Below are 111591 nucleotides of genomic sequence, written 5' to 3' on the forward strand. Positions count from 1 at the left end.
GCCCAGGAACGCGCCGAGCGCGGGCACGACGAAGCGCCGGAAGTCGACATGGCCGGCGCGCGCATAGGTGAGCAGCGCCGATCCGGTGCCGCAGGCGCTGGCGAGCTTGTTGGTGGCGAGCGCCGAGACCGGCGGAATGCCCGCGGCGAGCAGCGCGGGCAGCGAGATCAGCCCGCCCCCGCCCGCCATCGCGTCGATCGTGCCGGCGAGCAGCGCCATGGTGATGAGGAAGGCGAGGATGTCGGGGGTGAGATGCATTGCCGGCCCGATAGGGCAGCGCCGCCCGACAAAAAAGAGGGGCGCGGCCAGGCAAGCCGGCCGCGCCCCAGGGACGGAGCTCAGGGGAGCAGCTGGCTGCTCAATTCGGGAACGGCGACGGCCAGGTCATAGGCGACGATCTTGGCCATCGCCTTGGCGCCGACTTCGCCGAGATGGGTATAGTCGAACTTCTCGATCGTCCGCCCGCGCGGGCCGATCTTGGGGCCGGTGGCAGGCGTCGATTCGGGCGCGGGGCGCGGGCGCAGCGTGGTGCCCGCCTTGGCCGCGGCGACTTCCTCGGGCAGCGGCTCGGCCATCGCCAGCTTCATCGCCTCGACGGGCCCGAGCTGCTCGACGGCCTTGGCGCTGTCGCGGTTGAGCTCGACCACCGGGGTCCTGGTCTCGAGCGCGATCTTGCGCACCGCATCGGCCCAGGCGGCGAGCGTGTTGTTGAGCTTGCCGCCGCGGAACTCGCGGCGCGACAGCGGCGTCACCAGCACCGGCACCGCGCCGGCGGCGCGGACGTCGAGCACCATCTGCTTGAGGTTGGACTGGAAGTCGGTGTTGAGGTCGGTCCAGCGCTCGGCCTTGGTCGACTGGTCGTTATGACCGAACTGGATCAGGACGTACTTCTTCGCATAGCCCTGCGCCGAAGCCTCGCTCAGCGCGATCTTCCACGAGCCCTCGGCCTGGTAGCTGCGCGTCGAGCGGCCGCCGCGGCCGAGGTTGAGGCAGGCGACGCTCGACTTGACGTGGTAGGCGCAGAACACCGACGCCCAGCCGCTGCCCGGCGCCATCGTCGAATCGCCGACCAGGATGATCTTGTAGGCGGAGATCGGCGGCGCATCGACGCGCTTCTCCCGCTTGTCGAGCGAAGGCTGCGCCTCCGACGTCTGGGCGAAGGCCGCCCCCGGCAGTGCCGCCAATGCGGCCAGCGTGATTGCTAGTTTGAGCATTTTACCCTCCCAGTTGCGGCCTTCTTTCCCTCGATCAGGAGAAGGCGAGGCCGCCGTTGATGTCCATGTTGACCCCGGTCAGGAACGCGGAGTCGCTCGTCGCGAGGAAGACCACCGCCGACGCCACTTCGTCCGGATGCCCCTCGCGGCGCAGCGGCGTGTTGCCGGCGGTCGCCTTGCGGCCCTCGGGCTTGGAGAAGGTGTCGTGGAAGCTGGTGCCGATCAGGCCCGGGCACAGCGCGTTGACGCGGATGCCCTGCGGGCCCAGCTCCTTGGCCATGCTGCGGGTGAAGGTCATCAGCGCGCCCTTGGCGGTGGCGTAGATCGACGCGCCCGGCCCGCCGCCGTCGCGCCCGGCGAGCGACGACAGGTTCACGATCGCGCTGCCCTCACCGAGATGCGGCAGCACTGCCTTGGTGACCAGGAAGGTCGATTTGAGGTTGAGCTCCATGACATGGTCGAAGAACGCCTCGTCCATGTCGGCCAGCGTCTTGCGGGCGACCATGCCGCCCGCGACGTTGACCAGCACGTCGACGCGCTCGCCGAACGCGGCGGTCGTCTCGCTGACCAGCTTGGCGACGTCGGCCGGCTTGGTCACGTCGGCCTGGACCAGGATCGCGGTGCCGCCTGCGGCCTCGATCTCGGCGACGGTCGCCTGCGCTGCCGCGGCGTCGCTGCGATAGTTGACCGCGACCTTGGCGCCCTGGGCCGCCAGCTGCAGCGAAACCGACTTGCCGATGTCACGCCCGCCGCCGGTTACGATGGCGACTTTGTCCTTCAATTTCATGCTGCGTCCTGTTTGGTCTGGGGAGTTGCGCCCTCGATCCGCGGCACGCCGCGTCCGAGGATCAGGATGGAAATCAGCGCCAGCGGCACCAGCGCCGCGGCCAGTGCGAAGATCGGCGCATAGCCCTGGCTGGTCATCGCCGGCACGAGCCAGGTGGTGATCAGCGTGCCGGCCACCGCGGCGGTGCCGCTGATGCCGGCAAGGCTGCCGACCGCGCCACCGGCGAAATAGTCGCCCGGCATCGTCTGGATGTTGTTGATCGCGACCTGGAAGCCGAACAGGATCACCGCGATCAGCAGCACCGCGGTCAGCGGGGTCGAGGCGGTCGCGGTGAGCAGCAGCGCCGGCAGCATGATCACGCAGCCGATGGCGATGGCGAGCTTGCGCGCCGCCAGCGCGTTCCAGCCCCGGGCGATCAGCACGCCGGAGAACCATCCGCCGAGCAGGCTGCCGAGCATCGCGCCGACAAACGGCACCCAGCCGAACATGCCGATCTGCTTGACGTCGAAGCCGAAGGTCTCGGCCAGGTAGATCGGCAGCCACGAGACGAACAGCCACCACACCGGATCGAGGAAGAAGCGCGAGAGCAGCACGGCCCAGCTCTGGCGATAGCGCAGCAGCTCGAGCATGCCCGGCGCAGGCGCGGCGACCTCGGGCGCATCGGCGCTCGCCGGACGCGCGGCGATGTGCGCGCGCTCCTCCGCGCTCAGCCAGGGATGGCGATCAGGATCGGCGCGGTAGATCAGCAGCCACGGCACCAGCCACAGCAGCCCGAGCACGCCGACCAGCACGAAGGTGGCCCGCCAGCCGAACGAACCGTAGAGCGCCGCCACCGCAGGTGCTGCGATGATCGCGCCGATCGCTGCGCCGGCGTTGAAGATGCCCTGTGCGAACGCGCGCTCCTGCGGCGGGAACCACAGCGCATTGGCCTTGACCGCGCCCGGCCAGTTGCCCGCCTCGGCCACGCCCAGGGTCGCGCGGAAGCAGAGCAGCGCACCCAGCGAGCGGACCAGCGCATGCGCGCCGATCGACAGCGACCACACCGCGATCGCGATGACGAAGCCGATGCGCGTGCCGATCCGGTCGAGCAGCTTGCCGAACAGCGACTGGCCGAGCGCATAGGCGACCATGAACACGGTGACGATCAGGGCATAGTCGGCCTTGTCGGCGCCGATGTCCTTCGACACCGCCGGCCACATCACAGCCAGCGCGTTGCGGTCGATATAGTTGATCACCGTCACCAGCCCGATCAGGGCGATGACGAACCAGCGAAGACCCTTGACCCGCGTCATCGGCTCAGTTTCCCTTGGCCGTGTCGAAGCGGGCGAAATGGCCCTTCCAGTCGAGCTTCCTGCCGTCGACGGTCGCGCTGTGCGCCGCCGCGGCATCGGCCGAGAAGGCGATCGCCAGGGTCACCCGGCGGCCATCGGCGAGCGTGATCGTCACCAGGTCGGCATCGCCGCTGCGGACATGGCTGAAGCCCTTGACGCGGCTGTTGCTCGCCGTGGTCTTCTCCTCGCTCGCATCGTAATTGCCGTGCGGCTCGAGCAGGTTGACGAACTGGGCATTGGCCGCCCCGGTCACGCGCTCGATCAGCAGCGGCTCGCGGCGCAGGTTGAACTTGGGATCGTTCGCGCCGCTCTCGCCCAGGATCACGCTGGCACCCTCGGGCGCCAGCATCCGGTAGGTGTAGAAGCGGTTGTCGTTGATCCAGGTGACCGCGCCGTTCGCCGCACCCGGCGTGCCCGTCGCATCGACCCAGATGTGCTGATAGCCGTTCGCCTTGCCGAGCACCGGCCGATCGGCGGTGTTCGATTGCAGCGGGAAGCCGATCGCGGTGATCTGCCCGGCATAGTGCAGCGGCAGGTCATAGGTGGCGGGCTTGTCGCCGGTCACGTCGAGCAGGTCGACGATCATCGGGCTCTCGATCCCGTCGACCGGCAGCTGGATCAGCGTGCGGCGATAGCGCACGCCGGGATACGCACCGACCATCTCGGCGGTGCTCACCGTCGCCTGCGGGGTCGAGGACCAGAACAGCTGCTTGGGGGCCAGGCTGTCGCCGACCTTCCACTTGCCGCCGAAATTGCTGGTCTCGTTCACCACCAGCGTGTTGTGGGCGACGGTCTGCTTCGCCCAGGTCTCGTTTTCCTTGAGGTAGCGCCCGCCGTCCTTGCTCTCGACGTTGAGGAAGCGCGCGGCACCGTAATCGGTCACGATGGCGTGGCCGTTGTCGTAGAGAATCCAGTTCAGCTTGTCGAAATGGCCGTGACCCATGCCCATTGCGGCATTCTTGGCGACGAGCACCTGGTCGCTGTCGGTCGGGCCCGAGCGCATGATCGCCAGACCTCCCATCTCGCCCTTGGGCCCGTCGCTGAGGAACTGCGAGGCGAAGGGAAACGGCTTGGCCTTGCCCGCTGCAAGGTCGCGCGCCACTGCCAGGCCATCGGGCGTCAGCGTCGTGCGGCCCTGCCACTGCGCGATCGCGAGTAGCGCCGGGTCCTTGGTCACTTCATAGCCGATCGCGACCGACTGGTAGAGCTCGTCGGTCTTCAGGCTCTTGTCCGGCATCGCGTCGTTGAACGGGAAGAAGAAGCCGTCGTACGTGGTCTGGATCGAGGTGCGGATCGCCTTGAGGAGCACGCCGCCCCGGTGCTGGAAGATCTTCTGCTCGGGCTGGTTCGCCTCGATGAAGCGCGCGAACAGCACGAAGGGCAGCATCGCGTAGCGCTGGTAATAGGGCCCTTCGACATAATAGCCGTCGGGCGAGAAGAGCTGGTCGATCTGCGCCAGGAAGCCGAACTTGCCGTCGCGCTTCAGGCCCTTGAGCGCCACCTCGACGAAATCCTTGTCGCGCAGCGTGTAGCCGATCATGCCGACCGCGGCGCAGGCCCAGGTGGCGTGGTTATGGATCTGGTCGAACTCCTCGGCCTGGCCGGCCGAGAGGAAGGTCGCCATCGGGCGGAAGACCTTGTCGTCGATCGTCGCGCGGTCGGCGGCGCTCAGGCTGTCCCGGATCGCGTCATAGCCCTGCACGGCATAGACCGCCCACACCGCGTCGTTGAGGCTCTGCCAGAACAGCCGCCCCGGCCGCTGGTCGCTCGCCGCGGGATGGTTGCCGAGCGTCGGGTAGAGCTTGGCATATTCGAGCAGCTCGGCCTTGGCGAAATCGGCATAACGCTGCTCGCCGGTGATCCGGAAGAGGAGCCCCGCGCCATAGATGGCGGTATAGTTCCGCTTGTGCTGCTCATGCGTGTAGCCGCCGCCCGGATCCTTGGGCACCGGCACGACCACGCCGGCCTTGATCGCCTTGTCGACTTCGCGGCGGACGCGCTTCAGCTCGGCGTTGAACAGCGGATAGGCGGTGGCGTCCTTGGCGGTCGCCGCCATTTCCGCGGCACGGAACAGCGTGGGCTGGGCGCCCGGCGCAGTCTGCGCCAGCGCAGGCGTGGCGAGCAGGACAGAACCGGCGAGGAGGAACGCGATACGAGTCATCAATTGCTTCCCGGAAGCGGCGAGGCCGCGGGCTTGGCGTACCAGGAGACACCCGTCTCCTCGCGCGCGATGGGCTTGAGCGAACGGTCCGCGCCGGTCTTCGCCAGTGCCGGATCGGTGGGATAGAGCAGACCGTTGGCGGCGCGCTTGAGCGTCACCGGGCGGCGGTCCATCGCGATGGGCAGGGCGGCGGGGCCGGTCACGGACATGACATTGCCGGTGAAAGCGATCCCGGCGATGTCCGCCTTGGCGACGAACGGATCGCCGCGCTTGCGGTTGACGAACAGGTTGCCGACGAACCGCGTCGAGACCGGCGCCAGCGACAATTCCTGGTCCGCGCCATTGCCCAGAGTCACGGTGCTCGCATCGATCACGCTGTTGCGCTCGATCCGCGCATCCTCGACCTGGACATAGCGGTTGAGCGGCGAATTGGGCACGCCGTTCATCAGCGTGATCGCGCTGTACGGCCCCTCGCCGGTCACGCCTTCGAGATAGTTGTTCCGAACCAGCTGGTGCTTGTTGATCACCCGGATGCCGCTGGTGCGTTTCACGCCATTGCCGAAGAAGACATTGTCCTCGATCGTGTTGCCGTGGCCATGGCGCATCACGAACGCGCCCTGGCTCTCGACCACGACATTGCGCCGCAGGATGTTCTTGCCAGACTTGATCGAGACGATCTCAACCTCGCCGTCGCAACGCTCGAAGAAATTGTCCTCGACGATCGTGAACGAGTCGCTCTGCGATTCCTGGCTGGTGCCGATGCGGATCGTCTCGCCGCCATTCTCGCCGAGCGGGGGCCGCGGGCCGAAATAATTATGGTCGATCCGGTGGTGGTTATCGAGCGGCACGTTCGCCGCGCGGACCACGACCAGCATCGCGCCGCCATGCGCCTTGCCGACGAACTGCGAGTGATCGACGCGGTTGTTGCGGCCGTAGAGCGACACCCAATGATCGGTCTTGGCCGCGTCGGGCGGGCCATAGCTATCGACCACCACGCCGGTCAGCCGCGAATTCTCCGCCCAGCGCTTGGTGCCGTCGCGAAAGGCGATCAGCTCCTCGTCGCCGCCATGTCCGTCCTTGAAGATCAGGTTGGAAACGACGAGCCAGCTGCCCGCCATGCGCAGGCTCGACTTGCCGCTGAGGATCACCTTGCCCGGCGTCTCGGCGGTCAGCGTGATCGGCCTGGCTTCGCTGCCCTGGCCCGAGAAGCGCACCGCGAAGTCGCGCCACTCGCCATTGGCGAGCAAGATGCGGTCGCCCGGCGCCAGCGTCTTCGCCGCGGCGGCATATTCCTGCTGTGTGTGGACCAGCGTGTCGCGCGCCGCCGCCGGACAGGCAGAGACCGCAACCACCAGTATCGACAGCGCCCAAGGTCGCAACGGATCCTCCCAATCGGCTCTGATGGCCGATGTGAGTGGCCTACCAGTGAGGATCAGGGCGTGCAAGCCAATTTAAATACCAATTGACCGGACCGGATTCCAGACAGTGGTTCTATACCATTCGGCGCTTCCGGTCAGCGGCGCGGGCCGTTGGTGAACAGTGGGGCGAGCGTGACGGCAATCGCCCCGAGCAGGATCGCCGCGACCACCGGCTCGAGCGCGTCGGCGAGCCAGAAATAGACAGTCAGCCCGGCGAAGGTGGCGAGCGCCACCGCGGCGAGCAGCGATGCGGCGCGGACCAGCGGCCCGGCATGGCGCGGCCGGGCATCGATCAGGCCGCGGATCTGGTCGAGTGCCGCGGCCGAGAAGCCGGCGGCTTCGGCCCGTGCCGTCTCCGCCGCGTCGAGCGCGGCACCGTCGAGCCGGTAGAGGATGGCGAAGCGGCGCAGCGCCTCGAGCCGGGGATTGGCGAGCCCCGATACCCGGCGCGAACCGAACAGCAATGCGCCCAGCCGCTCGATCCGTCGCGGTGCGCGCAGCGAGGCGCGCCCGTCCGCCTGCGAGAGCTGGAGCGTGCGCAATTCGAGCGGGGTCAGCAGCGCGGTGGCCGGGGCGTTGCCGCCAAGCCCCTCGAGGAGCAGTGCTCCGCCATTGAGATACGCCATTGCGATTTCCTTCTGCGATCGGCCCCGCATCTAGGCGCGGTGCGCGCGCGTGATTAGCCGCCTGGACGGCATCGCAATGTTTCCGCAGCTGCAACAATCCGGATACGTGGCGCTGCCAGTTCTCCGGTCGTCCGGCACAGCCGGGCCACGCATTACCGCGATTTAATGTGAAGAGAGTTGATACTTTATAACATCGCCGTTACCGCGGCGCAGCATTCCATGTCCGGGAAGATTCGTTTGATGTTGTTGCGTCCCCTGCTGCTCACCTCCGCCGCCCTGTTCGCGCTCCCCGCTTATGCCGACGACAAGTCGGCCGCGCCGGACGCCCCGGCCGCGGCAGCCAGCACCGACGCCCCGGCAGACTCGGGCCCCGACGCGAAGCCGGCCCAGGATCACGACCAGCCCGGCGCGCAGATCGTCGTCACCGGCACCCGCGCGCGCAACACCGCCGACGTGCTGGGCGGCACCGCGGTGCTCGCCAAGGAGGAGCTGACCCGCGACCTGCGCCCGACGATCGGCGACACGCTGGCGCAGCAGCCGGGCGTCTCCGCCACTTCGTTCGGCCCCAATGCCTCCCGCCCGGTGCTGCGCGGCTTCATTGGCGCCCGCGCGCCGCTGCTGACCGACGGCATCGGCAGCATCGACGTGTCGAACACCTCGGCCGATCACGCGCCGATCATCAACCCGCTCACCGCCGACCGCATCGAGGTGCTGCGCGGCCCCACCGCGCTGATCTTCGGCCCCTCGGCGATCGGCGGCGTGGTCAACGTCATCGACAGCCGCATCCCGCGCCACATGCCCGAAGAGGCCGTCCATTTCGACGGCATCGCCAGCTATGGCAGCGCCGCCGACGAGCGCTCGGTCTCGGGCACCGCGGACGTGCCGGTGGCGAGCAAGATCGTCCTCCACGCCGATGGCAGCTTCTCGCAGACCGGCGACATGCGCACCGGCGGCTATGTCCTCAGCCGCGACCTGCGTGCCCAGGCCGCGGCGAGCGCCGATCCCGACATCCAGGACCTCGCCGACCTCAAGGGCAAGGTGCCCAACACCGCCGCCAAGACCTGGGACGTCGCCGGCGGCGCCGCGATCATCGACGGCACCAACAATCTCGGCTTCTCGGTCAGCCATTTCGACACCTTCTACGGCGTGCCGATCCGCTATTCGCTCGATCCCGCGGTCGAGGCCGAGCAGGTCCGCCTTCACGCGCAGCAGACCCGCGTCGACGTGCGCGGCGAGGTCAATATCGGCGACGGACTGTTCAAGCAGCTGCGCACCCGCTGGGCCGCGGCCGACTACCGCCACTCGGAGATCGAGGATACCGGCGCGGTCGGCACCACCTTCTTCAGCCAGGGCTATGAGGGCCGGCTCGAGCTGGTCCAGTCCGCGCGCGGCGGCTGGGAAGGCCTGGTCGGCGGCGGCTTCTCGCTGCGCGACATGCACGTCGTCGGCGACGAGAAGTTCCTGCCCAAGAATTCGGCGCAGCAGTTCAACCTGTTCACGCTCCAGTCGTTCGATGCCGGCCCGTTCAAGGGCGAAGCCTCGGCGCGCTTCGAGCATAACGACGTCAGCGCCCAGGCCGATGCCGATATCGGCAACCCGGCCTATGCGCGCAGCTTCGACAATTTCTCCGCCTCGCTCGGCGCCAGCTATGCGGTGGCCGACGGCATGCGCTTTGGTGTCAACGTCTCGCGCGCCGAGCGTGCGCCGACGCCGGAAGAGCTGTTCGCCAACGGCCCGCATGCCGGCACCCAGGCGTTCGAGATCGGCAACCCCAATTTCGGATCGGAAAAGAGCTGGGGAGTCGAGGCCACGTTCAAGGGCTCGGGCGACGGCTTCGCCTTCTCGACCGCGGCCTATTACAACTGGTTCACCGGCTATATCTACGACACGCCGACCGGCGCGGTGCAGGACGACCTGCCCGTCTTCCAGTACAATCAGGCCGATGCCCGTTACTACGGGTTCGAGGCCGAGGGATCGCTGCGCATCGCCGAAGTGAAAAGCTTCACGATCAACGCGACCGGGCTCGCCGACTATGTCCATGCCGACATCGTCGGCAACGGCCCGGCGCCGCGCATCCCGCCGCTGCGCGTCAATGGCGGGATCGAGGCCAATTCGGACCGCTTCTCGATCCGCGGCGAAGTCGAGCATGTCTTCGACCAGACCCGTATCTCTGCCTTCGAGACGCCGACCGACGGCTTCACCTTCGTCAATGCCTCGGTCTCGTGGAAGCCCTGGGGCGCGGGCTCGAACACCAGCCTGCAGCTCTCGGCGAACAACATCTTCGACGTCGAGGCCCGCCGCGCCGCGAGCGTGCTCAAGGACTATGCCCCGCTCCCCGGCCGCGACATCCGCGTCACCGCGCGCGTGCAGATCTGATCTGACCCCAATCCTCTCCCGGAGGGAGAGGGGGACCGCCGGCGCAGCCGGTGGTGGAGAGGGAACGCCACAGGCGGTATCGCCCGTGGCAAGCCCCCTCCACCAGCTTCGCTGGTCCCCCTCCCCCTCCGGGGGAGGATTGGCTATTGGCAGGTCGAATGACGCACCCCCCCGAAGCCCCGCCCAGCTCCCGCCGCCTGCCCTGGCCGATCCTGGTCGGCGCCGGTTTCGCGCTGTTCCTGCTCGGCCTGATCTGGTTCGGCCATGAGCTGACCGAGGGCGACGGCGCGCGGATCGATCAGGCGATCCTGCTGGCGATGCGCGTGCCCGGCCATCCCACCCAGCCGATCGGCCCTGCGTGGCTGCCCTCCGCGGTGCGCGACGTCACCGCGCTCGGCAGCACGACCGTGCTGACCTTCCTCGTGCTGGTGGCGGCGATCTTCCTCGGCCTGGCGGGCCGGCTGCGCACCGCGCTGCTGGTGGTCGGCGCCACGCTGCTCGGCTCGGTCGCGGTCGAGACGATCCGCGGCGTCATTGCCCGCCCCCGCCCCGAGCTGACCGGCCAGCTGATGGAAGTGACCTCGCGCAGCTTCCCGAGCGGCCACGCGGCGCTCAGCGCGATCGTCTACCTCACCCTCGCCACCTTGCTCTTCCCCGTGCTGCCAAATCGCCGCGTGCGCGCCTTCGCGGTGATCGTCGCGCTGGTCCTCACCGTCGCGGTGGGCGTCAGCCGCCTCTATCTCGGCGTCCACTGGCCGAGCGACGTCCTCGCCGGCTGGGCGTTCGGCGGCGTCTGGGCGATGCTGTGGTGGCGGATCGAGCTCGAATTGCTCAGCCGCGCCGCTGGGGGCCGTGCTTGATCGTCGCGATGTAGACCATGTCGCCCACGACCAAATAGCGCAGGACATAGGGCGGCACCGTCACCAGTTCGCGTAGGCCGGATGCGGATGGCCTGCCCCTGCTGGGAAAATCACGCAGGCTATAGCCCGCCCGGATCAGCCTGTCGGTCACGCGCTGCGCTGCCTGCGGGTCGAACTGCTGGATATAGGCTCGAATGGCATCGACCGCTTCAAGCGCTTCGGGCAGCCAGATTGCGCGAGCCATTCAGGCGGGATCGGCGTCTCTTCGGGCGTGCCCCATTTGCGCATCCAGGCGACGACCAATTCATGATCGACACCGCGACCGGCGGCGATGTCGGCCATCGCGCGGGCCTCCGAAATCGCGTCCCATTCCTCTTCGCTCACCCCCTCGGGCGGCAGCAGCGGATGTCTGGGCTCGGCGCTCATGCCGCCGATATAGCAGTTCCGCTCTCGCCCGTCAGCCCTGGCGCTCGGCGAGCTTGCGTTCCCAGGCGAGCGCATCCTTGACGATACCCTCGAGATCGTCGTGCTTCGGCCGCCAGGGCAGCGCCGCCAGGATCGCGCTGTTGTCGGCGATCAGCGCGTCGGGATCGCCCGCGCGCCGCCCCTCGAGCTTGCGCTCGATCGTCACGTTGGTCACGCGGTCGACGGCGTCGAGCACCTGCAGCACCGAGAAGCCGCGGCCATAGCCGGCGTTGAGCGTGTGGCTCTCGCTCGGCCGCGCGATCAGCAGGTCGAGCGCGTCGACATGCGCGGCGGCCAGGTCGCTGACATGGATATAGTCGCGCACCCCGGTGCCGTCGGGCGTGTCGAAATCGGTGCCGAACACGCCGACCGAGGCGCGCTTGCCCGTCGCCGCTTCCACCGCGACCTTGATCAGGTGCGTCGCCCCCGCGGTCGACTGGCCGCTGCGGCCCTGCGGATCGGCGCCCGCCACGTTGAAATAGCGCAGCGCCGCATAGTTGATCGGATGCGCCGCGGCGACGTCCTTGAGCATGATCTCGGTCATCAGCTTGGACATGCCATACGGGTTGATCGGCAGCTTGGGGCTGTCCTCGCGCACCGGCACGACCTCGGGGATGCCATAGGTCGCGGCGGTCGAGGAGAAGATGAAATGCTTCACGCCCTCCGCCACTGCGCTCTCGATCAGCGAGCGGCTGGCGGCGGTGTTGTTGCGGTAATATTTGAGCGGATCCGAGACCGACTCCGGCACCACCACCGATCCGGCGAAGTGCATGATCGCGATCACCTTATGGTCGCGGATCGCGGCGCGCACCGCCGCATCGTCCTCGATGCTCGCCACCACCAGCGCCGCACGGCGGTCGACCGCCCAGTCGAAACCGGTGACGAGATTGTCGACCACCACGACCTTCCAGCCGGCGTCGAGCAGCGCCAGCACGGCATGGCTGCCGATATAGCCTGCCCCACCCGTCACCAGCACCGTGCCTTCGCGCATTGTTCAAATCCCGACCTTTGTTCCGGCCCCGCTCAATCCTATCTATGCGTCGATAGCAAGGAGTTCGCGATGAGCATTGAAACCGCAACGCTGGCCGGCGGCTGCTTCTGGTGCACCGAGGCCGTGTTCAAGGATGTGATCGGCGTCGAGTCGGTCGAAAGCGGCTATATCGGCGGCAGCAAGGCCGATCCGACCTACAAGGAAGTCTGCTCGGGCACGACCGGCCATGCCGAGGCGATCCGCGTCGGCTTCGATACCGACCAGATCAGCTATGGCGAGATCCTCGACATCTTCCTGGCGACGCACGATCCGACCCAGCTCAACCGCCAGGGCAACGACATCGGCACCCAGTATCGCTCGGCGATCTTCCCGCACTCGACCGAGCAGGCGGCCGAGGCCGAAGCCGCGATCGAGCGCGCCCGCCCCGATTGGCCGCAACCGATCGTGACCAGCATCGAGACGCTCGGCGACTGGTGGCCCGCCGAGGACTATCACCAGGAATATTGGCAGGGCGAAGGCCAGCGCAATCCGTACTGCCTGGCGGTGATCCCGCCCAAGCTGCGCAAGCTCCGCAAGAGCTTCGCCGCCCGCAGCAAGGAAGGCGCGACGGCCTAGGCCAATTTGATTCTCCCTCGGCGAAGCCGGGGGAGGAATCGCTCATTCCGCCGGCAGCGCCTCGCCTTCCACGTCAGGGCGCTGTCCGGCCTCGGCGCCCAGCGCCTTGTAGGCAAAGCCGCCGAGCAGTCCGCCGATCGTCGGCGCGATCCAGAACCAGACCAGTTGCTGGAGCGCGATCCCGCCCTCGAGCAGCGCCGGCCCGGTCGAGCGCGCCGGATTGACCGAAGTGTTGGTCACCGGGATCGAGATCAGGTGGATCAGGGTCAGCGCCAGCCCGATCGCGATCGGCGCAAAGCCCGCCGGCGCACGGCTGTCGGTCGCGCCCATGATCACGATCAGGAACATGAAGGTGAGCACCACCTCGATCGTCATCCCCGCTTCGAACGCGAAATGCCCGGGCGAATGCTCGCCGAACCCGTTCGAGGCGAGGCCGCCCGCATAGCCCGGCGCACCGCTGGCGACATACCAGAGCAGCCCCGCCGCGATCACCGCGCCGATCACCTGCGCCGCGACATAGAGCGGGATGTCCTTCGCCGGGAAGCGCCCGCCGGCCCATAGCCCGAAGGTCACCGCCGGGTTGAGATGGCATCCCGAGATATGGCCGATCGAATAGGCCATGGTGAGCACCGTCAGGCCGAAGGCGAGGCTGACGCCCGCCAGCCCGATGCCGACATCGGGAAACGCCGCGGCGAGCACGGCGCTGCCGCATCCGCCGAAGACGAGCCAGAAGGTGCCGATCAGTTCGGCCAGCCCGCGTTGCACGTTGCGCATCCTGCCCCTCCTCGCCTGGGAAACATCGGGTCGGGATAGGCCGCGAACCCAGGGGTCGCCCATCGGGAGAAGCCCCGAGATCAGCCGCGGGGAAATGCTGCGCGGCGCAACCGGTCGTTGATCGCAGCGCCGATGCCGGTCTCGGGGATCGGCGCGACCGCTATGGCGGACGCAGCGGACGCGTCGGCACGGTGGAGCGCATCGAACAGGTTGGCGGCCGCTTCGGTCAGGTCGCCGCCGGCCGAGAGGGTCTCGTCGCCGGATACCGCGCCGAAGCCGATCAGATATGCGCCCGCGGTCACCCCGGTCACGTTCAGGCGGACCGGCTTGGACGGCGCATAATGGCTGTCGAGCTGCCCCGGTGCGGCAACCCCCTCTCCTTTCCCCGGCGAAGGCCGGGGCCCAGACTCGGACTCTGCGGCTGGGCCCCGGCCTTCGCCGGGGAACAGCGCTTCCTGGCTCAGCGGACCAGGCCGAAGGATCGTCGAGCCCATCACGATCGTCGACTCCACGCCCGCCGGCGTCGCGCCGTCGTCGATCACGAGCGGAATCCGCCCGGCAAGGCTCTTGGCGACATGCGCCGCGCGGGTGGGGCTGATGCCGCCGCTGGCATTGGCCGAGGGCGCCGCAAGCGGCTTGCCGCTCGCTTCGAGCAGCGCCTGCATCGCGCGGTGGCGCGGCACGCGTATGGCAATCGTATCGAGCCCGGCGGTGACCAGCGAAGCGATTCCCGCATCGGCGCGCACCGGCAATACCAGGGTCAGCGGCCCCGGCCAGAAGCGCGTCGCCAGCGCGCGCGCGGCATCGTCGAACACCGCGATCCGCTCGGCGGCGGCCAGGTCCGGCACATGGACGATCAGCGGGTTGAAGCTCGGCCGGCCCTTGGCGGCATAGATCCCCGCCACGGCCCGCGACTCGGTCGCGTCGGCGGCGAGCCCGTAGACGGTTTCAGTGGGCACCGCGACGCATTCACCGGCGCGAATCAGCGCGGCGGCCTCGGCGATCGCCGCCATGCCGTAGGGTAAGATGCGCGGATTTGTCGGGCTCACTTTGGGCGAGCTATACGGCGCGAAACCAGACCACAAGAGAGGCAATATGTTCACCCCCGCCACCGCCGAGCAGCGCTTCGTTCTCGAGACCATCGTCCGCCTGGGCGAGATCAGCGAGGAAGCGTCCGAAATGACCGATGCGGTGCTCGAGGGCGCGGGCCAGTTCGCTGCCGGCGAATGGGCGCCGCTCGAGCGCGAAGGCGATACCAGTGGCCCCAAATGGACCCCCGAGGGCGTGAAGATGCCGGCAGGGTTCGCCGAGGCGTACCAGGCCTATGTCGAGGGCGGCTGGGGCACGATCGGGTCGCCGGCCGAGCATGGCGGGCAGGGGCTGCCGGTCAGCCTGTCGATCGCGGTGCTCGAGACGCTCGGCACTGCGAACATGGGCTTCGCGCTCGCCCCGATCCTGACGGTCGGCGCGGTCGAGGCGCTGCTGCACCACGGCACCCCCGAGCAGCAGGCGGCCTATCTGCCCCATCTCTCGACCGGCGCCTGGACCGGCACGATGAACCTCACCGAGCCCCAGGCCGGCAGCGATGTCGGCGCGCTGCGCACCACCGCCACCCCGCTCGGCGACGGCAGCTTCAAGATCAAGGGCACCAAGATCTTCATCTCATTTGGCGACCACGACATGGCCGACAACATCGTCCACCTCGTCCTCGCCCGCACCCCCGGCGCACCGGCGGGCACCAAGGGCATCTCGCTGTTCCTGGTGCCCAAATTCCGCCTGAACGAGGATGGCACGCCGGGCGACTTCAACGACGTCCGCACGGTCTCGATCGAGCACAAGATGGGGCTGCATGCCTCGCCGACCTGCGTGCTGAGCTTCGGCGACAATGACGACTGCGTCGGCACGCTGGTCGGCCCCGAGCTCGGCGGCATCCGCGCGATGTTCACGATGATGAACAATGCCCGGCTGAACGTGGGCCTGCAGGGGGTGCAGGTCGCCGAGCGCGCCACCCAGCGCGCCGTCGCCTATGCCCGCGAGCGCGTGCAAGGCTATCGGAACGGCGCGCAGGTCGCGATCGTCGAGCATCCCGATGTCCGCCGCATGCTGCTGCGGATGAAGGCGCAGACCCAGGCGGCACGGGCTTTGGTCTATTACGCCTTCGGCCAGCTCGACCGCGCCCGCGCCGGCGATGCGGCCGCAGACAAGCGCGTCGAGCTGCTCACTCCGCTCGCCAAGGCGCATGGCACCGATCTCGGCAACGAAGTCGCGTCGCTGGGCGTCCAGGTCCATGGCGGGATGGGCTATATCGAGGAGACCGGCGCCGCCCAGCATTTCCGCGACGCGCGCATCACCCCGATCTACGAAGGCACCAACGGCATCCAGGCCGCCGACCTGGTCGGCCGCAAGCTCTCGATGGACAATGGCGGGACGTTGCTCGGCCTGCTCGCCGAGATGCGCGGCGATGCCGAGGATACCGGCCTGCTCAACTTGATCGACGCCTGCGAGGACGTCGCCCGCAATTTGCTTTCGAGCGAGATGGATGATCGGCTCGCCGCCAGCTATCCGTTCCTGACGATGCTCTCGACCGCGGTGTGCGGCTGGCTGATGGAAGCGAGCGGCCGCGCCGCGGCGCGCAGCGAGGGCGATCCGGCCTTCCTCCGGATGAAGCAGGCAGCCGCGCGCTTCTATGTCGAGCAGATCGTCCCCGAGGCGATCGGGCTCAAGGCCGCCGCGCTGGCAAAGGCGGAGATGCTCTACGCTCTCGATGCCGAGGGGTTCGCGGCATGAGACGCCCGATCGCGGGATATGGATCGCAAGCCTGTTGCTCATCGGTCCGCTCCTGCTGATCACGCTGATCTACTTCGGTTTTGTTCTCCTCTCTCCGCCTTGCTCGGAAGTCTGGGATCGGTTCTGCGGTGTCGAGCATCCGACTTCCCCGATCGCGACCTGGCGCACGGCCAGCAAGGCAAATCACCTGGTCTATGCCGGCGCGTTGGTCCTGTTACTCGGTTACGGCTGGTTCGAGACTTTCCGAGCGGCGTGGCGCGGCAGGCCCCTGAGTGCGCTGCGTCGTATTTCGGCGATCGGGGCGTTTGCGATTTGGTTGGGCCTGCTGGTCTTCTGAGGCAGATGCTCCATGCGACTCGCGCCGGCTACTCGCGCCCAAATGGTCGCTAGAGGCCGAACCAGCGCGCCAGCGCCGCCTCCCCCGCCCGCGTGACTTCAAGCGCGCGGGTGCCGGTGCGCGGGCGTACCCAGGCCTGATCGACGAAATGGCGGTACAGCGCGGTCGCCGGCGTGCCGGCCAGATGCGGGCGGCGCTCGCTCCAGTCGAGGCAGGCACGGCACGGCGCCCCCAGCGCATCCGCCGCCACGCCAATCTCGCCGAGCAGCGCGACGCCGCTACCGGTCAACGCGGCGCCGTCATGCCCCAGCACCAGCTGGCCGCGTTCGGCCATCCGCCCGGCGATCGCCACCGCCAGCTCGCCGGCGAGGTGATCATAGCAGGTGCGCGCGCGGCGCAGGCTCGTGTCGCGCGGGCCGGTGAAGGGCAGCGGCCGGCTCGCCAGCTCCTCGGCGACGCTCATCACGCTCTCGACCATCTGCGCCACCGCTGGCGTGGCGACGCGGAAATAGCGGTGGCGCCCCTGCGCGCTGGCCGCGATCATCCCCGCCTCTGCCAGCTTCGCCAGATGGCCGCTCGCCGTTTGCGGCGTCACCCCCGCAAAGCGCGCCAGCTCGCCGGCGGTGAGCGCGCGCCCGTCCATCAACGCGAACAGCATATTGGCGCGGGCAGGATCGCCCATCAGCGCGGCGGTCTCGGCAAAGGCGGAAATGCGCTGCATCGGCGCATCATGAACCGCGGCGCGCGGCAATGCTACGGTGCGAGCCGAAGCATCGCACGCCTCTCCCGCGGCACAAAAGCCGCCGAGGAGACCGCCATGCTGACCTGCTTCATCCGCTACGAGATCGAGCCCTTCGGCGCCGAGGCGTTCGCCGACTATGCCCGCGCCTGGGGCCAGGCGATTCCGCGCTGCGGCGGCGATCTGATCGGCTATTTCGGCCCCGCCGAGGGCTCCGCGACCACCGCCTATGGCGTCTACAATATCGACTCGCTCGCGGCCGTGCTGTTCGAGGCCTGGCCCGTGCCGGAGCTGAGTGACCGCTATTTCGAGCTCGCGGCGGCGCTGCGCCCCGAGCTCGATGCGATCGACGGCTTCCTCGGGATCGAGCGGTTCGAGAGCCTGGCCGAGCCCGGCAAATTGCTGTCGCTCTCCTGGTGGCGCGACGAGGCGGCGGTGGCGGCGTGGCGACGGGCCGAGCATCACCGCGCCGCCCAGGCCGAGGGGCGCACGGGCATCTTCCGCGACTATCGGCTCCGGATCGCCACCGTCGTGCGCGACTATGGCATGCACGACCGCGACCAGGCCCCCGGCAGGGTTGCAATGTAGGATTTCGCCTGCTTGGCTTGCGCAGTCGGGCTTCGGCGCCCCGGCCGCTCTTTGATTTGTTGGAAAGATAGGATCCCGCGCACGCAAGGATATTGCGAGATGCGACGCATTGGTCCGAACTGAGTCAACTCAAGCGCCGCAAGAACCCGGCCTGCGCCTGCATTTCGGGTGTTTCGCCGAGTCGCAGGGCGGCGCGCTGTAGGAACCCGGCCCTAGTTGTTGCGATTGCCGCCCGGATCGGCGCGGAAGCCATTGTCGGTGCGGGCGCAGCGCTCATCCTCGGGATGCTTCTTGCAGAGCTTGCGCAGCTCCTTGCCCTCGCGCGCTTCCTGCTCGCGCATCTTGCGGCCGTAGTTGCGGTCGGCCTCGTCCTGGCTGGTCGTCGTCCAGTCGGCGACCTGGCCTACGGCCTTGACCGGCATGGTCGCGACGTCGACCACCGTCTTGGCGATGCAGCCGCCGGTCAGCAGCGGCAGCGCTGCGACAATCGGAACCAGAAACTTGCGCATAAAACCTATCCCCCGGCGTGCGCGTGCGACCCCGCAGCCTCGTCTCGTGCCTCTACACCAATATAGGGGAAATCGGTGAAGAAACCGTCCACGCCAAGCCCGATGAAATACAGGATTTCCTCTTTGATACGACCATGTTCCATCGGATTTGCGCTGGACCGGTAGTTCGGCAAGAGGAAGAAGTTCTCCGCCCGGAACGTCCACGGATGCAGCTTCAGCCCCGCGGCATGCGCATCGGCGATCAGCGTCGTCGCCGGGCCGGCTGCCGGCTGGATCATCGTCAGCTCGGGGCCGATCCCGTACGCATAGGTCGCGACCTCCTTAAGCCCTTCCGGCGTGATCATCGCCTTGTAGCTCAGCTTGGCGCCGTCCGCCGGGCCGCCCGCACCCGCCATCAGCTGGATCAGGCGGATCCGGGTCATCGTCTTGAGCTTCTTGAGGTTGTTCACTTCGAAGGACTGGATGAACACCGGCGCATCGGCGCGGTCCCAGCCCGCCGCCTTGAGCTTGTCGACCAGCCGCTGTTCCACCGGCAGGCCGATCGAGGCGAAATAGGTCGGGTGCTTGGTCTCGGGATAGATGCCGATCGTGCGGCCGGTCGCCTTCGAGGCCTTCTTGGCGAGCGCGATCACTTCGTCGAGCGTCGGGATCTCCGCCTGGCCGTCGAACTTGGTATTCTCCGGCCGCAGCTTGGGCAGCCGCTCCTTGGCGCGCAGCGTCTTGAGCTCGGCCAGGGTGAAGTCCTCGGTGAACCAGCCGGTCATCGTCTCGCCGTCGATCGTCTTCGTCGTCTTGCGCGCGGCGAACTCGGGATGATCGGCGATGTTGGTCGTCTCGGTGATGTTGTTCTCGTGCCGGGCAACGAGCACGCCGTCCTTGGTCGGCACCAGATCGGGCTCGATGAAGTCGGCGCCCTGCTCGATCGCGCGTTCGTAGGAGAGCAAGGTGTGTTCGGGGCGCTCGCCCGAGGCGCCACGGTGGGCGATGACGATGACCTTCTCGGTATGCATGGCATGACCTTGCCCCAGCGCGGCGCCCGGCACCATCAGCAACAGCGCGGCAATCAGCGATCTCGTCACGAAACTCTCCACTCGTTACGGGGTTGGGCCTAGACCCGGCGTGTGACGGTTACGAGGCGATATGGCGGACAATGACAGCGTGCTTGCGGCGGCCCGCGCCTGGAAGGGCGAAAGGCTGGCGCTCGCCACCGTCGTCTCGACCTGGGGATCGGCGCCGCGGCCGCGGGGCAGCCATATGCTGGTGCACGAAGACGGGCGGTTCGAGGGCTCGGTCTCGGGCGGCTGTGTCGAGACCGACATCCTCCAGGCCGCCGCGGAGGTGATCGCCGGCGCGCCTGCGCTGGTCAAAAGCTACGGCGTCGCCGATCCGGCAGCCTGGGAAGTCGGCCTCCCCTGCGGCGGCGAGATCGCGGTGCTGGTCCAGCCGGTCTCGGCGACGGGTTTCCCGCCCGAATTGTTCGAGGCGATCGCGGCGGCGCGGGCGCGCGGCGAGTCCCTCGATGTGGGCACCGATCTCGCCACTGGTCGCTCCGCCACGGGGCACGGGGAGTTCGTCAACCGCTACGATCCGCCGCGCCGGTTGCTGATCGTGGGCGCGGTGCAGATCGCCCAGTCGCTCGCCGGACTCGCCCGCGAATTGGGGATTTCGACCACGATCATCGATCCGCGCGGGAGATTTTTGACCGCTGAGCGGTTTCCCGGAGTGATGCTCGACGACCGCTGGCCCGACGACGCCGTCACCGCGCTGCAGCCCGACCCCGCCACGGCGGTGGTGACGCTGAGCCACGACCCCAAGATCGACGATGCCGCTCTAGCCGCGGCGCTGCGCTTCCCGACCGGCTATGTCGCGGCGCTCGGGTCGCGGCGCAGCCACGCCGCCCGGCTCGAGCGGCTCGCGGCCGCCGGCGTCGCGCCCGCGGATCTCGAGCGGATCGAGGGTCCAGCCGGGCTCGCCCTGGGCGCGATCGGCCCCGCCGAGATCGCCCTGTCCATTGCCGCCGCCATGGTGAAGAGGTTCCATGCTGAAGCCTGACCAGGTCGCCCTGATTCTCCTCGCCGCTGGCCGTTCGCGCCGGTTCAACGACGGGGACAAGCTCGCCGAGCCGTTTCTCGACAAGCCGCTCGCCTATCATGTCGTGACCGCGCTCGAGCGCGTGCCCTTCTGCGCACGGATCGCCGTGGTGTCGGATACCGAGCTCGATTTCGCCGCGCTCGGCTATGACGTGGTCGAGAACCCCGATCCCTCGCTCGGCCAGGCACGCTCGCTGTGCCACGGCGTGTCGCGGGCAAGGGAGCTGGGCGCCGAGGCGGTGCTCGTCGCGCTCGCCGACATGCCGCGCGTCACTGCCGCGCATGTCCGCCGGATGATGGACGCCGCCTATGGGCCGGCGACGATCGTCGCCTCGTCGGACGGGGTGCGCCCGATGCCGCCGGCGCTCTTTGGCAAGGACATGTACCCCGAGTTGCTGAGCCTGCAGGGCGACCAGGGCGCGCGCGACCTGATCAAGCGCGGCCACCACGTCATCGCGCCGCCCGCCGAGCTCGTCGATGTCGACACGCAGGACGACCTCATCGAGCTGCGGTCGCTCTACGGCCTGCGCACCGACGGGCTGCCCGAGCGCCCGCCCGCGCTCATTCGTGACGAAGCGCGTCGATCGGATTGAGGCTCGCGGCGCGCCGCGCCGGAAAATAGCCGAACACCACGCCGATGATTGCCGAGATCGCAAAGGCGATCACGTTGATCTGCACGTCGAACAGGAAGGGCAGCCCGCCCAGCCACGACATGAGGATGATCGCCAGCTGCGCGAGCAGCAGCCCGATCACGCCGCCGAGCATCGACAGCACCACGGCTTCCACCAGGAACTGCATCAGCACTTCGCTCGCCACGGCGCCGATGGCGAGGCGGATGCCGATCTCGCGCGTCCGCTCGGTGACCGACACCAGCATGATGTTCATGATGCCGATGCCGCCGACGACCAGGCTGATTCCCGCCACTGCCGCGACGATCTGGGTGAGCAGGGTCGTCGTGCCGGTCAGCGTCGCGCTGATCTGGGCGGTGTCGAAGATGTTGAAGTCGTCCTGCTTGCCGCCGGTGATCTTGCGCCGTTCGCGCAACAGGTCGCTGATCGATGACTGGACCTGTGCGCTCTCATAGTCGGGATCGGTGCCGACCAGCATCAGGCTGATGTCGCGATTGCCGGTGAAACGGCGCTGGACCTGCTTGATCGGCATGATGACGACATCGTCCTGGTCGCCGCCAAAGCCGGCCTGGCCCCGCGTCGAGAGCACGCCGATCACGTTGCAGGTGATGCCGTTGACGCGCAGGCTCTTACCCACTGCATCGCCGCCGGCGAACAAATTGGTGCGCACCGTGTTGCCGATGATGCACACGCCCTTGCCGGCCTGTTCCTCGGCGCGCGTGAAGACGCGCCCCTGCACCAGCGGCCAGGGCTGGACCTTGAAATAATCGCTGGTGGTGCCGTTGATCGTCGTCGACCAGTTCGCGCCATTATAGATCGCCGTGGCGCTCGTGCCCGCCTGGGGCGCGACCGCGAGTACGCCGGTGATCTGGGTGCGGATCGCCTGGACGTCTTCTTCCTTGAAATTGGGCGGGCGCGGCCCGCCGCCGCCGCGGCCAAAGCCCTGGCCCGGACGAATCTGGAGGATGTTGGTGCCGAGCGACGAGATCTGCTGCTGGACGGCGGCGGTGGTCGCCTTGCCGAGCGTCACCATGGTGACCACCGCCGCGACGCCGATGATGATGCCGAGCGCCGTCAGGATCGAGCGCAGCTTGTGCCGCAGGATCGAGCGCAGCGCGAGGATGAAGGTGGTGCCGAACATTATTGCGTGACCGCCTCACCCTGGTGATGTTGCGCCTCGATCCGCTCGACCAGCCCGTCCTTGAAATGAACGATGGTGCGCGCGAACGCCGCCATGTCGGGCTCGTGCGTGACCATCAGCACGGTGATGTTGCTCGTCTTGTTGAGATCGGTGAGGAGTTCCATGATCTCCACCGAGCGTTCGGAATCGAGGTTGCCGGTCGGCTCGTCGGCGAGGAGCACGTCGGGATTGGTGACGATCGCTCTGGCTATGGCGACCCGCTGCTGCTGGCCACCCGACAGTTCGGCAGGGGTATGGTCCCACCATTGCTTGAGGCCGACCTTGTCGAGCGCGGCCATCGCCATCTCGCGGCGTTCCTTCTTGGGATCGCCGCGATAGAGCAACGGCAGCTCGACATTCTCGAGCGCGCTGGTGCGGGCGAGAAGGTTGAAGCCCTGGAACACGAAGCCGAGATATTTGCGCCGCAGCAGCGCGCGCTGATCGCGCTCGAGCCGCTCGACATGCACCCCCTTGAACAGGAAAGTGCCGCCCGAAGGCACGTCGAGGCAGCCCAGGATGTTCATCGTGGTCGACTTGCCCGAGCCCGAGGGGCCCATCACCGCGACGAAATCTCCCGCGGCGATATCGAGGTCGATGCCCTTCAGCGCCTGGAACTGCGTCGGGCCTTCGCCATAGACCTTAGTGACGCCGCGCAGGCGGATGAGCGGATCGCCGGCCGCGTCACTGCCCGCCACGCTGACCTCCGCTACCGCCCTGGCGCTGCCCCGAGCCGCCTGCCGCGCCGCCCGACGAACCACCGCTGCGCCGCTTTTCGGTGCCGGCCGAGGAGAGCTGGCCGGTGATCACCTTGTCGCCCGGCTTGAGATCGCCGCCGGTGATCTCGGTGACGGTGCCGTTGGTGTCGCCGGTCGTCACCTTCACAGCCTCTGGCTGCCCATCGGCGCCGAGAATATAGACTGTCTGCTGCCCGTTGCGCTCGCCGCCCGCCTGCTTGCTCGACGCACTATCGCGCCGGTTAGGGCGGCGCGGGACGAGCGCGCCTGCGATGCCGCTGCCCGAGCTGCTCGCGCTGGGGCCGCCACTCGCCGCTGGCGTGAAGCGCAGCGCCGCATTGGGCACCAGCAGAACGTTGGGCTTGGACTTGGTGATGATCTCCGCCGTCGCGGTCATCCCCGGGCGCAGCTGGAGATCGGAATTGGCAACGCTCAGGGTCGCCGCATAGGAAACCACTTGGCTTTGCGTCGTCGTGCTCGTTGTGCTGCTGCTCGACGAAGTCGAAGCCGTCAGGTTCGAGCCGAGATCGACGCGCGTGATCGTCGCCGGGAAGGTCTTGCCCGGAAAGGCATCGACGGTGAAGCTGGCGAGCTGGCCCTGCTTGACCGAGCCGACATCGGCCTCGTCGATCGCGACCTGCAGCTCCATCGCGCTCAGGTCTTCGGCGATCACGAACAGCGTTGGCGTGTTGAACGAAGCCGCGACCGTCTGGCCCTCGTCGATCTGGCGGACGAGCACCACGCCGTTCACCGGCGCGCGGATTACGGCCTTGTAGCGCTGCGTCTCGTTCGAGGAGAGCGCGGCGCGCTGCGACACTACGTTCGCCTGCGCCGAGCGGACGCCGGCGATCGCGCGCTGCACATCGGCGCGCGCGGTTTCCATCTCGACCTTGGCGGGCACCTTGCCGCCCGAAAGCCGGCTGACCTCTTCCATGCGGGCGAGATTGGCCTGCGCCTGCGCGAGCGTCGCCTGGTTCTGCGCGACGGTGGCGACTGCGGCATTCAGCGTCGCCTTGCTCTGCGTGATCGCATCGTCGAGGCGCGAGGTATCGAGCACCGCGAGCGGCTGGCCCTTTGTCACTCGGTCGTTGACGTCGACCAGCACCTTCTCGACCAGACCCGAAAGCTCGGAACCGACCTGCACCTGGTTGGTCGGCGCGAGCTTGCCAGTGGCGGAAACGGTGACGGTCAGGTTGCCGCGATCGACCTGGTCGGTCGCATATTTCGTCTCGGTGCTGGTCCCGAACAGGCGCCAGCCGAGCAGAATCACCAGCAACACGCCAAGCCCGATCAGACCCCATTTGAGCCAGCGCCGCCACCACGGCCGCGGCGGCGTGCCCAGGAAGCTGTCGAGATTCTGGTTCGGATCAGTTGCCATCGGCGGGGTTGCCTGTCGTGGGAGCAATGGGGGTAACGCTCGAATCCCAGCCGCCGCCCAGTGCCTGGTAGAGCTGGATCAGCGCGGTCGCCTCGTCCGAACGCGCGGAGACGACGCCGTTGCGCGCGGAGATGAGCGAGGCCTCGGCCGTGTTGAGCGTCGTGAAATCGGTGAGGCCCGAGCGATATTGCATGCGGGCAAGCAGCGCCTGGTTGGTCGATGCCTCGAACGCGATGGCGAACTGCTTCTCGCGCGCCTGCGCCGTCTGGAGCGCGACCACGGCGTTCTCGATATCCTCGAGGCTGGTCAGCACGGTCGACTTGTAGGCGAGGAAGGCGCCGTCCGCCGCGGCCCTGGACGCACGCACCTGGCTGGCGCGGCGGCCGCCATCGAAGATCGTCTGCGCGATATTGGCGAACAGCCGCCCGGTGATCGTGTCGAAGATCGACGAAAGCGCGCTGCTGCCCGAATCGATGCTGCCGCCGATCGACAGCGCCGGATAGAGCTGTGCCTGCGCGACGCCGATATTGGCGGTGGCGGCGGCGAGGTTGCGCTCGGCGGCGCGCACGTCCGGCCGCTGGCGCAACGCATCGGCGGGGATGCCGGCCGCGACGTCCGCCGGCCCCTTGGGGATCGGCTTCACCGCTTCCATCTCGGCCTTGAGCGCGCCCGGCGTCTGGCCGGTCAGCACCGCGAGCCGCGAGACATAGCTGTTGTAGTTGGCCTCGAGGCTGGGAATCGCCGCGGCGATCTGGGCGTTGTTGGCGCGCGCCTGCTCCTGGTCGAGCGAGGAAACGAGCCCGGCCTGCACCCGCCAGCCGGCGATCTGGAGATTGTCGCTCGAGATGCCCAGACTGTCCCGCGCATTGGCGATCTGCGCCTGCGCCACGCGGGCGAGGACATAGTTGCGCGCCGTCTCGGCCTCGACCGAGACCAGCACCGCAGCATAGTCGAACCCGCTTGCTTCATAGCTGGCCCGCGCGCTCTCGACCCCGCGGCGCACGCCGCCGAACAGGTCGACCTGGTAGCTCGCATCGGCGCCGAGGGAGAAGCTGGTGCTGCCGCCCTGGGAGAAGCTGGTCACCGTGCCGTCGGGTAGCGTCGTCGTGCTGGTGCCGCCGCGCAGCGGCTCGCTGTGCGAGATGCCGCCCGAGGCGCTGAGGCTGGGAAACAGGTCGGCGCGCTGCTGGACCAGCGACTCGCGCGCCTGGCGCAGCCGCACGACGGCCTGCGCGACGTCGAGGTTGGTCGCCTGCGCGCGCTGCACCAGGCTCGCCAGCATCGGATCGTCGAACTTGGTCCACCACTGGCTCAGATCCTCCTGCGCCTTCTGCCCGGCGGGGACCGACCAGGCATCGGGGACGCCCAGATCGCTCGCAGCGCGCGGATGATAGTCCGGGCCCACCGAACAGGCGGCGAGCGGCAGGACGAGCAGGAGACTCAGGGTTAGGGGGCGGTTGGCCATGGCACACTAGATGTTTCGGGGAACGTTTCAGTTCCAGTCTTATATTGTCGCAATATGTCTGAGCCCGCAGTTTCGTGCGGATCGGAGCGCAGCCGGAACGGATTTGGCGCTTGGCGAGCGGGCCGCGCTTCGGCAGAGAGGCGCCAAAGCGAGGGAGCCCGAAACGATGAGCGACACTGTCAGCGTCCACCCTGTTCCGGAAAACTGGGCGCGCAGTGCCAAGGTCGACGCCGCCGGCTACGAGAAGCTCTACGGCCGCAGCATCGCCGATCCGGGCAGCTTCTGGCTCGAACAGGCCCGCCGGCTCGACTGGATCAAGCGCCCCGAGATCGCCGGCGACTGGTCGTTCGACGAAGCCGATTTCCGCATCCACTGGTTCGCCGACGGCAAGCTCAACGTCGCCGCCAATTGCATCGACCGCCACCTCGCCAAGCGCGGCGACGCGGTCGCGATCCTCTGGGAGCCGGATGCGCCCGAGGAGGCGCCGAAGCGCTTCACCTATCGCCAGCTCCATGCCGAGGTGTGCCGCTTCGCCAATGTGCTGAAGGCTGAGGGCGTCAAGAAGGGCGACCGCGTCACCATCTACATGCCGATGATCCCCGAGGCGGCGTTCGCGCTGCTCGCCTGCGCGCGGATCGGCGCGATCCATTCGGTGGTGTTCGGTGGCTTCTCTCCCGAGGCGCTGGCCGGGCGCATCACCGATTGCGATTCGAGCGTAGTGATCACTGCCGACGAAGGCCGGCGCGGCGGCAAGAAGGTTCCGCTCAAGACCAATGTCGATGCGGCCGCGCAGCATGCGCCGGCGCTCGAGAAGGTGATCGTGGTCAAGGCCACCGGCGGCGACATCCCGATGCAGGAAGGCCGCGACCTCTGGTATCACGAGGCCGCCGCAAGCGTGCCCGCCGAATGCCCGCCCGAGCCGATGGGCGCCGAGGATCCGCTGTTCGTGCTCTACACTTCGGGCTCGACCGGCAAGCCCAAGGGCGTGCTGCACACCAGCGGCGGATACCTGCTCTGGGCGAGCATGACGCACGAGCTCGTCTTCGATTACCGCCCGGGCCAGGTCTATTGGTGCGCCGCCGACATCGGCTGGGTCACCGGCCACAGCTATATCGTCTACGGCCCGCTGGCGAATGGCGGCACCACGCTGATGTTCGAGGGCGTGCCCAACTGGCCCGATGCCAGCCGCATCTGGCAGGTGGTCGATCGCCACCAGGTCGAGATCCTCTATACCGCCCCCACGGCCCTCCGCGCGCTGATGCGTGAGGGCGACGACTATGTCGCGAAGACCTCACGCAAGTCGCTCAAGCTGCTCGGCACGGTCGGCGAGCCGATCAATCCCGAGGCGTGGCGCTGGTATTACGACATTGTCGGCGAGGGGCGCTGCCCGATCGTCGACACCTGGTGGCAGACCGAGACCGGCGGCCACATGATCACGCCGCTGCCGGGCGCCACCGATCTGAAGCCCGGCTCGGCGACCAAGCCCTTTCCCGGCGTCGATCCGCAGATCGTCGATACCGACGGCAATGTCCTGCACGGGCCGACCGAGGGCAACCTGGTCATCGCGCGCAGCTGGCCCGGGCAGATGCGCACCGTGTGGGGCGATCACGAGCGCTTCTTCCAGACCTATTTCACCACCTATCGCGGCAAGTATTTCACCGGCGACGGCTGCCGCCGCGACGAGGACGGCTATTACTGGATCACCGGCCGCGTCGACGACGTGATCAACGTCTCCGGCCATCGCATGGGCACCGCCGAGGTCGAGAGCGCGCTGGTGCTCCACCCCAAGGTTGCCGAGGCCGCGGTGGTCGGCATGCCGCACGACATCAAGGGCCAGGGCATCTACGCCTATGTGACGCTCAATGCGCACTGCGTCGGCGACGACGCGCTACGCGCCGAGCTGATCAAATGGGTGCGCACCGAGATCGGCCCGATCGCCACCCCCGACGCGCTCCAGTTCGCGCCGGGCCTGCCCAAGACCCGCTCGGGCAAGATAATGCGCCGCATCCTGCGCAAGATCGCCGAGGGCGACGTCTCGTCGCTGGGCGACACCTCGACGCTCGCCGACCCGTCGGTGGTCGACGATCTCGTCAGGAACCGCGTGGGATGAGCGCGGATCGCATCCGGATCGTCGAGGGCGACATCACCCGGCTCGACGTGGATGCGATCGTCAACGCCGCCAACTCGTCGCTGCTCGGCGGCGGCGGGGTGGACGGGGCGATCCACCGTGCTGCCGGCCCCGAGCTGCTCGCCGAGTGCCGCACGCTCGGCGGCTGCGCTACCGGCGACGCCAAGCTGACCAGGGGCTATCGCCTGCCCGCCGGGCACGTCATCCATACCGTCGGGCCGGTGTGGCAGGGCGGCGGCAAGGGCGAGCCCGAGCTGCTCGCCAGCTGCTATCGCCGCTGCTTCGCGATCGCCCGCGCCAACGGGTTCACCGCCCTCGCCTTTCCGGCGATCAGCTGCGGCGTCTATGGCTATCCGGTCGAGGCGGCGACGCGGATCGCCGTCGCCGAGACGCGCGCCGCGCTTGCCCCGGACCCCGGACTCGCGGTGATCTTCGCCACCTTCGGCGCCGACGTGACCGCCGCCTATCGCCAGATCCTGGACACCTGAATCCCATTGCGAGGGGGCGATCGCGCCGTTACAGTCAGCTAATACAGTCCATAGGGGTTGGGGTACTAAACTCATGAAGATCAACACTTTCGTGCGTCTCGCCGCCGGCGTGGCGCTGCTCGCCGTTTCGCCGGCACTCGCGCAGACCGCCAAGCAGGCGCCGAAATATGGCAGCTTCGGCATCGACCTGACCTCGCAGAAGACCGGCGTGAAGCCGGGCGACGACTTCTGGACCTTCGCGAACGGCGGCTGGAACGACCGCACCGAGATCGCCGCCGACCGCACCTCGGCCGGCTTCGGCACCCAGCTCTCGGTCGAGGCCGAAGCCAATGTCCGCGCCATCCTCGACGACATGGCGAAGAACCCCTCGGCCTATGGCGCCACCGGCAAGCAGGTCGGCGACTTCTATGCCAGCTGGATGGACGAAGCGGGCATCGAGGCACGCGGCACCGCGTCGCTCCAGCCCTATCTCGCCAAGATCAACGGCGTGAACGACCTCGACGCGCTGCAGGTGCTGTTCGCCAGCGTCGGCTATGCCGCGCCGATCGAGCTGGGCATCATCCCCGACCTCGCCGACCCGACGCACTACACCGCCGTCACCGGCCAGGGCGGCCTCGGCATGCCGCGCGACTATTATCTGCTGGAAGGCGCCAAGTACGACGCGTTCCGCACCGCCTATCGTGCCTATGTCCAGAAGATCCAGGAGCTGGCCGGCATCCCCAACGCCGCGGCCAAGGCCGATGCGATCGTCGCGTTCGAGACCGCGATGGCCAAGGTCCAGTGGTCGCCGGCCGAGAGCCGCGACATCGCCAAGCTCAACGATCCCGAAACGCTCGCCGGGCTCGAGGCCAAGGCGCCCGAGTTCAACTGGGCGCTGCTGCTCAAGACCGCCGGCATCGACAGCTCGCCCAAGGTGCTGATGACGCAGAACACGGCAGTGGCCGCGCTCGGCAAGCTGATGGTCGCCACCCCGCTCCAGGGCTGGAAGGACTATCTCGCCTATCGCTTCGTCAGCGACCATGCGCAGTTCCTGCCCAAGGCTTTCGACGACACCCGCTTCGCCTTCTACTCGCAGACGCTCTCCGGCGTGAAGGTGCAGCGCGAGCGCTGGAAGCGCGGCGTCGGCCTGGTCAACGGCGCGCTGGGCGAGGCCGTGGGCCAGATCTACGTCGCCAAATATTATCCGCCGGCCGCCGAGAAGCAGATGGCCGAGCTGATCGAGAACCTGCGCAGCTCGTATCATGAGCGCATCGCCGCCTCGACCTGGATGGACGCGGCGACCAAGGAGAAGGCGCTCGCCAAGCTCGCCGCCTTCGAGCCGCGCATCGGCCACCCGGACAAGTATATCGACTATTCGTCGTTCAAGGTGGAGCGCGGCGACCTGCTCGGCAATGCGATGCGCTCGGGCGAGTTCGAGCACCAGCTCGAGCTGTCGCGCTTCGGCAAGCCGGTCGATCGCACGCTGTGGAACATGACCCCGCAGACGGTGAACGCCTATTACAACCCGCTCGCCAACCAGATCACCTTCCCGGCCGCGATCCTGCAGCCGCCCTTCTTCGATCCCAATGCCGATCCGGCGGTGAACTATGGCGCGATCGGCGCGATCATCGGCCATGAGATGGGCCATGGCTTCGATGACCAGGGCAGCCAGTTCGGCCCGACCGGCAAGTTCGAGAACTGGTGGACCGACAGCGCCAAGAAGGCGTTCGGCGAGCGAACCGCCGCGCTCTCGACCCAGTATGACGGCTATGAAGCCGTTCCCGGCACCAAGGTGCAGGGCAAGCTGACGCTCGGCGAGAATATCGGCGATCTCGGCGGCGTCGAGGCAGCCTATGGCGCCTTCCAGAAGTACCAGGCCGAGCATGGCAAGGCGAAGGTGATCGGCGGGCTGACCGGCGACCAGCGCTTCTTCCTGGCCTATGCCCAGGCCTGGCAGACCAAGGTGCGCGAGGACGCGGCCCGCCAGTATGCGCTGACCGATCCGCACTCGCCGGCCAAGTACCGCGTCAACGGCATCGTCCGCAATGTCGACGCCTGGTACAAGGCGTTCAACATCCAGCCGGGCGACGCGCTGTACCTGGCGCCCGCCCAGCGCGTGCACATCTGGTAAGCCATCCCGGCTGACCCGAACGAAGCGGCCCGGCAGCGATGCCGGGCCGTTTTCGTTTCCAACACCGGCACCTTCCGCGACTCGGCAAAGTCCATCAAGTTCACGCCAAAGGCGGCTTTCGCGGTCGCTTGAATTGACTCACTTCCCGGAAGCGCGCCGCATCTCGCAACATTCTTGCGCGCGCGGGATCCTATCTTTCCTACGGATTCAAGGAGCGGCCGGGCAGCGCACCCGACCGCGCCAGCCAATCAGACGAAATCCTACATTGCAACCGCTGCGCCATGCGCGGAAAGGGAGCCGCATGACTCCACGCGAACTCATCGACACGGCGATCGTCCCCGGCGGCGGCGAAGCGCTGCGGCTGTTCCGCCGCGGCCGCGACTTCATGATCGTGCTCGATCGCAACGAACTGATGTCGAGCCGGATGAGCGGTTCGGAGGAAGCGCTGGCGGTGATGACCTGCGAGCGGCTCGACACGCCCGCCCCGCACTTGCTGATCGGCGGCTACGGCATGGGCTTCACGCTGCGCGCGGCGGAGGGCGTGCTGGGGCCGGAGGCGAAGCTGACCGTCGCCGAGCTGGTGCCGCAGATCATCGACTGGGCGAAGGGGCCGATGGCCGAGCTCGCCGCAGGCTGCCTCGACGACCACCGGGTCGAGGTGATACTCGACGACGTCGCCGCGGTGATCGGCCGCGCGCGCGCGACCTATGACGCGATCCTGCTCGATGTCGACAATGGCCCGGACGGGCTGACCCGCGACGCCAATGACCGGCTCTATTCGCCGCGCGGGCTGCAGAAGCAGTGGGAAGCGCTCAAGCCCGGCGGGGTGCTGGCCGTGTGGTCGGCGGCGCCCGATGCGGTCTTTGCCCGGCGGATGAAGGAAACCGGCTTCCAGGTGGAGGAAGTCGCGGTGCGCGCGCGCAGCAACGGCAAGGGGCCGCGGCACGTGATCTGGTTCGGGCGCAAGCGCTAGGGCCCCAAGGGAAGCCGCCTTTCCCTCCCGCGTCACCCCGGCCTTGTGCCGGAGTCCACCGGGAGGCACGGATTGGGCGAGAGGCTCCTGGCTTAGAGCGTGAGGCGCAGTGGACCCCGGCACAAGGCCGGGGTGACGATCTTGGAGCCGCGGCCTGACGCGTAGCGCCCGTGCCGGATTGCATTTCCTGCAACCGGCCTCCCGAATCATTGCAGTTGCAGAAAGCGCAACCTCGACCCATTTCCCTCTATGTTGCATTGCAGCAAACATAAGGGTTTCACGATGTTCTCGCTTATCTCGCTCTTCCTCGCCGCGCGCCGCCCGGTGACCCTGCCGGCCATTGCCGAGGTCGCCGCCCCGGCAGACGCGCCGATCGAGCTGCGCCTCGCCGCCTGAACGGCGACAGCGCAGACGCCGCCTGAACGGCGACAGCGCAGACGCCGCCTGAGCCGACGACGGCGGACGCAAAAAGGGGGAGCGGCGACGCTCCCCCTTTTCGTTTGCGCGCAGGGCGCGGCGCTTACTTCACACCGTGCATCCAGTGCTTGAGCGGCCAGCTGAGCAGGAGCAGCAGCACGCCGAGGCCGATCGCCGCGATCGAGATGGTGGTGAACACCCCGACATAGGTATCGAGGCTGACCTTGAGGTTGGTCACCTGGCCGCCGACCGTATCGACGCTGGCGAACTGCGCGACCACGCCGGCGACATATTGCGCCACCGAGATCGACAGGAACCACACGCCCATCATCAGCCCGACGATGCGCGCGATCGACAGCTTGGTGATCATCGACAGGCCCACCGGCGAGATGCACAGCTCGGCGAACGAGTGGACGAAATAGAGGCCGGCCAGCCACCAGATGCCGACCTGGAAGTTGCCATCGGCGAACTGCGCGCCCCAGACGAGCAGCAGGAAGCCCGCCGCCACGCCGATCAGCGCGATGCCGAACTTGACCGGGATCGACGGCTCGAGCCCGCGCTTGGCGAGCGCGGTCCACATCAGCGACATCAGCGGCGCGAGCAGCACGATGAAGGCGGCGTTGAAGAACTGGGTCTGACCCGCGGTGATGCTGAAGCCGTTCCAGATCGTCAGGTTGGTGTTGCGATCGGCGAACAGGGTGAGCGACGAGCCCGCCTGCTCGAACAGCGTCCAGAACACGACGTTGAAGACGATGAGCACCATCGCGGCGAGCATCATCTGGAACTCGGTGCGGCTGCCCGCGACGAACGACCAGATCAGGATCACCGGCACGCCGATCAGGAACGAGCCGAACAGCAGCTTGCCCATCAGCGGCAGCGAGGCGACATAGCCGATGAAACCGGAGCCCGCGGCCGGGGCGGTGGCATGCATCAGGTTGACGTAGAGCAGGTAGAAGAGCGGCACGACGCAGAGCGCGGCGACATAGATGATCCACTGCTGCGCATTGACGTTCGGCTTGGCCGGCGGCTCGCCATAGCCATCGAGCTTGCCGCCGTTGAACTGGATCAGCGCCCAGGAGATCAGCATGCCGATCGCGGCGAGCGCGAAGCCCCAGCTCCAGCCATAGGCAACCGCCAGCCAGGGGCAGAGGATCTGCGAGAAGAGCGAGCCGAGGTTGATGCCCATGTAGAAGATGGTGAAGCCGGTGTCGCGGCGTCGGTCGCCCACTTCGTAGAGCTCGCCGACCATCGTCGAGATATTGGGCTTGAAGAAGCCGTTGCCGACCGAGACCATCGACAGCGCCGCGAGCAGCACCATCACATAGAAGGGGCTGCGATCCGCGCCGGATTCGAAGCTGCCCTTGGCGACGTGGCGCTCGGGCGCGCCGGCATTTAGCAGGTCGACGCTGCCGTCGTCATTGCCCTTGATCTCGAGCTTCTTCGCGCCGTCGACGACGTAGCGGACTTCCTTGCCCTCGGCGTTCTTCTCGATCGAGACTTCGTAGCGCTGGCCGTCGATCGTCGCATGCGGCGTCGCGGTGGGGCCGCCGAAGCAGAGGATGGCATAGCCGAGCGACATGATGATCGCGCCGAACTTCACCGCACGCTTCGAGCCGAGATACTGGTCGGCCAGATAGCCGCCGACCAGCGGGGTGAGGTACACCAGCGCGGTGAACCCGCCATAGATGCCCGTGGCCTCGCGGTCGCCGAACATGAAATGCTGCGTAAGATAGAGCGTCAGCAGCGCCCGCATGCCGTAATAGCCGAAGCGCTCCCACATCTCGGTGGTGAACAGCCGCGCCAGCTGGCGGGGATGCCCGAACCACGTCGCCTGGCCGGCGGGGTTGATATGGGTGATGTCGGGTTCTGCCGGACTATCGGCGGTTGGTGTGTCGACCATGCGGTTGTTGCCCTTTGATATCGGTATCCGGGCTCATGGGCCCGGCGCATGGGCGGCCAAACTAGAGGGAATGAAGCGCCTGTAAAGCATGCGTGATTTCGGGAAGTGACGTCCCTCTGTCGTCATCCCCGCGAAGGCGGGGATCCAGCGTCGCAAAGCGAAGCGCGAAGTAACCCTGCATCCCCGCCTTCGCGGGGATGCCGGAAGAAGGGCGCAATCCGATCAGGCTGGAGGCGGTTTCGATCAGCTCCGAGGTTGGCGAGCAGATGCATGCACCCTAGATGCCCATCATGCTCAACGACACTTCCAGCCTGCTCGCCCATCTCCAGACCCGCCGCTCGGGCAAGCCGCGCGACATGGTCGCGCCGGGGCCCAGCCCCGAGCAGATCGAGGCGATGCTCGCGATCGCGGCGCGCACGCCCGATCATGGCAAGCTCTTCCCCTGGCGCTTCGTGACGATTCCCGACGAAGCGCGCCCGGCGCTTGCGCTCAAGCTCGCAGAGATATTGCGCAGCGAGAAAGCCGATTGCACGCCGCGCGACGAGGAAGCCGCGGCGCAGTTCGCCACCCAGGCACCCGCCCTGGTGGTGGTGCTTTCCGCGCCCGTGGTGCCGCACAAGATCCCGGTCTGGGAGCAGGAGCTCTCCGCCGGCGCGGTCTGCATGAACCTGCTCCACGCCGCGCATGCGATGGGCTTCGCCGGCGCATGGATCACCGGCTGGGCCGCCTATTCGGATGCGGTGCGCGACCTGTTCGGCGATGCGAGCCAGAAGATCGCCGGCTTCGTCTTTATCGGTACCCCGGCCAGCCCGCTGGAGGAGCGCCCGCGGCCGGCACTGTCCGAAATCGCACAGCAGTGGAATCCAGGGTATGGACCCCAAGGCTGATTGGTGTATTATAGCAGCATGACAGCGCTTGAGCACGAGGACAGCCCGGTCTACCTCAAGCTGCGCGCCAGCATCGCTGCGGCGATCCTGCGCGGGCAATACCGGGCAGGGGATCAGCTTCCGTCGGTGCGAGCGCTCGCCGCCGAGCATGGCGCCAACCCGCTGACGGTCGCCAAGGCCTATCAGAGCTTCCAGGACGACGGCTATGTCGAGGTCCGCCGCGGCGTCGGCATGTTCGTGCTGCCCGGCGCGGTCGAGAAGCTGCGCGTCGCCGAGCGCGATCGCTTTCTCAAGGGCTATTGGCCGCGCGTGAAGGAGCATATCGCGCTGCTCGGCCTCGACGTGCACGAACTGCTCGATCGCGAGACGGCCTGAGCCGATGACGATGGGCGACGAAGCGACCGTCGTGCCGGAAAAGCCCAGCTGGCTGCGTTCGCTGCTCGGCTGGGGCCTGCTCTTCGGCGGCGTCTTCGCCTTCCAGAGCGTGGCGGCCAAGCCCTTCTACATCCCGTCCAGCTCAATGATGCCCGCGCTGCTCAAGGGCGACCGGCTGATCGTCTCCAAATATCCCTATGGCTGGTCCTATGCCTCGCTCTCCATCCACGGCAGCGACGTCGTTCCCGGCCGGCTCTTCGGCAAACTGCCCGAGCGCGGCGACATCGTCACCGTGGCGCGGCGCGAGGATGGCTCGGACCTGATCAAGCGGGTGATCGGCCTGCCCGGCGACACGGTGGCGGTGAGCCACGGCGTGGTGATCCTCAACGGCAAGCCGGTGCCGCGCGTGGCCGATGGCACCGCGGACATCCCGGTCGATGCGAACGTGCCGTGCGACGAGGGCATGCTGCAGCCGTTCCGCAAGACACGGGCCGACGGCACGCTGGTCTGCGCGCTGCCGCTGTTCCGCGAGACGCTGCCGAACGGCGCCAGCTATGACGTGATCGACCTGGGCGATACCTATCTGCCCGGCGGCTATCTGAGCCCGCGCGACGACTATGCGCCGGTGAAGGTGCCCGCCGGCCATGTCTTCCTGATGGGCGACAATCGCGACCAGTCGGCCGACAGCCGCTTCACGCTGGCCGAGGGCGGACTGGGCGGGCCGGTGCCGGTCGAGAGCCTGGGCGGACGCGCCGAGTTCATCACACACAGCTATACCGGCCAGGGCTCGTGGCTGAACCCGCTGGCCTATCTGACCGCGCTGCGCGGCCACCGCGCCGGCACGTCGCTGCGCCCCGACCACCGCTGATGCTGGTCATCACCGGCACCTTCCGCCTCGCGGCGACGGCGCTCGATGCTGCGCGGCCGGCGATGGCCGCAATGGTCCAGGCGAGCCGCATGGAAGCGGGCTGCCTCCACTACAGCTATGGCGCGGACGTGCTCGATCCCGGGCTGATCCACGTCACCGAGCATTGGGCCGACCGGGCGAGCCTTGAGGCGCATTGGGCGGCCGCGCACATCAAGGCGTGGCGCGGCGCCTGGGCCGAGCTCGACATCGGCGAGCGCGACCTGACCCTGTTCGACACCGACGCGGGAACGCCCTGCTAGACCCAGCCGCCGAGGATCTCCGCCACGGCGCGGAGCACCTGCGGCTTCATCTGCACGAACAAGTGGCCGCTGCGTATCTCGACGGCGCGGCATGCGGCGCCCTCCCCCTCGCGGCAGATCAGCCCGTTGACGAAGCCGTCGCTGCGGCTCCAGATCGCCGCGGACGGCATCGGCAGCGGCTGCACCGCTTCGGCGAGCCGGCCTGCGACGACCGGATCGTCGATCCTCTCGCCGGTGAGCAGCTGGAACGGGCGCCAGACATTGGTGGCGCTGGGCGGCCCGGCAAAGGGCGAGCTGATCGTGATCACGCCGCGGACCAGATCGGGCCGGCGATGCGCGATGATGCGGCTCATCACCCCGCCGAGCGAGATGCCGACCAGCGTGACCGGTGCGCCGGCCTCGGCGCGGATCGCCTCGACGCGCGCGATCAGCCGCTCGCATTCGGGACCGACGGTGCGCACGCCGAGGTTGCGGCCGAGCAGCCAGGGATAGGGCCGGTAGCCGAGCCGGCGCAGCATGGTGCGCAGCACGAAGTTCGAGCGATCGGTGTTGCCCAGCCCCGGCGAGACCAGCACCGGGCGGCCATCGCCCCGGGGCAGGCCGGCCAGGCGGAAGCGCGTGAGCTCGGCCAAAGTGAGCGCCGCACGCGCAGGCTCGAGCGCGAAGGCGATCCGCGGCGGCGGCTCGGCGGCGGTCTTCGGGATCATAGCCACAGCATCACGCCCCAGGGCAGCGGCGTCCATATCCCCATCGGCACGCCCGCCTTGCGCAGGCCCCGGCCCGTCCATTCGTTGCAGGTGTTGATCGCGCTGTAGCCGCCCTTGGCCGAATAGAAGGCATCGCGCGGGCCATAGCCGCGCACTACCGGCCCGGCGGCGAGGGTATCGCGGACATAAGCGACGAGCCGGCGATATTCCTCGGGCCGCAGCAGCAGCGCGTGCACCGTGCCGCCGGCGCGCGGCTCGGGCACATGGGCGATGTGCAGCACGGTCGATCCCGCTCCGACCAGCGCCTTCGCCGTGCGCCACGGATTGATGTCGCTCCACTGCGCGGTGTGCAGGTAGAAGTCGCGGTCGCCCCAGCCAAAGGCGAGATAGGGTTCGGCGGCCGTGCGCGGATCGCGCAGATGCTCCGGCCGGGCAACATCGCGAAAGGCGCCGGCCGGCAGGATCAGGTCGGTATGCACGCCATTGTCGGCCACATAGATCCGCACGCCCCGCGCTGGCGGTTCGCGCCCGTTGTTGGTGGCGAGCCCCGCCCCCAGCGCCGCGGCGGCGAGGTACAGCACCACCACCAGCACCAGTCCTCGGAGCACCCGTTTGATCAACCGCAAACCCGCCCCCATTTCGCACCCGCACCATCGCATGCTATGCCACAGATATGGCTCAAGATACGCATGTGCTCGATCGCCCGCCGGAGGGCGCGTCGGCCGACTGGACGATACCGCAGAACTGGCAGGCCTATACGCCCGAGGAACATGGCGTATGGGACAAGCTCTATGCCCGCCAGGCGAAGCTGCTGCCCGGCCGCGCGAGCAAGGCCTATCTCAGGGGCCTCGATGCCCTGCGCCTCTCCGACTCGGGAATTCCGAACTTCGAGGAGCTGTCCGAGCGGCTGATGAAGCTCACCGGCTGGCAGGTGGTCGCGGTGCCGGGGCTGGTGCCCGACGACGTGTTCTTCGATCACATGGCCAATCGCCGCTTCGTCGCGGGCAATTTCATCCGCCGGCCCGACCAGCTCGACTATATCCAGGAGCCCGACGTCTTCCACGACGTGTTCGGCCATGTGCCGATGCTCGCCGATCCGGTGTTCGCCGACTATCTCGCCGCCTATGGCCGCGGCGGCAACCGCGCGCTCGAGCTGGGCGCGCTGAAGCAGCTCGGCCGGCTCTACTGGTACACGGTCGAGTTCGGGCTGGTCCGCGAGGACGGCGACCTGCGCATCTATGGCGCGGGTATCGTCTCGTCCTCGGCCGAAAGCCATTTCGCGCTCGAGAGCCCCAGCCCCAACCGCATCGGCTTCGACATGAAGCGCGTGATGCAGACCGACTACCGGATCGACGATTTCCAGCAGAATTATTTCGTCATCCCCAGCTTCGATGAGCTGCTGCGCCAGACGGTCGAAACCGACTTCGCGCCGCTCTATGACGAGATCGTCGGCAAGCCGGACATCCCGATCGCGGAGATCCTGCCGGGGGATGACGTGGTGACGCGCGGCACCCAGGAATATGCGGCGTCCAAAGCATAGCCTTCTTACCGTCATCCCCGCGAAAGCGGGGACCCAGCTGCCTTGAGCCGAGGCGGCTATCTCTACATCTTGGCGAACCGCTATCGCGGGACGCTGTACACCGGCGTGACCGCCGATATCGCCGCGCGGATGATGCAGCATCGCGGCGGCACCGGTTCGCGCTTCGCCGCGAAATATGGCGTGTCACGCCTTGTCCATGTCGAATATTTCGAGCGGATCGAGGACGCGATTGCCCGCGAAAAGGCGATCAAGAAGTGGCGGCGCGATTGGAAGATCGAACTGATCGAGCGCGGCAATCCGGATTGGGCCGATCTGTTCGATACGCTCAATTGCTGACGGCAGAAGAAGCTGGGTCCCCGCTTTCGCGGGGATGACGGTGTTGGCCTACCAGCTCCCGAACCCCGGCGCTTCGCCCTTGCCGCGGCTGAGGCGAGTCACGCGTTCAGTGCCGTAGCGCACGCGCTTGGCGAGCGTCAGCGTCGGCCAGTGGCCGCGGTCGGTGCGATCGACCAGGCGGAGGCCCTGGCGGCGATAGGCCTGCGCCACCGGCTCGGCTTGGCTTTCGAGCAGCCCGGCGAGGATCAGCGTGCCGCCCTCGGCCAGCACCACGCCGATGCTCGGCGCCAGCTCGATCAGCGGCCCCGCCAGGATATTGGCGATGACGAGATCATAGGGCGCTCTGCCGATCAGCAGCGGATGCTCGAGCCCGGCCGCGGCGGCCAGCGCCAGCTCGCCCTGCCGGCCGCCGAGCGGGATGCCGTTCAGTTCGGCATTGTCGCCGGTCACGTCGACCGCGCGCGCATCGACGTCCGACGCGGTGGCATAGGCGCGCGGCCACAGGTGCAGCGCGGCGAAGGCGAGCAGCCCGGTGCCGGTGCCGATATCGACGACATTCTCGAAGCGCTTGCCCTCGCGCTTCAGCCGATCGAGCGCGAGCAGGCAGCCCGCGGTGGTCTCGTGCGTGCCGGTGCCGAAGGCGAGGCCGGCATCGATGCGGAAGGCCTTGGCGCCCGGGGGCACCCTGCCCTTGTTGGTATCGGTATGGACATAGAAGCGGCCGGCATGGACCGGCTCGATCCCGGCCTGGCTGAGCGTCACCCAATCGGCGTCGCGGATCTTCTCGGCGACGGGCTTCACCGCCGCCGAACTCGGCGCCAGCGCCTGCACCCGGGCGAGCGCCGCGCTGTTGGGCTTCGACTCGAAATAGGCCTCGAGCTGCCAGCTCAGCGGGTCGTCCTCGACGCGCTCGCTCGTGAGCAGCACGGGCATCGGATCCATGCCGAACAGCGTCTCGTCATCGGCATCGATCGCCTCCGCTTCGGCGCGGGTGCACGGCAAGGTGAGCTTCCAGCTCGACATCAATCAATCTCCACGGGATGCGCGACCACGACCTTGAGCTGCGGAATCTCGATCGCGCGATATTGCAGCTTGCGGCCCTGCCGCAGCAGCAGCGCGACCCGGGTGGGGCTCTGCATCCAGATCCGGTCGACACCGTCGATGCCCTTGAGCACGAAGGCCTGCTGCCCGGTCGCGAGGTTGCCGATCAGCACGTCACGGCTCTGCCCCTCGGCCGCACGCACCTGCATCAGGTAATAGGCAACGGGCGGCTTGGTCTTCTTGGCCTCGCCATCCTTGGCGCCGGCTTCGGAAACGACGAAATTGTCGGCATCCTCGTCGGTGGGCCCGGCGACGGCGGGCAGATAGAGCCGCTCCACGATCTGGCGGCCATTGTCGGGCAGCAGCTTGCGGCTCTCGCCATTCGCCTTGTCGAGCAGGATCACGTTGCGTTCGTCGGGACGGCTTCCGCCGCTCGAATAGGGATCGCCGCGCCCCTGGATCGACGCATCGGTGGCGATGACGATCTCGTTGAGATCGGTGCCGGCCAGCGCGTTGACGCCGGCCACCGCAAAGACCTGCTTCGCCGCCTTGGCCTCGATCTGCGCGGGATCCTGCCGGTTGCGGACGGTGAACGAGAAGACCATCGCCGCGATGTAGATGATCGCCAGCGCGGCGATCAGCCCGATCGCGGCGAAGAGCCAGACGACGAGCCTGCTTCCCGTGCGCACGCTATCGGACATAGCTCGCTCCGTTGATGTCGAGCACCGCGCCGGTCATCGAGGGCGGCGCGCTGAGGGCGCAGAAGCGGGCGAGCACGGCGACCTCGTCGGTATCCGCCACGCGGCCGAGCGGGATGTCGGCGAGCAGCTTCTCGCCGCCGCGGCTGGCGAGATATTCGTCGGCCATGCCGGTCATCGTGAAGCCCGGGCAGATCGCGAAGGCGAGGATGCCCTGGCGCGCATAGCCGCGGGCGATGCTCTTGGTCATGCCGACCATGCCTGCCTTGGACGCGGCATAATGCCAGTGCGCGGGGCTATCGCCGCGATAGGCGGCGCGGCTCGCCATGTTGACGATGCGGCCCGGGCGTCCGCCGGCCTGCCAGTGGCAGATGGCGAGGCGGCTGAGCTCGGCGGCGGCGGTGAGGTTCACCCGCATCGTCCGCTCCCAGTTCGCCACCCAGTCCTCGTGATCGATGTCGAGCGGATTGCTCTCGAACACGCCGGCATTGTTGATGATCACGTCGATGCGGCCGTCGAGCGCGTCGAGCGCCTTGTTCCACAGCGCCAGGGGCGCCTTGGGATCGGCGAAGTCGGCAGGCATGCCGCCCTTCGTGCTTTGTCCGATCAGGCGGACATCGTCTTGCCTGAAGCTCTCGGCGATCGCGGCGCCGATGCCGCGGCTCGCGCCGGTGAGGAGGATATGGGTGGCCATTCGGCCTGCCTAGCGCGTCGCCCGGTTTCCGTCATCCCCGCGCAGGCGGGACCCGAGTCATGGGTGCTGTCCGTGCGACCCTGGATCCCCGCCTTCGCGAGGATGACGAAGAGAAATTCAGGCCGCCACGCTGTTCGAGAAGCTGTCCGCCGCGGCGCGCAGCTTGTGCAGGCGATCGTCGACTTCGGCGACGTCCTTCTGGAGCGTGTCGATCTCATGGGTGACCGATTTGGTGTCCTCGCGGATCGCGCCGATCGTGGCGGACATCGAGTCGGCCGCAAGCGCGGTCTCGTCGACCGCCGCGGTAATCGCGGTAACCGTCTGCGCCTGGACTTCCATCGCGCTGCGGATGCGGTTGGCGCTTTCCTGGACCTCGGTGACGGTCGAGCGGATCGAGGCGTTGGTCTCGACCGTGCCCTTGGTCGCCGACTGGATCGCCGCGATCTTCGAGGCGATGTCGTCGGTCGCGCGCGCCGTCTGGCTGGCGAGGCTCTTCACTTCCTGCGCGACCACCGCGAAGCCGCGGCCGGCATCGCCGGCACGGGCGGCCTCGATCGTGGCGTTGAGCGCGAGCAGATTGGTCTGGCCGGCGATGTCGCGGATCAGGCCGAGGATCGATTCGATCGACTTGGCGTGATCGCTCAGCGCCTCGCTCATGCCGACCGCCTCGGTCGCCTGGCTGGAGGCACGCGTGGCGATGCCCGCGGCCGATTCGACTTCCATGCGCGCGTCCTCGATCGCGCGGATCAGCCCGGCGGCGGTCTGTGCCGCCTCGCGCATCGCGACGGCCGACTGCTCGGCCGCAGCGGCGACTTCGCTGGCCTTGCCGAGCATGCCGCGCGCCGAGCCCGAGGCGCCCTGCGCCTGCACCCGGATGCGGTTGGCGAGGCCGGTGGCGCCTTCGATCGATTCGGCGATGCTCGCCTTGAACTGTGCGGAGCGGTCGCGGCGCGCCTCGTCGGCATAGGCGGCGTCGCGCGCGCCGAGATGGCCGGCCATCAGATCGGCCTCCGCCATCGCCATGCGCTGGACGACGTCGCAGAGCCGGCCGAGCTTGTCGGCATCGCCGGGCAGCGCCTCGCGCAGCGCCCGCATCGTCTCGCTGTGCGCGTAGGAAAAGGCGCCGATCACCGCGGGCAGCGGAATGCCGGCGGCATAGGTCTGCGCGGCATAGCCGCACACCATCTCCACCCATTCCTCGCTGAACGGCTTCTCGAACTTGAGCGTGCCGTAGCGCGTGCCATGCGCGACCTGCGCCTCGTAGCCCTTGGGATCGTCGAGGATCGCTTTCATCGGCAGGCTCGCCGGCATCGCCTTGAAGTGGCGCCAGAAGCCTTCGGCGATCTCGCGCTGGCGATGGCCGATCAGCGCGACGATCTCGCGGCAACCCGCCTCGATCACGTCGTCCCAATCATATTCGCGGCGGTGATCCGCCACCGTCCTGGTGCCACCGCTCCAGCGGCCCGGCTCGCGCGTCGATACCATCCCCGTCTCTCCCCTTAGGCCGCGACTTTGGCGATGAAATCGCTCGCGCTGCCCTTAAGACTTCCCAACTGGCCCTCGAGCGCGGCAAAGCCCTGCCCGACCCGGTCGATCTCGCTCGCCACCGCTTCGGTATCCTCGCGGATCGCGCCGATCGTGGCGGACATCGAGTCGGCGGCAAGCGCGGTCTCGTCGACCGCCGCGGTGATCGCGGTGACCGTCTGCGCCTGGACTTCCATCGCGGTGCGGATGCGGTTGGCGCTTTCCTGGACTTCGGTAACCGTCGAGCGGATCGAGGCATTGGTCTCGACCGTGCTCTTCGTCGCCGACTGGATCGCGGCGATCTTGGCGGCGATGTCGTCGGTGGCGCGGGCGGTCTGGTTGGCGAGGCTCTTCACTTCCTGCGCGACCACCGCGAAGCCGCGACCGGCGTCGCCCGCACGCGCTGCTTCGATCGTGGCGTTGAGCGCGAGCAGGTTGGTCTGGCCGGCGATGTCGCGGATCAGGCCGAGGATCGATTCGATCGACTTGGCATGGTCGCTGAGCGTCTCGCTCATCCCCACGGCGTCGGTCGCCTGGCTGGAGGCGCGGGTGGCGATGCCTGCCGCCGCCTCGACTTCGGTGCGGGCGTCCTCGATCGCGCGAATCAGGCCCGCGGCGGTCTGCGCCGCCTCGCGCATCGCGACGGCCGACTGTTCGGCAGCCGCTGCGACTTCGGACGCCTTGCCTAGCATGCCGCGTGCGGAGGCCGAGGTGTGGCTCGCCTGGATGCGGAGCTGCTCGCCGTCGCGCGAGGCGCGCTGGACGGTGCCGCCGATCGTGTCGCGGAAATCCTCGGCGAGCCGGTCGCGCGCCGCCTGGGCGCTGTGCTCGCGGTACATGTTGTAGATCTCGACGGTGATGTCGCCCTCGAGCGCCGAGAGGCGCATCAGCGTGTCGATCAGCCCAGCGAGTCGCGAATCCTCGGTGCCGACGCGGCGGATGAGGATCTCTAGCGCGGCACGATCGCTCGCACTGATCATCGAAAGCAGCGCCATCGGCGGCACGTCCGCGGCATAGGCGGCGGCGACCGAGCGCTCGATCGATTCGATCCACGCACGGCCTTCGGTATCGAGGAAGCGATTCTTGAGGAAGACGACGCCGACGTCGATCATCTTCTGCGTGTCGTCTGTCGCCCAGTTGCGCTCATCGGCGAAGCAACGCAGCCATTGCTGCCAGAATGCTTCGGAAACCGCGCGAATCTCGGGCTCCAGCGCCTCCCAGGCGGCACGGCCCGAGGCGGCAAGAGTGCCTTCGATATCGAAGATCCGAAGACGGGCGCGCACGTCGATGCGGGCAGCTACGGTGCCCGGCGTCGGCAGATCCTCAGTCGAAACGGCGTTGGTCACGAAACAATGTCCCCTGTGGCGGCCATGGGACGATAAGGCCGCTCGGTTGCCGGATATGCGGGGGAACTGGTTAAGACCGGGTTAGTCAAAGCCATGTGTTGCGCGTGCCAGCTTGCATCCGTCGGTGTCGGGACTAAGGAGACGGGCACCGACCGAGGAAGGACATACTCTTGGCCAATGTGCGCAACACAGCGCGACCCATGTCGCCGCACCTCAGCATCTGGAAGTGGGGGCCCTCGATGGCGGTCTCCATCACGCACCGCGTCACCGGCAGCGGCATGGCGACCGTGGGGACGATCCTGTTCGTCTGGTGGCTGGTCGCGCTTTCCGCCGGCGCGGAATGCTATGCGCGGTTCGTCGACCTGTTCACGGTGCAGTCCGGCGGTCTCAACATCGTCGGCTATGTCGTCGGCATCGGGCTGACCCTGTCCTTCTTCCAGCACATGAGCTCGGGCATCCGCCACCTGTTCCTCGACCAGGGCGCGAATTTCGAGCTCAAGGCGAACAAGACGACCGCGTTGCTGACCTATGTCGCCGCGATCGTCCTCACCGCGGCCTTCTGGGCCTTCATCATCTGGGGGAAGACCAATGGGTAACGGCACCAGCATCGGCCGCGTCCGCGGTCTCGGCCCCGCCAAGGAAGGCGCGCATCACTGGTGGCACCAGCGGCTGACCGCGGGCAGCAACCTGGTCCTGATGCTGTGGTTCATGCTCAGCGTCGCGCTGCTGCCGGCCTATGACATGGAGACGCTGCGCCACTGGGTCGGCCAGACCCAGGTCGCCGTGCCGCTGATCCTCCTCGTCGTCAGCACCTTCTATCACTTCCGCCTCGGCCTGCAGGTGGTGATCGAGGACTATCAGCATGACGAGACGCACATCGTGCTGATGATCCTGCTCAACTTCTTCACGCTGGCGGCGGGCACCACCGCCATCTTCTCGATCCTCAAGATCGCCTTCACGGCGGGAGCCGCGCTCTGATGCCAAACTCTTCTTCTGGCGCCTACAAGATCATCGACCACACCTATGACGCAGTGGTGGTGGGCGCGGGCGGCTCGGGCCTGCGCGCGACGATGGGCTGTGCCGAGGCCGGCCTGAAGACTGCCTGCATCACCAAGGTGTTCCCGACGCGCTCGCACACCGTGGCGGCGCAGGGCGGCATCGCGGCGAGCCTGGGCAACAACACGCCCGATCACTGGTCGTGGCACATGTTCGATACCGTCAAGGGCTCGGACTGGCTCGGCGACCAGGACGCGATCGAGTATATGGTCCGCGAAGCGCCGCAGGCGGTCTACGAGCTCGAGCATGCCGGCGTGCCGTTCAGCCGCAACGACAATGGCACGATCTACCAGCGCCCGTTCGGCGGCCACATGCAGAACATGGGCGAAGGCCCGCCCGTGCAGCGCACCTGCGCCGCGGCGGACCGCACCGGCCACGCCATGCTCCACGCGCTCTACCAGCAGAGCCTGAAGTATGACGCCGACTTCTACGTCGAATATTTCGCGCTCGACCTGATCATGGAGAATGGCGCGTGCCGCGGCGTGATCGCTTTGTGCATGGAAGACGGCTCGATCCACCGCTTCCGCAGCCACGCCGTCGTCCTCGCCACCGGCGGCGGCGGCCGCGTCTATCAGTCGGCGACCTCGGCGCACACCTGCACCGGCGACGGCAACGGCATGGCGCTGCGCGCGGGCATCGCGCTGCAGGACATGGAGTTCGTCCAGTTCCACCCGACCGGCATCTACGGCGCCGGCGTCCTCATCACCGAGGGTGCGCGCGGCGAGGGCGGCTACCTGACCAACTCCGAGGGCGAGCGCTTCATGGAGCGCTATGCCCCCTCGGCCAAGGACCTCGCCAGCCGCGACGTCGTCGCGCGCTCGATGGCGATGGAGATCCGCGAGGGCCGCGGCGTGGGCAAGGAGAAGGACCATATCTACCTTCACCTCAACCACATCGACCCGAAGATCCTGCACGAGCGGCTTCCGGGTATCACCGAAACCGGCAAGATCTTCGCCGGCGTCGACCTGACCCGCCAGCCGCTGCCGGTGGTGCCGACCGTCCACTACAATATGGGCGGTATCCCGACCAACTATCACGGCGAAGTCGTCCACAATAAGGACGGCAATCCGGACACCGTGATCCCCGGCCTGTTCGCCGTCGGCGAAGCGGCCTGCGTGTCGGTGCACGGCGCCAACCGCCTCGGCTCCAACTCGCTGATCGACCTCGTGGTGTTCGGCCGCGCCACCGGCCTGCGCCTCAAGGAGCTGCTCAAGCCCGGCATGAAGCACAACGAGCTGCCCAAGGGCTCGGAAGAGTTCGCGCTGGGCCGCCTCGACCATTTCCGCAATGCCAAGGGCGAAAAGCCCACCGCGCAGATCCGCGCCGACATGCAGAAGACGATGCAGCGCCACTGCGCCGTGTTCCGCGACAGCGCGCTGCTCGCCGAAGGCGTCACCCACATGCAGGAGGTCTACAAGGGCTTCCAGGACGTGGGCATCCAGGACCGCTCGCTGATCTGGAACACCGACCTGGTCGAGACGCTCGAGCTCGACAATCTGATCGGCCAGGCCGTCGTCACCATCGAGTGCGCCGCCAACCGCAAGGAAAGCCGCGGCGCGCACATGCACGAGGACTTCCCCGAGCGCGACGACAAGAACTGGATGAAGCACACCGTCGCCACCTTCGATGGCTGGGGCGGAAAGGGCGGAAAGACCGAGATCGATTACCGCCCGGTCCACGACTACACGCTCACCGACGAGATCGAGTACATCAAGCCGAAGAAGCGGGTGTACTGATCTGGCGATAATGGCTTAACAAGAGCACGCGCACTGCGGAGATTTCAGTTCTTACTTGGCCCGCCGTTTTTGTAACACATTGACGCCTTCAGATACTCGCATAAGATGCGAGTATCTGGGGGGATGTTCTGCTAATGTTAAATAGGCTGCACAAAGCGCCTTATGGCGTCCGCTTCTCACTGCTTGCGTTAGCTGCTGTTGGCATCAACATGTTGGGCTTGGCACTTACGCAGTGGCTGGGCTGGTCGCTGCTATTCTTCGATATGATCGGCACGGCGGTGGCCAGCCTGCTTGGCGGCGCCGCAGTCGGCCTAGTAGTGGCCTTGATAAGCAGTGTACTGGGTAGCCTTTCAATCCATGACCCGACCTATTTAGTGTATGGATACGTCAATATCGTCGGGGCGCTCGCATGGTCCGTTCTTCCACGGACTGGCCGAGGTTATCTGGGCTGCTATGTATTCAACATTGGAAAAGGCGCCACCTATCGTCGCGCATTTTCTAACATCGTCCTTCTAGGCACAGCCACGGGTTTCGCGACTTCCATCGCCGCATGGGTGATCACCACTTTCATTCTCCATGGTCATATCGTGGTAGCATATGGCGCCGCAACAGCAACCGGCGCCAACAATGCCGTCCTCACAGAAAATTTGATTGCGATTACCCATGCAAGCGATGGCTTGGCGAAGCACTTTATTGTGCTCCTAGCTTCCATGATAACGAACATCCCAGACAAGATAATTTCCACAGCTAGCGCCGTTATTCTTATAATATCCTATAGAACTCTACCAAATTATCGTGAACAGAAAAGGATAATTAGAGAAAATGTATCACTGCCAGACGCAAAGATAGTAGGAAATAGATACATCCTTCTCATGACCTGCTTTGGACAGATATTTTTATTTTCATATTTTGTATGGATCATTACAAAAGACGAAGAAAAAGCTGGATTAATGCTGTCTTTTTCAATAATAGTCGCCGTTCTTGTTATAATGGATAGAATTTATTTTCGATCCATAGATCGTACCCATGAGACAGATTTGGAAGATAGTGGTGCGTTTTATAATGTACCGGATGATTTTCATATGGGGCATCATAAAGCTGTTTTTGAAGACATATTGAAGCTTATGGCAATCGCGGTTTCAGGAACTAGCTTCCTGATTGCGATGAGTGGCGAGACAGCCTGCGTTCCCGACATGGCGGAAAGCTTCACCAGTGCGGCCCACTCTACGAACTTGCGGCGGTCAACGCTCTTATCGTGACCGGATTTCGCTATATGTGCGTGGTGGTCATGCGATTGAGCGATCGACACTAGGCCTGATCTCCGCATTTGGACTGGCCACCTGCTCGGTTGACACAAACCCCGGCCTAAGGGAGTGAACCCCAGACATGGGGCGGGCACACACATGAGCGGGTTCGAATTCATCTTTTCGCTGTTCGGCCTGCTGCTCTGGCTGGCGCTGGCCGAGGGGCTGGGCGGGCTCAGCCGCGCGTTAAAGGCGAGCCACAAGGTGCGGATCGGCTGGGCGACCGCGCTGCTCGGCGTCTTCGTCTCGTGCGACGTCGTGTCCTTCTGGATGTATGGCTGGGCATTGCGCGAGCTGCTGCCGCTCACCTGGGCGGTGATGTTCTGCGGCTTCCTGGTGACCGCCATCTACTACGTCGCGGCGTCGCTGATCTTCCCCGATGATTTCGAGGAATGGGGCGACCTCAACAGCTATTTCGACACGCACTATCGCAAGGTGATGGGCGCGGTCCTGCTGTGCAATGTCGCGCTGATGGCGACGACCATCGCGCTGCTCGGCACCAAGGGCATGTTCGTCCCGCGCCTGCTGGTGTGCACCTGGTCGTTCTTCCCCGTCACGCTGCTCGCCCTCCTGGCGCGCGACCGGCGGATCGTGATCGCATGCCTGGCGTGGCTGATCATACTCTATCCGCTCACCGCGATCTGGCATTGAGGCCGGGCGCTCCCCAAGTGCCAGCGCGGGACAACAGCATCGTCTCCGCTTGACACCGCTCGCGCACCCGCGAGAGTGAGGCGTTAACTATTCCGGGGGTTCGGGCTGCCCATGCGTATTGCGTTCGCCATCCTTGCGGCGGTTGCCGCGCTTGCCGCCACGCCGGCCGCCGCCCAGTTCAAGGCGCCGGAGCACAAGGCGGACTGGCCCGGGATGGTCTCGGGGCCGAGCGGTATCGAAGGCCTCGATCCCGGCCCGGAACTGCAGCGCGGGCGATCGGCCAAGGCAATGCTCGCCGACAGCCGCAAGCTGGGCGTGGCGCTCAACGCGCTCCAGCCGCAGCGCAAGGCGGTGGTCGACGCCTATGTCGTCGCCGTGGCGCTCGACAGCGATCCAGTGTTCGGGCGCGAGGCGCGCGAGGCGGGCAAGGTGCTGTCGCGCCGCTTCGACGCCGCCGGGCGCACCGTCGTCCTTGCCGGGAGCGCCGGCACGCTGCCGAGCGAGCTGCCCAATGGCAGCCTGTCCAGCCTCGCGCTCGCCCTGGCCCGCGTTGCCGAGGTGATGGACAAGGAGCAGGACGTGCTCGTGCTCTACACCACCAGCCACGGCGCGCCGGTGGGCATCGCCTATCATGACGGCGACGAGGGCTATGGCATCCTCAGCCCGAAGCGGCTCGAGGCGCTGCTCGACGAGCTCGGCATCAAGAACCGGGTGCTGATCCTCTCGGCCTGTTACTCAGGCATCTTCGTCGGCCCGCTCTCCAGCCCCGACACCGCGCTGTTCACCGCCGCCTCGTCCGACCGGCCGAGCTTCGGCTGCATGGCGGACAATGACTGGACCTTCTTCGGCGATGCGATGATCAACCATGCGCTGCGCAAGAACCAGCCGCTGGAAAAGGCGTCGGACGAGGCGCGGATGATGATCAGCGACTGGGAGAGCGCCGCGCGGCTCAATCCGAGCAACCCGCAGGTGAGCATCGGCGATCATGTCGCGACCTGGCTCGCCCCGCTCGAGGCGCGCATGCCCAAGACCGATACCCCGCCCGTCGGCCGCCCGGCGACCGACGTGCTCAAGCGCAGAGGATGAGATGGCCGAGCAGGAAACCCTGCTGGAACGCTTGATCCCGGGCGATCTGGAGCACCAGATTCCCGCGGCGCTCCAAAAGGCGCTTCCCGGCGGCTTCCGCAATCGTTTCGTCCAGGCAGCGCTCGGCCTGCTGATCACCTTCGGCTTCGCCTTCGTGGTACGGCGCTGGATCGAGCGGCGCGAGACGCAGCGCCGCGCGCTCGCCCCGCGCCCCGCCGCGCGGGCGCTTGCGGAACCCGAGGCGCTGCGAGCGGTTACCGCGGCCGTGACCGAGAACCCCGCACCCGAACCCGCCTATCCCGCCGACGACAGCCAGGCCGCGCGCTATCCGCTGCTCGCCCGGCCGCACGTCGCGCTGTCCGGCACCGTCGACCAGGCGATGTATGCCGATTTCCGCGACCAGCTCGCCGCCGCCCCGCGCGAGGGCGCGCTGGTCGTGTCGCTGTCGACGCTCGGCGGCGATCCCGAGGTCGCGCGGCTGATGGGCGACGAGATCCGGCTGCTGCGCGACTATTCGGGGCGCGAGACGCTGTTCCTCGGCAAGGTCGCGGTCTATTCGGCCGGCGCCACCTTCATGGCCGCCTTTCCCGCCGACAAGCGCTTCCTGACGCGCGGCACCCGGATCATGGTCCATGAGCGCCAGATCCACTCGACCGTCGAGCTGTCCGGCCCGCTCAAGATGCAGGTCGCCAGCCTCAAGGCCAAGCTGCACGAGATCGAGGAATCGGTGCGGATCGAGGAAGAGGGCTTCCGCGAGATCATCGCCGGCAGCCGCGTCGGCTTCGACGAGGTGCAGGAGCGCGCCCCGGCCAACTGGTATATCGAGGCCGAGGAGGCGCGCTCGCTCGGCCTGGTGCTCGATATCATCTGAGAGGTTGAGCCCCGCGGCGCGATTGGCTATCGCGCGGCCAAGCATAAGGATCCCCTCGATGGCCGACTTCCGCCTTCCCAAGAACAGCCGCATCTCCACCAAGGGCAAGGAGCACAAGGCGGCCCCGGGCGCGAAGAACGTCAAGACGTTCAAGATCTACCGCTACGATCCGGATTCGGGCGAGAATCCGCGCTACGACAATTTCGAGATCGACCTCGACGAGTGCGGCCCGATGGTCCTCGACGCGCTGATCAAGATCAAGTCGGAGCAGGACAGCTCGCTGACCTTCCGCCGCTCGTGCCGCGAGGGGATTTGCGGCTCCTGCTCGATGAACATGGACGGGCGCAACGGCCTCGCCTGCACCACCGCGATCGAGGACATCAAGGGCGACATCCGCATCACGCCGCTGCCGCACATGGACGTGATCAAGGACCTGGTGCCCGATTTCACGCACTTCTACGCGCAGTACAGCTCGATCAAGCCGTGGCTGCAGACCGTGTCGACCACGCCCTCGGGCAAGGAGCGCCTCCAGTCGCCGGCCGACCGCGAGAAGCTCGACGGCCTGTACGAGTGCATCCTGTGCGCCTGCTGCTCGACCTCGTGCCCGAGCTATTGGTGGAACAGCGACAAGTTCCTGGGCCCGGCGATCCTGCTCCAGGCCTATCGCTGGCTGGCCGATTCGCGCGACGAGATGACCGGCGAGCGCCTCGACGATCTCGAGGATCCGTTCCGCCTCTATCGCTGCCACACGATCATGAACTGCGCGAACGTCTGCCCCAAGGGCCTGAACCCGGGCAAGGCGATCGCCGAGATCAAGAAGATGGAAGCCGAGCGCACGCTTTGAGCGCGCCTGCCCCGGAGCATTTCCGCTACGAGGACGATCCGGATCGCCCGGGCTGGAAGCGCTGGCAGATCCTGGACGAGGGGCGGTTCAACAGCTTCATCGGCGCTCTGTCGGTAAAGGCGGATAGCGCGACCAGCGCGCGGGTGCGGGCGAAGTTCGCGCGCCAGCATTCCAATTTGCGCGATCACATCCATGGCGGCGCGCTGGCCGGCTTCATCGACATGGCGCTGTTCGCCGCGTCGCGCGGGCTGGGCGTGCTCGCCGGGCCGGCCTCTACCGTGGACATGTCGATCCAGTTCATCGCCGGCGGCGCGATCGATACCGAGACTGAGGCCGAGATCGAGCTGCTGCGCGAGACCGGGCGGATGCTCTTCCTGCGTGGCGTGGTCCGCCAGGGCGAGGTCACCGTCGCCAGCTTCCTCGGCACGCTCCGCAAGAGTTCGCCGCCAGCGAAGATCGGCGCGGCATGACCAACGTCCTCGACCGATACCGCGCGCTGGTCGCCGCGGGCGAGCTGCGCCCCGACCCCGAACAGGCCGCCGCCGCCGAACGGCTGCACGCGCTCGCGGTCGCACTCGAGGCGGTACCCAGGAAGGGCAGCATCCTGTGGCGTGCGCTCGGCCGGCTGCCCGAGCCGCCGCGCGGGCTCTATATCTGGGGCGATGTCGGCCGCGGCAAATCGATGCTGATGGACCTGTTCTACGAGAGCGTGAACATCCGACGGAAGCGCCGCGTCCATTTCCACGAGTTCATGCTCGAAGTGCACGAGCGCCTCAACGAGGAGCGCAAGAAGGACACGCGTGACCCGGTGGTGAAGGTCGCCGACGCGATGGCCGAGGACGTGCGCCTGCTCGCGTTCGACGAGATGGTGGTCAACAATCCCGCCGACGCGATGATCCTCTCGCGGCTGTTCACCGAGATGATGGGCCACGGCCTGACCATGGTTGCTACCTCGAACCGCACCCCGCGCGACCTCTACAAGGACGGGCTCAACCGCGAGCTGTTCCTCCCCTTCATCGAGCTGATCGAGACCAAGATGGACGTGCTCGCGCTCAACGGCCCGGTCGATTATCGCCGCGACCGGCTCGGGCGGATGGACACCTGGCTGGTGCCCAACGGGCCCGAGGCAACCAAGCAGCTTTCCGACGCCTTCTTCCGGCTGACCGACTATCCGGTCGAGGACCGCGCGCATGTGCCCGCCTGCGAAATCGATGTGCAGGGCGGTCGCGAACTGCATGTGCCCAAGTGCCTGAAGGGCGTCGCGGTGTTCTCGTTCAAGCGGCTGTGCGCCGAGGCGCGCGGCGCGGCGGACTATCTCGCCATCGCCCGGCGCTTCCATACCGTGATCCTGGTCGGCATCCCCAAGCTCGGCCCCGAGAACCGCAACGAGGCGGCGCGCTTCGTCACGCTGATCGACGCGCTCTACGAGCATAACGTCAAGCTGCTCGCCGCCGCCGATGCCCAGCCGCAGGAGCTGTACGACAAGGGCGATGGCCGCTTCGAGTTCGAGCGCACCGTCTCGCGCCTGCTCGAAATGCGCTCAGATGAGTATCTGGCGGAGGGCCACGGCGAGCACTAGGCTCCTCCTCAAGACAAGAGGGAGAGCATATGCGCTGGATCGGGCTCGTGCTTGCGGCATTGCTGACGCCGTTTGCGGCTGCTGCGCAGACTTTGGTCGCCGCCGATCTGCGCCCCGGCCAGAGCCTCGACGGCGCCTGGCACTGGTCGGTCGATCCCTTTCGCGACGGCGTTGCCGGCTTCCATGGCGGGCCGCCCAGCGAAAGCACCGCGCGCTACCAAGACGCGATCCAGGCCGACGAGGCGGCGAAGCGCCCGACCGCGCTGTTCGAGTTCGACATGCAACGCTCGCCGGTCACCCATCTGCCCGGCAGCTGGATCGGGCATGCGCCCGAGATGCGCTATTATCAGGGGCTGGTCTGGTACCAGCGGACCTTCGACTATGCTCCCGCGGGGCCCGGCAAGCGCGTCTATCTGCGCTTCGGCAGCGCCGACTATGCCGCCAGCGTATTCCTCAACGGCAAGCCGGTGGGCAAGCATGTCGGCGCCTTCACGCCCTTCGCCTTCGACGTCACGGACACGCTCCGCCCCGGCAGCAACCAGGTCACCGTGGGAGTCGATTCGCAGCGCAGCGACAGCGACGTGCCCCCGCCGGTCACCGATTGGGAGACCTATGGCGGCATCACTCGCTCGGTCCGCCTCGTTACCGTGCCCGAGACCTTTGTCGACGACGCCTTCGTGCGGCTGACCAAGGAAAATCGCATTGCGATCGATGCGCACCTGCTCGGGCCCCAGGCCGCCAACGCGCCGATCCGCCTCGCCATCCCCGCGCTCGGCGCGACGGCCGAAGGCAGGACCGATGGCGACGGCAACTGGAAGGCCACGCTCCCCGTCCCCCGCAACCTCAAGCGCTGGTCGCCCGAGAGCCCGATTCTCTACGACATCCAGATCACCACCGGCGCCGATCGCTTCACCGATCGCATCGGCTTCCGCACGATCGAGGTGCAGGGCGACCGCATCCTGCTCAACGGTAGATCGATCTTCCTGCGCGGCATCTCGATGCACGAGGAAGAGCTCGGCAAGGACCCCGTTCGCGCGATGAGCCCCGCCGCCGCCCGCGCGCTGTTCTCGGAGATCAAGCTGGGCCTGCATGCCAATTTCGTCCGCCTCGCCCACTATCCGCATGACGAGACGACGACTCGCCTCGCCGACGAGATGGGCCTGCTCGTGTGGAGCGAAGTGCCGGTCTATTGGCGGGTCGCCTGGAGCAATCCGGATACGCTGGCCACCGCGCGCCGCATGGTCGCCGAGAATATCCGCCGCGATCGCAACCGCGCCGCGATCATCCTGTGGAGCGTTGCCAACGAGACGCCCGTCTCCGATGCCCGCAACACGTTCCTGCGCGCGCTGATCGGCGACGTCCGCACGCTCGACGACAGCCGCCTCGTCACCGCCGCGCTGCTCAGCGCGCGCCAGGGCAAGGAGATGCGCATCGACGATCCGCTGGTCGGCGACCTCGATGTGATGGCGATCAACACATATAATGGCTGGTATTCGGACGACCCGCTCGCCGACCTGCCGAGCATCACGTGGAAGAGCCCGGTGACCAAGCCGCTGATCTTCTCCGAGCTCGGCGCCGATGCGCTCTACGGCTATCACGACCGCGCCGGGATCGCGATCACGCCCGATCGCGCCGCGGCCGCGCGCGCCGGCGCTTCGACTGCCGCACTCGACGCCGCGATCCGCATCGCCACGCTCGGCGACAATCCCGCCCCGACCGATGCGCAGCTGGCCGCGATCCGCGCGCTGCCCGTCCTGACCGACGCTGGCGGTTCGGTTCCGCTCGGCAGCATCGCCGCCGTGGCGGTGCAGGGACCGCACAAGTACAGCGAGGAATATCAGGCCGACTATTATCGCCGCACGCTCGAGATGGCGGCGAAGGTGCCGTTCCTGCGCGGGATGAGCCCGTGGATCCTCAAGGACTTCCGCTCGCCGCGCCGCCAGCACCCGGTCTATCAGCAGGGCTGGAACCGCAAGGGGCTGATCTCGGAGACCGGCCAGCGCAAACTGGCATTCGCAGTGCTGGCGGAGGACTATGCGGCGAGGGAGAAAGCGGAGCGCTAGCCGAGCAGCGCCCCCGCCAGATCCTGCCCCTTGCCCGTCAGCGCATAGAGTGGCAGCGGCGGATAACGGTCCTCGAGCTTGCGGCGGACCAGCTCCTCGTCGATCACTGCCTTGAGCGTGGCCGAGAGCGCGCGCGGCGTGACCGGGGCGAGGCGCGTCTGCAATTCGCCGAAGCGCGTCCAGTCCGGCCCCATCCCGGCGACCAGCGGCAGCGACCAGCGCGGCAGGCCGGCATCCGCCAGCTTCAGCCGGACCCGCGCCGCCTCGATCCGCTCGCAATATGCCGCCACCGGGCGCCCCGGCTCGCTGAGGATATATTCGGGGCGCAGCGGGTGGCCATGGCCGGGATTGGGGATCACCCAGCCGGCGTCCTTCAGCAGCGCCAGGCAGCGCGTCAGGCTGTTGTGCGACAGGCCGAAGGCGCGCGCGATCACCGCGAAACGCGAGCCCTGCTCGCGGCTGAGCAACGCCAGCACCGGGATCGCCCAGCGATTGGACTCCAATATGCGCAAAAGTTGCGCGGGTTCGGGGGCCATTGACTCCATCGCCAAATTCATATCGACTATACAAATGGAACCATAGAGTCGGAGAATGCAAATGGCAACCACGCTCGAAGCACCTGCCCGCGCCGCCGCGCTTGGCTATGACGGCGGCCTGACCTGCGCGATCAACGTCACCGATCTCGACGCCAGCATCGCCTGGTACCGCGACGTGCTGGGGATGAACTTCCTCTATCGGGTCGACGAGATCGCCTGGGCCGAGCTGGAGAGCCCGGTCGGCCGCGTGAACATCGGCCTCGCCCAGCGCGAGAGCGTGATCCAGGGCGGCGGCGCGACGCCCACCTTCGGCGTGATCGATCTCGACGCGGCCAAGGCGGTGCTCGACGCCGCGGGCGTACGCCAGGACGGGCCGGTGCAGGAAATCCCGGCGATGGTCCGGCTGCTCACCTTCTACGATCCCGATGGTAACGCGCTGATGCTCTACCAGGACCTGGCCGGGCAGGGCTGAGGCGCAATCCCCCTCCCTTTCAGGGAGGGGAGCATGCTGAGACGTCCAGGCCTGAACGCCGCTAGGCCTCGATCACGTGCGGTACGAAGCGCGCGGTGTTGCCGGTGATCAGGCCGTCCTCGCGGATGCCCATGCCCGCCGGCGCGCCGTCGACGATCCAGGCGCCGATCACCGGATAGCCGCCGCCGAAGTCCTTGAGGGGATAGAGTGCCTGGTAGATCCAGCCGCTCTCGTCATAGCTCCCCTCGGTCTCGGCCACCACCTCGCCGCCGCGCAGGATCGAAACGTTCGCGCCTTCGCGCCCGAGCAGCGGCTTGGCAACCTGGTCGCCGCCGGGCAGCTGGCGGCGACTTGCCGGGAGCAGGTTGGGATGGCCGGGGAACAGCTCCCACAGCACAGGCAGGATCGCCTTGTTGCTCCACATCGCCTTCCAGATCGGCTCGATCCAGCGGGTGGTGCCCAGGCTTTCTAGCAGTTCGGGCGCGAAATCCTCGGCGAGCAGCCATTCCCAGGGATAGAGGTGAAAGCAGCTCTCGATCACCCGGTCCTGCAGGTCGACGAAGCGCCGCGCCGTGTGGCTCCAGCCGATATCCTCCATCGTGATCGCCTGCGTCGCCAGCCCGGCCGCCTGCGCCGTGTCGCGCAGATAGGCAATGGTGACCGTATCCTCGCCGGCATCGTCGGCGACATGCGCGAAATGGACATGGCCGCCGCGCAGCAGCGGAGCGATGTCGCGCCACTTGTCGACCAGCTTCTCGTGCAGGCTGTTATACTGGTCGAGCGCGGGGAACACCGCTTCCTTCCAGTCCCATTGGATCACTGCGGCCTCGATCAGGCTGGTCGGCGTATCGCAGTTGAATTCGAACAGCTTGGGCGGGCCGTCGCCCGAATAGCCCAGGTCGAAGCGGCCAAAGTTGAGCGCCGGCGGCTCCTCGTTCCAGGCCCGGCGGATCGCCGCCCAGGCGGGTTCCGGGATGCCGAAGCTGCCGAGCAGGTTGTTGGCCAGCACATGCTCGCCCGCTTCGAGGAACAGGCGGTAGAGCTCGGCAGTCGCGCCCTCGATCTCGGCGACCTCGGACGCGGTGAAGCGATAGCAGGCGCTCTCTTCCCAATAGGGGCGGTCGCCGACGCTGTGCCAGACCAGTCCTAACGCCTCGACGCGCGCCTGCCAGTCGGGCCGCGGCGCGAGCGGCGTGCGGCGCATCACTCGCCTCCGAAACCGCCATGGACGCTCGCCGAGCGCCCGAAGCCGCCGCGCGATACCGAGCCTTCGCTGACGCTCGAATAGGAAACGCCCGCGCTCGGGCGCGTCGAGCCGCCGGTCGCCGCTTCGCCCATCTCGGGGACGCGCTGACCGCGGCCGACATAATAGGCATGGCCGCCGCCATGCGCACCGCCGCCTCCGGTGCTGCCGCAGCGCGTGTCGGCGATCCGCTGCCCGGCATCGTCGACGCACAACCGCGTCGGCTGGTTCGCCACCAACGTGCCGCCGCCGCAGCTCGTCGCCAGCAGCGCGGCCGACGTCGCCGCAGTGACCTTGAGCATCGAATAGTCGATGGTTTTTCGCATCTTGCCCCTCGCTCTCCCCAGCCGAGGGGCTACCAGCCCGGCGGGGCGCTTGGCAATCGCGCGAGCGGCGGTGCAGGATGCGCGCATCGATTCGCGCGGGGGCAAACCATGATCGTCACTACCACCGAGAATATCCCGGGCCACGCCGTGGCCCGCACGCTGGGCCAGGTGTTCGGCGTCGTCGTGCGCAGCCGCGGCCTGGGCGGCAACATCACGGCCTCGCTGCGCTCGATCGTCGGCGGGGAGATCCCCGAATATACCCGGCTGGTCGAGGATGCGCGGCGGCACGCGATCGACCGGATGATCGCCAACGCGCATGCGATGGGCGCCAATGCCGTGGTGATGATGCGTTTCGATTCGGGCGAGATCGCCCAGTCGATGAACGAAGTCGTCGCCTATGGCACCGCCGTGGTGCTCGATCCCGCGCCGCTGGATTGATCGGGTGCTGCGGCTGCTCGTGATGATCGCCGCGGCGGTGTGGTTCGCCGCCGCGCTCGGGATGGCGCTGTGGGATGCGGCAAGCTGGCCGATGCTGGCGATGGCGGCGCTGGTCCTGCTCGGCACCGTGTTCGAGCGCTTCTATTATCGCGGGGCGGTGGCCGCGCCGGACGCGCCGGGCTGGCAGCCGACCGCGGAGCGCTTCCTCGACGAGGAGACCGGGCGGCCGGTGACGGTCTGGTACAATCCGAAAACCGGCGAACGGCGCTATGTCGACGAGGGTTAACCGCCTTAATGCACTTGCGAATTAGTTGCAAAGATAATCACCTACCGCCCTTTTTCATGGGTTGCGACTCTCCTATTATGGGCCTAAGCCGCCACCGCTTTCACCGGCGCGCCGGTACGCGCGCCTGTGTCCGGTTGAACCAGACCCATAGGGAGTTTCCATGGCCCGCAAGAAGATCGCGCTGATCGGCGCCGGTAACATCGGTGGTACGCTCGCGCACCTCGCAGCACTCAAGGGCCTGGGCGACATCGTCCTGTTCGACGTCGTCGAAGGCGTGCCCCAGGGCAAGGCGCTCGACCTTTCGCAGTGCGGCCCGGTCGAGGGTTTCGACGCCAAGATCACCGGCACCAATGACTATGCCGATATCGCAGGCGCCGACGTGATCATCGTCACCGCCGGCGTCGCCCGCAAGCCGGGCATGAGCCGCGACGACCTGCTCGGCATCAATCTCAAGGTCATGAAGGCCGTCGGCGAGGGCATCGCCGCCAACGCGCCCGACGCGTTCGTGATCTGCATCACCAACCCGCTCGACGCGATGGTGTGGGCGCTGCGCGAATTCTCGGGGCTGCCGCACCAGAAGGTCGTCGGCATGGCCGGCGTGCTGGATTCGGCCCGCTTCAGCCACTTCCTCGCCGAGGAATTCCAGGTCTCGGTCAAGGACGTGAACTCGTTCGTGCTCGGCGGCCATGGCGACACCATGGTCCCGGTCCTCGAATATTCGACCGTCTCGGGCATCCCGGTCAGCGACCTGATCGCGATGGGCTTCTCGACCCAGGAGCGCATCGACGCGATCGTGGCGCGCACCCGTTCGGGCGGCGGCGAGATCGTCGGCCTGCTCAAGACCGGCTCGGCCTTCTACGCCCCCGCCACCTCGGCGATCGCGATGGCCGAGAGCTATATCTACGACAAGAAGCGCGTCCTGCCCGCCGCGGCGCACCTCACCGGCCAGTACGGCGTCGACGACCTGTACGTCGGCGTGCCGATCATCATCGGCAAGGACGGCGTCGAGAAGGTCATCGAGATCAACCTGACCGACGAAGCCAAGGCCAACCTCACCGTCTCGGTCGACGCGGTGAAGGAACTGCTGGTCGCCTGCAAGGCGATCGACGGCTCGCTCGCGTGATCCAAGCCGCCATCGCCGCCGCGCTGGCGGGAGCGTCACCGCTCCCGCTCGACGGCGCGACCGCGATGGCGGATGATTTCGCGCGCCTGTGCCTTAGCCAGGCCAATGGCTTTTCCGGCACCGGCGCGCTGGCGCGCACTTCGGGGTGGTCCAGCGACAACGTCGACGCGCTGATGCTCGAAGCGCCCGCGATGCGCGGCACGATCTTCGTGTCGCCCGGCGCATCCGACCGGATCCTGACGGTCGGCTTCAAGACCCGCTATATCGAAGACGCGAACACCGCCTGCGCGATCTCGCGTGCCGGCGCCGAGTTCATCGAGACGGTCGCCGCTGTGACGGGCCAGATGGGCCGCGAGCCGAACAAGCTTCAGGACGGTATCGCCGTCTGGATGCCGCAGGCGCGCGGAACCCGCCTCGTGGCGGTGAGCAAGTCGGTCGGCGGCGTTCAGGGCGCTATGGGGGTCATCGCGATCGACATGCTCGAGGAGAAGACGGCCCCATGATGCTTCGCGCCTCCGCATTGGCAACCGTGCTTGCCCTGCTTCCGTCGCTCGCCCAGGCCCAGGAAGCGACGCCGACCGCGCCGGCCGAGCCGGTGCCGCTGTTCCAGGCCGCCTGCGTCAGCGGCGCGGTGCGGCTGAGCAAGAACGTCGCCGAGGCGATGACCTTCGCCAGCCTGCCCGCCGCGGCCCAGCGCGCGCTCGGCGCCAGCACGGTCGAGACGCGCGCCGAGGCGGAGAAGCTCCCCGCCCCCACCGCGGCGCAGGTGACCAACACCATCTACCGGATCGCCGGCGGCCAGCTCTATCTGCTGCCGCCGACGGCGCAGTCCAACGGCACCGCGCTCGGCGACAGCTGCACCGTGCTGTGGCACGCGATGTCCGACGACGATTATTTCGCCGCGCGCAAGCTCGTCCTTCCCGACGAGGACAGCGTGCCGCTGACCGCCCGCCCGTCTGCCAGCGCAGTCGGCGCGTCGATCGCCACTTCCGCTCGTGAGGGCGCTCGCATGACCGCCGCCGCCTATGGCGGCTGGGTCGTGCTGCGCACCTCCTCCCTAACCGAATCCAAAGCGCCTGGAGCCCAGTGAACGCATGAGCATCTTGATCGACAAGAACACCAAGGTCATCACCCAGGGGATGACCGGTGAGACCGGCACCTTCCACACCCAGCAGGCGCTCGCCTATGGGACGCAGATGGTTGGCGGCGTGACCCCCGGCAAGGGCGGCACCGAGCATATCGGCCTGCCCGTGTTCGACACCGTCTCGGAGGCCAAGTCGAAGACCGGCGCCGATGCGTCGGTGATCTACGTGCCGCCGCCCTTCGCCGCGGACTCGATCCTCGAGGCGATCGACGCCGAGATCCCGCTGATCGTCTGCATCACCGAGGGCATTCCGGTGCTCGACATGGTCAAGGTGAAGCGCGCGCTCTCGGGCTCCAAGTCGCGCCTGATCGGGCCGAACTGCCCCGGCGTGCTCACCCCGAACCAGTGCAAGATCGGCATCATGCCGGGCTCGATCTTCTCGCCGGGCTCGGTGGGCGTCGTCTCGCGCTCGGGCACGCTGACCTATGAGGCGGTGTTCCAGACCACCAATGCCGGCCTCGGCCAGACCACCGCGGTGGGCATCGGCGGCGACCCCGTCAACGGCACCAACTTCATCGACGTGCTCGAACTGTTCCTCGCCGACGAGGCGACCAAGTCGATCATCATGATCGGCGAGATCGGCGGCTCGGCGGAAGAGGAAGCCGCCCAGTTCCTGATCGACGAGGCCAAGAAGGGCCGCAAGAAGCCGATGGCCGGCTTCATCGCGGGCCGCACCGCGCCTCCGGGCCGCCGCATGGGCCATGCCGGCGCGATCGTGTCGGGCGGCAAGGGCGATGCCGAGAGCAAGATCGCCAAGATGGAAGAGGCCGGCATCCGCGTCGCGGCCAGCCCGTCCGAGCTCGGCTCGACCCTTGTCGAAGTGCTCAAGGGTTAACACCTAAGCTCCCTCTCCCGCCGGGAGAGGGAGGGAGGCGCGAAGCGCCGGAAGGGTTAGGAGGATCGAGGGATCGTCCGCCACCCTCCCCCGCCTAAGCCTGCGGCTTGGGCTCCTCCCTCTTCCGGTGGAAGAGGGGAAGTTTGAGGAATTGACGATGGGCTATGAGGGCCTGGATTTCGAGCAAGTCGCCGGTGGGGTGAGCCCCGCCTTCGTTGAGACGCTGTACCGCCGCTACAAGGCGGACCCCACCGGCATCGAGCCGCAGTGGCAGCAGTTCTTCGAAGGCCTCGAAAGCGCGGCCTCGGGCCCGAGCTGGGCCAATCCGCGCTGGCCGCTCGCCGAGACCGATGCCCTCACCGCCGGGCTCGACCCGACCCAGATGGAGCCCGCGCCCAAGCCGGCCAAGGGCGGCGCTGCGCCTTCGCCCAAGCCCGCCGGCCCGGCCGCGTCGGAAGCCGACATCGCCCGCGCTGCCGGCGATTCGATCCGCGCGATGCTGCTGATCCGTACCTACCGGGTCCGCGGCCACCTCGCCGCCACGCTCGATCCGCTCGGCCTTGCCCGCCAGGACCTGCCCGCCGACATGACGCCGGAATATCACGGCTTCACCGGCGCCGATCTCGATCGCCCGGTCTATCTCGGCGGCACGCTCGGCCTGGAAAAGGCGACGGTGCGCGAGCTCGTCGACATCCTGCGCGCCAATTACTGCGGCAATGTCGGCCTCGAATACATGCACATCGCCGACGTGGAGGAGCGCCGCTTCCTCCAGGAGCGGCTGGAAGGCCGCGACAAGGCGATCCAGTTCACCGTCGACGGCAAGAAGGCGATCCTCTCCAAGGTCATCGAGGCCGAGGAGTGGGAGAAGTTCTGCGGCAAGAAATATGTCGGCACCAAGCGCTTCGGCCTCGACGGCGGCGAAGCGATGATCCCGGCGATGGAAGCCATCATCAAATATGGCGGCCAGCTCGGCGTGCGCGAGATCGTCTACGGCATGGCGCATCGCGGCCGGCTGAACATGCTCGCCAACGTGATGTCGAAGCCGTACCGCGCGATCTTCCACGAATTCTCGGGCGGCTCGTCCAACCCCGATGACGTCGGCGGCTCGGGCGACGTGAAATACCATCTCGGCACCAGCACCGACCGCGAGTTCGACGGGATCAGCGTCCACATGTCGCTGGTCGCCAACCCCTCGCACCTCGAGGCCGCCGATCCGGTGGTGCTCGGCAAGACCCGCGCGATCCAGACGATCGCCGGCGACCTGGACAAGCACACCGGCTCGCTGCCCGTGCTGCTCCACGGCGACGCGGCGTTCGCCGGCCAGGGCATCGTCTGGGAGTGCCTCGGCTTCTCGGGCATCCGCGGCTACAACACCGGCGGCTGCCTGCACTTCATCATCAACAACCAGATCGGCTTCACGACGAGCCCGCAATTCGCGCGCTCCTCGCCCTATCCGTCGGACGTCGCCAAGGGCGTCCAGGCGCCGATCTTCCACGTCAATGGCGACGATCCCGAAGCGGTGACCTTCGCCTGCAAGATGGCGATCGAGTTCCGCCAGACCTTCAAGCGCGACGTCGTGATCGACATGTGGTGCTATCGCCGCTTCGGCCACAACGAAGGCGACGAGCCCTCGTTCACCCAGCCGCTGATGTACAAGGCGATCCGCCAGCATCCGCCGGTCAGCCAGGTCTATTCGAAGCGCCTTATCGCCGAGGGCACGATCGACCAGGGCTTCGTCGACGAGAAGACTAGGCAGTTCAACCTGCTGCTCGAGGGCGAGTTCGAGAGCGGCAAGTCGTATCTGCCCAACAAGGCGGACTGGTTCGGCGGCCGCTGGTCGGGCCTGTCGGCTCCGGCCGATTCGGAGAATGCCCGCCGCAGCGTCGATACCGGCATCGAGAAGAAGCTGTTCGACAGCCTCGGCCGCACGCTGACCGAGGTTCCCGCCGATCTCGAGATCCACAAGACGCTCGGCCGCGTGCTCGATGCCAAGCGCGCGATGTTCGCCAGCGGCGAGAATTTCGACTGGGCGACCGGCGAGGCGCTGGCCTTCGGCGCGCTGCTGTCGGAAGGCTATGGCGTCCGCCTCTCGGGCCAGGATTCGGGCCGCGGCACCTTCTCGCAGCGCCACGCCGTCTGGGTCGACCAGAAGGACGAGCATCGCTACATCCCGCTCACGACGATCCCGCACGGGACGTTCGAGGTGCTGGACAGCCCGCTCTCAGAGTACGGCGTGCTTGGCTTCGAGTACGGCTATGCGCTTGCCGATCCGAAGACGCTAGTGCTGTGGGAAGCGCAGTTCGGCGACTTCGCCAATGGCGCGCAGATCATGATCGACCAGTTCATCGCCGCGGGCGAGGCCAAGTGGCTGCGCGCCAACGGCCTGGTGATGCTGCTGCCGCACGGTTACGAGGGCCAGGGCCCCGAGCACAGCTCGGCGCGTCCGGAGCGCTATCTCCAGCTCTGCGCGGAAGACAATATGCAGGTCGTCAACATCACGACGCCGGCAAACTACTTCCACCTGCTGCGCCGCCAGATGCACCGCAACTTCCGCAAGCCGCTGGTGCAGATGACGCCCAAGTCGCTGCTGCGCCACAAGCTCGCGGTGTCGAAGGCCGAGGACTTCCTGGGCGATACGCATTTCATGCGCATCCTCTCGGATCCCAACGCGCCGGCGGATGCCGAGGTGAAGCGTCTGGTGCTGTGCTCGGGCAAGGTCGCCTATGATCTGATCGAGGCGCGCGACGCCGCGGGCGACAAGAACACCGCGATCGTCCGCATCGAGCAGCTCTATCCCTTCCCGGGCGATGCACTGGCGGCGCGTGTCGCGCGCATGACCAATGTCGAGGACATTGTCTGGGCCCAGGAAGAGCCGAAGAACAACGGCTACTGGACCTTCGTCGAGCCGTTCATCGAGGCGAGCCTGAAGCAGGCCGGCTGCAAGGTCGCCCGGCCCCGCTATGCCGGCCGTGCGCCTGCCGCGGCGGTCGCCACCGGCCTGATGAAGCGCCACCAGGCCGAGCAGGGGGCGCTCGTCGCCGACGCGCTCGGTCACAATGTCCGCGAAGAAATTCGCCGGACCCGCAACCAGTAAACCCGTCCCCAGGAACGAGGAAAGAAAATGGCAGACGTTAAAGTCCCGGTGCTGGGTGAATCGATCACCGAAGCCACGGTCGGCGAGTGGCTCAAGAACCCCGGCGACCCCGTCCAGCTCGACGAGCCGATCGCCAGCCTCGAGACCGACAAGGTCTCGGTCGAGGTCGGCAGCCCCGTCGCGGGCGTGATGGGCGAGCAGCTCGTCAAGGTCGGCGACACCGTCGAGGTCGGCGCCGTGATCGCCGTGGTGAGCGAGGGCGGTGCCGCCGCCGCGCCGAGCCCGGCGCCTGCCGCGGCGCCTGCGCCCACGCCCGCCGCTGCACCGGCTCCGACCCCCGCAGCCGGCGGTGAAGCCGCCGCGCTCTCGCCGTCGGTGCGCCGCGCGGTGCTCGAGACCGGCGTCGACCCCTCGACCGTGCAGGGCACCGGCAAGGACGGCCGCCTGACCAAGGACGACGTGCTGACCGCCGCGAGCAACAAGCCCGCCCCGGCTCCCGCTGCCGCTCCGACGCCGGTTGCCGCCGCTGCCCCGACCGGCGGCCGCAAGGAAGAGCGCGTCAAGATGACGCGCCTGCGCCAGACCGTCGCCAAGCGCCTCAAGGAAGCGCAGAACACCGCCGCGATGCTCACCACGTTCAACGACGTGGACATGACCGCGGTGATCGAGGCGCGCACCAAGTACAAGGACCTGTTCGAGAAGAAGCACGGCGTCCGCCTGGGCTTCATGGGCTTCTTCGTGAAGGCCGCCTGCATGGCGCTCAAGGACATCCCGGGCGTCAACGGCTCGATCGAAGGCGATGAGATCGTCTATCACGATTATTGCGACATCTCGGTCGCCGTCTCGGCCCCGCAGGGCCTGGTCGTCCCGGTGATCCGCGACGCCGAGACGCTGTCGGTCGCCGGCATCGAGAAGACGATCGGCGACTTCGGCAAGCGCGCCAAGGACGGCACGCTCAAGATGGAAGAGATGAAGGGCGGTACCTTCACCATCTCGAACGGCGGCGTGTTCGGCTCGCTGATGTCGACCCCGATCATCAACCCGCCGCAGTCGGCCGTCCTCGGCCTGCACCGCATCGAGGACCGCCCGGTGGTCCGCGACGGCCAGGTCGTCGTCCGCCCGATGATGTACCTCGCGCTCAGCTACGACCACCGCCTGGTCGACGGCCGCGAGGCGGTGACCTTCCTCGTCGCGCTCAAGAACGCGATCGAGGATCCGACCCGGCTGCTGATCGACCTCTGATCGACCGAACCCGACTGTTCCCCGGCGTAAGCCGGGGCCCAGTTGCGGCGCAATTTGTAACGACCCGAGACGCGCACCACATTCGTCTCGATACTGGGCCCCGGCGTTCGCCGGGGAACAAGGAAGAGAAGAAAAATGGCCGACTATGATTTCGACGTGCTGGTGATCGGTTCGGGCCCCGGCGGCTATGTCGCGGCGATCCGCGCCGCACAGCTGGGCCTCAAGACCGCGTGCGCCGAGAGCCGCGCGACGCTGGGCGGCACCTGCCTCAATGTCGGCTGCATCCCCTCCAAGGCGCTGCTCCACGCCTCCGAGCTCTATGAGGAAGCCGCCAGCGGCAAGCTCGCCAAGCTCGGCATCAAGACCCCGACGGTCGAGCTCGACCTCGACGCGATGCACGCGCAGCGCATCGACGCGGTCAAGGGCCTGACCGGCGGCATCGAGTTCCTGTTCAAGAAGAACAAGGTCGAATGGCTCAAGGGCCATGCCACCTTCACCGGCAAAGACAGCGTCAAGGTCGGCGACCGTGAGGTCCGCGCCAAGAACATCGTCATCGCCACCGGCTCCTCGGTCACCCCGCTGCCCGGCGTCGAGATCGACCAGAAGGTCGTTGTCGATTCGACCGGCGCGCTGGAGCTGCCCAAGGTCCCGCAGCACCTCGTCGTCATCGGCGGCGGCGTGATCGGCCTCGAGCTCGGCTCGGTGTGGCGCCGCGTCGGCGCCAAGGTCACCGTGGTCGAATTCCTCGACCAGCTGCTCCCGGGCATGGACGGCGAAGTCCGCAAGGAAGCGGGCAAGCTGTTCAAGAAGCAGGGCATGGAGCTCAAGCTCAGCACCAAGGTCACCGGCGTGACCGTCAATGGCGACAAGGCCACGCTCACGCTCGAGCCGTCCGCCGGCGGCGCTGCCGAGACGCTCGAAGCCGACGCGGTGCTGGTCTCGATCGGCCGCCGCGCCAACACCTCGGGCCTCGGCCTCGAGGCCGCGGGCCTGTCGACCAACCCGCGCGGCCAGATCGAGATCGACCACGACTTCCGCACCACGGTCCCCGGCATCTGGGCGATCGGTGACGTCGTCCCCGGCCCGATGCTCGCGCACAAGGCCGAGGATGAAGGCATCGCGGTTGCCGAGAACATCGCCGGCCTCACCGGCATCGTGAACCACGACGTCATCCCCTCGGTCGTCTACACCTGGCCCGAGATCGCCGGCGTCGGCCTCACCGAGGAGCAGGCCAAGGAGCGCGGCGAGATCAAGACGGGCAAGTTCCCGATGATCGCCAATTCGCGCGCCAAGACCAACCACGAGCCGGATGGCTGGGTGAAGGTGATCGCCGACGCCAAGTCGGACCGCGTGCTCGGCGTGTGGATGATCGCTTCGGTCGCCGGCACGATGATCGCCCAGGCGGCGCAGGCGATGGAGTTCGGCGCGACATCGGAGGATATCGCCTATACCTGCCACGCCCATCCGACGCATTCGGAGGCCTTCAAGGAGGCCGCGATGGCGGTCCAGGGCAAGCCGATCCACATCTGATCGCGCCAAGCCGTAGCGCAAGCTACGGCGCGGCCTCGCCGCGATCAGATCGGCCGGCGGCGCCAAAGCGACGACCGACGGCGCGGCTTTGCCGCGCCGCTTCCGCCCTCGGAACACCCGGAACGGCCCGGCTTCCATTTGACCCACCTGCGATTTCGTGCACCTTCTCGCCAACCGGGGGGACGAACATGAAAGCAGCGTTGCGGATATCGATCTGGATCCTGCCGGTCGCGCTGGCCGGCTGCGCAATGAACGCACTGCGGGTCGAAGTCGCCGGCACCGTCGCCGCCCAGGCCAAGACCGCGACCGCAGCCGCGCGCGCCTATCTCGGCACCGTCCAGGAGACGCGCGACAGCTTCAATTCCGATCTGATCGGCATTGATGGGCTCTGCGCGCCGGACAGCGCCTATATCCGCCTCAAGCCCGATTACGCCGCCTTCGTGCAGGGCGGCGACCCCGCAGGCTGGCTGTGCGCCCGCGACGCCTCCGCCGAAACCTATCAGGCGCCGATCGATCTCGCCCCGATCGATCGCGGGCTCGATCCCGATTTCGCGCTGATCAACGCGATCGGCGCCTATGGCGACGCGATCACCGCGATCGTCGACGACAAGAGCGGCGATCCGTCCGCGGACATCGCCGGCGCGATCGCGCTGGCCCGGGCCGGCGAAGGGCTGATCGATGCGCTGAGCGGCGCCAAGCCGGTGATCCCCGGCGAGGACGATCCGCGCAGCAAGGCCGCGAACGGGCTGATCACGCTGCTCGGCCAGCTCGCCAATGAGCAGCACCAGGTCAATCGCCTGCGCGCGCTGGCGGCGAGCAGCGGCAGCACCGAGCTGATCGCGACGCTGCGCCGGCACCTGGCGAGCTGGGAGATCGGCCGGCGGACCGACAACAACATGCGGCTGGTCGTCGCCAAGATCCTGTTCGCGCAGACGCTGACCGGGCATCCGGGCCCATCGGCACGCCAGGCGGCGCTCGCGACCTATTATGCGCGCAGCAAGCAGACGTCCGCCGCCACCTCGCTCGGCGATGCGATCGGCGCGGCGCTCGACGACCTGTCGGCCGCCGACGAGCATCTGCGGAACGTGCTGCGCGACAATCCGAAGCTCAGCGACAAGGATCGCGCCGAGCTGGCGCGCATCACCCGGCAGCGGCTGACCACCGCGTTCAACGCGCTCACCGCGTTGATACTGGCGATCAAGGGGGCATAAATGGCGACCTGGGACCAATTGCAGGGTGCGTTCGGCAGCCTGTCGGACACGCTGTCCTTCCGCTTCGATCCGGGCTTCCCGCCCGATCTCAGCAGCCGCTGGCTCGGCGTGCTCGGCATCGTCGCGCGGATCGGCCACCGCACCGATGCCTGGAACGCCGCACCCGGCGAGTCGGCGGATTTCGATCCGGTGATCGCCGCGCTCGACAATGCGTCGCGGGGGATTGCCAGCGCCGGCACCAGCGATGCGCGCCTGGCCGCCCTTGATGTCGCCGAGGCCGCGCTGCAGTCGCTCGACGCGCTGCTGGGTTAGGACGCCATCATCGCCGCCCAGCGCGCACGCATCGCGGGCGTCCACAGCTCGGCGGGATTGTAGAAGCCTTCAAATGCCGGCGCGCCTTCGGGCAGCGCCACCCAGCCCTGCCGGGTGGACGTGTAGACGTGAACGTCGGGCGGGAATGCGTTCGGCTCGGCGAGCGTCCCGACCCGCACGAAAGCCGCCTTGCGCCCGGCATTGGGATAGTGGCTCCACAGCGCCACGCGGCACTCGGGGCAGCGCGCGATCGTCTGCCCCGCGCCGCTCGCCGAGGGCGTTTCCACCAGCTCCGGCGTGCCGGACACATCCAGCGCCGCGGTTTCCACCACGGCGTTCATCACGAAGGCACTGCCGCTCTCGCGCTGGCACCAGCTGCAATGGCAGCAATGGACGATCATCGGCGCGGCGGTCATCCGGTAGGAGACCGCGCCGCAGGTGCAGCGCCCCGCGGTCACCGGACCGCCCAGGGCCCGGCCAGCTTGGGCCGGATGCGCACCAGCGCGAAGGTCAGCACCGCGCTGGCGATCGGCGCCAGCCACAAGGCGGTCCAGCCCCAGCGGACATGGCTCGCCGCCCCCATCACCACGCCGGCGAGGAAGCCGAGCCAGAGGAACAGATAGAGCGTCCAGCCCCAGCGATCAGGATCGCCCATCAGCGCGCCCGCCATCTTCTGCCCCATCTTGACCAGCGAGCCGGTCATGTAGGTGACGCCCACCGTCACTTCGCCCTCGCGGTTGAGGATGCCGTTCTCGCAGCCCATCGCCATGGCGAGGAAGATCAGCACGATCGGCCCCGGCTCCAGGCTCGCCAGCGTCGCCGCAGCGACGAGCAGCGCGGTCACCACGACCATCACGCTCTCGCGGAAGCGCGTCTGACGCCAGCGCGTCACCACGCTCGCCACGATCACGCCGCTGACGAAGCTCATCACCAGCGCCGCCGCGGTCGCTGCGTCGCCCGGCAGGTCGCCGCCCAGCCCGACGCCCAGCCGCGTCGTGTTGCCGCTCATGAACGCGGTGAAGAAGCCGCCCAGGCTGGTGAAGGCGAGCGCATCGACGAAGCCGGCAAGCGCGGCGAGGCAGATGGCGATGACGATTAATGGGGACTCGGTACGCTGCATGGCCGTCCTCATGCCCCAGCCGCGCATTTGACAGCAAGCCGTTCTCCGCATGAAACATCTTTCATGGATGCCGTAGACGCCGCCGCCCGCATCGGGCCGATCCTGCCCTGGCTCGACCTGTTCGGGATCGCCGTGTTCGCCGCCACCGGCGCGCTCGCCGCCGCGCACCGGGCGCAGACCTTCGTCACCGCCGCCTTCTTCGCGCTCGTCACCGGCGTGGGCGGCGGCACGATCCGCGACCTGCTGATCGGCGCGCCCGTCTTCTGGGTGCACGACGCCACCGTGGCGGCGCTGATCCTGTGCGTCGCGGTGCTGATCTGGATGACGCCGCAGCGCTGGTGGAGCGACAGGACCTTTGCCTGGCTCGATGCGCTCGGCCTCGCCGCCTATGCCGCGTTCGGCGCGGCCAAGGCGCTGAGCTTCGGCATCCCGCCGGTGCCGGCCGCGGTGATGGGCGTGGTCACCGCCTGCGCCGGCGGCATCATCCGCGACGTGCTGGCCAACGAGCCCTCGATCCTGATGCGCCCCGAGCTCTACGTCACCGCCGCCGCGCTCACCGCGTCGCTCCAGGTCGCGCTCACCTATGCGGGACTGCCCGTCTTCGCAGCGGGGATGCTCGCCGCCGCCGCCGGCTTCAGCCTGCGCGCCGCGGCGATCGTCTGGAAGCTCGGCCTGCCCGCCTATCGCGGGCGCCGCTGACGCAGCCCGATCCAGGTCGACGATTGCGGCGCCGTCGGATGTGACTCATGCTCCGTCCATGGAGCATCCGAGTCGCGGCCAGCAATTGTTGTCGACGGGCGAGGCCGCCCGCCGGGAGGGGCAGCCGGAAGCGGCGCGCACCGCCTTCGCCGCCGCGCTGACGGCGTTCCGCGCGGAAGCCGATCTGGCCGGCGAGGCCCGGGCGCTGACCCGCCAGGCGCAGATCGCCCGCGACGCCGGCGATCTCGACTGGGCGTTGCGTGACCAGACCGAGGCGATCGCGCTCTATCGCCGCACGGGAGACGGGCTGGGCCTCGCCAATGCCCTTCGCCATGCCGGCGAGATGTTTCTCAAGCAGGATCGGTTGGCCAACGCCACGGCAGTCCTGCACGAAGCGCTCGACCTGTACCGCGCCGATATCGACACTCCGCCGCTGGCGATGGCGAACATGCTGCGCAGCGTCGCGCTGCTGGCGACGGCGCTGGGCGAGCGCGACGCGGCGCGCGGCTATTGGGCGGATGCCAGGGCGCGCTACGCCGCGCTCGATCATCTGTTCGCAGGCACCAATGAAAGCGTTGCCGAGGCCGATCGCCGCCTCGCCGATCTGGCCCGGCCCGAAGCCTAGGGCTCCATCAGCCAGGCGATCGCGCTCTCGCGATCCTCGAACAGGCCGAGATCGGGCCGCACCTCGCGCAGGCGCTGCACCTGCAGCTTGGCGAGCGCGGTGGTCACCACAAAGGCGATCTTGCGCGCCCAGAGCTGGCGGACGGCAGGATTGTCGAGCGTGTGCTTGATCAGCTCGACGGTCTCCTGCGGCACCACGTGCACGGCGCTGGCATCGTAGAGCGTGACATGCTTGCCGATGTCCTCGCCCAGCGCGCGGATCGCGGCGCGCAGCTCCTCGCCGATCCAGGTCGCGTCCTCGGCGGAGACCAGCCCGCCGATCCGCAAGTCGACGAGCTTGCGTGCGGTATCGACGGTGATGCTGTGGTTGACGCTATGCGGCATGTGCAACCCCTGTCCACGGGAGCGGCGCCTTTAGCCGTCCCCGCGGGAGCGCCTCAATCCCGGACAATCCCCATATCGGCGAAACGGCGCGGCTCCGCCGGCGGCACGCGCGGCTCGTTGAGCTGGACCTGCCAGAAGCCGACATCGATCCACTGGCCGTGCTTGAAGCCGACCTCGCGGTAGACGCCCTGGCGCCGGAAGCCGACCGCCTCGTGCAGCCGGATCGAGCGGTCGTTGGGCAGCGTGATCGTGCCGATCGCATGGACGAAGCCCTGCGCCCGCAGCGTGTTGATCAGCGCTTCGTAGAGCAGCCGCCCCACCCCCGACCCGCTCGACGCGTCGGTCAGGTAGATCGAGGTCTCGCAGACATAGCGATAGGCGGGACGGTCGCGGAACTTGCCGGCATAGGCATAGCCGATCACGCCGGCGTCGGTGCTGTCGCCGGTGGTCGCGACGATCCACGGATAGAGCCCGTCGCTCGCCGCCATCCGCTTGCGCATCTCCGCCTTTTCGGGCGGCTCGATCTCGAACGAGGCGGTGCCGGTGAGCACGTGCGGCGCATAGATCGCCGCGATCGCGCCCGCATCCTCGGGCGTGGCAGCGCGGATCGCGATCACAGGCCGAGCCGCGCCGCGATCAGGCTGTACAGGTTGCGATCCTCCACATCGGGCGACGCCGGGCCGAGCGCGCCGCATTCGAGGCAGCGCGCCTGCACCGAGCCGCCCTTGGCGAGCCGCTGGGCATCGCCGAGCGCCTGGGCGAACAGCGCGCGCTGCGCCATCGCGGTGCGGGCGAACAGGTCCGCCCCCGCCGGCTGGTCGGCCCAGTCGCCATCCTCGTCCTTGTCGTTGGTCAGGCTCTCGAAGAACTGCGCCCAGCCCGACGGCGCCTTCTCGAGGTACACCGCATGCACCTTGGCCGGATCGAGCTTGGCGCGGCGTGCCGCCTCGGCCACCGCATCGTCGAGCCCGCCGAACCGGTCGACCAGGCCGAGCTGGTGCGCCGTCCCGCCGATCCACACGCGGCCCTGCGCGATCTCGTTGACCTTCTCGGGCGCGATCTTGCGCGCCGCCGAGACGACGCCGATGAAGCGCGCATAGCCTGCCTCGATCGCCGACTGGAGCAGCGTGTCGGTCTCGGCGTTGGTGCCGCCATAGATGTCGGGCTGGCCGCTCAGCGGGCTGGTCTTCACGCCGTCCGCACCGACGCCGATCTTGGCGAGCGTCTTCTCGAAGGTCGGGATCACGCCGAAGATGCCGATCGATCCGGTGATCGTGTTCGGCTCGGCGAAGATCGTGTCGCCGCCCATCGACACCCAATAGCCGCCGCTCGCGGCCAGGCTGCCCATCGAGACCACCACCGGCAGCCCCTGCGCCTTGGCCTGCAGGATCGCCTGGCGGATCTGCTCGGAGGCCAGCGCCGAACCGCCCGGCGAATCGACGCGCACCACCAGCGCCTTCAGGTTCTTCGCGGCCAGCCCCTTGAGCAGCAGCGCGCTGACGGTGTCGCCGCCGGCCTTGCCCGGGCCCGCCTTGCCGTCGACGATCTCGCCGGCGATCGTGATCACGCCGATCGCGTCGCCGCCGGTCGGCAGCGGATGCGCGGCGACATAATCGGCCAGCTTGATCCGGTTGAAATTGCCCACCGGCTTGCCGCTCGCCACGCCGGCGATCTCGGCGACGCGCTTGCCGAACGCCATGCGGTCGCCGAGCTTGTCGACGATGCCCATCGCCAGGTTCGCCTTGGCGATGTCACCCTTCGCCGCCGTCACCACTTCGGCGGGCTTGGCGAGATATTCCGCCACGCGCGCCTTGGGCCGCGCCTTGGCGATCAGCGCCTGCCACTGGGCGAGGATCGGCTGGTAGATCGCCAGCTCGGCTTCCTTGGCCTCGGGCGACATGTCGCCGCGCATGTACGGCTCGACCGCCGACTTGAACTTGCCGACGCGGTAGATGTGCGCATTGACGCCGAGCTTGTCGAGCAGCCCCTTGTAGTAGAGCCGCGTGCCGCCCGGGCCGGTGAACATCGTGCCGCCCAGCGGGTTCACCCAGATCTCGGTCGCGTTGGACGCGATCGCATAGCTGGCATCGGTATAGGCGGTGGCATAGGCGAGCACCGGCTTGCCGCCGGCGCGCACCCGGCCGACCGCGTTGGCGACTTCGGTCACTGCGGCGGGATAGCCGCCCATGAAGCTGTCGAGATCGAGCACCACGGCCTTCACCCGGTCATCGGTCTTCGCCGCATCGAGCGCGCGCACCACGTCGCGCAGCCGCTGCTGCTTCGCCGCGTCGCTGCCGGTGACCTTGCTCCACGGATCGACTTCCTCGGGCTGCTCGACCAGCGTGCCGTCGAGCGCCACCACCAGCGCGCCGTCGCGGATGCTCGCCGTGTTGGGCTTGGCCGAGAGCGCTGCGAACAGCATCGTGAAGAACAGCAGCATGAAGACGAGGACCAGAAAGTCCTTGATCCCCACCAGGATCTTCCAGGCGCCTTTGACAAGCTTCACGTGTCGCTCCCATGCGAAGGAATTCTGGCCTTCCTGCTAGAGGATCGCCACGCGGGAGTAAACGCCTGTACTAGGCGAGCAAGACAGCCCCTTGTTTCAGAGCGAGAGCCGCCAGGCGAGCGAGAATCGCCAGTCCTCGTCATAGCCGGGATAGGGATCGTCGATGACGTGCGCGGCCTCCAGCCCGATCTCCGCCTTGTCGAGCCAGCGCAGCCGCGTGCCGAAGCCGGCGGAGGCGAGCGCATAGTCGCTGCGTCCGGTGACGCCGCCGCGCCCCTCGATGCCGATCCAGGCGCGATCGACAAAGGTGTAGATCTCGCTGGTGCCGAAGCGCTTGCCCTTCAATGGGCGCACCGCCAGCTCGCCCAGCGCGCCGGCGCCGCGATCGCCGCTCAGGAAGGCGACGTCGAAGGCGCGGCCGTAATTGTCGCCGCCCACCGCGAAGCGCTCCGCCGCGGGCAGCAGGTCGCGGCTCCATTGCCCGCCGGCCTGCGCACGCACGACCAGGTGCGTGCCGATCGCCTGCGCCAGATAGGCCGAGCCGTTGACCTTGCGGAAGCGCGGATCGGCATAGAGCGGGTCGGTGCGCGCACCGAGCACGTCCAGCCCCTGCGATGCGGAGAGCGCCACCGAGATGCTGCGCTTCTCATAAGTGCTCGAAAAGCCCGCGCCGCCGCGCAGCGCCCGCGTCCGCTCGGTGGCGATCAGCGCGCCGAACGCGGCATTGTCGCTGTTGAGCCCGTCCACGCCCAGCGACAGGTCGAGGCTGCGGTGAAAGTCGCGGAGCAGCGGATAGCTGAGCGACGTGCCGGCAAGCTTGGCCTTGCCGAGCACCGGATAGCCTTTCGGCCGCGTCTCCAGATAACCGCCGCTGGTCGTCAGCGTCAGCCCGCTCGCGGTGATCGGCACGGCATAGCTGCCGCTGACATAGCGATAGCGCTTGAAGTCGCTCGATGCCGATGCAGCAAGGGTCAGCTGGTCGCCGTCGACGCCGAGCCCATAGAATTCCGCCTTCGCGTCGAACTGCCCGTCGCCGAGCTGGGTGACACCGCGATTGGAGAAGCCGGCGGTGAAGCGGGTGCGCTTCTGCTTCGGCGTCACCGTCAGCGCCAGCGCGCCACTGGCGTTCGGATCGGCGAAATCGCTGGTGAAGGTCAGGCCGGGGATCGCCCGCATCAGCGTGACCTGCCGCTCGAAGGTCGCGCGGCGGAGCGGGGCCTCATCGAGCATCGGCGCCATCCGCGCGCGCAGCAGGCGATTGCGCCCCTTGGCGTCCTTCAGCGAAGCGCTGGCGATCCGCCCTTCGGTGAGCAGCACGGTCACCGTGCCGCCCGAGGTGTCCTGGGCGGGGATCGCCACCGTGTAGAGCGCGACGTCGGTGTGCTGATAGGCGCGCGACAGCGTGCCGGCGAGCTCGAGCAGCGTGTCCTTGTTGCCCGGCCGCCCGATGAAGCGCCGCGCCGCGGCCGCCACCGCCGCGGGTGCCTGGGCGCCCTGGAAGCGGATGCCCTGGATCGGCACCTCGGTGCCAGTCGCCGCCACGCTGGTCGCGCCGCGCCGGGGCGTGGACCGCGGCGCCAGCGTCTCGCGCGGCGCCTGGGGGCGATCGATCCGGTTGCGATCGACGATGACGCCCGCGTCCTGTCCTGCGAACGCGGCGAGCGCGATCCACATGCTATTGCTCCTGGAATGGGTGCGGGAGACCGGCCGCGCGCAGGCAGCACGCGGCCGGCTCGAGGTTCAGCGCGGCTTGGGGGTCAGGCCGTTGACCAGCCCGCCAACCGCGTTGACGGTACCGCCGACAAGGTTGGTGTTGGCATTGGCGCCGGCGCTCGCGCCCTGCGGATTGACCACACCATTCACCGTCGCGTTGACATTGCCCAGCGCCGTAGTGGCCGCACCGGTGACATTGGCGTTGGCGTTGGTCGCGCCGGTCACGCCGTTCAGCAGCCCGCCCGCGCCGCCGGCCGTATTGCCGAGATTGCCCGGCACCGCGACGTTGAGCAGCTGCCCGCCCTGGCCGTTGGGCACGGTCACGCTCGCCAGGTTGCCGGCCGTCGCCGCGCTCACGGTCGCAAGCTGCCCGGTCGAGGGATTGCGCGCCAGCACGTTGAGCCCGACCAGCGGCGACGCGCTGGCCGACGACGCGCCTACCACCTTGCCTTGCCCCAGGTCGATCGAGACGAGGTCGCCGAGCTTGCCGCCCTTGCCGTCGAGCAGCAGCGTGCTGCCGTTGCCGAGCGAGACGAGCGTCTGCCCGGTCCTGCCGAGCACGCGATTGACGGTGCCGGTCACCACGCCGTCCGCCGGCACGCCCAGACCTGCAGTCAGCCCGGTCTGCGCATTGGCCGCACCCATGACGGCGTTGCCCGAGGCGACCAGCAGGTTGCCGCCCAGGCGATTGCCGCTGCCGCTGCCCGCGCCGCTCCCCGTGCCGCCGCTGCCATTGTCGGCAGTAGCCGTGCTGCCGCCGCCCGTGCCGTCGGTGCCCGATCCGCTATCGGCCGTCACGCCCGACGTAGTGCCAACGGATGCAACCCGATAGCCTCCTGAACTTTCGCATGCCGCGAGAGACAACATCCCGAATGAAGCAAGTGCAATGCCGGCCAGCCGGCGATGATTGGTAATCATGCCACCACTCCTCTACAGCAATATACTTAGGTATTTACTGGTAGATGGCTAAATCTATTCAAGAACATATTGTTGCAGCACGTTGCTCATATTCGTGGTATACGAAAGCTTAATCAGGGAACCTTGCCTGGAGCACGGTGCCGCCTAAATTTGCAACGGCACGCCGCGCACTGGTTGACGCGGGCGGGCAGGCTTCGCATATCCCGCCCGCTGGCACTCGACTCAAGCGAGTGCCAATCCAAGATCAATCTTGAAGTGAGGATCCACCAATGACCTTCCGTCCGCTGCACGATCGCGTGCTCGTTCGTCGCGTCGAAGCCGAGGCGAAGACCGCCGGCGGCATCATCATCCCGGACACCGCCCAGGAAAAGCCGCAAGAAGGCGAAGTCGTCTCCGTCGGTTCGGGCGCCAAGAACGACAAGGGCGAGGTCACCCCGCTCGACGTCAAGGCCGGGGACCGCATCCTGTTCGGCAAGTGGTCGGGCACCGAGGTCAAGGTCAACGGCGAAGACCTGCTGATCATGAAGGAATCGGACATCCTCGGCATCCTCGGCTGATCCGGTTTCCGCGATCCTCGTGCGCGCATGCGCGATGAGTGTCGCGGCTTTTGTGACTTTTGAACGAATTTTGAGAGGTAAATCCCCATGGCAGCCAAGGACGTTAAGTTCGGCCGCGACGCCCGCGAACGCATTCTGCGCGGCGTCGACATCCTCGCCGACGCAGTGAAGGTCACGCTGGGCCCGAAGGGCCGCAACGTGGTCATCGAGAAGAGCTTCGGCGCCCCGCGCATCACCAAGGACGGCGTCACCGTCGCCAAGGAAATCGAACTCAAGGACAAGTTCGAGAACATGGGCGCGCAGATGATCCGCGAAGTCGCCTCCAAGGCGAACGACACCGCGGGCGACGGCACCACCACCGCCACCGTGCTCGCCCAGGCGATCGTCCGCGAGGGCATGAAGTCGGTCGCGGCCGGCATGAACCCGATGGACCTGAAGCGCGGCATCGATCTCGCCGTCCTCAAGGTCGTCGAGGACATCAAGGCGCGCTCCAAGCCCGTCTCGGGCTCGGCTGAAGTCGCCCAGGTCGGCATCATCTCGGCGAACGGCGACAAGGAAGTCGGCGAGAAGATCGCCGAGGCGATGGAGAAGGTCGGCAAGGAAGGCGTGATCACCGTCGAAGAGGCGAAGGGTCTCGATTTCGAGCTCGACGTCGTCGAGGGCATGCAGTTCGACCGCGGCTATCTGTCGCCCTACTTCATCACCAACCCGGAGAAGATGTCGGTCGAGCTCGCCGATCCGTACATCCTGATCCACGAGAAGAAGCTGTCGAACCTGCAGGCGATGCTCCCGATCCTGGAAGCCGTCGTCCAGTCGGGCCGTCCGCTGCTGATCATCGCCGAGGACATCGAGGGCGAGGCGCTGGCCACGCTCGTGGTGAACAAGCTGCGCGGCGGCCTCAAGGTCGCGGCCGTCAAGGCGCCGGGCTTCGGCGATCGCCGCAAGGCGATGCTCGAGGACATCGCCGTCCTCACCAAGGGCGAAGTCGTCTCGGAAGATCTCGGCATCAAGCTCGAGAGCGTCACCCTGGGCATGCTCGGCACCGCCAAGCGCGTCACGATCGACAAGGACAACACCACCATCGTCGATGGCGCCGGTGAAGCCGATGCGATCAAGGGCCGCACCGAGGCGATCCGCCAGCAGATCGAAGTCACCACCAGCGACTATGACCGTGAGAAGCTCCAGGAGCGTCTCGCCAAGCTCGCCGGCGGCGTGGCCGTGATCAAGGTCGGCGGTGCCACCGAGGTCGAGGTCAAGGAGCGCAAGGACCGCGTGGACGACGCGCTGCACGCAACCCGCGCGGCGGTCGAAGAAGGCATCGTCCCCGGCGGCGGCACGGCGCTGCTCTATGCCACCAAGGCGCTCGACGGCCTGAAGGGCATCAACGACGACCAGACCCGCGGCATCGATATCATCCGCAAGGCGATCACCGCGCCGCTCAAGCAGATCGCGCAGAATGCCGGTCACGACGGCGCCGTGGTGGCGGGCAAGCTGATCGACGGCAACGACTCGTCGCTGGGCTTCAATGCCTCGACCGATGTGTACGAGAACCTGGTCACCGCCGGCGTGATCGACCCGACCAAGGTCGTCCGCACCGCGCTCCAGGATGCGGCCTCGGTCGCCGGCCTGCTCATCACCACCGAAGCGGCGGTGAGCGAGCTGCCGGAAGACAAGCCCGCCATGCCGGCGATGCCGGGCGGCGGCATGGGCGGGATGGACTTCTAAGTCCTTCCACCTGAAGCCAAAAGGAAAGGCCGGGAGCGATCCCGGCCTTTTCCATTTGCGTCCCCATTTGCGTCCCCATTTGCGTCCCCATTTGCGTCCCCATTTGCGTCGATGTGACGCGAATTCTCCGTTGACCGGTTGGAAACAATACGGACATAGCCCTCTACGCAGCGAAATAAGGGGGCTCGCGTGTTCAGTTGGATTGGTGGGCGGATTCGGTGCCTCGGCGGCAAGCACGAACGGTCCGAGAAACATGCCCAGCGCGTCGGCGAGGACGAAAAATACGTCAGCAGGTGCCGCTATTGCGGCGTCCACATGACGCGCCGCGCCAAGCGGGACTGGATCGTGACTCCCAAGGGCGCGCGCTGAATCCTGTCCAAATCGCCTGCACAGGGCGATAATCCCGCTTTCCTACATCCCGAATTCGCGACAGATTGGCGCATCCATAGCAGCGCCGGGCCTACAGGCGCGTTCTCGGGGAAATGATCGAATGACCGAACTCACTCGCCGCGAAGCGCTGGGCGCCGCCGCGCTCGCATCGCTAGCCGCCGCCCTGCCCGCCTGGGCACAGGAGACCAAGATGGCCACGCCGATGTGGGACCTGACCGAACTCTATCCCAACGACGCCGCCTGGGAAGCCGCCCGCAAGCAGATGCTCGCCGCCATCCCCGGTCTCGCCAGGTACAAGGGCCGGCTCGGCGAGAGCGCCGATGTGCTGGCCGAGGCGATGAGCCTCCAATCCGATCTGGGCCGCACGCTCGGCCGCATCTACACCTATGTCAGCCTGAAGGGCGACGAGGACGTCCGCGTCTCCGCCAACCAGGAGCGGCTCGCCCAGGCCCGCGACCTGTTCACGGCGTTCGGCGAAGCCAATTCCTGGTTCTCGCCCGAGCTGCTGACGCTCGGCAAGGCGAAGATCGACAGCTATCTCGCCGCCAACCAGACGCTGCGCACGCGCTTCGACTTCGCGCTCGCCGATGCGCTGCGCGAGGCCCAGCACACGCTTTCCGCCGAGAGCGAGGCGATCCTCGCCAGCGCCGGCTCGCCGCTCGCCGCGCCGGGCGAGATCTCGGGCCAGCTGCGCTCGTCCGACATTCCCTGGCCGACGATCACGCTGTCGACCGGCAAGTCGGTCCGCCTCGATTCGCAGGGCTATACGCTCAACCGCGACGCGCCCAACCGCGAGGACCGCAAGGCGGTGTTCGACGCGTTCTGGAGCGAGCACGGCAAGTTCAAGAGCTCGTTCGGCGCGACCTATGGCGCCAAGGTGCGCGGCGACATCTTCTATGCCAAGGCGCGCAAATACCCGACGTCGCTGGCGCGCGCGCTTTCGGGCAACAATGTGCCGGAAGCCGTCTATCGCACGCTGGTGGCCGAGGCGAACAAGGGGCTGCCCCAGCTCCACCGCTATTTCGAGCTGCGCCGCAAGATGCTCAAGCTGCCGGACCTCGGCTATTACGACATCTATCCGCCGCTCGTGTCGCTCGACCGCACCTATACGCTCGAGCAGATGCGCGCGACCACGCTGGAAGCGGTGAAGCCGCTCGGCGCCGACTACCAGGCGCGCATCGCCAAGGCGACCGCGGCGAAGTGGATGGATCCCTGGCCCCGCGAGGGCAAGCGCCCGGGCGCCTATATGAACCCCGGCGCCTATGACGTGCACCCCTATCTGCTGCTCAACCTGAGCGACAAATATGATGGGCTGACCACCTTCGCGCACGAATGGGGCCATGCGCTCCACTCGCTGCTCGCCAATGCGACGCAGGTCTACGACAAGTCGGACTATCCGATCTTCCTCGCCGAGATCGCCTCGACCTGCAACGAGCAGCTGCTCGCGGCGCACATGCTGAAGAACGCCAAGACCAAGGAGGAGAAGCTCTTCTATCTCGGTCAGCAGATGGAGAATTATCGCGGCACCTTCTACCGCCAGACGATGTTCGCCGAGTTCGAGCTCAAGGCGCACGACATGGCGGAGGCGGGCGAAGGCCTGTCGGGCGAGAAGTTCACCAAGGTCTATTTCGACCTGCTGCGGACCTATCACGGGCCGAACATGATCCTCGAGCCGAGCTATGGGAACGAGTGGGCCTATATCCCGCACTTCTACAACAGCTTCTACGTCTACCAGTACGCCACCTGCATCTCTGCGGCGACCTTCTTCGCGCAGTCGATCCTGAGGGGCGGCGCGAAGGAGCGCGACAATTACCTGTCGGTGCTGAAGGCGGGCGGCTCGGACTATCCGACCGAGATCCTGAAGCGCGCCGGCCTCGATATGGCGAGCCCGGCACCGTATCAGGCGCTGATCGCCGACTTCAAGAACGTGCTCGACCAGGCCGAGGCGCTGATCGGCTAGCCCATCGACGCTGCTGGCCCGCTCATCCTGCGAGCCGGGCCAGCAGCCAGTCGTCGGCGACCATGTCGAGCACGAGGTGGACGCGCGCGGTGTCGCCGCGATTGTCCACGCTGTGCGGATCGGCGAGGCGCAGATACCAGGTCTCGCCCGCCGCCATCGTCACCCGCGTGCCGTTGAGCCGGAAGTCGACCTGGTCGTTGGTCAGGACGGGAACGTGGATCCGCGCAAAGCCGTCGGCAACGTCGAGGTCGGGGTCGCTGTGCTGCTTGATCACCGATCCCGGCGCGAGCCGCATCAGCCGCACCGAGCGGACCGGGCTCGCAAAGGCGTCGATCACCGCGGAGAGCGCGGGCATCCGGGCGCGCCAGGGGGTATCGACGAATTCGGTGGCGCCGGGAGCGGAGTAGATCATCTGGATCGGGTGCCGGGCCTCGGCGGAGGCGCGCAGAGCGAGCGCGCTCCACTCCCCGTCGTAATTCTGCTTGACGAAATGCTCGGTCCAGTCGCCGCGCTCGAGGGCGACGAGGTCCGCGGCAAGCGGGGCCGGATCGAAGCGCATCGCCAGCCGGACCCGATCCGGGATCGGCAATTGTGCGTGCGCGGTCGCCATATTAGCCTGCCCCACTCCTTCCCGGCCGAGGCTTATCCGACCCCGTGACGAATGCCAAATCCGCCCTCGCCGCCTTCCGCGCCGCCGTGCTGGCCGATCCGGCCGCGGCGCAGTATCTCGCCGAACCGATACGGCCCGATATTTTCGAGGCGCGCGCCTGCGCCTGGGCGGCGGCGCAGGGCGTCGGCCTCAGCCCAGCCATGCTCCAGGACACGGTTGCCGAGCCGCATCTGCTCGACGCGTTGCCGCCGCTCGGCTGGCTGCCCGCGAAGATGGTGCAAGAAAACGCGATCGAATGGCTCCATTTCGCCGGCGTGGTACCCAATCATCCCTTCTTCGAGGAAGCGGTGCAGGAAGCCGCGGTGCGCCCGCTCAACCGGCTGCTGCGGCTGCGCACCTCGCTCGACACGCTGATCGCCGCGCCGCGCGATCCCGGCTTCGCCCCGGCGGGCTTCGTCTTCCACATGTCCCGCTGCGGCTCGACGCTGGTCTCGCGCATGCTCGGCGCCGCGCCCGGCCAAGTCTCGCTCTCCGAGCCGCCGCCGCTCGACGCGCTGGTCCGCACCCCCTTCGCGGATATCGGCTACCAGGTGGAAGCACTGCAGGCACTGGTCCACGCCTGGGGCCGCGGCGCCGACCGGCTCTTCGTCAAGCTGGATTCCTGGCACACCCGCGCGCTGCCGCTGCTGCGCCGCGCCTTCCCGGAAGTCCCCTGGATCTTCCTGCACCGCGATCCGGTCGAAGTCCTGGTCTCGCACCGGCGGATGCGTGGCATGCATACCGCGCCGGGGGTGATCCCGCTCGACTGGTTCGGCCTGCCGCCGGAAGATGCCACCCTGCCCGAGGCGGAGTTCGTCGCGCGGATACTCGCCCGGATCTGCGAACCGGCAATGGCGCATGCGCCCGATGGCGGCCTTGTCGTCGACTATGCCGCGCTGCCGGACGCCTTCTTCACCCGCATCCTGCCGCATTTCGGGATCGTGCCGGACGATGCTGCGCGCGCCGCGATGGCGGCCGCGGCCGGACGCAACGCCAAGGCGCCCGACACCGGCTTCGTCCCCGATCGCGATGCCAAGCAGCGCGAGGCGGATGCGGCGATCCGCGCCGCCGCATCGCAGGTTCGCGCAGCACTCGGTCCTGCGGCCCTCAGCCCTTCTGCATTGCCTCGATGATCTTCTTCACTTCCTGGCTGCGCCCGCGCGGCAGGACGAGGATATCGTCGCCCGAGGCCACCACGATCAGATCCTCGACGCCGACCAGCGCCACGCGCTTGCCGCCTTCGGCGCGCACCAGGCAGTTGGTCGATTCGATCACCACCGCATCGCCGCGCACCACGTTGCCGCCGGCATCGGCGTGGCTGATCGCGTGGAGCGCGTCCCAGCTGCCGACATCGCTCCAGCCCATCGTCACCGGCACCACCGCGACGCGCGGCGCCTTTTCCATCACCGCATAGTCGATCGAGTCCGAAGGGCTGGCGGCAAAGGCCTCGGCGTCGGGCCAGATCCGCGCGCCGTCACGACGGCCCTTCGCCATCGCCTGCTGCGCCGCCTCGAGCATCTCCGGCGCATAGCTCGCCAGCGCGTTCAGATAGGCATCGGCGCGGAAGAGAAAGATGCCGCCGTTCCAGGTGTGACCGCCCGCCGCGAGCATGGCCTCGGCCTTGTCGCGCGGCGGCTTCTCGACGAACTGCTCGACCCGGCTGACTCCGGGCGCAAGCTCCTCGCCGATCTTGATCCAGCCATAGCCCGTTTCGGGGCTTTCGGGGTTGATGCCAAAGGTGATCAGCCAGCCATCCTCGACCAGCGGCAGCGCGGTGTGGATCGCGGCGTGGAACGCTTCGACGTCGGTGATCACATGGTCGGAAGGCATCACCAGCAGCGGCTCGGCGCTGCCGCCCGCGGCGATGGCGGCAAGCGCGATCGCCGGTGCGGTATTGCGGCCCATCGGCTCCAGGATCAGCGCCTGCGCCGAGCTCTCGACTGCGCCGAGCTGCTCCTCGACCATATCGGCATGCGCGGCATTGGCGACGACGATCGCCCGGCCGAACTTCTCGCCCGAAGCGCGCTGCGCGGTCAGCTGCAGCATGGTCTGCTCGGCGGTAAGCGACAGCATCTGCTTGGGCTTCTCGGCCCGCGACATCGGCCAGAGTCGGGTGCCTGATCCGCCCGACAGGATGACAGGAACGATCGGCTTCGAATCCGGCATGCGCTTCGGACCTCCTGGAAATATTGCAATGCGGCGAATTGCCCCTGCGGTCAAACACGCGGAAGCGGTCCCGGTTGCGTGGCGACTTCCAGATTCTTGGAATTCATGCTTTCGGGGCGGCATGTCGGATTTGTTTACACTTGTGCCCTACAGCAAAGCCATGATCCGGCTGTTCAAGCATTATGTGCCCAATGCCGTGCTGCTGCTGGGCTTTCTCGATATCGTCCTGCTGGCGGTGTCGGGCGAGTTCGGCTGGATGCTGCGTGCGCACCAGCTCGGCATCGGCCTGGCGCCGGTGCAGACGCGCTGGCCGCAACTGGCCAGCTATGCGCTGTTCCTCGAGGTCGCGATGATGGCGGTCGGCGTCTATGGCGCTGACGCGCTCCAGTCGCTGCGCTATGCCACCGCCCGGCTGATCGTGGCGATCTCGCTCGGCGTGATCGGGCTCAGCGTGCTCTATTTCCTGATCCCCGAGATCGGCTTCTGGCGCTCGAACCTGCTCTACGCCATGGGCAGCTCGATCGTCTCGCTCATCGCGTTGCGCATCCTGCTCGGCAAGGCGCTGGGCCACCAGGCGTTCAAGCGCCGCATCGTCGTGCTCGGCGCCGGCGTGCGCGCCAAGCGGCTGAAGGACCTGTCCAAGACGCCGGGCGCGGGCTTCGTCGTGGTCGGCTATGTCGCGATGAGCGAGGCCAGCCGGGTGATCCCCGAGGCGATAGCCCGCGACGCGATCTACAATCTCGCCGACCATGTCGTGGTACTCAACGCCAGCGAAGTCGTGCTCGCGCTCGAGGAGCGCCGCAACGCGCTGCCGCTCAAGGACCTGCTGCGCATCAAGACCACCGGCGTGCACGTCAACGAGATCTCGACCTTTCTCGAGCGCGAAACCGGCCGCATCGACCTGGACAGCGTCAATCCGAGCTGGCTGATCTTCTCCGACGGCTTCTCCTCGGGGCGCATGCTCTCGAGCATGTTCAAGCGCGTGTTCGACATCGCGGCGAGCGCGCTCCTGCTCACGCTCACGCTGCCGCTCATCCTGCTGCTCGCCATCGCAGTGAAGCTGGAGAGCAAGGGCCCGGCCTTCTACCGCCAGCGCCGCGTGGGCCTGTACGGCATGGGCTTCGACGTCATCAAGCTGCGCTCGATGCGCCAGGATGCCGAAGTGAACGGCAAGGCCGTCTGGGCCGAGAAGGACGATCCGCGCATCACCCGCGTCGGCCGCTTCATCCGCAAGACCCGCATCGACGAGCTGCCGCAATGCTGGAGCGTGCTGAAGGGCGAGATGAGCTTTGTCGGGCCCCGCCCCGAGCGCCCCCAGTTCGTCGAGGATCTCGAGACCAAGCTGCCTTATTATGCCGAGCGCCACATGGTGAAGCCGGGCATCACCGGCTGGGCGCAGATCAACTATCCCTATGGCGCCTCGATCGAGGATTCGCGCCAGAAGCTCGAATACGACCTCTACTACGCGAAGAATTATTCGCCCTTTCTCGACGTGCTGATCCTGCTCCAGACGATCCGCGTCGTGCTGTTTCCCGAGGGCGCGCGCTGATGGCGGCGTTGCTGCTCTGGCTGCACGCCCTCGCAGCGCTGCTGTTCGGGGCGCTGGCGCTCTGGTCCTGGCAGACCAGCATCGCCGGGTTGCCGCGCCGGCCGCTCGCCTTTGCGCTGGCGACGACGGCGCTCTGGGCGCTCGCCATTGCCGGCATCGGATCGGCCGATCCGGCGACCTGGTTCGCCGAGACGCTGCGCAATCTCGCCTGGCTGGTCTTCATGAACCTGCTCCATCGCCGCGACGCGCAGATGCGCCCGCCGATCGCGCTGGGCACCGTCTACGGCGTGGTCGCGCTCGTCCAGATCGCGGCGCTGCTGCTCACCTTCATCGGCTATGCCAATCCCGATCCGGCGATAGCCGCGCAGATCGGCAGCGCCGCGCTGCTGATGCGCATGCTCGTCGCGGTCGCCGCGCTCGTGCTCGTCCAGGCGCTCTGGTCGACGCTCAGCCCCACCGCGAGCGGCCCGCTGCGCACGCTGGTGCTCGCGCTCGCCGGCATCTGGTGCGCCGAATTCGCGCTCTACACCTTCGGCTATCTCACCGCGCAGTGGCGGATCGAGCCGCTCGCGCTGCGCGGGCTCGCCTATCTCGCAGTCGCGCTCGCCATCGCCACGGCGCTCCAGCGCAAGGGCGAGTGGAAGATCGAAGTGTCGCGGGCGGTCACCTACCAGTCGCTGTCGCTGGTCGCGGTCGCCGCCTATTTCGCGCTGCTCGCCCTCGCCACCTCGGCAATCGCGACCGTCGGCGGCGCCAATGCCCGGGTGCTGCAGACCGCCTTCGTGCTCGGCTCGACCGCGGCGATCCTCACTTTGGTCGCCAATAGCTGGCTGCGCGCGTGGCTGAAGGTCAAGCTAGCCAAGCATTTATTCCGTCATCGCTACGATTATCGCACCGAATGGATGCGCTTCACGGAGACGCTAGGAGCCCCTCAAGGCGGCGCAGCACTGGACGAGCGCATCGTAAAGGCGATCGCCGACCTTACCGACAGCCCGGCCGGGGTGCTGCTCGTTCCCGATGCGAGCGGGCTCGGCGTCGGCGCGAGCTGGAACTGGGACCGCACGACGCTCCCCGCCGCCAGCGATGCGGCGCTCGCCCATCACCTCCACGCCACCGGCCGCATCGTCGAGCTCGATGCGGTGCGCCGCAAGGAAGACCATCTCGATGCGCCCGCCGTGCCGCAATGGATGCTCGACCTGGCCGAGGCCTGGGTGATCGTGCCGCTGCCGCATCATGGCGAGCTCGCCGGCGCGATCCTGCTTGCCCGGCCGCCGATCGACCGCGCGCTCGACTGGGAGGATTTCGACCTGCTCAAGGTCGCCGGCCGCCAGGTCGCTTCCTATCTCGCCGAGGCCCGCGCGCAGGACGCGCTCGCCGAGGCGCAGCGCTTCGACGAGTTCAACCGCCGCTTCGCCTTCATCCTCCATGACATCAAGAACCTCGTGAGCCAGCTTACCCTCACCGCCCGCAATGCCGAGCGCCACGCCGACAATCCCGAGTTCCGCGCCGACATGATCGCGACGCTGCAGAACAGCGCCGAGCGGATGAACGCGCTGCTCGCCCGCCTGTCGCAGAATCACCGCAGCCGCACCGAGGCGCCGCATGCGATCGAGATCGTCGCGCTGGTCGAACGCGTCGCCGGGCAGCGCAAGGGCCAGCATCCGGTGGTGACCAGCGGCGTGCGCAGCGCGATCGCCCATGCCGACCCTGCGAGCCTCGAGCAGCTGCTCGGGCATCTCGTCTCCAATGCGATCGAAGCGAGCGCGGCGAACGAGCCGGTGACGCTGTCGGTCTCGGCCGATGGCGAGCGGGTGGCGATCGACGTGATCGACCAGGGCACCGGCATGTCGCCCGCCTTCATTCGCGACAAGCTGTTCAAGCCCTTCGTCTCGTCCAAGGACGGCGGCTTCGGCATCGGCGCCTTCGAGGCACAGCAGCTCGCGCATGCCATGGAGGGCCGCATCGAAGTGACTTCGCGCGAAGGCAAGGGCACGCGCTTCCGCGTGATCCTCAAGGCCGCGCACCCCGCTGACCTCGGGATGGGACGCGCTGCATGAGCGACACCCGCGCCCTGCCGAAACTCCTGATCGTCGAGGACGATGCTGGGCTCCAGCGCCAGCTGCGCTGGGCCTATGACGGCTATGAGATCTTCACCGCCTCCACCCGCGAGGAAGCGATCACCGTGCTACGCGCCGAGGAGCCCCCGGTGGTCACGCTCGATCTCGGCCTGCCGCCCGATCCCGACGGCACCACCGAAGGTTTTGCGACGCTCGAGACGATCCTGTCGCTGCGCCCCGATACCAAGGTGATCGTCGCTTCCGGCCACGGCGCGCATGAATCGATGCTGCGCGCGATCTCGCTGGGCGCCTGGGACTTCTACCAGAAGCCGATCGATATCGACGCACTCGGGCTGATCGTCGCGCGTGCCTTCCACGTCCATGCGCTCGAAGCCGAGAATCGCCGCCTGGCAGAACGCGTCGAGGCCGGCGCGGTGCTCGGCGGCATGCTCACCGGCGCGCCCGAGATGCTCAAGGTCACGCGCACAATCGAGCGCGTCGCCAGCGCCGACGTCTCGGTGATGCTGCTCGGCGCCAGCGGCACCGGCAAGGAGCTGCTCGCCCGCGGCCTGCACGACAAGAGCGGGCGCAAGGGCCGGTTCGTCGCGATCAACTGCGCCGCGATCCCCGAGACGCTGCTCGAATCGGAGCTGTTCGGCCACGAAAAGGGCGCGTTCACCGGCGCGGTGAAGACCACCGAGGGCAAGATCGAGCTCGCCCAGGGCGGCACGCTGTTCCTCGACGAGATCGGCGACGTGCCGCTGCCGCTCCAGGTCAAGCTGCTGCGCTTCCTGCAGGAGCGGGTGATCGAGCGCGTCGGCGGGCGCCAGCCGATCGCGGTCGACACGCGCATCGTCTGCGCGACGCACCAGGACATCGACGCGATGGTCGCGGACAACCGCTTCCGCGAGGACCTCTATTACCGCCTGGCGGAAATCGTCGTGCGCATCCCAAGCCTGGCCGAGCGGCCGGGCGATGCCGGGCTGCTCGCGCGCCACTTCCTTCAGAAATACGCCGCGCAGATGAACACGACTGCCCGGAGTTTCGCGCCGGATGCGCTCGCCGCGATCGACGCCTGGGGCTGGCCCGGCAACGTCCGCGAGCTCGAGAACCGGGTGAAGCGCGCGGCGATCATGGCCGAGGGCAAGCACGTGGCCGCCGGCGATCTCGATCTCGAGGCGCAGGCCGAGATCGAGCCCGTCAACCTCAAGGCCGCGCGCGAGCTCGCCGATCGCAAGGCGATCCGGCATGCGCTTGCCCGCGCCGAGGGCAATATCTCCGGCACCGCCCGGCTGCTCGGCATCAGCCGCCCCACCCTCTATGACCTGATGAAGGCCTATGACCTCCAGCCATAGGCGCCGGCGCGCCAAATCCTCGGGCTTCGGGCTGCGTGGCCTGCTGGTCATCTGCGGCGCGCTCGCCGTGCTGGTCGCGGTGCTGATCGGCTGGTTCGCGATCGCGCCGGGCCGGATGGGCAAGGACGAGTCGGCCGAAGCCACCACCCGCGCCGAGGCGCTGCTCAAGGCCGACAATGCCAGCGCCGCACGCGACCTGGCTGCGCAAGCAGTGCGCGGCGACCCGGACAATGAGGACGCGCATATCGTCCTCGCCCGCGCGCTGCTCGCGCTGCAGGACGGCGTCGGCGCAGAGGGCGAAATCCAGCGCGCGGTCGATGCCGGCTATGACCCCAAGGCGGTGCCGCAGTGGCGCGCCGAGGCCTGGCTGCTCCAGGGCAAGGCCGACAAGGCGGCGCCCGAGGCCGACAAAGCGGCGCCCAGGCAGCATCTCTATGGCCTGCGTATCCGCGCCCGCGCGCTGACCCAGCTCAGCAACTTCGCCGGCGCCCAGGCCGCGCTCGACGAAGCGCAGCGCCTCGCGCCGAACGATCCGGCCGTGTGGACCGACATCGCCCGCTTCCGCTTCGCCGCCGGCGACCTGCTCGGCGCCGCCGAGGCATCCGACCATGCGGTCAAGCTCGCCCCCGGCAGCGTCGATGCGCTGGTGGTGCGCGGCGAAGTCGTCCGCAGCCAATATGGCCTGGTCGCCGCCCTGCCGTGGTTCGAGCAGGCGCTGAAGCGCGACCCCGCCCGCCACGACGTGCTGATCGAATATGCCGCCACGCTCGGCGATATCGGCCGCACCGTCGATGCGCTCGCCGCCACTCGTCGCGCACTCGCCGCGCGCGACGGCAGCCCACAGGCCTATTACCTCCAAGCCGTCATCGCCGCGCGCGCCGGCAATTTCGACCTGGCGCGCACCATCCTCGCCAAGACCGGCGGCGCGATCGACAGCCTGCCCGGCATGATCCTGCTCGGCGCCACGCTCGATCTGGAAGGTGGCGACTACGAGCAGGCGATCGGCAAGCTGAGCGATCTGGTCGGCATGCAGCCGATGAACATCACCGCGCGCAAGCTGCTCGCCACCGCACTGCTGCGCACCGACCGCGCCCGCAACGCGATCGACATGCTGCGCCCCGTCGTCGCGCGCGCCGATGCCGACAGCTATGCGCTCACCCTCGTCGCCCGCGGCTTCGAGCGGATCGGCGACCGCGCCAGCGCCGCCCGCTATCTCGACCGCGCCGCCTTCCCGGCGACCGGCGAGGCCGCAGCGTTCAGCGCCGACGACAGCACCGCCACGCTCGCCGCCGATGCCGACAACAATCCCGGCGATCCCGACGCGATCGTGCCGCTGATCCGCGCGCAGATCGCCGGCGGCGACAAGGCCGGCGCGCTCGCCCATGCGCGCGACATCGCCGCCAAGAACCCGGGTGCCGCCGCCGCGCAACTGGTGCTCGGCGACGTGCTGATGCTGATGAACCAGCCCGGCGACGCCGCTGCCGCCTACAAGCGCGCCGCCGACCTGCGCTTCGACGAGCCGACGATGCTCCGCCTGGTCGAGGCGCTCGACCGCTCGGGCAATCGCGAGGACGCCGCCAATGCGCTGGCGCTGTTCCTCTCGCAGAACCCCTCCGACATCGCCGCGCAGCGCCTCTCCGCGCACTGGCAGCTTGCGGCCGGGGACTATGACGCGGCGATCGACACGCTCGAGGACATTCGCAGCCGGATCGGCGACGGCGATGCCGCGCTCAACGCCGAACTCGCCGCTGCCTATGCCGGCGCGGGCGAGACCGGCACCGCGGTGGATTTCGGCGAGGCCGCCTATGGCCTGGCCCCCGCCAACCCGGCGGTGGTCGACGCCTATGGCTGGGCGCTGTTCAAGGGCGGCGACAAGGAAGGCGCGCTCGAGCTGCTCCAGAAGGCCGTGATCCTTGCGCCGAAGCACCCGGGTTTGCGCTGGCACCTCGCCCAGGTCTACGCCGCGCTCGGCCGCAAGCCGGAGGCGAGGCTCCACGCCCAGGCGGCACTCGCCGATCCAAGCTTCACCGACCGGGCCGCGGCACAGGCGATGGCGGGCGGCTGAGAAGGCAGCGGTTCGGCCAGTCGCCGCATCATGCCTGCTTCTCCGGCGCGCCAAGCAGCGATCCTCGCTGCCGGCCCGACATCGTCGCCTCCGCGGCCTGAACGCCTGAAGCCGCACTGACAGGCGCTGATAGCCAAGTTGGGGGTGAGCCTGCGGCGGCGCCACGCTATAGCCACCGCCATGACCGACCAGCTCCTCGCCCGCATCGCCGACGCGCTCGACCGGCTCGCACCGCCACCGCCCCCGCCCGCCGACCTGGCGGCGCACCGCGCCTATGTCTGGCGCGGGCACGGGCTGGCGCCGGCGCGCGTGTTCGATCCGCTGCCGATCGAGATCTTGCGCGGGGTGGAGACGCAGCGCGAGGCGCTGGTCGGCAACCTCACCCGGCTCTCCCAGGGCCATGCCGCGCAGGACGTGCTGCTCTGGGGCGCGCGCGGCACCGGCAAGTCGGCGCTGGTGAAGAGCGCGGTCGCCGCCGTCCAGGCCGCGGGCGGCCGGCTCGCGCTGGTCGAGGCCGTCACCACCGAGCTCTCGACCCTGCCCGAGCTGTTCGCGCTGATCGGCACGACCGACCGGCCCTTCGCCATCTTCCTCGACGATCTCGGCTTCGACGCGGCGGGCGATGCCCGGGCGCTGCGCTCGCTGCTCCAGGGCGGCGCCGAGGCGCGGCCGAACAATGCGCGGCTGATCGTCACCTCGAACCGCCGCCACCTCGTCATCCGCGACATCGCCGAGCAGTCGAGCGCGATCAACCCGCGCGATTCGGCCGATGACGGGCTCGCGCTGGCCGACCGGTTCGGGCTGAGCCTGGGCTTCCACGTCGTCGACCAGGACACCTATGTCGACATCGTCTGCGGCTATGCCGAGGCGCACGGACTCGATTTCGATCCCGCCGAGGCGATCGCCTGGGCGACGCGGCGGGGCAGCCGCTCGGGGCGCGTCGCCTGGCAATATGTGGTTGATCTGGCGGGCCGATCGGGCCGAAACCTCTGAATCGTACCAATCCAGGTTAAAAGACCAGCACGGATGCTTGACACCAGGCCCCTCGCCACGGCTCACTCGCTTCCGATGGGACGACTGGGCGAAACCGATCTTGCCGACCGGCTTTCGCCAAGTGGCCGGCACACCTTGCTGGTGCAGGTGGTCTTCGCGCTGCTGGTCACCGGGCTCACCGTTGCGCTGCGCGCGGTGATCGACAGCATCTCGCCCGCTGCCGGCCCCTTCTCGCTGGGCTTCGCCGCGATCCTGGTCGCCACACTGTTCGGGCGGTGGCAGGCGGGCGTGATCACCGGGGTGCTGACCCTGGTCTACAGCTGGTATTTCGTGCTGCCGGCGCAGAACTCCTTCCTGCTCAAGAACGCGGAGGACACCGGCCGGCTGATATTGGCGGCGATCAACTATGCCGCGGTGCTGGTGATCGCCGAGCTGTTCCGCCGCGCGGTGCGCCGCGCCACCGCCGAGCGCGACCGCGAGATCGCCGAGCGCGACCTGTTCCTCGAGGAGTTCGACCACCGGGTGAAGAACAACTTCACCCTGGTCGCAGCGCTGCTCGACATGCAGCGGCGCCGGGCGAAGGATGCGGAGACGGCGGAGGCGCTCTCGTCCGCGCTCACGCGGGTGGAGAGCATCGCCCGCGCGCACCGGCACCTCTATCGCGGCGCGGCGGTGTCGCGCGGCGAGGCAGACATGGCGACCTATCTCGAGGAGCTGTGCGCGGCACTGGCCGAGGCCCTGTTCCTGCGCGGCGCGATCACGCTCGATTGCGTGTGCGACCATGCCGCGATCCCGCGCGATCGCGCCGTGTCGATCGGGCTGATCGTCAACGAGCTCGTGACCAACGCCGCCAAGCACGCCTTTGCCGGGCGCGAGACCGGGCGGATCGAGGTGCGCTTCGAGGCTGCCGCGCCGGGCTGGAAGCTGGTGGTGCGGGACGACGGCGTCGGCATGCCGGACATACCCAAAGCGCGCGGCAAGGATGGCGGGCTGGGGCAGAAGCTGATCGACGGCTTCGTCCGCCAGGCGCGCGGCACGGCGAAGACCGAGAGCGGGTTGGACGGAACCGCCGTGACGGTGGTGCTGGAGGCCTAGCGCTTCCTGCATTCGCCGCGAAGCCGACTCGCCAAGGTCCGCAAAGTTCATGCCAAGGGCGGTTTTCGCGGCGCGCTATTTTCCCTGTTTTTCCGGAAGCGCGGGACATTCTTGCGCGCGCGGGATCCTGTCTTTCCTACAGGCCAAGGCGCGGCCGAGTGCGAGGCGCTGCCGGAAATGGCACGCAGGCGAAAGCCTACATTGCAAGGCCATCCAATCCTCCCCCGCTTCGCGAGAGAGGAATTGATCAACCCAGCGCTTCGACCATTTCGGCCAGCTCGAGCCAGCGCAGCTCGGCCGCATCCTTCTCGTCGCGCAGCTTCCGGATGCCTTCGCCCAGCCGCGTGAACCTGGCGTGGTCCTTCGCATAGAGATCCGGATCGGCCATCGCCGCCTCGTCCCTGGCGATCTGCGCCTCGATCTCCTCGATCCGCTTGGGCAGCAGATCATAGTCGCGCTGGTCCTTGTAGCTGAGCTTGGTGACCTTCCTGGGCGCCTCGGGAGCAGCCACGGCCTTGGGCGCCGCCTTCTTCGCCTCGGCACGCGGCCTCCGCTTGGCTTCCCAATCGGCATAGCCGCCGACCACCGCATCGACCGTGCCCGAGCCATCGAGCCCGAGCGTCACGGTCACCGTGCGGTCGAGGAAGTCGCGATCGTGGCTGACGATCAGCACCGTGCCTTCATAATCGGCGATCACTTCCTGGAGCAGGTCGAGCGTCTCTAGGTCGAGATCGTTGGTCGGCTCGTCGAGCACCAGCAGGTTCGAATGCCGCGCGAATTCGCGCGCGAGCAGCAGCCGCGAGCGCTCGCCGCCCGAGAGCGTGCCGATCTTCGCCTCGGCGATGCTGGGGTCGAACAGGAACTCCTTGAGATAGCCATGGACGTGCTTCTTGACGCCCAGCACCTCGATCCAGTCGCCGCCATCGGCCAGCACGTCGCGCACCGTCTTGGCGGGGTCCATCAGGCTGCGCTGCTGGTCGATGATCACTTCGTCGAGCGTCTTGGCGAGCTTGACGCTGCCTTCGTCGGGCTGGATCTCGCCGGTGAGCAGCTTGAGCAAAGTCGACTTGCCCGCGCCATTAGCGCCGACGATGCCGATCCGGTCGCCGCGGGTGACGCGAAAGGTGAAGTCCTTGATGATCGTGCGGTCCCCAAACCGCTTCGTCACGTACTTGGCGTCGATCACCACCTTGGTGTTGCTGTCGTCCGCCGCGGTGACCAGCTTGGCGGCGCCCTGCGGCCCGACCATCGCCGCGCGGACGGCACGCATCTCCTTGAGCTTCTCGAGCCGCCCCTGGTTGCGCCGGCGCCGGCCGGTGACGCCGCGCTGGAGCCAATGTTCCTCGAGCTTCAGCTTGGCATCGAGCCGCTGCGCGTTGCGCTCCTCTTCGGCATAGACCTGGTCGGTCCACGCCTCGAACCCGCCAAAGCCGACTTCGGCGCGGCGGATGGTGCCCCGGTCGAGCCACAAGGTCGAGCGCGTCAGGCGGGTGAGAAAGGTGCGGTCGTGGCTGATCACGATGAACGCGCCGGTGAAGCGCGTCAGCCAGTCCTCGAGCCATTCGATCGCGGCGAGATCGAGATGGTTGGTCGGCTCGTCGAGCAGCAGCACGTCGGGATTCTGCGCGAGAGCGCGGGCGATCGCGGCGCGGCGGCGCTCACCGCCCGAGGCGGTCGCGGCCTCGCGGCTCAGGTCGATGCCGAGCTGGTCGGCGATCGCCTCCGCCTCATGCTGCGGCGGCGCGTCGCTGCCGCTCAGCACATAGTCGAGCAGCGTAGCGCAGCCGAGCATCCGCGGCTCCTGCTCGAGCAGCACGACATGCGTGCCCGGCACGATCGTGCGGCGGCCCTCGTCGCTGTCGATCGATCCGGCGATCAGCTTGAGCAAGGTGGTCTTGCCCGCGCCGTTGCGGCCGATCAGCGCCAGCCGGTCGCGCTCGCCGATATAGAGGTTGAGCCCACGGAACAGCCAGCCATGGCCCTGGACGAGACCGAGATTTTCGAAAGCGAGAACGGGTGCAGCCATGTGGGGCCAACTAGGGACCGATCCCGTGTCCGGCAAGTTACAGCCGGCTGAAGGCCGCGTTCAGGGGCTATTCAATGCCGGGACCCTATGCCATTTCCCATGAAGATGTTGGTGATGCCCATTCTCTGCGCCTGCCTGGCGGCGTTCGCGCCCGCCGGGACTGCGGCCGCGCAGCCGGACCGGCATCAGGATTCGGATGCGCGCGCGCCCAGGCGCCAGGCTCCGCCGCCGCTTTCGGTCCGCGAGATCGAGCGCCGGGTGATCCCGCGCCTGCCGGGCGCCCAATATCTCGGTTTCGACTATGATCCCGCGACGGAAGTTTACACGCTGAAGTTCCTGCGCAATGGATCGGTGATCTGGGTGGACGTCGACGGCCGTACCGGCGCGATCGTCCGCCGCACGGGCAATTAGGGCCCGGCGAGGGGAATGACATGCGACTTCTGATCGTCGAGGATGAGCCGAACCTGGGGCAGCAGCTCCGCAACGCGCTGGAAGGCGCCGGCTATGCGGTGGACCTTGCCACCGATGGCGAGGAGGGGCTCTATCTCGGCTCCAACGAGCAATATGACGCGATCATCCTCGACCTCGGCCTGCCCGAGATCGACGGGCTGACCGTGCTCGATCGCTGGCGCAAGGAAGGCAAGACCACCCCGGTGCTGGTGCTGACCGCGCGCGACAGCTGGTCGGACAAGGTGGCGGGCCTCGATGCCGGCGCCGACGACTATGTCGCCAAGCCGTTCCAGACCGAGGAGCTGATCGCCCGCCTGCGCGCGCTGATCCGCCGCGCCTCGGGCAATGCCTCGGCCGAGCTCATCGCCGGCGACATCCGCCTCGACACCCGCTCGGGCAAGGTGACCAAGGCCGGCGAGCCGGTGAAGCTCACCGCGCAGGAGTACAAGCTTCTCTCCTACCTGCTCCACCACAAGGGCAAGGTGGTGAGCCGCACCGAGCTGATCGAGCATATCTACGACCAGGATTTCGACCGCGATTCGAACACGATCGAGGTCTTCGTCACGCGCATCCGCAAGAAGCTCGGCGCGGACGTGATCACCACCATCCGGGGCCTGGGCTACAGCCTGGAAGAGCCGGCCGACGCCTGACCTCTTGGCCATGCGCGCGCCGCAACTTTCCAGACGCGCCGCCGCTGCGCTGCCTCTGCTGGTCGGCGTCGGGCTGTGCGTATCGGCATTGCTGCTACGCGCCAGCATGGACGCGTGGCTTTGTCGCGGGCTGTTCGTTGCCGGTTTTGTCGTGGCTGCGCGCGGCGTCTGGCTGCTCCTCGATGGCCCCGGTCACAGGCTCGGCCGGCTCCGTCGCCGCCTGTTCGGGCGGCCGCTGAGCGAGCCCGGGCACGAACCCGCCACTCCCGGCGAGCCCCGGCCGCGCCACTATGTCCGCACCACCGGATCGGTCAGCCGGCGCATGCTGCTGGTCGCGACCGCCTGGATCATGCTGCTGCTCGTCGGCGGCGGGGTCGCGCTCGACCGGGTGCTGGTGACCACCGTCACCAAGAATTTCGACGACCAGCTCGACTACCTGCTCAAGGCGATGATCTTCTCCGCCGAGCTCGACCAGAATGGCGACGTGATGCTCAACCGCGAGCTCGCCGACCAGCGCTTCCTCGAATATAATTCGGGGGCCTATTGGCAGATCAGCGGCAACGGGCACGAGGCCTTCCCGTCGCGCTCGCTCTGGGAACAGCGGCTCAACGTCGACCAGCGCCACAACGACACCAACGTCCATGTCTATGACAGCCGCCAGCTGCCCGGCCAGCTGCTGCGCGTCGCCGAGCGCGATGCGACGCTGCCCGGCTCGGCGACGCGCTGGCGCTTCCAGGTGGCGCAGAGCCGCGCGGCGCTCGACGACCAGATCGCCACGCTCCGCCGCACGCTGGTACGCAGCTTCGTGCTGCTCGGGCTCGGGCTGATCATCATGGTCGCGCTGCAGACCTGGTACGGGCTGTTGCCGCTGCGCCGCGTCCGCCAGGAGATCGCGCGGCTGCGCGCCGGCGAATCGACGCGCGTCGAAGGCGCGATGCCTGCCGAAGTGGCGCCGATGGTCGAGGAGCTCAACGCGCTGGTCGAGCATAACGACCGCCAGGCCGAGGAAGCGCGGCGCCACGCCGGCAACCTCGCCCATGCGCTCAAGACGCCGCTCAGCGTGATCATGAACGCCGCCGCCGCCGGCCAGGACGATCTCGACCAGGCAGTGATCCGCGAGGCGCGGACGATGCGCCGCCAGATCGACCACCATCTCGCCCGCGCCCGCGCCGTCGGCCGGCGCGGCTCGGCGCATAGCCGCGCGGCGGTGTGGCCCTCGGTCGAGGCAGTCGAGCGCGCCGTCGCCCGGCTCTATCCCAATGTCCGCATCGACGTGGACGGGCAGAAGGACCTAGTCGCGCATATCGAGCGGCAGGACCTCGACGACCTGCTCGGCAACCTCGTCGAGAATGCCGCCAAATATGGCGGCGGCAGCGTGTTCATCACCGTGCGCGTCGAAGCTGGCTTCGTCGAGATCCTGGTCGAGGACGATGGCCGCGGCATTCCCGAGGCCGACCGCATCCGCATCTTCGATCGCGGCGTGCGGCTCGACAGCGGCAAGCCGGGCACGGGCCTGGGTCTCGCGATCGTGCGCGATGTCGCGGAAATCTATGACGGCACCGTCAGCCTCGAGGAAAGCGAGGATCTCGGCGGCCTGCTCGTGCGTTTGCGGTTGCCGGCCGCAAGCTGATCGTTCCTGCAACAATCTGAAATTCCGTCGTGACGAACCGGACGCAGAAGCGACGGTGAGCTCGCGGATTGCCCTCTTTTATCCGTCGGGTCGCGTGGCGGCGCTGGTTCTGGGGCCAGCGCCGCCCAAATCCTGAAGCAGATTAAATAATGCTTCATTTACAATATGTTAGAACCTTTCTGTTATACTCTCCCTGGGGATTGTGGACGCAAAGGGAACCCATATGACTTCCATTTCTTCGACTGTGCCGCGCTTCGATCCGCGCGCGCAGATGGATGCGCGCATATCGGCCGCGGCTTCGGCCGGCACGATCAGCAGCGACGACCAGACCGCGCTGAGCAGCGCGCTCGACACGATCGATTCGAGCCTGGGCAGCGACCGCGCCAGCGGCGGCAAGCCGGGCGACATGAAGACCAAGATCGACGGGATGATCGACAAGCAGGTCGAGAGCGGCGCGCTCACCGACGACCAGGCGGCCGAGCTCAAGAGCTTCTTCGCGCAGGGCCCGGACGGCGACAAGCAGGGCGGCCCGCAGGAAACGGACGGCACCGCGCCGCCGCAGGGTGCTGGCGGCGCGCACCACGCGCATGGCCCGCACGGCCCGCCGCCCGCGAGCGACGATGAGTCGGACGACGACGATTCAACCGACTCCACCACCACCGATGCGACCACGCAGATCAGCGCGGCCGCGTCGCGCCAGCTCGAGGCGATGACGGCTTTCCTAGAGAAGCTGCGCAGCAGCGCCGCCTCGGGCAGCAGCACCTATGGCAGCAATGCCGGGACGACCAGCAATGGCAGCTCGGCGACGGGGCTGGTGATCGACACCAACGCGTGATCGCCGGCACCCGGTGCCGCGCGGCGCCGCTCCGGGGGGAGTGGCGCCGCGATAGCCTTACAGCCCGCGCATCTCCTCGGCAGCGAGCGTCAGGCTCTTCTTGCGGGCATCGTGATCGAACATCGCGCTGGTGAGCATCAGCTCGTCGGCGCCGGTGCGCGCGAGGAAGGCGGCGATCTGCTCGCGGATCCTGGCTGGGCCGCCGACCGCGCTGGCCGACAGCACCTGGTCGAGCATCGCATTGCCGTGCCCGCCCAGGCTCTCGCGATAGCCCGGCACCGGCGGCGGCAGCTGGATGCCCTTGCCGGTGGTGCGGATCGCGACGAACGCCTGCTGCTGCGAGGTGGCGAGCAGCTCGGCCTCTTCGTCCGTATCCGCGGCAAAGACGTTGAAGCCGAGCATCAGATGCGGCTTCGCCAGCGCTGCGGACGGGCGGAAATTGCGGCGATAGACCTGGATCGCATCGTCGAGCTGGCCCGGCGCGAAATGCGAGGCGAAGGCATAGGGCAGCCCGAGCATCGCCGCGAGCTGCGCGCCGAACAGGCTCGAACCGAGGATCCACAGGTCGACCTTGGCCCCGGCGCCGGGCGTGGCGCGGATGCCGGTCTGGCCGTCGTCGGCGAGATAGCTTTGCAGCTCGGCGACATCGCGGGGGAACTCGTTGCCGTCGCCGCCCAGTCCTCGGCGGATCGCGGCGGAGACGCGCTGGTCCGATCCCGGCGCGCGGCCCAGGCCCAGGTCGATGCGGCCGGGGAACAGCGCATCAAGCGTGCCGAACTGCTCGGCGACCTGCAGCGGCGAATGGTTGGGCAGCATGATCCCGCCGGCGCCTACCCGGATCGTCGAGGTCGCCTGGCCGACATGCGCGATCACCACGGCGGTGGCCGCGCTGGCGATGCCGTCCATCCCATGATGCTCGGCTACCCAGTAGCGGGTATAGCCGAGTCCTTCGACATGCGCGGCGAGATCGGCGGCGTTGGCGAGCGCCTGGCGGGCATTCCCGCCCTGGACGATGGGGACGAGGTCGAGCAGCGAATAAGCGGTCATGCGAGGGCAGATGGGGTGGCGCCCTGCCGACCGCCAGATAGTTTTCATGCGCCGGCCCAAACCATTATCCGTCATCCCGCCCCGGACCTGATCCGGGGAGGGATCTCAGGCGAGGGCGCCGGGCAAGAGCCGCACGAGACCCCGGCTTTCGCCGGGGATGGCGATTGGGGCGTTGCGAAGAAACTGTTGCTTGATAGCCCGGCCTGCGCAGCCTAACCGCCCCGCTCATGAATCCTGCCCTGTCGCACGTCCGCAACTGGATCTTCGATCTGGACAACACGCTCTATCCGGTGAGCGCGAACCTGTTCGCGATGATCGACGCGCGGATCGGCCAATATGTCCAGAACCTGCTGAACCTCAGCCCGGAGGATGCCCACCGCGTGCAGAAGGGCTATTTCCACGCGCACGGCACCACGCTGGCCGGACTGATGGCCGAGCACGGCACCGATCCGCACCACTATCTCGCCGACGTCCATGACGTCGACATGAGCGTGCTCGAAGTGAACGAGGCGCTGGTCGAGGCGCTGGCCAGGCTGCCCGGCCGCAAGCTCGTGTTCACCAATGGCGACGCGCCCTATGCGGCCAAGGTGCTCGACAAGCTCGGCCTCGGCGGCACGTTCGAGGCGATCCACGACGTCCACGCGACGCAATACCGCCCCAAACCCGACCCGCTCGCCTATCAGGGCCTGTGCGACGCCTATGGGCTCGATCCGCACGCGTCGCTGTTCGTGGAGGACATGGCGCGCAACCTCGCGCCGGCCAAGGCGATCGGCATGACCACGGTGTGGATCGACAACGGCTCCGAGCAGGGGCCCGGCGAAGACCGCAGCTACATCGACTATACCGTCACCGACCTCGGAGCCTGGCTCCACAGCATCCTGGAGACTTCCGAATGACCGACCTGCAGACGACGATCGACGCCGCCTGGGAAGACCGCGCGAACCTCGGCTTCTCGACCGACGGCGCCGTGCGCGAGGCGGTGGCCGAGGCGCTCAATCTGCTCGACCGCGGCGAGGCCCGCGTCGCCGAGCAGACGGCCGATGGCTGGCAGGTCAACCAGTGGCTGAAGAAGGCCGTGCTCCTGTCCTTCCGCCTCAACGACAATGTCGTGGTGCAGGGCCCTGGCGGCGCCAACTGGTTCGACAAGGTGCCCTCCAAGTTCGCCAATTGGGGCGAGGACGCGTTCCGCCAGGCCGGCTTCCGCGCGGTCCCCGGCTCGGTCGTCCGCCACGGCGCGCACGTCGCCAAGGGCGCGGTGCTGATGCCGAGCTTCGTCAATATCGGCGCCTATGTCGGCGAAGGCACGATGGTCGATACCTGGGCGACCGTCGGCAGCTGCGCGCAGATCGGCAAGAACGTCCACCTGTCGGGCGGCGTCGGCATCGGCGGCGTGCTCGAACCGCTCCAGGCCGATCCGGTGATCATCGGCGACGGCGCCTTCATCGGCGCGCGCGCCGAAGTGGCCGAGGGCGTGCGCGTCGGCGAGGGCGCGGTGCTGTCGATGGGCGTCTATCTCGGCGCCTCGACCAAGATCATCGACCGCGCGACCGGCGAAGTGCACCGCGGCCACGTCCCGCCCTATTCGGTGGTTGTGCCCGGCACGATCCCCGGCGAGCCCGGCAAGCCGGGGCTCTACTGCGCGGTGATCGTCAAGACGGTGGACGCGCAGACGCGGAGCAAGACCGGCATCAACGAGCTGCTGCGCGATTGAGCGCGCTTTGGATTGCGCGCCGGTTGGGATAGAAGCCGTCCAATGACCGACGGCCTCAACCGGCTACGCAATCTGCTCAGCGCTACCGCCTGGGCCTATGGCGCGAGCAGCGCCGCGCTCGCATTGCTGTTGTCGCTCTGGTGGGGAACTGCCCATCATCGCCCCGGTGGCGGGTCTTCGCTGGGCGGCCCCCTCGATCTGCTCGCCATCACGGGCTTCGCCTTCGCGGCCCTGGGACTTGCCGCAGTCCCGCGGAGGAACTTCCGTCTCGGCAAGCGCCGCGACCGCGCGTCGGTCGTGTCCGATCCCGATGATCCACATCGCATGGCCCGATGGGGCATTGCCGCCGGACCGGCGTTGGCGCTGCTGATCGTCGCGGTGCCGGGCCCGCCGCTGGCGCACTGGCTGCAGGCGCATGGCATGATTTCGCGCTAAAAGCACTGTCCCTCCCGGCCTCGATCTGGTTACGGATGAAACCATGACCGAAAGCATGACCTATGGCCGCTATCTCGCGCTCGACCAGCTGCTCAGCGCCCAGCATCCGCTGTCCGATCGGCATGACGAGCTGCTGTTCGTCATCATCCACCAGACCAAGGAACTCTGGCTCAAGCAGATGATCGCCGAGCTGCGCGCCGCGCTCGAGCTGGTCCGCGCCGACCGGCCGGTCGAGGCGTACAAGTCGCTCGCCCGGATCAGCCGCATCCAGGCGGTGATGACGCTGAGCTGGGACGTGCTCGCGACGATGACGCCGAGCGACTATACGCGCTTCCGTGAGGTGCTGGGGAGCAGCTCGGGCTTCCAGTCGGACCAGTTCCGCGCGGTCGAGACGATGCTGGGGCTGCGCGGCGGCGGCGTGCCGGGGCCGCTCACCAACGAGATGGCGGCACTGCCGAGCCTGTGGGACGAGGCCAATGCCGCGCTCGCCCGTGCCGGCTTCGCGGTGCCGGCCGAGGCGCTGGCGCGCGACTGGAGCCAGCCTTACGTGCCGAGTAGGGCCGTCGAGGATGCCTGGGCAGAAGTCTATCGCGACCCGACGCGCTGGTGGGAGCTGTACCAGCTCGCCGAGAAGCTGGTCGACATCGACGATGCGCTCGCCACCTGGCGGCACAAGCACGTCATCACCGTCAGCCGCGTGATCGGAATGAAGATGGGCACCGGCGGCACCGCCGGCGTGCCCTATCTCGAATCGACGCTGACCAAGCGGGCGTTCCCCGAGCTGTGGACGCTCCGGACGCAGCTGTGAGCAGCTACAAGCACCTTTTCCAGCGCGCGATCGCGGCGGCGCCCGAGCGGCTGCACTTCGCCGCGCATTCGCACCATCTCTGGCCCGACGCCTCCTATCTCGGCCAGCTCGCCGCCTGGGAGGACGGAGTCCGCCTCGCCGACCGCAAATGGGAGCGGGTGATCGGCGAGATCTGGCCCGCGGCGCAGCGCCACGTCGCGGCGGAGCTGAAGCTGCCCGACCCGGATACGATCGTCTTCGCGCCGAACACGCACGAACTGCTGCTGCGCATCGCATCGGCGCTGCCCAGGCGCCCGCTGCGCATCCTGGCGAGCGACGGCGAGTTCCACAGCTTCCGCCGCCAGTCGATGCGCTGGGAGGAAGCGGGCAGCGCGCAGGTGGAGCGCGTGCCGCTCGAGCGGATCGTAGAGCGCGCCACGAGCGGCGAGCATGACCTGATCTTCGTCAGCCAGGTCCAGTTCGGCACCGGCCAGGTGTTCGGGCAGCTGGCCGAACTCGCCGCGCTCGCCCGGCCCGAGGGTCCCTGGGTGGTGATCGACGGCTATCACGCCTTCATGGCGATGGAAGTCGACCTGTCGGCGGTGGCGGACAAGGTCTTCTACCTCGCCGGCGGCTACAAATATGCGATGGCCGGCGAGGGCTGCGCGTTCCTTCATGCACCGCCCGGCTATGGCGCGCGGCCGGAGATCACCGGCTGGTACGCCGAGTTCGAGGACCTCGCGCTGCCGCCCGGCAGCATTGGCTATGCGCCGGACGCGCGCCGTTTCCTCGGCGCAACCTTCGATCCCTCGGGCATCTACCGCTTCGTCGCGGTGCGCGACATGCTGCGCCAGGAGGAACTGACCACCGCCGGGATCGCCGCGCATGTCGACGGCCTGCGCGCGCAGCTGTTGGCGAACCTGCCGATCGCGGCCGAGCTGCGCAATCCCGGCAGCCCCGCCCGTTTCCTCGCGCTCCGGTCGCCCGACGCCCAGCGCTGGAAGGCCGAGCTCGAGGCCGAGGACGTGATCACCGATGTCCGCGGCGACGTGCTGCGGATCGGCTTCGGCCTCTACCAGGATGCGCGCGACGTGCGGCAGCTGATCGAGGCGCTTTCGTTCCTGCGCTAGAAAAAGCGGCCGGGCGCGCAATGCGCGGCGCACCCGGCCGTAAGGCACCTCAGCGCCGCGCGAGCTGCACGCTCAGCTGGCGCGCGATGTCGCGCTTCGCGGCGGCGCGGCAGCTTTTGACCGTGTCCTGCTCGTCCGCGCTGACGTTCGAATAGGAGCCGCAGACCTGCTCGGTCGCGGCGGCGAGGCGGCGGTTGAGGGCGTTGCGGCCGGCATCGGTGTTCAAATCGAGGTCGGCATGGCGGACGATGACGGTCCGCTCCCCGGCGAACGCGGGGGTGGCGATCAGCGTGGCGGCGGCGAAGGCGGCGATGAACTTGGACATGGGCGGTCTCCTTTCCGGTTGACCCCCGAAGCATCGGCCGGACGCCGCCGGTTCGAGAGGATGAGGAGCCGATGAAGAGCTGATGAAATGCCGATGATTCGCCGATAGGGTGGATTTTCGCGCGGGTTGCGGGGATGGGAACCGGGTGGAGGGACGCATCGATCTTGCACATCAGCCGGCATTCCGCCTGGGCGCGCTCGAGGTGCGCCCGGCGCTGCGCCAGCTCGCCCGCGACGACGGCAGCGAGGAGGTGCTCGAGCCGCGGGTGATGCAGGTGCTCGTCGCGCTCGCCCGCGCGGACGGCGCGATCGTCAGCCGCGACGACCTGACGCGCAGCTGCTGGGAAGGCCGTGTCGTCGGCGAGGATGCGATCAACCGCGTCGTCTCGCGCCTGCGCCGCGCCGCCGAGGGGATCGGCCAGGGCAGCTTCCGGATCGAGACGATCACCAAGGTCGGCTATCGGCTGCTGCGCGAGGGCCAGGCCGAAGCCGCCCTTGTCGCCGCGCCGGACAGTCCGCTCGCCAGGGCGCATGCCGAGGTGCACCGCCTCCGCCTCGATCGCCGCGCGATGCTCTCCGGCGCGGGGCTCGCGGCGGTCACGGTCGGCGGCGGGCTGTTTGCCTGGCGCCGTTTCGTGGCGTCCGACCCCGCGCTTACCGACAAGCCGCCCGCCGATGTCGCGCCGCTGATGATCCAGGCCCAGATGGCGATGACCCAGGGCACGGTCGAGGGTGGCAACCAGGCGATCGGGCTGCTGCGCCGCGTGGTGAGCCTACGCCCGGACTATGCCGATGGCTGGGGCCTGCTCGCACTTTCCTATTCCGCCGCCGCGGTCGGCCGGCCGCAGCAGTTCGAGGCGGACATGCGCGCGCGAGCGACGGAGGCGCGGCGCCGCGCGCTCGCGCTCGATCCCGGCAACGCCTATGCCCGCGCCGCCGACGGGCTGGGCAAGCCGGTGCTCGGCAACTGGACCGCCGCCGAGCGCGGGTTGCGCGCGAGCCTTGCCAGCCACCCCCATAACGACATGCTGACCAGCTCACTCGCCGGGGTGATGCTAGGCGTCGGCCGCTGCGCCGAGGCCGCCAATCTGCTCGACGGGATCTGGAAGCGCATCCCGCCCAATCCCGGGCTGGCCTACACCCATGTCCAGACGCTCTGGGCCGCCGGCCGGCCAGACGAGGCCGACAAGGCGATGGACGACGCGGTCGCGCTGTTCCCGACGCATTTCGCGGTGTGGTTCACGCGCTTCTACCTGCTGATGTACACCGGCCGTGCCCGCGAGGCGATCGCGCTCGGCGAGAATCGCGAGACGCGGCCGACCGGCATTCCCGAGTGGAATTTCGAGCAGGTGCTGATCGTCGCCCGCGCGCTGCTCAGCCGCACGGACGGCGACATCCAGGCGGCGGTAACGGCAAGCTTCGAGGGCGCGCGGCGCGGCGCAGGCTTTGCCGAGAACGGGATCCTGTTCCTGTCGGCGCTGGGCCGGCTCGACGAGGCGTTCGCGGTTGCCGACGCCTATTATTTCGCGCGCGGCTTCGATCCGGGCGAGCTGCGCTTCTCCGCCGAGCAGGGTACGTACACACGGCGAAACGCCCGGCGGACGCACATGCTGTTCCTGCCGCCCACCGCCGCGATGCGCGCCGATCCGCGCTTCCTCAAGCTCGCCGACGTGCTGGGGCTCACGCGCTACTGGCGGGAAATGGGCGTCAGGCCCGATTATCAGGCGACCGGCTGAAGCCCCAGCCGCGGAATCTCGATCGCCGGGCAGCGGTCCATCACCACCTTGAGCCCCGCCGCCTCGGCGCGCGCCGCGGCTTCCTCGTTGATCACGCCGAGCTGCAGCCACACCGCCTTGGCCCCCGCGGCGATCGCTTCGTCCACGGCCTCGCCCGCGGCCTGGGGCCGGCGGAAGATGTCGACCAGGTCGATCGGATCGCCGATCTGGCTGAGCTCGCGGAAGACGAACTCGCCGTGGACATGCTCGCCGGTGATCTGCGGATTGACCGGGATGACGCGGTAGCCGTGGCGCTGGAGGAACGCCATCACGCCGTAGCTCGGCCGGTCGGGCCGGTCGGACGCGCCGACCAATGCGATGGTGCGCACGCTTTCGAGCAGCGCCTTGATGTCCTCGTCGCGCGTCAGCGGCATCACCTCATCCTTTCAGCCAGTCGTCCACTTGTCCTGCCAGTCCGGCAAACAACTCGGCCGCCGGGCCGTTCCCCGCTGCCGGCGGCTCGCCCGCGTCCGAAGCCTGGCGGATCGCCATTTCGAGCGGCACCCGGCCGAGGAACGGGATGCCGAGCTTGCCCGCCGCCGCCTCGGCGCCGCCGCTGCCGAACGGATCGGAGACCTCGCCGCAATGCGGGCAGGCATAGCCCGACATGTTCTCGATCAGGCCGATCACCGGAATGCCCGCCTTGTTGAACAGGTCGATCGCCCGCGTCGCGTCGATCAGCGCCAGGTCCTGCGGCGTCGAGACGATCACCGCGCCCGCCGGCTTGTGCTTCTGGATCATCGTGAGCTGCACATCGCCGGTGCCCGGCGGCAAATCGAGCACGAGCAGCTCGGTCTCACCCCAATCGGCGTCGACCAGCTGGCCGAGCGCGCCGCCCGCCATCGGCCCGCGCCAGGCGATCGCCTGGCCCTCGGCGACCAGCCCGCCCATCGACAGCATCGGCACGCCGAAGCGCGTGTCGATCGGCAGCAGCGTCTTCTCGCGCGCCTGGGGGCGAATCCCTTCCACGCCGAGCAGCCGCGGCTGCGACGGGCCGTAGATATCGGCATCGACCAGCCCGACCTTGCGGCCCAATTTCCTGAGCGCGATCGCAAGATTGGCCGCGACGGTGGATTTGCCCACCCCGCCCTTGCCGCTCGCCACGGCGATCAGCCGGCGGGTGCGGCGCTCGCTGGTCATCAGCACGCGGACCTCGTCCACCCCAGGCAGCGCGGCCAGCGCCTCGCGGATATCGGCCTCCAGCGCCTCGCGGGTCGCCTCGGCCAGGCCGGTCACGTCGAGCACGACACTGGCCCGCGCGCCTTCGATACGGGCAGTCGCGCGGCCGGCGGCGATGGGGGCAAGCGCGGCGTTCAGGGCGTCATTATCGATCATCGCGTGCCAGATAGGCGCACAATCGCCGCGCGCCACTGTAAATCCGCGTAGGCGCCCTTATAAAGGCCGGATGGCAAACCTGATTGGCTGGCTGAGCAAGGCCGGTAACTGGCATAACGAGGCGCCGAAGAGTCCCTGGGGCTCGGGCGGCAGCAGCGGCGACAATGGCGGCTCGAGCGGTGGCTCCGGCGACGGCAAGGGCGGCTCGGGCGGCGGCCCGCGCAATCCCTGGTCGTTCCCGCCCGAGGGGCGGCGCGGCCGCTCCGGCGGCGGTGGGAATGGCGGCGGCGGTGGCGGCGGCCCGTTCGAGGACATGTTCCGCCGGATGAGCGGCGGCGGCATGCCGATCCCGCCGGGCGGCGCCAAGCTCTGGGGCCTGGTCGTCATCGGCCTGCTCCTCGTCTGGGTGATATTCACCAGCTTCCACACGATCGGCCCGCGCGAGCGCGGCGTCGTCACCACGCTCGGCCGCTATTCCGGCACGCTCGAATCGGGCGTCAAGTTCACCCTGCCGGCGCCGTTCCAGATCGTCGACGTCGTCGATGTCGGCTCGGTCCACACCGAGAAATTCCCCGAGAGCGGCCCCAATCTGATGCTCACCGGCGATCAGAACATCGTCGACCTCGCTTATTCGGTGAACTGGTACATCACCGACGCCGCCGATTTCTCCTTCCAGATCAAGGATCCCAAGGAGACGGTGAAGGATACCGCCGAGAGCGCGATGCGCGCGGTGATCGCCACCACCACACTCACCGAGGCGATCGGCGAGGGCCAGGGCCGCATCTCGAGCGACGTCCAGGCGGCGATGCAGAAGATCCTCGACGAATATCATTCGGGCGTGCGCATCCAGAGCGTCGCGCTGACCAAGGCCGCGGCGCCGGAGCAGGTCGACGACGCCTTCAAGGCGGTGCAGGCCGCGCAGCAGGGCGCCCAGGGCGCGCGCAACAACGCCAATGGCTATGCCCAGCAGGTGATCGCCGTCGCGCAGGGCGAGGCCGCCGAGTTCGACAAGATCTACGAGCAGTACAAGGCGGCGCCCGCCGTCACGCGCCGCCGCCTCTATTACGAGACGATGGAGCAGGTGCTGGCGAAGACCAACAAGACGATCGTCGAGACGCCCGGCGTCACCCCCTATCTGCCGCTGCCCGGGCTTCGCCCCGATGCCGGCAAGGCCCAGTCGGGAGACCAGAAATGACCTGGCTGCGCAGCCCCATCGGCATCGCCGTCGCCGCCATCCTCGTGCTCATCGTGCTGATGAGCACCGTGGTGATCGTGCCCGAGACGAAGCAGGCGGTGATCCTGCGGCTCGAGCAGCCGCTCGGCGAACCGATCAACGCCTACAAGCCCGGCGAGCAGTTCGGCCGCACCGGCGCCGGCCCGATCCTGCGCATCCCGTTCATCGATCGGGTGGTCTGGGTCGACAAGCGCGTGCTCTCGGTCGACCTGCCCAACGAACCGGTGCTCTCGACCGACCAGCTCCGCCTGCAGATCGACGCCTATGCGCGCTTCCGCGTCACCAATCCGCTCAAGATGGTCGTCACCATCGGCAGCGAGGAGCGGGTTCGCGAGCAGCTCCAGCCGCTGTTCCGCTCGGCACTGCGCAACGAGCTCGGCAAGCGCCCCTCGGCGATCCTGCTTAGCCCCGAGCGCGGCCAGGTGATGGACAATATCCAGGGCGCGCTCCAGCAGCTTGCCGCGCAATATGGCGTGTCGATCGTCGACGTGCGGATCAAGCAGACCGAGCTGCCCTCGGGCTCGCCGCTCGACAGCGCGTTCGAGCGGATGAAGACCGCGCGCTACCAGGAAGCCAAGACGATCGAGGCGCAGGGCCTCAAGGACGCGCAGATCATCCGCGCCAATGCCGATGCGCAGGCCGCGCAGATCTATGCCCAGGCGTTCAACAAGGATGCGGATTTCTACGATTTCTGGCGCGCGATGCGCTCGTATCGTACGACGTTCCTCAACAACGACCCCGCCAAGGGCGACACGTCGATCATCCTCTCCCCCAACAATTCCTATCTGAAGGAATTCATGGGGCAACGATGAGCCTTTCGATCCGTTCATATTCAATCGCCGTTCAGCATTTCGGCGCAAGAACCCCATCCGAACGCTTTTCCTTCGTCTGAGAGGACCGACTCACGTGCGTTATGCCTACGCTCTCACTACCGCCCTTCTGCTGAGCGGCGCCGCCGCTACGCTGACCATCCATCAGCCGGCCGGCGCACAGACCGCGCAGAACGAGCCGGGGGCGATCAACGCCGCCGCGCCCAAGGCCGGCGCGCCGATGAGCTTTGCCGACATGGTCGCCAAGCTGCAGCCGGCGGTGGTCAACATCTCGACCGCCCAGCGCGTGACGATGAACGCCAACCCGTTCGCCGGCACGCCGTTCGAGCAGTTCGGCGGCGGCAACCAGCCGGTGACCCGCCAGGCCGAATCGCTCGGCTCGGGCTTCATCATCTCGGCCGACGGCTATGTCGTGACCAACAACCACGTCATCTCGGCGGGCGCGAAGGGCGCGACGGTCGAATCGATCACCGTCACCCTGCCCGACAAGCGCGAGTTCAAGGCCAAGCTGATCGGCAACGACGCGCAGTCGGACCTTGCCGTGCTCAAGATCGAGGGCGCCAACCTGCCCTTCGTGCGCTTCGGCGATTCGAGCGCGTCGCGCGTCGGCGACTGGGTCGTCGCGATCGGCAATCCGTTCGGCCTCGGCGGCTCGGTCACTGCCGGCATCATCTCGGCGGTCCACCGCGTCACCGGCCAGGGCGGCGCCTATGACCGCTTTATCCAGACCGACGCCTCGATCAATCGCGGCAATTCGGGCGGCCCGATGTTCGATCTTAGCGGCAACGTGATCGGCATCAACTCGCAGATCCTGTCGCCGACCGGCGGCAATGTCGGCATCGGCTTCGCGATCCCCGCGGAAGAAGCCAAGCCGGTGATCGACACGCTGATGAAGGGCGGCAAGATCGCTCGCGGCTATCTCGGCATCGGCATGCAGAACCTGACCGACGACGTCGCCGACGGGCTGGGCGTGCCGCGCGGCCGCGGCACGATCGTCGCGCGCGTCGAGCCGGGCCAGCCGGCGGAGAAGGCCGGGCTGAAGCAGGGCGACGTGATCGTCGCGGTCGACGGCAAGGACGTCACCGCCGATCAGACGCTGTCCTACCTCGTCGCCAATGTGAAGCCGGGCACCCGCATCCCGCTCGATGTCTATCGCGACGGCAAGCGCATGACGGTCAACCTCGTCGTCGGCACCCGCCCGCCCGAGGAGCAGCTCGCCCAGTTCGATCCGAACGACGAGAACTCGACCCCGGGCGACGGCGACACCGATACGATGGCCGCGGCCTCGCTCGGCATCCAGGTCACCCCGCTCACCCCGCAGATCGCGCAGAGCGTCGGCGTGAACCCGAGCACCACCGGCGTGGTCGTCGTCCAGGCGAGCCCGGCGAGCGATGCGGCCGGCAAGGGCGTGCAGCGCGGCGACGTGATCACCTCGGTCAACCGCGTGCCGGTCGCCACCGCGGCCGACGTCGCCAAGCAGGTCGCCGCCGCCAAGGCCGC

Annotated in this window: 110 protein-coding genes (2 of these 110 running past the window's edge); 66 read left to right on the forward strand and 44 right to left on the reverse strand. The window is 67.9% G+C overall.

All coding sequences use genetic code 11. The annotated features are described in order from the left end of the window. The 7 genes from ABLE38_RS06330 to ABLE38_RS06360 all read right to left on the reverse strand — a co-directional run. Nucleotides 1-258 carry the 5' end (the start) of a TSUP family transporter gene (locus ABLE38_RS06330; RefSeq protein ID WP_348973312.1) on the reverse strand. 516 nt of this gene lie to the left of the window's left edge, so the window shows 258 of its 774 coding nt (coding positions 1-258); its start codon is at nucleotides 256-258; its stop codon lies beyond the left edge, outside the window. An 80-nt stretch (nucleotides 259-338) separates the two neighbouring features. Next, nucleotides 339-1214: a rhamnogalacturonan acetylesterase gene (locus ABLE38_RS06335; protein ID WP_348973313.1), complete on the reverse strand. Its 876-nt coding sequence runs from the start codon at nucleotides 1212-1214 to the stop codon at nucleotides 339-341. Nucleotides 1215-1248: 34 nt separating this feature from the next. Next, complete coding sequence (locus ABLE38_RS06340) at nucleotides 1249-2001, reverse strand: glucose 1-dehydrogenase (RefSeq protein WP_348973314.1); 753 nt, start codon at nucleotides 1999-2001, stop codon at nucleotides 1249-1251. Then, nucleotides 1998-3293 carry an MFS transporter gene (locus ABLE38_RS06345; protein WP_348973315.1) on the reverse strand — a complete coding sequence of 432 codons (1296 nt, stop codon included), beginning with the start codon at nucleotides 3291-3293 and terminating at the stop codon, nucleotides 1998-2000. The genes ABLE38_RS06340 and ABLE38_RS06345 overlap by 4 nt, the downstream gene beginning before the upstream one ends. A gap of 4 nt (nucleotides 3294-3297) precedes the next feature. Next, complete coding sequence (locus tag ABLE38_RS06350; protein ID WP_348973316.1) at nucleotides 3298-5493, reverse strand: alginate lyase family protein; 2196 nt, start codon at nucleotides 5491-5493, stop codon at nucleotides 3298-3300. Continuing rightward, nucleotides 5493-6872 (reverse strand): polysaccharide lyase 6 family protein, encoded by a 1380-nt coding sequence (locus ABLE38_RS06355; protein WP_348973317.1) that lies wholly within the window; start codon nucleotides 6870-6872, stop codon nucleotides 5493-5495. Before ABLE38_RS06355 ends, ABLE38_RS06350 begins: the two co-directional genes overlap by 1 nt. A gap of 134 nt (nucleotides 6873-7006) precedes the next feature. Then, nucleotides 7007-7537 carry a hypothetical protein gene (locus ABLE38_RS06360; protein ID WP_348973318.1) on the reverse strand — a complete coding sequence of 177 codons (531 nt, stop codon included), beginning with the start codon at nucleotides 7535-7537 and terminating at the stop codon, nucleotides 7007-7009. Nucleotides 7538-7777: 240 nt separating this feature from the next. Here ABLE38_RS06360 and ABLE38_RS06365 point away from each other — a divergent pair, with 240 nt between their 5' ends. Together ABLE38_RS06365 and ABLE38_RS06370 are read left to right on the forward strand one after the other, a co-directional pair. Then, entirely contained in the window at nucleotides 7778-9913 is a 2136-nt protein-coding gene (locus ABLE38_RS06365; protein ID WP_348973319.1) for a TonB-dependent receptor, read from the forward strand. A 158-nt stretch (nucleotides 9914-10071) separates the two neighbouring features. Then, entirely contained in the window at nucleotides 10072-10773 is a 702-nt protein-coding gene (locus ABLE38_RS06370) for a phosphatase PAP2 family protein (protein ID WP_348973320.1), read from the forward strand. On the opposite strand, the gene ABLE38_RS06375 is transcribed toward ABLE38_RS06370, so the two are convergent. The 3 genes from ABLE38_RS06375 to galE are packed head-to-tail and all read right to left on the reverse strand — an operon-like array spanning nucleotide 10745 to nucleotide 12229. Continuing rightward, on the reverse strand, nucleotides 10745-11017 hold the full coding sequence (locus ABLE38_RS06375) for a type II toxin-antitoxin system RelE/ParE family toxin (protein ID WP_348973321.1): 273 nt from the start codon (nucleotides 11015-11017) through the stop codon (nucleotides 10745-10747). The two genes, ABLE38_RS06370 and ABLE38_RS06375, sit on opposite strands and share 29 nt — an antisense overlap. Further along, nucleotides 10921-11199, reverse strand: a complete 279-nt coding sequence (locus ABLE38_RS06380) for a hypothetical protein (protein WP_348974504.1) — start codon at nucleotides 11197-11199, stop codon at nucleotides 10921-10923. The genes ABLE38_RS06375 and ABLE38_RS06380 overlap by 97 nt, the downstream gene beginning before the upstream one ends. Before the next feature lie 31 nt (nucleotides 11200-11230). Continuing rightward, nucleotides 11231-12229 carry a UDP-glucose 4-epimerase GalE gene (gene galE, locus ABLE38_RS06385; RefSeq protein ID WP_348973322.1) on the reverse strand — a complete coding sequence of 333 codons (999 nt, stop codon included), beginning with the start codon at nucleotides 12227-12229 and terminating at the stop codon, nucleotides 11231-11233. 69 nt (nucleotides 12230-12298) lie between these two features. Between galE and msrA the strand changes: the two genes are divergently transcribed. After that, nucleotides 12299-12844, forward strand: coding sequence for a peptide-methionine (S)-S-oxide reductase MsrA (gene msrA, locus ABLE38_RS06390; protein WP_348973323.1), 546 nt, complete (start codon nucleotides 12299-12301; stop codon nucleotides 12842-12844). Nucleotides 12845-12886: 42 nt separating this feature from the next. On the opposite strand, the gene aqpZ is transcribed toward msrA, so the two are convergent. Further along, on the reverse strand, nucleotides 12887-13618 hold the full coding sequence (gene aqpZ, locus ABLE38_RS06395) for an aquaporin Z (protein WP_348973324.1): 732 nt from the start codon (nucleotides 13616-13618) through the stop codon (nucleotides 12887-12889). An 80-nt stretch (nucleotides 13619-13698) separates the two neighbouring features. Then, a complete protein-coding gene (locus ABLE38_RS06400) occupies nucleotides 13699-14631 on the reverse strand; it encodes an L-threonylcarbamoyladenylate synthase (RefSeq protein ID WP_348973325.1) in 933 nt (310 codons plus the stop codon). A gap of 82 nt (nucleotides 14632-14713) precedes the next feature. Between ABLE38_RS06400 and ABLE38_RS06405 the strand changes: the two genes are divergently transcribed. Together ABLE38_RS06405 and ABLE38_RS06410 are read left to right on the forward strand one after the other, a co-directional pair. Continuing rightward, the gene (locus ABLE38_RS06405) at nucleotides 14714-16405 is read left to right on the forward strand and encodes an acyl-CoA dehydrogenase (protein ID WP_348973326.1); all 1692 of its coding nucleotides are present in this window, start codon (nucleotides 14714-14716) and stop codon (nucleotides 16403-16405) included. Between the two features lie 34 nt (nucleotides 16406-16439). Further along, nucleotides 16440-16742 carry a hypothetical protein gene (locus ABLE38_RS06410; RefSeq protein ID WP_348973327.1) on the forward strand — a complete coding sequence of 101 codons (303 nt, stop codon included), beginning with the start codon at nucleotides 16440-16442 and terminating at the stop codon, nucleotides 16740-16742. A 49-nt stretch (nucleotides 16743-16791) separates the two neighbouring features. Here the strand turns inward: ABLE38_RS06410 and ABLE38_RS06415 are convergent, their stop codons facing one another. After that, nucleotides 16792-17463: a winged helix-turn-helix domain-containing protein gene (locus ABLE38_RS06415; RefSeq protein ID WP_348973328.1), complete on the reverse strand. Its 672-nt coding sequence runs from the start codon at nucleotides 17461-17463 to the stop codon at nucleotides 16792-16794. 96 nt (nucleotides 17464-17559) lie between these two features. On the opposite strand from ABLE38_RS06415, the gene ABLE38_RS06420 reads away from it, so the two are divergent. Beyond that, on the forward strand, nucleotides 17560-18069 hold the full coding sequence (locus ABLE38_RS06420) for an antibiotic biosynthesis monooxygenase (protein WP_348973329.1): 510 nt from the start codon (nucleotides 17560-17562) through the stop codon (nucleotides 18067-18069). 212 nt (nucleotides 18070-18281) lie between these two features. On the opposite strand, the gene ABLE38_RS06425 is transcribed toward ABLE38_RS06420, so the two are convergent. Further along, nucleotides 18282-18578 (reverse strand): hypothetical protein, encoded by a 297-nt coding sequence (locus tag ABLE38_RS06425; protein WP_348973330.1) that lies wholly within the window; start codon nucleotides 18576-18578, stop codon nucleotides 18282-18284. A 5-nt stretch (nucleotides 18579-18583) separates the two neighbouring features. Continuing rightward, entirely contained in the window at nucleotides 18584-19624 is a 1041-nt protein-coding gene (locus ABLE38_RS06430) for a glycerophosphodiester phosphodiesterase (RefSeq protein WP_348974454.1), read from the reverse strand. A 94-nt stretch (nucleotides 19625-19718) separates the two neighbouring features. Here ABLE38_RS06430 and ABLE38_RS06435 point away from each other — a divergent pair, with 94 nt between their 5' ends. Continuing rightward, nucleotides 19719-20630, forward strand: coding sequence for an XdhC family protein (locus tag ABLE38_RS06435; RefSeq protein WP_348973331.1), 912 nt, complete (start codon nucleotides 19719-19721; stop codon nucleotides 20628-20630). Beyond that, a complete protein-coding gene (locus ABLE38_RS06440; RefSeq protein WP_348973332.1) occupies nucleotides 20617-21261 on the forward strand; it encodes a nucleotidyltransferase family protein in 645 nt (214 codons plus the stop codon). The genes ABLE38_RS06435 and ABLE38_RS06440 overlap by 14 nt, the downstream gene beginning before the upstream one ends. Here the strand turns inward: ABLE38_RS06440 and ABLE38_RS06445 are convergent. From ABLE38_RS06445 to ABLE38_RS06460, 4 genes are read right to left on the reverse strand one after another with little or no spacing between them, the layout of a single operon-like run. Continuing rightward, nucleotides 21230-22438, reverse strand: a complete 1209-nt coding sequence (locus ABLE38_RS06445) for an ABC transporter permease (RefSeq protein ID WP_348973333.1) — start codon at nucleotides 22436-22438, stop codon at nucleotides 21230-21232. The two genes, ABLE38_RS06440 and ABLE38_RS06445, sit on opposite strands and share 32 nt — an antisense overlap. Continuing rightward, nucleotides 22438-23172 carry an ABC transporter ATP-binding protein gene (locus ABLE38_RS06450; protein WP_348973334.1) on the reverse strand — a complete coding sequence of 245 codons (735 nt, stop codon included), beginning with the start codon at nucleotides 23170-23172 and terminating at the stop codon, nucleotides 22438-22440. The genes ABLE38_RS06445 and ABLE38_RS06450 overlap by 1 nt, the downstream gene beginning before the upstream one ends. Beyond that, nucleotides 23159-24589: an efflux RND transporter periplasmic adaptor subunit gene (locus ABLE38_RS06455; RefSeq protein WP_348973335.1), complete on the reverse strand. Its 1431-nt coding sequence runs from the start codon at nucleotides 24587-24589 to the stop codon at nucleotides 23159-23161. Before ABLE38_RS06455 ends, ABLE38_RS06450 begins: the two co-directional genes overlap by 14 nt. After that, nucleotides 24579-26054, reverse strand: a complete 1476-nt coding sequence (locus ABLE38_RS06460) for an efflux transporter outer membrane subunit (RefSeq protein WP_348973336.1) — start codon at nucleotides 26052-26054, stop codon at nucleotides 24579-24581. Before ABLE38_RS06460 ends, ABLE38_RS06455 begins: the two co-directional genes overlap by 11 nt. 166 nt (nucleotides 26055-26220) lie before the next feature. Between ABLE38_RS06460 and acs the strand changes: the two genes are divergently transcribed. The 4 genes from acs (at nucleotide 26221) to ABLE38_RS06480 (ending at nucleotide 31753) form a co-directional block, all read left to right on the forward strand. Then, nucleotides 26221-28164 (forward strand): acetate--CoA ligase, encoded by a 1944-nt coding sequence (gene acs / locus ABLE38_RS06465; protein WP_348973337.1) that lies wholly within the window; start codon nucleotides 26221-26223, stop codon nucleotides 28162-28164. Further along, nucleotides 28161-28670: an O-acetyl-ADP-ribose deacetylase gene (locus ABLE38_RS06470; RefSeq protein WP_348973338.1), complete on the forward strand. Its 510-nt coding sequence runs from the start codon at nucleotides 28161-28163 to the stop codon at nucleotides 28668-28670. The genes acs and ABLE38_RS06470 overlap by 4 nt, the downstream gene beginning before the upstream one ends. A gap of 73 nt (nucleotides 28671-28743) precedes the next feature. Beyond that, entirely contained in the window at nucleotides 28744-30780 is a 2037-nt protein-coding gene (locus tag ABLE38_RS06475) for a M13 family metallopeptidase (RefSeq protein WP_348973339.1), read from the forward strand. Nucleotides 30781-31081: 301 nt separating this feature from the next. Then, a complete protein-coding gene (locus tag ABLE38_RS06480; protein WP_348973340.1) occupies nucleotides 31082-31753 on the forward strand; it encodes a spermidine synthase in 672 nt (223 codons plus the stop codon). A 520-nt stretch (nucleotides 31754-32273) separates the two neighbouring features. Here the strand turns inward: ABLE38_RS06480 and ABLE38_RS06485 are convergent. Further along, on the reverse strand, nucleotides 32274-34070 hold the full coding sequence (locus tag ABLE38_RS06485; RefSeq protein WP_348973341.1) for a peptide MFS transporter: 1797 nt from the start codon (nucleotides 34068-34070) through the stop codon (nucleotides 32274-32276). A 290-nt stretch (nucleotides 34071-34360) separates the two neighbouring features. On the opposite strand from ABLE38_RS06485, the gene ABLE38_RS06490 reads away from it, so the two are divergent. From ABLE38_RS06490 to ABLE38_RS06505, 4 genes are read left to right on the forward strand one after another with little or no spacing between them, the layout of a single operon-like run. Continuing rightward, complete coding sequence (locus ABLE38_RS06490; RefSeq protein WP_348973342.1) at nucleotides 34361-34957, forward strand: nitroreductase; 597 nt, start codon at nucleotides 34361-34363, stop codon at nucleotides 34955-34957. An 18-nt stretch (nucleotides 34958-34975) separates the two neighbouring features. Continuing rightward, nucleotides 34976-35332, forward strand: coding sequence for a GntR family transcriptional regulator (locus ABLE38_RS06495; RefSeq protein WP_348973343.1), 357 nt, complete (start codon nucleotides 34976-34978; stop codon nucleotides 35330-35332). Nucleotides 35333-35342: 10 nt separating this feature from the next. After that, nucleotides 35343-36200 (forward strand): signal peptidase I, encoded by an 858-nt coding sequence (lepB, locus tag ABLE38_RS06500; RefSeq protein ID WP_348974455.1) that lies wholly within the window; start codon nucleotides 35343-35345, stop codon nucleotides 36198-36200. Continuing rightward, complete coding sequence (locus ABLE38_RS06505) at nucleotides 36200-36499, forward strand: putative quinol monooxygenase (protein WP_348973344.1); 300 nt, start codon at nucleotides 36200-36202, stop codon at nucleotides 36497-36499. The genes lepB and ABLE38_RS06505 overlap by 1 nt, the downstream gene beginning before the upstream one ends. Here the strand turns inward: ABLE38_RS06505 and ABLE38_RS06510 are convergent. Together ABLE38_RS06510 and ABLE38_RS06515 are read right to left on the reverse strand one after the other, a co-directional pair. Next, nucleotides 36496-37206 carry an alpha/beta hydrolase gene (locus ABLE38_RS06510; protein WP_348974456.1) on the reverse strand — a complete coding sequence of 237 codons (711 nt, stop codon included), beginning with the start codon at nucleotides 37204-37206 and terminating at the stop codon, nucleotides 36496-36498. The genes ABLE38_RS06505 and ABLE38_RS06510 overlap by 4 nt on opposite strands. Continuing rightward, nucleotides 37203-37814 (reverse strand): TIGR02117 family protein, encoded by a 612-nt coding sequence (locus tag ABLE38_RS06515; protein WP_348973345.1) that lies wholly within the window; start codon nucleotides 37812-37814, stop codon nucleotides 37203-37205. Before ABLE38_RS06515 ends, ABLE38_RS06510 begins: the two co-directional genes overlap by 4 nt. 65 nt (nucleotides 37815-37879) lie before the next feature. On the opposite strand from ABLE38_RS06515, the gene phhA reads away from it, so the two are divergent. Continuing rightward, on the forward strand, nucleotides 37880-38746 hold the full coding sequence (phhA, locus tag ABLE38_RS06520; RefSeq protein ID WP_348973346.1) for a phenylalanine 4-monooxygenase: 867 nt from the start codon (nucleotides 37880-37882) through the stop codon (nucleotides 38744-38746). Between the two features lie 69 nt (nucleotides 38747-38815). After that, complete coding sequence (locus ABLE38_RS06525; protein ID WP_348973347.1) at nucleotides 38816-39082, forward strand: GIY-YIG nuclease family protein; 267 nt, start codon at nucleotides 38816-38818, stop codon at nucleotides 39080-39082. A 48-nt stretch (nucleotides 39083-39130) separates the two neighbouring features. Here the strand turns inward: ABLE38_RS06525 and ABLE38_RS06530 are convergent, their stop codons facing one another. From ABLE38_RS06530 to ABLE38_RS06550, 5 genes are all read right to left on the reverse strand, one after another. Then, nucleotides 39131-40105 (reverse strand): 50S ribosomal protein L11 methyltransferase, encoded by a 975-nt coding sequence (locus tag ABLE38_RS06530; RefSeq protein ID WP_348973348.1) that lies wholly within the window; start codon nucleotides 40103-40105, stop codon nucleotides 39131-39133. Next, nucleotides 40105-40824, reverse strand: coding sequence for a hypothetical protein (locus tag ABLE38_RS06535; protein WP_348973349.1), 720 nt, complete (start codon nucleotides 40822-40824; stop codon nucleotides 40105-40107). The genes ABLE38_RS06530 and ABLE38_RS06535 overlap by 1 nt, the downstream gene beginning before the upstream one ends. Next, nucleotides 40814-41515 (reverse strand): SDR family oxidoreductase, encoded by a 702-nt coding sequence (locus tag ABLE38_RS06540; RefSeq protein ID WP_348973350.1) that lies wholly within the window; start codon nucleotides 41513-41515, stop codon nucleotides 40814-40816. Before ABLE38_RS06540 ends, ABLE38_RS06535 begins: the two co-directional genes overlap by 11 nt. Nucleotides 41516-41632: 117 nt before the next feature. Then, nucleotides 41633-43000 carry a methyl-accepting chemotaxis protein gene (locus ABLE38_RS06545; RefSeq protein WP_348973351.1) on the reverse strand — a complete coding sequence of 456 codons (1368 nt, stop codon included), beginning with the start codon at nucleotides 42998-43000 and terminating at the stop codon, nucleotides 41633-41635. Between the two features lie 14 nt (nucleotides 43001-43014). After that, on the reverse strand, nucleotides 43015-44358 hold the full coding sequence (locus ABLE38_RS06550; protein ID WP_348974457.1) for a methyl-accepting chemotaxis protein: 1344 nt from the start codon (nucleotides 44356-44358) through the stop codon (nucleotides 43015-43017). Nucleotides 44359-44585: 227 nt separating this feature from the next. Here ABLE38_RS06550 and sdhC point away from each other — a divergent pair, with 227 nt between their 5' ends. From sdhC to ABLE38_RS06605, 11 genes are all read left to right on the forward strand, one after another. Then, on the forward strand, nucleotides 44586-44981 hold the full coding sequence (sdhC, locus tag ABLE38_RS06555; protein ID WP_348973352.1) for a succinate dehydrogenase, cytochrome b556 subunit: 396 nt from the start codon (nucleotides 44586-44588) through the stop codon (nucleotides 44979-44981). Continuing rightward, nucleotides 44974-45363, forward strand: coding sequence for a succinate dehydrogenase, hydrophobic membrane anchor protein (gene sdhD / locus ABLE38_RS06560; protein ID WP_348973353.1), 390 nt, complete (start codon nucleotides 44974-44976; stop codon nucleotides 45361-45363). The genes sdhC and sdhD overlap by 8 nt, the downstream gene beginning before the upstream one ends. Continuing rightward, the gene (sdhA, locus tag ABLE38_RS06565; protein ID WP_348973354.1) at nucleotides 45363-47177 is read left to right on the forward strand and encodes a succinate dehydrogenase flavoprotein subunit; all 1815 of its coding nucleotides are present in this window, start codon (nucleotides 45363-45365) and stop codon (nucleotides 47175-47177) included. Before sdhD ends, sdhA begins: the two co-directional genes overlap by 1 nt. A 134-nt stretch (nucleotides 47178-47311) precedes the next feature. Continuing rightward, nucleotides 47312-48436 carry a hypothetical protein gene (locus ABLE38_RS06570; RefSeq protein ID WP_348973355.1) on the forward strand — a complete coding sequence of 375 codons (1125 nt, stop codon included), beginning with the start codon at nucleotides 47312-47314 and terminating at the stop codon, nucleotides 48434-48436. A 144-nt stretch (nucleotides 48437-48580) separates the two neighbouring features. Then, nucleotides 48581-49132: a hypothetical protein gene (locus ABLE38_RS06575; protein ID WP_348973356.1), complete on the forward strand. Its 552-nt coding sequence runs from the start codon at nucleotides 48581-48583 to the stop codon at nucleotides 49130-49132. Nucleotides 49133-49243: 111 nt separating this feature from the next. After that, a complete protein-coding gene (locus tag ABLE38_RS06580) occupies nucleotides 49244-50218 on the forward strand; it encodes a C13 family peptidase (protein WP_348973357.1) in 975 nt (324 codons plus the stop codon). Nucleotides 50219-50549: 331 nt separating this feature from the next. After that, complete coding sequence (locus ABLE38_RS06585) at nucleotides 50550-51089, forward strand: ATP-dependent Clp protease proteolytic subunit (protein WP_348974458.1); 540 nt, start codon at nucleotides 50550-50552, stop codon at nucleotides 51087-51089. 58 nt (nucleotides 51090-51147) lie between these two features. Beyond that, nucleotides 51148-51933 (forward strand): succinate dehydrogenase iron-sulfur subunit, encoded by a 786-nt coding sequence (locus ABLE38_RS06590; RefSeq protein ID WP_348973358.1) that lies wholly within the window; start codon nucleotides 51148-51150, stop codon nucleotides 51931-51933. Continuing rightward, nucleotides 51930-52403: a PaaI family thioesterase gene (locus ABLE38_RS06595; RefSeq protein WP_348973359.1), complete on the forward strand. Its 474-nt coding sequence runs from the start codon at nucleotides 51930-51932 to the stop codon at nucleotides 52401-52403. The genes ABLE38_RS06590 and ABLE38_RS06595 overlap by 4 nt, the downstream gene beginning before the upstream one ends. After that, complete coding sequence (zapE, locus tag ABLE38_RS06600; protein ID WP_348973360.1) at nucleotides 52400-53512, forward strand: cell division protein ZapE; 1113 nt, start codon at nucleotides 52400-52402, stop codon at nucleotides 53510-53512. The genes ABLE38_RS06595 and zapE overlap by 4 nt, the downstream gene beginning before the upstream one ends. A 29-nt stretch (nucleotides 53513-53541) precedes the next feature. Beyond that, nucleotides 53542-55575 carry a glycoside hydrolase family 2 TIM barrel-domain containing protein gene (locus ABLE38_RS06605; protein WP_348973361.1) on the forward strand — a complete coding sequence of 678 codons (2034 nt, stop codon included), beginning with the start codon at nucleotides 53542-53544 and terminating at the stop codon, nucleotides 55573-55575. On the opposite strand, the gene ABLE38_RS06610 is transcribed toward ABLE38_RS06605, so the two are convergent. After that, on the reverse strand, nucleotides 55572-56078 hold the full coding sequence (locus ABLE38_RS06610; protein ID WP_348973362.1) for a winged helix-turn-helix transcriptional regulator: 507 nt from the start codon (nucleotides 56076-56078) through the stop codon (nucleotides 55572-55574). The two genes, ABLE38_RS06605 and ABLE38_RS06610, sit on opposite strands and share 4 nt — an antisense overlap. 94 nt (nucleotides 56079-56172) lie before the next feature. On the opposite strand from ABLE38_RS06610, the gene ABLE38_RS06615 reads away from it, so the two are divergent. Next, nucleotides 56173-56583 (forward strand): VOC family protein, encoded by a 411-nt coding sequence (locus tag ABLE38_RS06615; RefSeq protein WP_348973363.1) that lies wholly within the window; start codon nucleotides 56173-56175, stop codon nucleotides 56581-56583. Between the two features lie 61 nt (nucleotides 56584-56644). Here ABLE38_RS06615 and ABLE38_RS06620 read toward each other — a convergent pair whose 3' ends face one another. Continuing rightward, on the reverse strand, nucleotides 56645-57787 hold the full coding sequence (locus ABLE38_RS06620) for a glutathionylspermidine synthase family protein (protein WP_348973364.1): 1143 nt from the start codon (nucleotides 57785-57787) through the stop codon (nucleotides 56645-56647). Then, nucleotides 57787-58152, reverse strand: a complete 366-nt coding sequence (locus ABLE38_RS06625; RefSeq protein ID WP_348973365.1) for a hypothetical protein — start codon at nucleotides 58150-58152, stop codon at nucleotides 57787-57789. The genes ABLE38_RS06620 and ABLE38_RS06625 overlap by 1 nt, the downstream gene beginning before the upstream one ends. Before the next feature lie 108 nt (nucleotides 58153-58260). On the opposite strand from ABLE38_RS06625, the gene ABLE38_RS06630 reads away from it, so the two are divergent. From ABLE38_RS06630 to ABLE38_RS06680, 11 genes are all read left to right on the forward strand, one after another. Continuing rightward, nucleotides 58261-58590 (forward strand): YbjQ family protein, encoded by a 330-nt coding sequence (locus ABLE38_RS06630; protein ID WP_348973366.1) that lies wholly within the window; start codon nucleotides 58261-58263, stop codon nucleotides 58588-58590. Between the two features lie 4 nt (nucleotides 58591-58594). Beyond that, complete coding sequence (locus ABLE38_RS06635) at nucleotides 58595-58876, forward strand: hypothetical protein (RefSeq protein WP_348973367.1); 282 nt, start codon at nucleotides 58595-58597, stop codon at nucleotides 58874-58876. Between the two features lie 160 nt (nucleotides 58877-59036). Next, nucleotides 59037-59999 (forward strand): malate dehydrogenase, encoded by a 963-nt coding sequence (mdh, locus tag ABLE38_RS06640; protein WP_348973368.1) that lies wholly within the window; start codon nucleotides 59037-59039, stop codon nucleotides 59997-59999. After that, nucleotides 59996-60502 carry a hypothetical protein gene (locus tag ABLE38_RS06645; RefSeq protein WP_348973369.1) on the forward strand — a complete coding sequence of 169 codons (507 nt, stop codon included), beginning with the start codon at nucleotides 59996-59998 and terminating at the stop codon, nucleotides 60500-60502. Before mdh ends, ABLE38_RS06645 begins: the two co-directional genes overlap by 4 nt. Next, nucleotides 60499-61089: a hypothetical protein gene (locus ABLE38_RS06650; protein ID WP_348973370.1), complete on the forward strand. Its 591-nt coding sequence runs from the start codon at nucleotides 60499-60501 to the stop codon at nucleotides 61087-61089. The genes ABLE38_RS06645 and ABLE38_RS06650 overlap by 4 nt, the downstream gene beginning before the upstream one ends. Nucleotides 61090-61093: 4 nt before the next feature. Beyond that, on the forward strand, nucleotides 61094-61978 hold the full coding sequence (gene sucD / locus ABLE38_RS06655) for a succinate--CoA ligase subunit alpha (protein WP_348973371.1): 885 nt from the start codon (nucleotides 61094-61096) through the stop codon (nucleotides 61976-61978). 157 nt (nucleotides 61979-62135) lie between these two features. Further along, on the forward strand, nucleotides 62136-65072 hold the full coding sequence (locus ABLE38_RS06660) for a 2-oxoglutarate dehydrogenase E1 component (protein WP_348973372.1): 2937 nt from the start codon (nucleotides 62136-62138) through the stop codon (nucleotides 65070-65072). A 27-nt stretch (nucleotides 65073-65099) separates the two neighbouring features. Next, complete coding sequence (gene odhB, locus ABLE38_RS06665; RefSeq protein WP_348973373.1) at nucleotides 65100-66314, forward strand: 2-oxoglutarate dehydrogenase complex dihydrolipoyllysine-residue succinyltransferase; 1215 nt, start codon at nucleotides 65100-65102, stop codon at nucleotides 66312-66314. Between the two features lie 135 nt (nucleotides 66315-66449). After that, nucleotides 66450-67844 (forward strand): dihydrolipoyl dehydrogenase, encoded by a 1395-nt coding sequence (lpdA, locus tag ABLE38_RS06670; RefSeq protein ID WP_348973374.1) that lies wholly within the window; start codon nucleotides 66450-66452, stop codon nucleotides 67842-67844. Nucleotides 67845-68032: 188 nt separating this feature from the next. After that, nucleotides 68033-69055, forward strand: a complete 1023-nt coding sequence (locus ABLE38_RS06675) for a hypothetical protein (protein WP_348973375.1) — start codon at nucleotides 68033-68035, stop codon at nucleotides 69053-69055. Beyond that, a complete protein-coding gene (locus tag ABLE38_RS06680; protein WP_348973376.1) occupies nucleotides 69056-69367 on the forward strand; it encodes a hypothetical protein in 312 nt (103 codons plus the stop codon). It abuts the gene before it with no gap. Here ABLE38_RS06680 and ABLE38_RS06685 read toward each other — a convergent pair. Next, nucleotides 69364-69825 (reverse strand): GFA family protein, encoded by a 462-nt coding sequence (locus tag ABLE38_RS06685; RefSeq protein WP_348973377.1) that lies wholly within the window; start codon nucleotides 69823-69825, stop codon nucleotides 69364-69366. The two genes, ABLE38_RS06680 and ABLE38_RS06685, sit on opposite strands and share 4 nt — an antisense overlap. Next, nucleotides 69822-70487, reverse strand: a complete 666-nt coding sequence (locus ABLE38_RS06690; protein ID WP_348973378.1) for a YoaK family protein — start codon at nucleotides 70485-70487, stop codon at nucleotides 69822-69824. The genes ABLE38_RS06685 and ABLE38_RS06690 overlap by 4 nt, the downstream gene beginning before the upstream one ends. Nucleotides 70488-70550: 63 nt before the next feature. Between ABLE38_RS06690 and ABLE38_RS06695 the strand changes: the two genes are divergently transcribed. Together ABLE38_RS06695 and ABLE38_RS06700 are read left to right on the forward strand one after the other, a co-directional pair. Next, nucleotides 70551-71186 (forward strand): TRIC cation channel family protein, encoded by a 636-nt coding sequence (locus ABLE38_RS06695; protein WP_348973379.1) that lies wholly within the window; start codon nucleotides 70551-70553, stop codon nucleotides 71184-71186. Then, entirely contained in the window at nucleotides 71071-71811 is a 741-nt protein-coding gene (locus ABLE38_RS06700) for a hypothetical protein (RefSeq protein WP_348973380.1), read from the forward strand. Before ABLE38_RS06695 ends, ABLE38_RS06700 begins: the two co-directional genes overlap by 116 nt. Here the strand turns inward: ABLE38_RS06700 and ABLE38_RS06705 are convergent. The 5 genes from ABLE38_RS06705 to ABLE38_RS06725 all read right to left on the reverse strand — a co-directional run bounded on the left by ABLE38_RS06705 (nucleotide 71808) and on the right by ABLE38_RS06725 (nucleotide 77211). Further along, the gene (locus ABLE38_RS06705) at nucleotides 71808-72194 is read right to left on the reverse strand and encodes a hypothetical protein (protein ID WP_348973381.1); all 387 of its coding nucleotides are present in this window, start codon (nucleotides 72192-72194) and stop codon (nucleotides 71808-71810) included. The two genes, ABLE38_RS06700 and ABLE38_RS06705, sit on opposite strands and share 4 nt — an antisense overlap. Nucleotides 72195-72247: 53 nt before the next feature. Beyond that, nucleotides 72248-72811 carry an N-acetyltransferase family protein gene (locus tag ABLE38_RS06710; RefSeq protein WP_348973382.1) on the reverse strand — a complete coding sequence of 188 codons (564 nt, stop codon included), beginning with the start codon at nucleotides 72809-72811 and terminating at the stop codon, nucleotides 72248-72250. Beyond that, nucleotides 72808-74700, reverse strand: a complete 1893-nt coding sequence (gene sppA, locus ABLE38_RS06715; protein WP_348973383.1) for a signal peptide peptidase SppA — start codon at nucleotides 74698-74700, stop codon at nucleotides 72808-72810. Before sppA ends, ABLE38_RS06710 begins: the two co-directional genes overlap by 4 nt. 96 nt (nucleotides 74701-74796) lie before the next feature. Next, nucleotides 74797-76374 carry a ShlB/FhaC/HecB family hemolysin secretion/activation protein gene (locus ABLE38_RS06720; protein ID WP_348973384.1) on the reverse strand — a complete coding sequence of 526 codons (1578 nt, stop codon included), beginning with the start codon at nucleotides 76372-76374 and terminating at the stop codon, nucleotides 74797-74799. A 66-nt stretch (nucleotides 76375-76440) separates the two neighbouring features. Next, nucleotides 76441-77211, reverse strand: coding sequence for a hypothetical protein (locus ABLE38_RS06725; RefSeq protein ID WP_348973385.1), 771 nt, complete (start codon nucleotides 77209-77211; stop codon nucleotides 76441-76443). Between the two features lie 389 nt (nucleotides 77212-77600). Between ABLE38_RS06725 and groES the strand changes: the two genes are divergently transcribed. The 3 genes from groES (at nucleotide 77601) to pepF (ending at nucleotide 81963) form a co-directional block, all read left to right on the forward strand. Further along, nucleotides 77601-77888, forward strand: coding sequence for a co-chaperone GroES (gene groES / locus ABLE38_RS06730; RefSeq protein ID WP_348973386.1), 288 nt, complete (start codon nucleotides 77601-77603; stop codon nucleotides 77886-77888). An 87-nt stretch (nucleotides 77889-77975) separates the two neighbouring features. Continuing rightward, nucleotides 77976-79613 (forward strand): chaperonin GroEL, encoded by a 1638-nt coding sequence (groL, locus tag ABLE38_RS06735; RefSeq protein ID WP_348973387.1) that lies wholly within the window; start codon nucleotides 77976-77978, stop codon nucleotides 79611-79613. A 490-nt stretch (nucleotides 79614-80103) separates the two neighbouring features. After that, nucleotides 80104-81963, forward strand: a complete 1860-nt coding sequence (gene pepF, locus ABLE38_RS06740; RefSeq protein ID WP_348973388.1) for an oligoendopeptidase F — start codon at nucleotides 80104-80106, stop codon at nucleotides 81961-81963. Nucleotides 81964-81985: 22 nt separating this feature from the next. Here pepF and ABLE38_RS06745 read toward each other — a convergent pair whose 3' ends face one another. Then, on the reverse strand, nucleotides 81986-82573 hold the full coding sequence (locus ABLE38_RS06745) for an aspartyl/asparaginyl beta-hydroxylase domain-containing protein (protein WP_348973389.1): 588 nt from the start codon (nucleotides 82571-82573) through the stop codon (nucleotides 81986-81988). Nucleotides 82574-82617: 44 nt separating this feature from the next. Between ABLE38_RS06745 and ABLE38_RS06750 the strand changes: the two genes are divergently transcribed. After that, on the forward strand, nucleotides 82618-83745 hold the full coding sequence (locus ABLE38_RS06750; RefSeq protein WP_348973390.1) for a sulfotransferase: 1128 nt from the start codon (nucleotides 82618-82620) through the stop codon (nucleotides 83743-83745). On the opposite strand, the gene ABLE38_RS06755 is transcribed toward ABLE38_RS06750, so the two are convergent. Next, nucleotides 83720-84778, reverse strand: coding sequence for a mannose-1-phosphate guanylyltransferase/mannose-6-phosphate isomerase (locus tag ABLE38_RS06755; RefSeq protein WP_348973391.1), 1059 nt, complete (start codon nucleotides 84776-84778; stop codon nucleotides 83720-83722). The two genes, ABLE38_RS06750 and ABLE38_RS06755, sit on opposite strands and share 26 nt — an antisense overlap. Nucleotides 84779-84938: 160 nt before the next feature. Here ABLE38_RS06755 and ABLE38_RS06760 point away from each other — a divergent pair, with 160 nt between their 5' ends. From ABLE38_RS06760 to ABLE38_RS06785, 6 genes are all read left to right on the forward strand, one after another. Then, nucleotides 84939-86327: a TIGR03013 family XrtA/PEP-CTERM system glycosyltransferase gene (locus ABLE38_RS06760; protein ID WP_348973392.1), complete on the forward strand. Its 1389-nt coding sequence runs from the start codon at nucleotides 84939-84941 to the stop codon at nucleotides 86325-86327. Next, the gene (gene prsK / locus ABLE38_RS06765; RefSeq protein ID WP_348973393.1) at nucleotides 86327-88384 is read left to right on the forward strand and encodes an XrtA/PEP-CTERM system histidine kinase PrsK; all 2058 of its coding nucleotides are present in this window, start codon (nucleotides 86327-86329) and stop codon (nucleotides 88382-88384) included. Before ABLE38_RS06760 ends, prsK begins: the two co-directional genes overlap by 1 nt. Next, nucleotides 88381-89739, forward strand: a complete 1359-nt coding sequence (prsR, locus tag ABLE38_RS06770) for a PEP-CTERM-box response regulator transcription factor (protein WP_348973394.1) — start codon at nucleotides 88381-88383, stop codon at nucleotides 89737-89739. Before prsK ends, prsR begins: the two co-directional genes overlap by 4 nt. Next, nucleotides 89723-91804: a tetratricopeptide repeat protein gene (locus ABLE38_RS06775; RefSeq protein WP_348973395.1), complete on the forward strand. Its 2082-nt coding sequence runs from the start codon at nucleotides 89723-89725 to the stop codon at nucleotides 91802-91804. Before prsR ends, ABLE38_RS06775 begins: the two co-directional genes overlap by 17 nt. A 180-nt stretch (nucleotides 91805-91984) precedes the next feature. Beyond that, entirely contained in the window at nucleotides 91985-92797 is an 813-nt protein-coding gene (locus ABLE38_RS06780; protein ID WP_348973396.1) for a DUF815 domain-containing protein, read from the forward strand. Nucleotides 92798-92872: 75 nt separating this feature from the next. Beyond that, nucleotides 92873-93892 carry a sensor histidine kinase gene (locus ABLE38_RS06785; protein ID WP_348973397.1) on the forward strand — a complete coding sequence of 340 codons (1020 nt, stop codon included), beginning with the start codon at nucleotides 92873-92875 and terminating at the stop codon, nucleotides 93890-93892. 247 nt (nucleotides 93893-94139) lie between these two features. Here the strand turns inward: ABLE38_RS06785 and ABLE38_RS06790 are convergent, their stop codons facing one another. Continuing rightward, complete coding sequence (locus ABLE38_RS06790) at nucleotides 94140-95918, reverse strand: ATP-binding cassette domain-containing protein (RefSeq protein WP_348973398.1); 1779 nt, start codon at nucleotides 95916-95918, stop codon at nucleotides 94140-94142. A gap of 99 nt (nucleotides 95919-96017) precedes the next feature. Here ABLE38_RS06790 and ABLE38_RS06795 point away from each other — a divergent pair, with 99 nt between their 5' ends. The 4 genes from ABLE38_RS06795 (at nucleotide 96018) to ABLE38_RS06810 (ending at nucleotide 99483) form a co-directional block, all read left to right on the forward strand. After that, nucleotides 96018-96329, forward strand: a complete 312-nt coding sequence (locus ABLE38_RS06795; protein WP_348973399.1) for a hypothetical protein — start codon at nucleotides 96018-96020, stop codon at nucleotides 96327-96329. A 20-nt stretch (nucleotides 96330-96349) separates the two neighbouring features. Beyond that, nucleotides 96350-97018, forward strand: a complete 669-nt coding sequence (locus tag ABLE38_RS06800) for a response regulator transcription factor (RefSeq protein ID WP_180143335.1) — start codon at nucleotides 96350-96352, stop codon at nucleotides 97016-97018. A 322-nt stretch (nucleotides 97019-97340) separates the two neighbouring features. Further along, the gene (locus tag ABLE38_RS06805; RefSeq protein WP_348974459.1) at nucleotides 97341-98648 is read left to right on the forward strand and encodes a HAMP domain-containing sensor histidine kinase; all 1308 of its coding nucleotides are present in this window, start codon (nucleotides 97341-97343) and stop codon (nucleotides 98646-98648) included. Between the two features lie 223 nt (nucleotides 98649-98871). Beyond that, nucleotides 98872-99483 (forward strand): hypothetical protein, encoded by a 612-nt coding sequence (locus ABLE38_RS06810; RefSeq protein ID WP_348973400.1) that lies wholly within the window; start codon nucleotides 98872-98874, stop codon nucleotides 99481-99483. 57 nt (nucleotides 99484-99540) lie between these two features. Here ABLE38_RS06810 and ABLE38_RS06815 read toward each other — a convergent pair whose 3' ends face one another. After that, entirely contained in the window at nucleotides 99541-100530 is a 990-nt protein-coding gene (locus ABLE38_RS06815; protein WP_348973401.1) for an LLM class flavin-dependent oxidoreductase, read from the reverse strand. A gap of 227 nt (nucleotides 100531-100757) precedes the next feature. On the opposite strand from ABLE38_RS06815, the gene ABLE38_RS06820 reads away from it, so the two are divergent. From ABLE38_RS06820 to ABLE38_RS06840, 5 genes are read left to right on the forward strand one after another with little or no spacing between them, the layout of a single operon-like run. After that, complete coding sequence (locus ABLE38_RS06820; protein ID WP_348973402.1) at nucleotides 100758-101426, forward strand: pyrimidine 5'-nucleotidase; 669 nt, start codon at nucleotides 100758-100760, stop codon at nucleotides 101424-101426. Further along, nucleotides 101423-102241 (forward strand): 2,3,4,5-tetrahydropyridine-2,6-dicarboxylate N-succinyltransferase, encoded by an 819-nt coding sequence (gene dapD / locus ABLE38_RS06825; RefSeq protein WP_348973403.1) that lies wholly within the window; start codon nucleotides 101423-101425, stop codon nucleotides 102239-102241. The genes ABLE38_RS06820 and dapD overlap by 4 nt, the downstream gene beginning before the upstream one ends. A 42-nt stretch (nucleotides 102242-102283) precedes the next feature. Further along, nucleotides 102284-102676 carry a hypothetical protein gene (locus ABLE38_RS06830; protein WP_348973404.1) on the forward strand — a complete coding sequence of 131 codons (393 nt, stop codon included), beginning with the start codon at nucleotides 102284-102286 and terminating at the stop codon, nucleotides 102674-102676. A 43-nt stretch (nucleotides 102677-102719) separates the two neighbouring features. After that, a complete protein-coding gene (locus ABLE38_RS06835; RefSeq protein WP_348973405.1) occupies nucleotides 102720-103484 on the forward strand; it encodes a tryptophan 2,3-dioxygenase in 765 nt (254 codons plus the stop codon). After that, entirely contained in the window at nucleotides 103481-104593 is a 1113-nt protein-coding gene (locus ABLE38_RS06840) for an aminotransferase class V-fold PLP-dependent enzyme (protein ID WP_348973406.1), read from the forward strand. Before ABLE38_RS06835 ends, ABLE38_RS06840 begins: the two co-directional genes overlap by 4 nt. 49 nt (nucleotides 104594-104642) lie before the next feature. Here the strand turns inward: ABLE38_RS06840 and ABLE38_RS06845 are convergent, their stop codons facing one another. Then, a complete protein-coding gene (locus ABLE38_RS06845) occupies nucleotides 104643-104918 on the reverse strand; it encodes a UrcA family protein (RefSeq protein WP_348973407.1) in 276 nt (91 codons plus the stop codon). 145 nt (nucleotides 104919-105063) lie between these two features. On the opposite strand from ABLE38_RS06845, the gene ABLE38_RS06850 reads away from it, so the two are divergent. After that, nucleotides 105064-106653, forward strand: a complete 1590-nt coding sequence (locus ABLE38_RS06850; protein WP_348973408.1) for a winged helix-turn-helix domain-containing protein — start codon at nucleotides 105064-105066, stop codon at nucleotides 106651-106653. Here ABLE38_RS06850 and ABLE38_RS06855 read toward each other — a convergent pair. Next, a complete protein-coding gene (locus ABLE38_RS06855; RefSeq protein ID WP_348973409.1) occupies nucleotides 106638-107066 on the reverse strand; it encodes a CoA-binding protein in 429 nt (142 codons plus the stop codon). The genes ABLE38_RS06850 and ABLE38_RS06855 overlap by 16 nt on opposite strands. Nucleotides 107067-107070: 4 nt before the next feature. Next, nucleotides 107071-108027, reverse strand: coding sequence for an Mrp/NBP35 family ATP-binding protein (locus tag ABLE38_RS06860; RefSeq protein ID WP_348973410.1), 957 nt, complete (start codon nucleotides 108025-108027; stop codon nucleotides 107071-107073). Nucleotides 108028-108097: 70 nt separating this feature from the next. On the opposite strand from ABLE38_RS06860, the gene ABLE38_RS06865 reads away from it, so the two are divergent. The 3 genes from ABLE38_RS06865 to ABLE38_RS06875 all read left to right on the forward strand — a co-directional run. Continuing rightward, complete coding sequence (locus ABLE38_RS06865) at nucleotides 108098-109222, forward strand: protease modulator HflK (protein WP_348973411.1); 1125 nt, start codon at nucleotides 108098-108100, stop codon at nucleotides 109220-109222. Next, nucleotides 109219-110073: a protease modulator HflC gene (locus ABLE38_RS06870; protein WP_348973412.1), complete on the forward strand. Its 855-nt coding sequence runs from the start codon at nucleotides 109219-109221 to the stop codon at nucleotides 110071-110073. Before ABLE38_RS06865 ends, ABLE38_RS06870 begins: the two co-directional genes overlap by 4 nt. Nucleotides 110074-110167: 94 nt before the next feature. After that, a protein-coding gene (locus ABLE38_RS06875; protein WP_348973413.1) for a Do family serine endopeptidase crosses the window boundary here: on the forward strand, nucleotides 110168-111591 show its 5' portion. The gene runs 76 nt beyond the window's last position; only the first 1424 of its 1500 coding nucleotides appear in the window; its start codon is at nucleotides 110168-110170; its stop codon lies off the right edge, out of view.

Origin of the sequence: Sphingomonas sp. KR3-1 (genome assembly GCF_040049295.1) — a bacterium.
In the GTDB taxonomy this organism is placed as follows: Bacteria; Pseudomonadota; Alphaproteobacteria; order Sphingomonadales; family Sphingomonadaceae; genus Sphingomonas.

Bases quoted from the DNA above. Each gene is read 5' to 3' on its own strand.
- ABLE38_RS06420 (WP_348973329.1), top strand. From the start codon at position 17,560: ATGCTGACCTGCTTCATCCGCTACGAGATCGAGCCCTTCGGCGCCGAG.
- ABLE38_RS06625 (WP_348973365.1), bottom strand. From the start codon at position 58,152: ATGCGAAAAACCATCGACTATTCGATGCTCAAGGTCACTGCGGCGACG.
- ABLE38_RS06650 (WP_348973370.1), top strand. From the start codon at position 60,499: ATGATGCTTCGCGCCTCCGCATTGGCAACCGTGCTTGCCCTGCTTCCG.
- ABLE38_RS06535 (WP_348973349.1), bottom strand. From the start codon at position 40,824: ATGTCCGATAGCGTGCGCACGGGAAGCAGGCTCGTCGTCTGGCTCTTC.
- ABLE38_RS06340 (WP_348973314.1), bottom strand. From the start codon at position 2,001: ATGAAATTGAAGGACAAAGTCGCCATCGTAACCGGCGGCGGGCGTGAC.
- ABLE38_RS06680 (WP_348973376.1), top strand. From the start codon at position 69,056: ATGGCGACCTGGGACCAATTGCAGGGTGCGTTCGGCAGCCTGTCGGAC.
- ABLE38_RS06545 (WP_348973351.1), bottom strand. From the start codon at position 43,000: ATGGTATCGACGCGCGAGCCGGGCCGCTGGAGCGGTGGCACCAGGACG.
- pepF (WP_348973388.1), top strand. From the start codon at position 80,104: ATGACCGAACTCACTCGCCGCGAAGCGCTGGGCGCCGCCGCGCTCGCA.
- ABLE38_RS06345 (WP_348973315.1), bottom strand. From the start codon at position 3,293: ATGACGCGGGTCAAGGGTCTTCGCTGGTTCGTCATCGCCCTGATCGGG.
- galE (WP_348973322.1), bottom strand. From the start codon at position 12,229: ATGCGCGAAGGCACGGTGCTGGTGACGGGTGGGGCAGGCTATATCGGC.
- ABLE38_RS06605 (WP_348973361.1), top strand. From the start codon at position 53,542: ATGCGCTGGATCGGGCTCGTGCTTGCGGCATTGCTGACGCCGTTTGCG.
- ABLE38_RS06510 (WP_348974456.1), bottom strand. From the start codon at position 37,206: ATGATCCCGAAGACCGCCGCCGAGCCGCCGCCGCGGATCGCCTTCGCG.
- phhA (WP_348973346.1), top strand. From the start codon at position 37,880: ATGGCTCAAGATACGCATGTGCTCGATCGCCCGCCGGAGGGCGCGTCG.
- ABLE38_RS06745 (WP_348973389.1), bottom strand. From the start codon at position 82,573: ATGGCGACCGCGCACGCACAATTGCCGATCCCGGATCGGGTCCGGCTG.
- prsK (WP_348973393.1), top strand. From the start codon at position 86,327: ATGGCGGCGTTGCTGCTCTGGCTGCACGCCCTCGCAGCGCTGCTGTTC.
- aqpZ (WP_348973324.1), bottom strand. From the start codon at position 13,618: ATGCGCAACGTGCAACGCGGGCTGGCCGAACTGATCGGCACCTTCTGG.
- ABLE38_RS06835 (WP_348973405.1), top strand. From the start codon at position 102,720: ATGACCGAAAGCATGACCTATGGCCGCTATCTCGCGCTCGACCAGCTG.
- ABLE38_RS06490 (WP_348973342.1), top strand. From the start codon at position 34,361: ATGCTCAACGACACTTCCAGCCTGCTCGCCCATCTCCAGACCCGCCGC.
- ABLE38_RS06855 (WP_348973409.1), bottom strand. From the start codon at position 107,066: ATGCCGCTGACGCGCGACGAGGACATCAAGGCGCTGCTCGAAAGCGTG.
- ABLE38_RS06785 (WP_348973397.1), top strand. From the start codon at position 92,873: ATGGGACGACTGGGCGAAACCGATCTTGCCGACCGGCTTTCGCCAAGT.
- ABLE38_RS06380 (WP_348974504.1), bottom strand. From the start codon at position 11,199: ATGAGCGCCGAGCCCAGACATCCGCTGCTGCCGCCCGAGGGGGTGAGC.
- ABLE38_RS06780 (WP_348973396.1), top strand. From the start codon at position 91,985: ATGACCGACCAGCTCCTCGCCCGCATCGCCGACGCGCTCGACCGGCTC.
- mdh (WP_348973368.1), top strand. From the start codon at position 59,037: ATGGCCCGCAAGAAGATCGCGCTGATCGGCGCCGGTAACATCGGTGGT.
- ABLE38_RS06505 (WP_348973344.1), top strand. From the start codon at position 36,200: ATGCTGGTCATCACCGGCACCTTCCGCCTCGCGGCGACGGCGCTCGAT.
- lpdA (WP_348973374.1), top strand. From the start codon at position 66,450: ATGGCCGACTATGATTTCGACGTGCTGGTGATCGGTTCGGGCCCCGGC.
- ABLE38_RS06575 (WP_348973356.1), top strand. From the start codon at position 48,581: ATGAGCGGGTTCGAATTCATCTTTTCGCTGTTCGGCCTGCTGCTCTGG.
- ABLE38_RS06790 (WP_348973398.1), bottom strand. From the start codon at position 95,918: ATGGCTGCACCCGTTCTCGCTTTCGAAAATCTCGGTCTCGTCCAGGGC.
- ABLE38_RS06580 (WP_348973357.1), top strand. From the start codon at position 49,244: ATGCGTATTGCGTTCGCCATCCTTGCGGCGGTTGCCGCGCTTGCCGCC.
- ABLE38_RS06815 (WP_348973401.1), bottom strand. From the start codon at position 100,530: ATGACCGCTTATTCGCTGCTCGACCTCGTCCCCATCGTCCAGGGCGGG.
- ABLE38_RS06845 (WP_348973407.1), bottom strand. From the start codon at position 104,918: ATGTCCAAGTTCATCGCCGCCTTCGCCGCCGCCACGCTGATCGCCACC.
- sdhA (WP_348973354.1), top strand. From the start codon at position 45,363: ATGCCAAACTCTTCTTCTGGCGCCTACAAGATCATCGACCACACCTAT.
- ABLE38_RS06360 (WP_348973318.1), bottom strand. From the start codon at position 7,537: ATGGCGTATCTCAATGGCGGAGCACTGCTCCTCGAGGGGCTTGGCGGC.
- groL (WP_348973387.1), top strand. From the start codon at position 77,976: ATGGCAGCCAAGGACGTTAAGTTCGGCCGCGACGCCCGCGAACGCATT.
- ABLE38_RS06530 (WP_348973348.1), bottom strand. From the start codon at position 40,105: ATGTCGAGCTGGAAGCTCACCTTGCCGTGCACCCGCGCCGAAGCGGAG.
- ABLE38_RS06480 (WP_348973340.1), top strand. From the start codon at position 31,082: ATGACTCCACGCGAACTCATCGACACGGCGATCGTCCCCGGCGGCGGC.
- ABLE38_RS06620 (WP_348973364.1), bottom strand. From the start codon at position 57,787: ATGCGCCGCACGCCGCTCGCGCCGCGGCCCGACTGGCAGGCGCGCGTC.
- ABLE38_RS06540 (WP_348973350.1), bottom strand. From the start codon at position 41,515: ATGGCCACCCATATCCTCCTCACCGGCGCGAGCCGCGGCATCGGCGCC.
- ABLE38_RS06860 (WP_348973410.1), bottom strand. From the start codon at position 108,027: ATGATCGATAATGACGCCCTGAACGCCGCGCTTGCCCCCATCGCCGCC.
- ABLE38_RS06630 (WP_348973366.1), top strand. From the start codon at position 58,261: ATGATCGTCACTACCACCGAGAATATCCCGGGCCACGCCGTGGCCCGC.
- ABLE38_RS06350 (WP_348973316.1), bottom strand. From the start codon at position 5,493: ATGACTCGTATCGCGTTCCTCCTCGCCGGTTCTGTCCTGCTCGCCACG.
- ABLE38_RS06375 (WP_348973321.1), bottom strand. From the start codon at position 11,017: ATGGCTCGCGCAATCTGGCTGCCCGAAGCGCTTGAAGCGGTCGATGCC.
- ABLE38_RS06660 (WP_348973372.1), top strand. From the start codon at position 62,136: ATGGGCTATGAGGGCCTGGATTTCGAGCAAGTCGCCGGTGGGGTGAGC.
- lepB (WP_348974455.1), top strand. From the start codon at position 35,343: ATGGGCGACGAAGCGACCGTCGTGCCGGAAAAGCCCAGCTGGCTGCGT.
- ABLE38_RS06870 (WP_348973412.1), top strand. From the start codon at position 109,219: ATGACCTGGCTGCGCAGCCCCATCGGCATCGCCGTCGCCGCCATCCTC.
- ABLE38_RS06865 (WP_348973411.1), top strand. From the start codon at position 108,098: ATGGCAAACCTGATTGGCTGGCTGAGCAAGGCCGGTAACTGGCATAAC.
- zapE (WP_348973360.1), top strand. From the start codon at position 52,400: ATGACCAACGTCCTCGACCGATACCGCGCGCTGGTCGCCGCGGGCGAG.
- ABLE38_RS06400 (WP_348973325.1), bottom strand. From the start codon at position 14,631: ATGGCGGCGATCGCCGAGGCCGCCGCGCTGATTCGCGCCGGTGAATGC.
- ABLE38_RS06590 (WP_348973358.1), top strand. From the start codon at position 51,148: ATGGCCGACTTCCGCCTTCCCAAGAACAGCCGCATCTCCACCAAGGGC.
- ABLE38_RS06690 (WP_348973378.1), bottom strand. From the start codon at position 70,487: ATGCAGCGTACCGAGTCCCCATTAATCGTCATCGCCATCTGCCTCGCC.
- acs (WP_348973337.1), top strand. From the start codon at position 26,221: ATGAGCGACACTGTCAGCGTCCACCCTGTTCCGGAAAACTGGGCGCGC.
- ABLE38_RS06435 (WP_348973331.1), top strand. From the start codon at position 19,719: ATGGCGGACAATGACAGCGTGCTTGCGGCGGCCCGCGCCTGGAAGGGC.
- ABLE38_RS06460 (WP_348973336.1), bottom strand. From the start codon at position 26,054: ATGGCCAACCGCCCCCTAACCCTGAGTCTCCTGCTCGTCCTGCCGCTC.
- groES (WP_348973386.1), top strand. From the start codon at position 77,601: ATGACCTTCCGTCCGCTGCACGATCGCGTGCTCGTTCGTCGCGTCGAA.
- ABLE38_RS06365 (WP_348973319.1), top strand. From the start codon at position 7,778: ATGTTGTTGCGTCCCCTGCTGCTCACCTCCGCCGCCCTGTTCGCGCTC.
- ABLE38_RS06805 (WP_348974459.1), top strand. From the start codon at position 97,341: ATGCTGCTGGTCGCGACCGCCTGGATCATGCTGCTGCTCGTCGGCGGC.
- ABLE38_RS06705 (WP_348973381.1), bottom strand. From the start codon at position 72,194: ATGCCGCATAGCGTCAACCACAGCATCACCGTCGATACCGCACGCAAG.
- ABLE38_RS06425 (WP_348973330.1), bottom strand. From the start codon at position 18,578: ATGCGCAAGTTTCTGGTTCCGATTGTCGCAGCGCTGCCGCTGCTGACC.
- ABLE38_RS06720 (WP_348973384.1), bottom strand. From the start codon at position 76,374: ATGTGGATCGCGCTCGCCGCGTTCGCAGGACAGGACGCGGGCGTCATC.
- ABLE38_RS06370 (WP_348973320.1), top strand. From the start codon at position 10,072: ATGACGCACCCCCCCGAAGCCCCGCCCAGCTCCCGCCGCCTGCCCTGG.
- ABLE38_RS06405 (WP_348973326.1), top strand. From the start codon at position 14,714: ATGTTCACCCCCGCCACCGCCGAGCAGCGCTTCGTTCTCGAGACCATC.
- sdhD (WP_348973353.1), top strand. From the start codon at position 44,974: ATGGGTAACGGCACCAGCATCGGCCGCGTCCGCGGTCTCGGCCCCGCC.
- ABLE38_RS06700 (WP_348973380.1), top strand. From the start codon at position 71,071: ATGCGGGACTGCCCGTCTTCGCAGCGGGGATGCTCGCCGCCGCCGCCG.
- ABLE38_RS06820 (WP_348973402.1), top strand. From the start codon at position 100,758: ATGAATCCTGCCCTGTCGCACGTCCGCAACTGGATCTTCGATCTGGAC.
- ABLE38_RS06415 (WP_348973328.1), bottom strand. From the start codon at position 17,463: ATGCAGCGCATTTCCGCCTTTGCCGAGACCGCCGCGCTGATGGGCGAT.
- ABLE38_RS06795 (WP_348973399.1), top strand. From the start codon at position 96,018: ATGAAGATGTTGGTGATGCCCATTCTCTGCGCCTGCCTGGCGGCGTTC.
- ABLE38_RS06695 (WP_348973379.1), top strand. From the start codon at position 70,551: ATGGATGCCGTAGACGCCGCCGCCCGCATCGGGCCGATCCTGCCCTGG.
- ABLE38_RS06800 (WP_180143335.1), top strand. From the start codon at position 96,350: ATGCGACTTCTGATCGTCGAGGATGAGCCGAACCTGGGGCAGCAGCTC.
- ABLE38_RS06470 (WP_348973338.1), top strand. From the start codon at position 28,161: ATGAGCGCGGATCGCATCCGGATCGTCGAGGGCGACATCACCCGGCTC.
- ABLE38_RS06445 (WP_348973333.1), bottom strand. From the start codon at position 22,438: ATGTTCGGCACCACCTTCATCCTCGCGCTGCGCTCGATCCTGCGGCAC.
- ABLE38_RS06455 (WP_348973335.1), bottom strand. From the start codon at position 24,589: ATGGCAACTGATCCGAACCAGAATCTCGACAGCTTCCTGGGCACGCCG.
- ABLE38_RS06760 (WP_348973392.1), top strand. From the start codon at position 84,939: ATGATCCGGCTGTTCAAGCATTATGTGCCCAATGCCGTGCTGCTGCTG.
- msrA (WP_348973323.1), top strand. From the start codon at position 12,299: ATGAGCATTGAAACCGCAACGCTGGCCGGCGGCTGCTTCTGGTGCACC.
- sdhC (WP_348973352.1), top strand. From the start codon at position 44,586: ATGTCGCCGCACCTCAGCATCTGGAAGTGGGGGCCCTCGATGGCGGTC.
- ABLE38_RS06335 (WP_348973313.1), bottom strand. From the start codon at position 1,214: ATGCTCAAACTAGCAATCACGCTGGCCGCATTGGCGGCACTGCCGGGG.
- ABLE38_RS06440 (WP_348973332.1), top strand. From the start codon at position 20,617: ATGCTGAAGCCTGACCAGGTCGCCCTGATTCTCCTCGCCGCTGGCCGT.
- ABLE38_RS06810 (WP_348973400.1), top strand. From the start codon at position 98,872: ATGACTTCCATTTCTTCGACTGTGCCGCGCTTCGATCCGCGCGCGCAG.
- ABLE38_RS06495 (WP_348973343.1), top strand. From the start codon at position 34,976: ATGACAGCGCTTGAGCACGAGGACAGCCCGGTCTACCTCAAGCTGCGC.
- ABLE38_RS06430 (WP_348974454.1), bottom strand. From the start codon at position 19,624: ATGGTGCCGGGCGCCGCGCTGGGGCAAGGTCATGCCATGCATACCGAG.
- sucD (WP_348973371.1), top strand. From the start codon at position 61,094: ATGAGCATCTTGATCGACAAGAACACCAAGGTCATCACCCAGGGGATG.
- ABLE38_RS06475 (WP_348973339.1), top strand. From the start codon at position 28,744: ATGAAGATCAACACTTTCGTGCGTCTCGCCGCCGGCGTGGCGCTGCTC.
- ABLE38_RS06570 (WP_348973355.1), top strand. From the start codon at position 47,312: ATGTTAAATAGGCTGCACAAAGCGCCTTATGGCGTCCGCTTCTCACTG.
- ABLE38_RS06615 (WP_348973363.1), top strand. From the start codon at position 56,173: ATGGCAACCACGCTCGAAGCACCTGCCCGCGCCGCCGCGCTTGGCTAT.
- ABLE38_RS06485 (WP_348973341.1), bottom strand. From the start codon at position 34,070: ATGGTCGACACACCAACCGCCGATAGTCCGGCAGAACCCGACATCACC.
- ABLE38_RS06755 (WP_348973391.1), bottom strand. From the start codon at position 84,778: ATGCCGGATTCGAAGCCGATCGTTCCTGTCATCCTGTCGGGCGGATCA.
- ABLE38_RS06675 (WP_348973375.1), top strand. From the start codon at position 68,033: ATGAAAGCAGCGTTGCGGATATCGATCTGGATCCTGCCGGTCGCGCTG.
- ABLE38_RS06775 (WP_348973395.1), top strand. From the start codon at position 89,723: ATGACCTCCAGCCATAGGCGCCGGCGCGCCAAATCCTCGGGCTTCGGG.
- dapD (WP_348973403.1), top strand. From the start codon at position 101,423: ATGACCGACCTGCAGACGACGATCGACGCCGCCTGGGAAGACCGCGCG.
- odhB (WP_348973373.1), top strand. From the start codon at position 65,100: ATGGCAGACGTTAAAGTCCCGGTGCTGGGTGAATCGATCACCGAAGCC.
- prsR (WP_348973394.1), top strand. From the start codon at position 88,381: ATGAGCGACACCCGCGCCCTGCCGAAACTCCTGATCGTCGAGGACGAT.
- ABLE38_RS06830 (WP_348973404.1), top strand. From the start codon at position 102,284: ATGACCGACGGCCTCAACCGGCTACGCAATCTGCTCAGCGCTACCGCC.